We start from the raw sequence: 112,958 nt of genomic DNA on the forward strand, positions 1-112,958 counted from the left end.
TGGCCCAGTCGGTGGGTATCAAGGACGTGGCCCGTGCCGCCGGAGTCTCGGTGGGCACGGTGTCGAACGTCATCAACCGTCCGGACACCGTCGCCGGCGAGACCAGGGCGCGGGTGCAGTCGGCGATAGACCGGCTCGGCTACGTCCGCAGCGAGTCCGCGCGCCAGCTGCGCGCGGGCCGCAGCCGGATCATGGGCCTGCTCGTCCTCGACATGGGCAACCCCTTCTTCGTGGACGTCGCCCGCGGCGCCGAACGCGCCGCCCGCGACGCCGGACTCGGCGTGATGGTCTGCAACAGCGCGCAGAGCGCCGCCGAGGAGGCCGACTACCTCGCGCTCTTCGCCGAGCAGCGGGTGCGCGGCGTCCTGCTCGCGCCGACCGACGTGACCAGCCGCAACATCGAGACCTTCCGCAAGCGCGGTATCCCCTTCGTCCTCGTGGACCGTGTCGCCGAGGGCATCACCGGGTGTTCCGTCTCCGTCGACGACGTGGCCGGCGGCAGCCTCGCCGCACGCCATCTGCTCGACGGCGGGCACCGGTCCCTCGCGTACGTCAGCGGACCGGCCGAACTGAACCAGGTCCGCGACCGGCGTACGGGCGTCCTCGGCGCGCTGGCCGAGGCGGGCCTGGGGCCCGAGGCGCTGCGCGAGCTGCCGACCGAGCGGTTCGACGTGGCCGCCGGACGCGACGCGGGCGCCCGGCTGCTCGGCCTGGCCGACCGGCCCACCGCCGTGTTCTGCGCCAACGACCTGCTCGCCCTCGGGGTGCTCCAGGCCATGTACGCGGCGGGCGTGAGTGTTCCCGACGACATGGCCATCGTCGGCTACGACGACATCGAGTTCGCGGCGGCCGCGGCCGTCCCGCTCACCTCGGTCCGCCAGCCCGCCGTCACCATGGGCGCCATGGCCGCCGAGATGCTGCTGGAGGAGACCGCGGAGCGCACCGCGGCCACGCACGAACACCGTCAGGTCGTGCTGCAGCCCGAGTTGGTCGTCCGCCGCTCCACGCTCAGCTTCCGCTGACCGCCCGGTCCACCGCCGAGGTGTGCGACGGCGCACTTTCTGAAAAGTGCGCGCCGCCTCGCGCTCCGTCAATGCTTCATCATCTCCCGGGCGAAGATCCCACGGTCAGCTGATCGCACTCCGGGCCTCCCGCACCGACCCCGGCCGCACCTCTGGCGCAGAACGCGCACGTCGGAGACCATGGCGCCCTGTGCACTCGACGGCAACGCACGCGACGTCGTCCCGGATGACCGGCGCCAAGGCCTTCCCCCGATCCGGCTGCCGCACGGCGTGCGGTCACCCGAACCGCTCACCCCGCACGTGCTCCCCCACGCGTCGGGCGCGGGCCCCACGAGGAGTTGCCGAAATGTCCTACAATCTCCCCGAGTTACCCTCGGGTCGGCCCTCATACGACCATCCTGCGCCCGCCTGGTCGAGCGACCAGGACCCGTCGGGGACCCGCGGGCCGCAGCCGCGGGCCGGTGCCCACCGCACCCTGCGTCTGCTGCGGCGCGCGTACCGCTGGCACCGGCGCGTGGCGACGTTCACCGCGCTCGGCTACTTCGTCGTCTTCCTGACGCTGACCGTCAAGGCCCCTTCCCTGATGGCCCGTCCGGGCCCCGGCGACCTGCCGACCGGCCTGCTCCTGGCGCTCGCCCAGATCCCGGTCACCTGGCTGGCGGTCCTGCTCCACGAGGCCGCCGCGAAACGGTTCGTGGATCCGCTGACGCGTCGCGCCCGCCGTCAGATGAGGGTGGCGGTCACGGACCGGGAGCAGGCGCCGTGACCGGGTTCAGCGCCCCGGCCCAGTCCTGGTCGCTCGGCGCGTTCTGCGCGGTCGTCGCCCTCACCCTGCTGCTCTGTGTGCTCACCGGCCCCGAGGCGGACGACCTCCCCGAGTTCTACACCGGCTACCGCTCCCTCTCGCCACTGCGCAACGGGCTGGCCGTCGCCGGTGACTACATATCGGCGGCCACCGTCCTGACCATCGGCGGGATCATCGCCCTGTGCGGCTACGACGGCATCGTCCTCGCGCTGAGCGCCCTGCTCTCCCTGCTGCTGCTCATGTTCCTGCTGGCCGAGCCCCTGCACAACACGGGCCGCTACACGATGGGCGACGCGCTGGCCCACCGTCATCCGGCGCGGTCCGTGCGCGTCACCGCCTGCCTGGTCACCCTGGCGGCACTGGTCCCGATGATGGTCGTCCAGCTCGCCGGGGTCGGCGAACTGCTGGCGTACGTGCTCGGGTTCAGCAATGCGGCGATGAAGAACGGGTGCGTGGCGGGGGCCGGCGTCCTCATGATCAGTTACGCGGCGCTGGGCGGGATGCCCGGCACCGCGCTGGTGCAGATCTTCAAGACCGTGGCGCTGCTCGCTTCCGGGCTGGTCGTGAGCTTCCTGATCCTGCGCGCCTTCGACTGGCAGCCCCAGGCGCTCTTCCACGCGGCGGCCGGGCGGAGCGGGGCCGGGCCCGCCTACCTGACCTGGGGGCTCCAGTACTCCAGCAGTCCGCATCCCGCCCTCGACATGGCCTCCACCCAGTGCGCCATCGTGCTGGGCGGTGCCTGTCTGCCGCACGTGACCATGCGGATGTACACCGCGGGCACCTCGCGCCAGGTCCGCCGGGCGATGTCCTGGGCGGTCTCCTCGGTGACCCTGTTCATCCTGATGCTCACGGTGATCTGCGTCGGCGCGACGGCGCTCGTGGGGCACGAGCGGATCACCGCCGCCGACGCGCACGGCACGACCGCCTACCTGCTGGGCGCCCGCGCCGCGTTCGGCACCGGGCTGTCGCGGTCGGAGAGCCTGCTCTTCGCCACCGTCACCACCTCCGTCTTCCTCACCCTGCTGGCCTCCGTCGCGAGCATGACGCTGGCCTGCGCCAACACCCTGGCCCACGATCTGACCGCGTCCCGGGCCACGCCGCTCGCGCCGTCCCGGGAGCTGGCCCTCGCCCGGTTCAGCGCGCTGGCCGTGGGCGTTCCGACGGTGCTGCTGGCCGTCCTCGCCCAGCACCGCAGCCTCCAGCCGCTGGCGACCGTCTCGTTCACCCTCGGTGCCTCCGCGATCGCCCCGGCGCTCCTCTACAGCCTCTTCTGGCGCCGTTACACACGCGCGGCGCTGGTGACCACCCTCGTGGTGGGTTCCCTGACCGTGCTGGCGCTGACCCCGGGCACCACGCTGGTCTCGGGGACTCCGCTGTCCGCCTTTCCCGAGGCCGACTTCGCCTGGTTCCCGTACAACACGCCGGCCCTGGTCTCCGTGCCCGCGGGCTTCCTCAGCGGCTGGCTCGTCTCCGTGCTGTCCGGCCGGCGGTCCGCGCGGCGCGAACGGACCCGCTACGAGGCCCACGAGCACCGGCTGCTCACCGGCCCGCCGCCGCGGCAGTCGCCCTGACGGGCGGTCACACGGCGGTGGGCAGGGTGTCGCCCGCGTACCAGGGCGGGAGCCGGAACCGTCCGTCGGTGTAGGGGGCCGGGGACAGGATGCGCTGCCGGCTGCCCTGGATCTGGTAGACGAGGTGGGCCTGTCCGATGGACGGGTCGGGGGTCATCTCGGGGTAGGCCAGTGCGGCCTGGCCGGGGTCGGCGAAGTAGTACGAGCCGTTCACCCCGCGGTGGATGGTGGCCCGCAGCGCCTTGGCGACGCGGCGGTGGTCGCGCGGGTCGTCCACCTGGGCCCAGGCGCCGGCGATCATCCGCGCCCGGTCGTAGGCGATGCCCGCGTGGGAGCGGCCGGGCGGGACGCCGTGCATGCGGCGGTAGCGGGCGGCGAAGGACTGGCCCAGGTGGTCGGAGTAGGTGCCGGTGACGGTCGCCCACAGCACGCCTTCGGACAGGGCGCCCAGGTCGCGGCGGAAGCTGGGGATGGACGGCGTGTAGAGCAGGTAGGGCAGGATGGGCGGGCCGTCCTGGAGGAGCTCGCGCAGGAAGGCGATGCTGCCGGGCAGGAAGTAGTGGCCGACGAGGACGGCGGCGGGTTCGGCGGCGCGGACCCGGCGCGCGACGCCGCGCCAGGACTCCTCCGGCATGCCGACGTCGGTGATGACGTCCAGGGTCCAGCCGCCCTCCTCGACCGCGGCGGCCATCGCCGAGCGGCCCAGGTCGCCCAGGGGCCACACGCCCTGGACGACGGTCAGCCGGTTGGACTCGGGGTGCCACTGCCCGCTGTCGCGCAGGCCGGTCAGGAAGCGGACGAAGCCGGGGCCGTAACAGGTGTCGCTGGGACAGACCTGGAAGATGCCGCCGTAGCGGTCGGGGTCCTCCGCGACCCGGTTCACCATCGAGTCGAGGGTCGCGGCGTGCAGATAGGGGCGGCCGTAGTCCGCGGCGATCTCGTGGGCCACGTCCTGCGGGCCGATGTAGCCCGAGGTGAGGGCGTCCACCTCGTGGTTCACCAGTTCCGTGAACGCGGCGCGCACGGCGGCGGGTTCGGTGACGTCGAAGTCGGCGGTGACGATCTCGACGCGCCGGCCGGCGATCCCGCCGAGGTCGTTGATCTCCTCCAGGGCGAGCCGGGTGGCGAGCAGCATCTCGCGGCCGTCGTCGGCGGCGGGCCCGGTCAGCGGGAGCGCGGCGCCCAGCAGCAGGGGGCGGCGGCGCAGCGGGCGGGCGGCGCCGGGCACCGGGGAGGGCACCGGCGTACCGCCCTGCGCGAGGGCGGCGACCCGGCCCAGCCGCAGCCGCTCGAAGCGGGTGCCGCCGCCGGGCAGGGGCAGTCGTACGAGTCCCTGGTCGAGGGCGAGGGCGGCGGCGCCGGCCCGGCCGGAGAGCTGGAGCTTGGTCAGGACGCGGTCCACGTGCGTGGTGACCGTGCGGGGGCTGCTGACGAGGCGTTCGGCGATCTCGTTGTTGGTGAGTCCGGCCACCAGCAGCGTGAGGACGTCGAGCTCGCGCAGGGTCAGTCCGTACGGCGCGGAGGGCCGGCACGGTTCGACCAGGACGCGGCCCATGGGGCGGCCGCGCGGGTCGTGGAAGGGGTCGACCCAGACCCGCACCAGGGAGCGGGCGGAGCCGTCGGTCCACATGAACCCGGTGCGGCCCGGCTCGTCGCGGACGCAGGCGACCACGATGGCGGTGAGGTCGGGGTGGGCGCGCAAGTAGCGCACCGCCGGGCCGGGGGTGCCGGCGCGTTCGCCGTCCTCGGCCTCCACGGTGCCGTCGCCGAGCACGACCGCGGCGGCGGGAGGCTGCCCGGGGCTCCGGGTGGGCCAGTCGATCTCGGATCTCTTCGGATAGGACACGGGCGTGCCTCCCGTCCTTGGATGCGCGAACAGCCACAGGTCGCCGTAAGCAATGAGATGAGCGCATTCATCATGCATAGCCGGGCCCGTACAGGACACAGTCGTGCGTAACGAATGGGTAAGGAGCTGCTTGCGGAGGGCTGTGGTGCGGGTGAAGGCACGGGGGCTCGGGGCATGGCGAGGGGCCCGGCGACCGGAGGGGGTCGCCGGGCCCTTGGGGTGTGGTCAGGTGCGGCGGCGGCGCAGCAGGGAGTCCATGGCGACGGCCGCGACGACGATGCAGCCCTTCGCGATGAGCTGCCAGTGCTGGCTGATGTTGAGGCTGTAGAAGACGTTGGTCAGCGTGGCGAGGATGAGCAGGCCGACCGCGGACCGCCACACCGCGCCCTCGCCGCCGCGCAGCGAGGTGCCGCCGACCACGACGATGGCGATGGTGTCCAGGGCGACGGTGGCGCCGACGTCGGCCTGTCCCACGCCGAGCCGGGAGGCGTCGATCATGCCGGCCAGGGCGGCCGCCACGCCGGTCATCACGTAGGCGCTGCCGACCAGCCAGGGCACGCGCAGTCCGGAGAGCCGGGCCGCCTCCTCGTTGCCGCCGATGGCGAAGATGTTGCGGCCGTAGCCGGTCTGCGAGAGCAGCAGCGCTCCGGCGACGAAGACCAGGAGCAGCAGCCAGATCGGCAGCGGGACGCCCGCGACGGTGGTGAGGGCGAGGTACTGGAAGGTGATCTTGTCGACGATGAAGGGCGCCGAGTTGGAGTAGACGTAGGCGAGGCCGGAGATCACCGAGGACATGCCGAGGGTGGTGACGAAGGGGTTGACCTTCCAGCGGGCGATGATCGTGCCGTTGACGCCGCCCACGGCGAGCCCGGCGAGCAGGGCGCACACCGCGGCGAGGGCGACCGAGCCGGTGGACTTGGTGACCCCGGCGAAGACGGTGGAGCCGAGGGCGTAGGTGGCGCCGACCGAGAGGTCGAAGCCGCCGGAGATGATCACGAAGGTCATCGCGACGGCGATGATCCCGACGGCGGCGTTCTGGGTCAGGATGTCCTGGAGGTTGGCGGGGCGCAGGAAGCCGGGGTAGAGGACGCTGGCGGCGGCGACCAGCAGCACCAGGACCCACAGCATGCTGAAGCGCAGGGCCAGGGCGCGGACCCGGCCGGCGCGGTCGCCGGTGTCCGCGGTGCCGCGGGGCGGGGTGACGGGGGCGGAGGGGGGTGGGGAGACGGTCGAGGAGTTCACTTCAGCTCACCTCACGGTGGTTCGCGGCGGAGTGGGAGAAGCCCAGGCGGACGATGTCGCGCACCCGGAAGCTGGGTGAGTCGGCGGGGATCTCGCGCACCACCCGGCCGCCGGCGAAGACGAGCAGGCGGTTGGCGATGGCGAGCACCTCCTCCAGCTCCGAGGAGGTCACGACGACGGCGGCGCCGTCCGCGGCCAGTTGCACGAGGGAGGCGAGGACCTCGGACTTGGCGCCGACGTCGATGCCGCGGGTGGGTTCGTCGATGAGGAAGACGCGGGGGTCGCGGGCCGCCCACTTGGCGAGCAGCACCTTCTGCTGGTTGCCGCCGGACAGGTGGCGTACGGGGGCGCCGAGCCGGTCGGCGGCGAAGCCGAAGTACCGGGTGTAGCGCTCGGCGCGGTCGTGTTCCGCGCCCCGGTCGACGCGCCCGCCCCGGGTGGCGCGGGTGATGCCGACGCTGATGTTGTCGGTGCCGTCCATGGCGGGTACGAGGCCGTTCTTGCGGTCCTCGGGCACCATGACCACTCCGGAGGCGATGGCCTGGCGGGTGGAGCCGGGCCAGGGCGCGGGGGCGCCGCCGAGTTTCAGCTCGCCCGTGGAGGTGGGTTCGAGTCCGGCGAGGGCGCGCATGAAGGTGGTGCGGCCGGAGCCGACCAGTCCCCACAGGCCGACGATCTCGCCCTCGTGGACGCGCAGGTCGATGTCGTCGAGGACGCCGGGCACGGTGACGCCGGCCGCCTCCAGGGCGGGTCCGCCGGGTTCGTGGGTGCCGCCGCGGGCGGTGACCTCGATCTCCCGGCCCACCATGGCGCGGATGAGTTCCTGCCGGTTCCACCGCTCGCGGGGGCCGGTGCTGACCAGGCTGCCGTTGCGCAGCACGGAGATGGTGTCGCTGAGCCGCAGCACCTCGTCGAGGTTGTGGCTGACGAAGACGACGGTGGTGCCCTGGGCGCGCAGCCGGTCCAGGATCCGGTAGAGGATGTCCCGTTCGTGTTCGGCGAGGGCCGCGCTGGGCTCGTCGAGGAGCAGGATCCGTCCGTCGGCCTGGACCCCGCGCATGATCTCCAGGATCTGCTGCTGGGAGACGGAGAGCGTGCGCACCTCGGCGTCGGGCGGGATGTCGACCTCGAAGTCCTCGCACATGCGCAGGTAGCGGCGGCGCATCTCGGCGCGGTCCAGGACGCCGCGCCGGGAGAGGTTGCCGCCGAGGAAGACGTTGGCCTCGGCGCTGAGGGCCGGGATCATGGTGAGTTCCTGGTAGACGGCGACCAGTCCGAGGCCGCGGGCCCGGCGCGGGCCGCCGGCGTCCAGCGGGGTGCCGAAGACGTCGACGGTGCCGGTGTCGGCGGCGAGCCGTCCGCTGATCATGCCGAGGAGGGTGGACTTCCCGGCGCCGTTCTCGCCGACGAGGGCGTGCACGGTGCCGGGCGGGATCTCCAGGTCGACGTCGCGGACGGCGTAGGTGCGGCCGAAGATCTTGGCGACGCCCCGGCAGACGACGGCGGGGGTGGCGGCGGGGGCCGGGCCGCCGTCCGGCGGGGCGGGGAGGGTGTCGGGCATGGGTGACTCCTGGTTCGGTCGGGTGGCGGCGTGCGGGCCCCGTCAGTACTCGGGGCGGAAGGAGTCGACCGTCTTGGCGGTGGCGAAGGGGGTGCCGGGGAGTTCGGAGGACTCGGTGAGGTTGATGAAGTGCGCCACGTCCTTGCCGGCCACGTGGTCGGCGAGGGCCTGGACGGCCTCCTCGGTCTCCCGCGCGGGGAGCATCATCACGGTCTGCTCCAGGTCGCCCTTGCGGACGGAGTCCAGCGCCCAGGTGTCGCCGCCGAAGTCGTAGATCTGCACCTTGCCCTTGCGGCCCGCGCTGTTGACGGCCTGGACGACGCCTCGGCTCATCCCGGAGAAGTTGGACATGATGACGTCCAGGTCGGGGTTGGCGCGCAGGATGGTCTGCGCGGCCGAGTTGCCCTTGGGCGTGGTGTAGTCGGTGGTCTGCTGGGCGACCACCTCGAAGCCCTTGTGCCGGGCGAACTCCTTGGCGGCCTTCTGGAAACAGAGGGTGTTGGCGTTGAGGTCGGGGCCGGAGATGAGCGCGATGCGGGCGCCGTCCGGGTGGTCCTCGATGACCTGCCGGACCCACTTCTCGTACACGTCGAGGGTCTGGCCGCCCACGTAGGTGACGGTGCCGGGCTCGTAGGTCTCCTCCCCCAGCCCGGTGGCCCGGCCGCAGATGGGCAGGTTGAAGACGGAGACGAGGATGTTCTTGCGGGGTGCCTGCTGGGTGAGGAGTTTGCAGACGAGGTTGCCGTCGTTGGGCTCGACGGCGAAGGCGTTGTACTTGCCGCTGGTGAGGGCGGTCTGGATCTGGTCGAACTGCTTCTGCGCGTCGAACTCCCCGTCGAAGACGTCCAGTCGTACGCCGAGGGCGTCGGCCTTCTTCTTGGCGGCGCCGATGGCGGCCTGGAGGTAGGCGTTGCTGGTGCCGGCCGAGAAGTAGGCGATCTTCAGGTCGGAGACCTTGTCGGGGCCCTTCACGGTGTCGGCCGCGGTGGTGCCGGCGGCGTCGTCGGTGGGCACCGAGCAGGCGGTGGCCGCGGCCAGCAGGGCGAGGGCCGAGGCGGCGACGGCGAGGCGCCGGGCGGGACGCGAGGTGCGGCGTGGGCCGCGCGCGGCGGACGGGGTGTGCGGAGCGTTCATGGGGCGGTTCTCCCTGTGGGACGGAACGGGGTGACGGGGCGGCACGGTGGGGCGGGCGTCCCTTGCGGAGGGGAACGGGGAGGGCGGCGGGTGCGGAGCGGGTCCTGCTGTGCGGGGGCCGGGGGTTCCCGGTGCGGGTCCCCCGGCCCGGTCGGTCCTCGCTTGTCAGTCCTCGGTCCAGGTGTCGTAGATCTCGCTGAGCGTGGCGAACCAGGTGCCCTCGTGGCCGGCCATGTACTCGATGAGCCGTTCGAAGCCCATGAAGTAGTGGGCGCGGGCGATGGTCTGCGGGTGGACGGTGAGGGTCAGCACGCCGCCGGGGACCGTGCGGTAGGCGAAGTCGAAGTGGTCCTTCCAGCGCTGGAACATGACCTCGCTGGAGCCGAGGCCCTGGTTGACGCCGGGGATGTACTCGGCGGCCGGGAAGTCGTCGAGGAACCAGGAGACCGGGAACTCCACCAGGGGGCTGGCGGGGCCGAAGCTGCTGCCCTCCTCCCAGCCGACCTGTACCGGCCGCGGGTGGTAGGGCTCGAAGTCACGGCCCATCAGGGAGGAGTCCCATTCGAAGCCGTTCTCCTCCAGCACGGCGAGCGTCTGGTCGGTGAAGTCCCAGGCGGGCGAGCGGTAGCCGCGGGGGCGGACGCCGACGTACTTCTCGTGCTGGTCCAGCTGGGCCGCCATCAGCCGGCGTTCGGTGTCCGCGTCCAGCTTCGGGACGCCCTCGTGGTAGCAGCCGTGCGCGGCGATCTCGTGGCCGGCGTCGACGATCTGGCGGACCCGTTCGGGGAAGGTGACCATCGAGTGGCCCGGGGTGCACCAGGTGGCGCGGATGTCGTGGCGGTCGAAGAGTCCGAGCAGCCGGGGCACGCCGACCTCGGCGCAGAACTCGCCGCGGGACAGGTAGCTCGGGCTGGTCAGGTTGAAGGTGCCCATCCAGACGCTGTGCGCGTCGAAGTCGGCGCCTATGTTGACGGCGAGGGTCTTGCCCTCGGGCAGGTTCAGGGGCATCGGAGCCTCCGTGGTGGGTTCGGTCGGAAGTCGGCGGCGGTGTGCCGGGTCAGGCGTCGGGTCCGAGGTCGCCGGTGAGCAGCGCGTCGGCGTACTTGCGGTAGAGGCCGGAGCGCCGCAGGCGGTCGGTGTGCGTGGTGGCGGCGCCGGTGCGGCGGTTCTCGCGGAGCAGGTCCAGGTCGAGGCGGGCGGTGATGACGTCCTCGGTGTTGGTGGCGGCCTCCGCGAGGATGCCGTCGGGGGCGAAGCCGCTGTCGCAGGGGCCGAGCACCGAGGCGCGGGCCCATCCGGGCGAGAGCGGCGCGCCGGGGTCGCCGGTGGTCGGGCAGTGCACGACGTAGACCTGGTTCTCGATGGCGCGGGCCTGGGCGCAGTGCCGTACCCGCCAGAACCCGGCCTCGGTGAAGGTGTACGAGGGGCTGACGATCAGGTCGGCGCCCTGCCGGGCGAGGACGGTGGTGACCTCGGGGATCTCGGTCTCGTAGCAGACGGAGACGCCCACGGTGACCCCGTCGACGGTGAACGGGGCGAGGACGTCACCCTCGCGGGTGCCCCAGCCGGCCTCCGCCGGGAAGATGTGGGTCTTCACGTGCCGGACCACGGAGCCGTCGGGGAAGAAGACGAAGGCGGTGTTGAGGACGCCGTCGCCGTCGGGGGCGGCCACCAGGTGGGTGCCGGCCACGATCACCTGGTCGCGGGTGCGGGCCAGTTCGGTGAACAGCTCCTGGTAGGCCTCCGTGTGGTCGTCGATCAGGCCGAGGCGGGCGACGGGTTCGTCGCGCCAGCCGGGCCGGGCGGTGAACAGGGCGGCGGTGAACAGTTCGGGCAGTACGACGAGACGTGCGTCGCCGGTGCGGTCCATCAGGCCGCGCACCTGGCGGGCGAAGGCGGGGAAGCCGTCCACCTCGCGCATCTCGAACTGGATCGCGGCGACGGTCAGGGACGCGGACATGGTCCTGCCTTTCTCTGGAGCGGGGTGCCGGGAGGGGTCACTGGGCGAGCAGGCCGCCGTCGATGACGAGGTCGGTGCCGGTGACGTAGGAGGACTCGTCCGAGGCGAGGTAGACGCAGCCGTGGGCGATCTCGGCGGGTGTGCCGCCGCGGCGCATCGGGGTGCCCTCCAGGACGGCGGCGTTGAGCTCGGCCGGCTGGGCGTCGGTGAGCGGTGTCGCGATCCAGCCCGGGATCACGGCGTTGGCGCGGATGTTCTCGGCGGCGTAGGTGATGGCCGCGTTGCGGGTCATGCTGCGCACCGCGCCCTTGCTGGCGTGGTAGGCGTGGGTGCCGACGCCTCCGACGACGCCCCAGGCGGACGAGATGTTGATGAGGGAGCCGCCGCCGGCCCGGCGCAGCGCGGGGATCGTGGCCCGCATGCCGAGGAACACCCCGGTCTGGTCGACGGCCACGACCCGGTCCCACTCCGCGAGGGTGAGGGTCTCGATCGGCTCGTAGGAGATGAGGCCGGCGTTGTTGACCAGGACGTCGAGCCTGCCGTGCCGTTCCTCGACGGCGGCGACCACCGCCGCCCAGCCGTCCTCGTCGGTGACGTCGAGCCGTACCTCCTCGGCGCCCTCGACCGGCTCCGGTGCCGCGTCGAGGTCGGCCGAGACGACGGTGGCCCCCTCGCGTACGAAGGCCTCGACGATGCCCCGGCCGATGCCGCGGGATCCTCCGGTGACCAGGGCCACCTTGCCTGACAGACGCCCCATGGACTTCTCACCTGTTCCTGTGTTCGGTGTCGTTCGTGTCGTGGTTCCGGGCGGCGCGGTCACCGGGCGAGGAATCCGCCGTCGATGACGAGGTCGGTGCCGGTGACGTAGGCGGACTCGTCCGAGGCGAGGTAGACGCAGCCGTAGGCGATGTCGCGGGGCTCGGCGCCCCGTCCCATCGGGGTGGAGGCGATGACGGCCGCGTTGAACTCGCTGGTCTGCGCCTCGGTCATGGGGGTGCGGATCCAGCCCGGGAGCACCGCGTTGGCGCGGATGTTGTCGGGGGCGTAGGTGACGGCGGCGTTGCGGGTCATGCTGCGCACCGCGCCCTTGGTGGCCTGGTAGGCCAGCGAGCCGGGGACGGCGGCCGCGCCGTAGATGGAGGAGATGTTGACGACGGAGCCGCCGCCGGCCCGGCGCAGCGCGGGGATCGCGGCCCGCATGCCGAGGAACACCCCGGTCTGGTTGACGCCGAGGACCCGGTTCCACTCGGCGGCGCCGAGTTCGTGCACGGCTTCGTAGGAGCCGACTCCGGCGTTGTTGACCAGGACGTCCAGCCTGCCGTGGCGCTTCTCGACGTCCGCCACGACCGCCGCCCAGCCGTCCTCGTCGGTGACGTCGAGCCGGCCGTACTCGAGGCGGCCGGGCCCGGGGGCGGTGGACGGGTTCTCCGGGTCGAGGACGTCGACCGCGAGGACCGTTGCGCCCTGCGCCGCGAACATCTCCGCGATGCCCCGTCCGATGCCCCGTGCGCCACCGCTGACCAGGGCGACCTTTCCCGACAGGCGATGCATCCCTACCCTCCGTCCCGAGCCGTACCGGTGTCCGGCGGTGCCGGTCGGTCAGCTCGTGGGAGGACAGTAGGAGCGGTGTGCGGGTCGTCACGTCCGTAGAAATGCCTACACCCGCCGGTACGTCTGCGCCGGCGGGTGCGGGGTCGGGCTCGGGAGCGGTCAGGCGGTGGACTTCCGCTCCAGCTCCCGCTTGAGGTTGCGCAGGGTGGTCTCGATGTTGCGGCCCTGGAAAGCGGCGAACGTGCTGCCCGAGGTGACGATCCGGTCGAAGGCGCCGGCCGCGAAAGCGGGCCACGCGCGACGGTCGTCGGTCCAGGTCTCGGTGACCCGCGTGCCCTCGCCGGCCGGTTCGAAGCGGTACTCCCAGGTGGCTATCGGGCCGCGCAGACGCGGTCGCCGCCGCCCGATCGCGTGGACACGGAAGGCGAAGCGGCGCCCGGGATCGGCCGCGGTGACCGTGCAGCGGGTCACCCAGCGGAACCGTCCCCGCCTGTTGCGCCCGACGAAGGTGGTGCCCGGCGTGGCCTCCGCGTCCTCGGAGCCGGCCGTGGTGCCCAGGTTCTCGGGGCTCCAGCGGCCCATGTCGGCGGGGCGGCTGACGGCCCGGTAGACGGCCTCGGGCGGGACGTCGATGACGATGCTGCCACTCACGGTGAAGACACGGGCCACTGTGCTGCCTCTCGACGGAACCGAAGCTACTGATGGGTAGCGATTATGTCCGACAAGGGCCGCGGCCCCGCCAAGCGGGCGGGGCCGCACCCGGTCCGTCAGGCGCCCTGGTCCGTCAGGCGCCTCTGTCCGTCAGGCGACACGGTCCGTCAGGCGACCCGGGACTCCTCGGGTTCCGGGGTGCGCGGCCGGTCGGCCGCACGGCCGCCGAGCCGGCCCGGCCACCAGGCCGCCTCGCCGAGGTCCCGGACGAGCGCGGGCACCAGCAGGGACCGCACCACCAGCGTGTCGAGGAGGACGCCGAAGGCCACGATGAACGCGATCTGCACCAGGAAGGTCAGCGGGATCACCGACAGCGCGGCGAAGGTCGCCGCCAGCACCACGCCCGCCGAGGTGATGACACCGCCGGTGCCGACCAGGCCGCGCAGCACCCCCTCGCGCGCGCCGTGCAGGAGCGACTCCTCGCGCACCCGTGACATGAGGAAGATGTTGTAGTCGACGCCGAGCGCCACCAGGAACACGAACCCGTACAGCGGCACCGAGGGGTCGGTGCCGGTGAAGCCGAAGACGTGGCGGAAGACGAGCGAGGAGACCCCCAGCGTGGCCAGGAAGTTGAGGCCCACGGTGGCGACCAGCAGGGCCGGGGTGAGCAGGGAGCGCAGCAGCACGGTGAGGATCACGAAGATGATCGCGAGGACGACGGGCACGATGACCGTGCGGTCGCGCTCGGCGGTGCGCTGGGTGTCGTAGCGCTGGGCGGTGTAGCCGCCGACCTTCGCGTCCGCGCCGGGCAGCGCGTGCAGGGCGGTGCGCAGCCGGGCGACGCTCTGCTCCGCGGCGTCGCTGTCGGCGGCGGCGTCGAGCGTGACGTCCACCCGCACCCGGCCGTCGACGACCTGCGGGTCGCCGCCGGGCCGTCCCGAGGCGGTGACCACGGCGGCCGAGGCGACGCCGTCGGTGGCGCGGGCGGTCGCGAGCACCCGGTCGAGCCGGTCCGCCGCGGCGATGACCACGGTCGGGTTGCCGGAGCCGCCCGGGAAGTGCCGGGCCAGGGTCTGCTGGGCGGTCACGGACGGGGCGTCGTCGACGAAGGTCTCGTCGAGGGCGACGCCCTTGGAGACCAGGGTCGGGGCGAAGACGGCGCACAGCAGCAGGCCGGCCAGCGACACCGCCCAGACCTTGCGGGGCGCCCGGTCGACGAGGGCGGCGACGCGCCGCCACACCCCGTGCCCGCCGGAGGTGCCGTCGGCGGGGCGGGGTGCGGCGGGCCAGTAAGCGGCCCGGCCCAGCAGGACGAGTACGGCGGGCAGGAAGGTGAGCGCCGAGACGACCGCGCAGACGATGCCGATGGCGCCGACGGGTCCGAGCGCCCGGTTGTTGGTGAGGTCGCTGAGCAGCAGCGCCAGCAGGCCGAGCGCGACGGTCGCGGCGCTGGCGACGACGGCTCCCCAGGAGCGGTGCAGCGCGGCCCGGGCGGCGGCGAACCGGTCGGTGTGCCCGGCGAGTTCCTCCCGGAAGCGGGCGGTGATCAGCAGCGCGTAGTCGGTGGCGGCGCCGATGACGAGGATCGAGAGGATGCCCTGCACCTGCCCGTCCACCCGGACCAGGTCGTGGTCGGCGAGGACGTACACGATCGCGCAGGCCAGGCCGAGGGCGAACACGGCGCCGAGGATGATGACGAGCGGCAGCAGGAGGCTGCGGTAGACGAGGAGCAGGATGACCAGGACGGTCACCAGGGCGACGCCGAGCAGCAGCCCGTCGATGCCGGCGAAGGCGTCGGACAGGTCGGCCTGGGAGGCGGCCGGTCCGGCCAGCTGGACCGTGGTGCCCGGGACGCGCTGGGCCGCCGCGCGGATCCGGTCGAGGGTGTCGGGCAGCCGGTCGCCGAGGTCGGGCCGGAGCTGCACTACGCCTTCGAGGGCGACGCCGTCCTCGGAGAGCAGGGCCGGCGACACCTGGCCGACGACGCCGGAGGTGCCGGTGAGGGAGGCGAGGGCGCGGGTGGCGGCGGCCTGCCGGTCCCGCACGGACCCGTCGGCCCCGGCGGTCCAGACGACGATCGCGGGCAGCGTCTCGTCCTGCCGGAACGCCTTCTGGGCGGCGACGACCTCGGTCGACTCGGCGCTGCGGGGCAGGAACGCGGCCTGGTCGTTGGTGGCGACCTCGCCGAGCCGGCCGGCGTAGGGCCCGAGGGTCCCGCCGACGCCCAGCCAGACGACCAGCAGGAGCAGGGGGACTAGGAAGCGGGCTCGGCGTGAGGTGAGGGACATGGTTCTCCTGGCAGCGCGGAAGGTGACGGCAGGTATCTCAAAGATAAACAATCTCAATCATCGAGATATATGCGCGCCGGTCGATCATAGGTGACGCCGCTTCTTCCGTGGCCGGGGACCCGCCGGATGCACCGGACGCGGGCCCGTTCCGCCACCCGGGGCGGTCAGGCGCCGGGGGCCCTGATCGGGATGAGCTCCTCGTTCATGGCCGCCAGGAAGCGCAGCACGACGTCCAGTTCCTCGTCGGTGAAGCGGGCGCGGGCGGCGGCGGCCGCCTGGGCCAGCGGACGGAAGTAGCTGCGCGCGGCGGCCTTGGCGTCGGACGCGTAGTAGAGGTGCACCACCCGGCGGTCGGCGCTCTCGCGCACCCGGCGGATGTGCCCGGCGCGCTCCAGCCGGTCGAGGCAGGCGGTGACGGCGCCCGAGGTCAGTCCCAGGTGCTCGCGCAGCCGTCCGGGGGTCATCGGGTCGTCGGCGTCCAGGATCGCGGCGAGCGCCTGGACGTCGGTGGCGTGCAGGCCCTGTTCGCCGGCGAAACCGTGCACCAGCCGGTTGATCTCGCCGTTCATCCGGCGCAGCCGGACGGCGAGCGTCTGGAGATCCGTCCCGCCGGGCCCGCCCATGGGTCCGCCCATGGGTCCGGCCGCCGCGCGTTCCCGCTGCTGCTCGTCTGCTGTGGTCACGCGGCCAGCCTATAGAAGGCGGTGACCCCGGCCGGATTCACTCGTTTGCCGTAGTGGCATACCACCGTGTCCCCTCACCCGAAAGCGCCCCGTCCCATGCACCTTCGCTCGCTCAGACGTCCCGCGCGCGGTGCCAGGCCGCCGGTCCTGGAGGTCGAGTCCGTCCTCGTCGAGCAGTACGGGGATCTGGTCCGCCTGGCCCACCTCGTCCTGCCCGCCGCCCTCGGCCGCCACCGCCGGGTGGTGGTCGCCCACTCACTGGTGCAGCGGGCGCTGACCGGAGCCCGGCCCGGTGCCGGGGCGGCCGTCCCGGTGCCCCGCCAGGAGCGGCCCGGCGGGGCGCCCGTCGGACAGGCGCTGCTCGTGGCGGTGGTGCGCAGCGCGCTGTCGTACGACCGCGGTCCGCGCCGGCGCCTGGCTCCGCTGCTGCCCCGGCTGCCGCTCGTGGTGGGGCTGCGGCTCTTCCCCCGGTCCGGCGGCGCGGACGAACTCGCGCTCGGCCACCGCCTGTCGGGGGTGTCCGCGGCGGGCCGTGCCGCGTTCCTGCTGCGCACGATGCACGGCCTGTCCGACGACGCCGTGCGCGAGATCCTGACGGCGGCCGGGATGCCGCGTCCCGGCACCGCCCTGCGCACGGCGGACGCGCTCGGCGAGAGCGCGGGGCCGTCGGCCGCCCGGCTGCTGGCGTCGCCGGAGTTCAACGCCTGCGCGCTCCAGGCGAGCCCCACCGACCTGCTGCGGCGCAGGCGCCGGGCGCGGCTGGGCGTGGCCGCCGCGGCGCTCTGCGCACTGACGGCGGCGGGGCTGGCCGTGACCCTGTCCGGGGGCCGGGCGCCCTCCGACGGCGCGCCTACGTCCGCGGCGCGGGCCGCCTACGGTCCGGCGGACCTGCCGCGCACCGGGGAGGCGGTGTGGGACAACACCTCGCGCGTCGACTTCACGGCCTGGCCCGCCCGCGGCTCCCGGCTGCGCGACACGGCCCTGCTCGGCCGGGCCCTGGACACGTGGGCCCACCCGGTCCGCACCGGCTCCCGGCCGGCGCTCGCCCCGGGCACGAGCGCCGACGCCCCCGCCGCCGCGCCCCAGCTGCTGTTCGCGGGCGATGTGGACGGCGGTGCCGTGGTTCTCCTGTACGACGGTGAGCGCCTGGCCCGCTACACCGAGTCCGCGTCCGGGCGGGCCGCGCTGAGCGTGGCCCGGGCCGACCAGGCGGACGTGACGACCTCGGCGGCCGTCGCCCTGACCGCCTCCCGGGGGTCCGCGCGGTATCTGCTGGCACCGTGGGTCGCCGAGGCGCAGACCCGCGACCTGCTGCGCCCGGACGTCCTCGCCCGGCCGCTCGGGGTGGCGCGGAACGGGGTGACCGACCCGGTCCCGGCGGTGCCGGCCGACGGCTGCGCGAGCCGTCCGGTGCTCCAGCTGCGGTCCTCGGAGCGCATCGCCGAGCACCACGCCTTCCTGCTCGCGGGGCTCGGCGACCTCTCCCCCGTCCACCTGACGTACACGCCGCTGCCGGGCCGGGGGAACCCGCCCCGGCAGCCCCGGGAGGCGACGGGCGGGGCCGCGCTGCTGGCCTGGGCGCACCAGGCCTGCGCGCTGACGTCGCTGCGCGGGGCCGGGGTGCGGGCGGTGAACGCGTGGGACTTCGCCGAGCAGGAGCTGCCCGACGGAGGCGGGCAGGCCGTGTGGACGTGCGCCCGCGCGGACTCCTGGCGCGGCCCCGGCGATGTCACGGTGGGCCTGCGCACCAGCCGGGACGGTACGGCCGCGCCGGTGCGCACGGTGGCGCGCGCCCGGTCCACCGCCGCGTGCAGCAGGTTCGGCCAGCATGTCGTGGCCGCGACCGGCTGGCGGTCGCCGCAGGGCCACTGGTTCGTGCTGGCGGCCGGGAGCCGGGCGGTGACCGCCCTGGACGTGACCGGTGACGTCTCCGCCGCGCGGAGCGGCCGCACCCTGGCCCTCCCCGCACCCGAGCGGCCCCGGGTCGCGGTACGGGCCAGGCTCGCCACCGGCCAGGACCTCAACGGCCTGGACCAGCCCGGCTGACGACCACGGCGAGCGCAGGCCCCGCGCCCCTCCCCCGGGGAACCGGGGCCTGCGCCCGCCGACCGCCGACCGCGGTCCGCCGACCACCGGCCACCGGCCACCGGCCACCGGCCACGGTCCGCCGAACACCGACCACCGGCCGTCGCGGGTCCCTGGACGTCGTAGCGCGGTCGAACATCCGCACATATAGATGTAATCTACATACACATCGGAGCGGGGCCTGCGCGGCACGGACGCGGGCGTGGGAGAAGAGGTCGGGTACGAGGGCGTGGACAGCGATCGCACGGGACGCACCGCCGGGCTCCGCTCGGCCAGGACGCTGGCGGAGGCGGGCTGGTTCCCGGCCGTGCTCTTCCTCGGCTTCCTCTTCTGCTTCGCCCCGGCGCTGCACTCGCCCCAGCCCCACCACGCCAAGGTGGTGGTGGCCGGCGCCCGCGAGGCGCAGAAGGTGGCGACGGCGCTGGAGCGGGCGCAGCCCGGCGGTTTCGACGTCTCGGCCGTTCCCGACGCGGCGCACGCGCGCCGGGCGGTGCGCGACCGCTCGGCCGTGGCCGGTCTCGCCCCCGGCGCGCACCCCGTGCTCTTCGTGGCGAAGGCGAACGGCGCCTCGCTGGAGCAGGCGCTGACGAACGCGTTCACCGGCGTCCTCGACGGGCGGTCCGCGCCGCTCGCCGTCCGCGACGTGGCTCCCACCGTCGCCGCGGACCGGATGGGCACCACGCTGGTCTACTTCGGCATCGCCTGGAGCGTGCCGGGGTACATCCTCGCCACCACGCTGCTGCGGGCCGTCGCCTTCGACCGCCGCCGCAAGGTCCTCGCGATCCTGGCCGTCTCGGCACTGTTCAGCGTCGTCGGCTACGGCGTCGGACTGGGCCTGGGGTATCTCCCGCACGCTCCCGCCACCATGCTGCTGGCGTTCCTGCTCACCGCCGCGGTGGCGACGTTCGCCTCGGGGCTTGCGCCGTTCACCCGGCAGTTCTTCCCCTCGGTGGGCATGACCCTCTTCATCGTGCTGTCCATCCCGACCAGCGGCGGAGTGGCGCCGCCCGCGCTGCTGCCGACGTTCTTCCAGTACGTGCACGCGGTGATGCCGCTGGGCAACGCGGTGGACGCTCTGCGGTCGGCGCTGTACTTCGACGGGGCCGGGGTGCTCAGGCCGGTGCTCGTCCTGTGCGGGTGGTTCGCGGCCGGCGCCGCGCTCCTCGGCACGGACTTCCTGCTGCACCGGCGCCGGGCGGTACGGGCGGGGGACGCGCCGGAGGTCGCGGAGCCGCCGGTGGACGATCCGTCCCTGGAGACCCCGGTCCCCACCGCGCTCCCGGTGCACACCCACCACTTCGGCGAGCTCTCGCCCGACCTGGTCGGCACGGTCCACGACGGCGAGCGGCGGCCCGTGCGGAACGCGGCGATCACCGTCCTGGCGCCGAACGGCCGGCACCTGGTGTCCACGTCCACGGACGAGCACGGCGAGTACGCGGTTGCGGGGCTGCCCGAGGGGCACCTCGGCGTGGTGGCGACGGCGCCGGGCCGTGAACCGGTGGCGCTGCGCCGGCTGCTGCGGCCCGGCGAGATCCTGCGCGCCGACTTCGTCCTGCGGGACCAGCCGACCGCCCCCGAGAAGACCACGACCGCCTGACGGCGAAGCCGGCCGGGGCGACGCCCGCACCGACCGACGCGATCCCGACACGCCCGGCCACCGTTCCCCCGTTCCCCCGCTCCCCCGGGCCCGCCTCCCGCCCCCTCGGGCCGGGCTCCCGGGCCGGACTCCCGGGCCGGTCCCCCGCTCCCTCGGGGCAGGCTCCAACTCCCCCAGGCCGGCCTCACGTTCTCCCGGGCCGGGCTCCAACTCCCCGGGACCGAAATCCCGTTCCCTCAGACCGGAATCCCGTTCCCTCAGGCCGGGCTCCGGCTCCCGAGCCAGGCTCCCGCTCCCCCGACCCGAGCCAAGCCCCCTCTCCCCCGACCCGAGCCGGCCCTTCCCCCGGCCCGGGTTCCCGCTCCCCCGGGCCGACCTCGCCCGCATCCGGCAGGCGCGTCCGCACCCGGCAGGCGCGCCCCTGTCCGGCAGGCGCTTCCGTACCCGGCAGGCGTGTCCGTCAGGCCTGGGCTCGGCTCTGCTCGGGTACCGGACCGGCGGGAGCCGTGGCCCGCGGCTCCTGACGGGTGCCGGGCGTGAAGACGGCGGCGGTGACGGCGGCGAGGGCGCAGAACGCGGCGGTGACGAGGAACGCGCGGTCGTAGCCGTCGACCAGGCGGCGTACGCCGTCGGCCGCGGAGGAGGGCGTGCCGTGTGTCGCGGCGACCGTGGTGAGCACGGCGAGCCCGAGGCTCCCGCCGATCTGACGGCCCGCGTTGATGAGACCGCTGAGCAGCCCGGCCTCGTGGGCGGCGGCACCCGAGGTGGCCAGTGAGGTGTTGGCGACCATGCACAGGCCCACTCCGGTGGAGGCCACCAGGGACGGGAGCAGGAAGCCGTCCAGGAAGGTGGAGTCGGCGTGCATGCGGCCGAAGAGCAGCATGCCGGCCGTGCCGAGCACCAGTCCGCCGGTCAGGACCGCCCGGGTGCCGAAGCGGGTGGCGAGCCGTCCGGAGAGCATCGATCCGACGATCGTGCCGAAGCAGAACGGCAGGAACGCGGCGCCCGCCCGCAGCGGCGAGTAGTGCAGCACGTTCTGCAGGAACAGCGAGGCGAAGTAGAACCCGGCGACCGTGGCGGCGCCGATGAACACCACCACGAGGTTGGCGACCCACACCGACCGGGCGCGGAACACCCCGAAGCGCACGAGCGGTTCGGGTGTGCGCAGCTCCCACGCCGTGAAGGCGGCCCCGGCCACGAGTGCGACGGCGAAGGAGGCGAGGGCTCCGGCCGTGCCCCAGCCGTGTTCGCCGGCCCGGATCAGGCCGTTGACCAGCGCGGTGACGGCGACGGTCACCAGGAGCGCGCCGGGCAGGTCGAGCCGGGCGATACGGCTGCCGCGCGCGTCCCGGACGGACAGCCAGGCCAGCACGAGGCCCACCACGACGATCGGGACGTTGACGAACAGCACCCAGCGCCAGGAGAGCCACTCGGTGAGCAGCCCGCCCAGGAGCACCCCCAGCGCGCTGCCGGCGGCGGACACCATGGCCCAGACACCCACCGCCCTGGCCCGCGCCTTGGCGTCGCGGAAGGTGACCATGATGACCGCGAGGCTCAGCGGGGCGAGCAGCGCGCCGGCCAGCCCCTGCCCGGCGCGGGCGGCGACGAGCTGGCCGGGGGTCTGGGCCAGGCCGCCGACGACCGAGGTGACGCCGAAGACGGCCAGGCCGAGGAACATCGCCCGGCGGTGTCCGGCGAAGTCGGCGAACCGTCCGCCGAGCAGCAGCAGTCCGCCGAAGACGAGGGTGTAGGCGTTGACGACCCAGGACAGGGAGCCCGGCGCGAAGCCGAGGTCGGTGGCGATCGAGGGCAGCGCCACGTTCACGACGCTCACGTCGAGGACCACCATCACCTGCGCGACACAGGCCGTGGCGAGGACCAGGCCGGGGCGTGCCGGTCCGGTCCTGGGGTCGGGGCCGGTGCCCGGCGTGGTCCCGGGTTCCGTCTCGGTCATGGCGCACTTCTCCCGTTCGTAGAGGGGCGGATGCCTGTCGGCACCTCGACGCGAACAATGTACGCGTAAGGCTTACCTAACTTCTACCCCGGAACGGAGGTGGCAGGATGACGGGCATGGACAGCCCCACGCAGAGCCAGCCGGAGACCGCCGGCCCCGAGCCCGCGCGCAGGCGGCGCGGAGTGCCGAGGTCGCAGCCGCGGCCGGGGCTGACACCGCAGTCCGTCGCACGGGCGGGGCGCAGGCTCATCGAGCGCGAGGGGCTGGACGCGCTCACCATGCGCGCGGTCGCGGCCGAGCTCGGCACCGCGGCCACCTCGCTCTACCGCCATGTCGCCGACCGGGACGCGCTGCTGCTGGCGATCCTGGAGGACATCGCCGCCCGGCTGCCGGTGGAGGTGCCCGGCGGAACGCCGAAGGAGCGGCTGTTCAACCGGCTGGTCACCGCGCACGACTACATGGCCGAGCACATCTGGGTGCTGCACATCCTGATCCGCGGCGAACTGGTCGCCCGCAACGCCTTCCCGTTCAGCGACGCGTGCCTCGCCGACTTCCTGGCCGCGGGACTCGGCGAGCGCCAGGCGTCGACCGCGTACCGGGCCTGCTGGCACCTCACCATCGGTGAGCTGCTCGGCGAGCACCCGCTCACACCGCCCCGGGAGCCGAGTCAGCGCCGGATCGCCATGGACTCCGTGGATCCCGCCGAACTCCCCGCGCTCGCGCGGGTTCGCGCGGCGGACCGCCGGCAGGGCCGCGACACCTACGCGACAGCGCTCGCCGCCCTGCTGACGGCCTTCCTGTGACCGGGCCCGCCCTCAGCTCAGGGCGAACTGCTGCGCGGTGCTGCCGTTGCAGTCCCAGATCTGCAGCCGGGTGCCGTTGGCGGTGGCCCCGCTCGGCGAGTCCAGACACCTGCCCGACTGCGGGTTGAGCAGCGAACCGTCGGCCTGCTGCACCCACTTCTGACCGCCGACCCCGTTGCAGTCCCACAGCTCCAGCTTGGCGCCGTTCGCGGTGCCGTTGTTCTCGATGTCCAGGCAACGCCCGAGCGTGGACAGGGAGTTGTCGGAGCCGTGGTACCAGTGCTGGTCGATCGCGTACGACTGGCAGTCCCACAGCTGGACGGCGGCGCCGTCGGTGCCCGTGTCGTCGGCGGCGACGTCCACGCAGGCGCCGCCCGGCCCCTTGACCGGACCTCCGCCCTTCACCGAGAACTGCTGCGCGGTGCTGCCGTTGCAGTCCCAGATCTGCAGCCGGGTGCCGTTGGCGGTGGCCCCGCTCGGCGAGTCCAGACACCTGCCCGACTGCGGGTTGAGCAGCGAACCGTCGGCCTGCTGCACCCACTTCTGACCGCCGACCCCGTTGCAGTCCCACAGCTCCAGCTTGGCGCCGCCCGCCGTGCCGTTGTTCTCGATGTCGAGGCAGCGCCCGAGGGTGGACAGCGAACCGTCCGGGTTGTGCGTCCAGTGCTGGTCCTCGGCGTACGTCTGGCAGTCCCACAGCTGGACGGCGGCGCCGTCGGTGCCGGTGTCGTCGGCGGCGACGTCGACGCACTTGCCGCCCGGGCCGACGACCGTGCCCTGCGGGCCGCCCGGCACGTCGGTCCGGCCGCTGTACCCGACGGAGACCACGTTGGCCTGGACGGCGTTCTCGGCGGCGTCGGTGGGATAGCCCGAGACCATGACCCCTTCGAAGAAGGTGCCCCGGTTCCAGTTGCTGTTGTCGCCGCCGATGCCCAGGATGATGCCGCCTTCCTGCTGCATGGGCTGGTAGCCGCCCCGGGTCGGCAACGCCCCGTCCCACCAGGTACTCAGGGCGCCGGACAGGGAGTTGCCGCCCTTGAGCGCGTATCCGGTCTGGCCGTTGTTCTTCAGTACGGCGGTGACGAAGGTGCTGCCGTTGCCCTGGTTCGCGGTGTTGGAGCCGTTGTCGCCCTGGAACATGCCGTTCTCCAGGTCCGCCTCCACCCAGGGGCCGTTACCGGTGCACGGCGCGAAGTAGCAGGTGGTGGCGATGGACACGGCGTCCATGTGGCCGTTGCCGGTGTCGGCCGGGGTGCTCTCGGCGTTGCCGTAGTCGAAGCAGCAGGCGGAGCCGACATGGGTGCCGCTGGCCACCATGTAGGCGCCCTCGGGCTGGCCGTTGACGGCGACGCCGGAGGCGACCCCGGTGTAGCGGTAGCCGACGCCGGGCGAGATCCACAGCCCGTACACCTTGTGGCCGCCCGCGGTGACGGCGATCTCGGAGGCGTCGGCGCCTCGGTCGGCGCCGGTGCCGGCGGTGCCGGCCGGGCCGGGGGTGAGGTCGTTGTGCCGGCCGCTCTGGTCGTAGATCCTGGTGATCCGGCAGCCGCCGCTGTTCGTGCAGAACGCGTCCTGAGCCGCCGCGTTCGCGTATCCGCCCTGGGCCAGGGTCCCGATGTCGGCGGTGGCGCCGTCCGAGACCCGGGTCACCTGGTAGAGCGGGCCGGAGTAGGAGGAGAGCAGTGCGCGGGTGACGCTGTGCGCGGCGACGCACGGGGTGCCGGCCGCCGCGTAGATGTCGCACGGCAGCGAGCCGGCGGCCTGGGAGGAGGCGGGAAGCCCGAGCAGCATGCCGAGCGCGAGGGCGAGGGCGGAGATCCACGCTATTGGCGAGAGCATGACATTCCGGGCGGACAAGGGTCTGTGCACGGCAAGTCCCTTTCGAGGCTGGAAGATCGACTCGGCCCGCGAACCTACGCACCCTGTTCGACCCCGTCAACATGTGTTTCCTTTTTTGGTACAGACCACAGCGGAGACGCGAACTGCTGTCCGTACGTGTGGGATTGGCGGCCCTTCGCCGGTCGCGCGTTGGTCCCAAGGAGTGACGACCGGCCGGGCGGAGGTCATTAGGGTCGGGCCCATGACGGACGTTCCCCTGTTCAGGCGTTTCGGTCCGCGTGCGCGGGGTGCGGACGCCGGACTCGTGCTGGTGGCCCTGACTCCGGCGGTGCTGATGCAGCCGAGCGCCGACGGGTCCGCGCTCGGCTGGTGGCTGCTGATCGGGCTGGACACGGTGACCGGGGCCGCCCTGCTGCTGCGCCGCAGGTGGCCGTTGACCGTCTTCCTGGTCGTCCTCGCGGCGCTGGTGACGAGCGTCGTCCTCGGCGCCGCGCACGGGACCCGGCTGTCCTCCCTGGCCGCGCTCGCGCTGGCGGTCTCCCTCTACAACGTCGGCAGCCGCTCCGGCGACGGCCGGCGCACGGTCGTCGCCATGTGCTGTGCCGCCGTGGTGGTCGTGACCGGCACCTGGGTCAACCACCTCACCGCCGGGCCCGAGTACCAGGCCGGTTCGGACGTGCTCGCCGTGCTCGCCGCGCTGCCGCCGGCCTGGGCGCTCGGCAACACGGCGCGCGCCCACCGCGCCAGTCTGGGCACCGCCGCCCGGCGGGTGGACGCCATGGCCCGCGAGCACGAGCTGCGCGCGCAGCAGGCCGCCCAGCGGGAACGGGTGCGGATCGCCGGGGAGATGCACGACGTCGTCGCGCACTCCCTCACCCTGCTCGTGGTGCGCGCGGAGACGCTGCGCGCCCGGGGCGCCGAACTGCCCGACTGGGCACGCCCCCAGATCGACGGACTCGCGGTGGCCGGCCGGCAGGCGGGCGGCGAACTGCGCGACCTGCTGCGGGTGTTACGCGGCCCCGAGGACGACGCGCCGCTGCAACCCCTGCCGGGGCTGGGCGAGTTACCCGAACTCCTCGACCGCGGCCGGGCCGCCGGTGCCCGGATCGACGCCCGCGTCGACGTGCCGGGGGAACTGCCCCGGCCGGTGCAGCTGACCGTCTACCGCGTCGTCCAGGAGGCGCTCACCAACGCCCGCCGGCACGCGCCGGGGGCGACCGTGCGGGTCACCGTCCGGGCCGGTGCGGACGGGGTGCGCTGCGAGGTGGAGAACGCGCCGCCCGCGGCCCCCGGAGACACCGGCTGGGGCGCCGGGCTCGGCCTGGTCAGCATGCGCGAACGGGTCGAGGCCCTGGGCGGCCTGCTGCGGGCCGGGCCGACCCCGCAGGGCGGGTTCCGGGTGACGGCGACGCTGCCGCCGGGCGGGACACCCCTGGACGCCGCCCGTGTCTGACACCACCAGCGTCCTCGTCGTGGACGACGAGCGGATCATCCGCGAGGGACTGGCCGCGATCCTCGGCGTCCAGAACGGCGTGTCCGTCGTCGGCACCGCCGGGGACGGCGAGGAGGCCGTCGAGCTGTGCGTCCGGCTCCGGCCCGACGTGGTCATGCTGGACATCCGGATGCCCCGCCACGACGGCCTGTGGGCGCTGCGGGAGCTGGGCCGGCGCGGCCTCCTGGGCCCCGGCCGCGCCCAGGTGCTCGTGCTGACCACCTTCGGCCTCGACGAGTACGTCGACCAGGCCCTCGCGGCGGGCGCGGCCGGGTTCCTGCTCAAGAGCAGTTCCTACGAGGAGCTGACGGCCGCGGTGCGCGCCGCGGCGGCCGGGCAGCGCACCCTGAGCCCCGCCGTCACCGAACGCATCATCGAGAGCCACCTCGCGGCCCGGCGGCAGCCGGACCCCGGCGACCTCGACCGGCTCGCCGACCTCACCTCCCGGGAGCGGGACGTCCTCCGGCTGGTCGGCGACGGGCTGAGCAACGCGGAGATCGCCGACCGGCTCGTCGTCAGCCTCCACACGGTCAAGACGCACGTCAGCCGCATGCTCGCCAAGACCGGCTGCCAGAGCCGCGCACAGGCGGCGGTGCTGGCCCGCCGCACCCTGCGCTGACACGACGGCCGCCCGGGTCACTCCTTGGTGTGATGCCGGGCCGGTGCCGGTCCGCCGAGGGAGTGACCGGCAGGCCGCGAAGCGAACGACAACGAGTGACGATCCGCGGCGCGATTCCCGGCTGAATGGGTGCTGCGCGGCAGTGGGCCGCGTGGCACCCCGGCGGTCCGAGAGCGGCGCGACCGGGAGGCCGAGCAGCCGAGAAGCGGAAGAAGACGAGATGACGAGGGAACGCGGCGGGGCGACCGTGCGCATAGCCCGCTGGAGTGCGACACACCCGTGGTGGGCGGTCTGTGCCTGGGTGCTGTTCGTGGTGCTCTGCGTCGGCGCGGGTGCCGCGGTGGGCACCAGGACCGACGACATGGGTCTGGCGACGGGAGAGGCGCTGCGGGCCGCCGAGATCGAGGACGGGGCCGGACTGACCGCCCCGGCCGTGGAGAACGTGCTCATCACCGCCCGTTCCGGCGCCCTGGACGGGCCGAGCGCGCGGCGGGCCGCGGCCGACGTACGGGCCCGCCTGGCGAAGCTGCCGCAGGTCGACGAGGTCGCCGAGGCCGTGACCGCGCGAAACGGCTCGGCGCTGCTGGTCCGGGCGACGATGGCGGGCGACGCCGACGACGCCGACGCGCGGGTCCGGCCGCTGCTGGACGCGACCGAAGCCACCGCGGGGGCCTTTCCCGCACTCCGGGTCGAGGAGGTGGGCGACGCCTCGATGAGCGCCGCGCTGGACAGCCGCCTCAACGGCGACTTCCACAAGGCGGAGCTGGTCAGCATCCCCGTCACCCTCGCCATCCTGCTGGTGGCGTTCGGGGCGCTGCTCGCGGCGGGCGTCCCCGTGCTGCTGGCGCTGTCGTCGGTGGGCGCGGCCATCGGGCTCTCCGCCCTCGCCTCCCGGCTCGTCCCCGCGACCGACGTGCTGGACAGCGTGATCCTGCTCATCGGCATGGCCGTGGGCGTGGACTACTCGCTCTTCTACCTCAGGCGCGACCGCGAGGAACGGGCGCTGGGCCGGGACCGGATCGACGCCGTGGAGATCGCGGCGGCCACCTCCGGGCACGCGGTGGTGGTCTCCGGTCTCGCGGTGTCGGTCGCCATGTGCGGGATGTTCGTCTCGGACAGTTCGACGTTCCACTCCCTGGCGATCGGCGCGATCCTGGTGGTGGCCGTGGCGGTCCTCGGTTCGGTGACGGTGCTGCCCGCCCTGCTGGCCGGACTTGGCTCCCGGCTGGAGCGCCCGAGGGTGCCGCTGGTCTGGCGCCTGACGGCGCGTCAGCGGGATGCGGGACGCTTCTGGCCGGCGGTGCTGCGTCCCGCCCTGCGCCGGCCCGCCGCGACCCTCACGGTCTCGGTCGTGGCCCTGCTGGCGCTGGCCGCCCCCGCCACCGGCATGAAGCTGAAGCTCCTCGACGACTCCGACCTGCCCCGCACCCTCCCCGTCATGCAGAGCTACGACCGCCTCACCGCCGCGTTCCCCGCCACCGGCTCCTCGTCGCTGCGCGTGGTGGTACGGGCCCCGGCCGCGGAGGCCGCCCGGGTCGGCAGGGCGCTGACCGCGCTGGCCGGGGAGGCGGCCGGGCAGCCGCTGTTCACCGAGGACCAGACGGCCCGGCCGCGGACCTCGGCGGACCGTACGGTGACCACCGTCGACCTGGGAGTGGGCCACCGGGCCGGCACCGCCGACGCGAAGCGCGCCCTCGACCTGCTGCGCGGACGGCTGCTGCCACGGGCGCTGAACGGGGTCGAGGTCACCGAGCACGCGGTGGGCGGTCCGGTCGCGCTGACCGCGGACTTCACCGACGACGCCACGGAGGCGATGCCCTGGGCGATCGGCTTCGTCCTGCTGCTCACCCTGGTCATGCTGATGGCGGTCTTCCGCTCGCCGGTCGTCGCGCTCACCGCGATCGCCCTCAACACCCTTTCCGCCGGGGCCTCCTACGGTCTGCTGACCCTGGTCTTCCAGCACCACTGGGCCGAGGGGCCGCTCGGCTTCCGCTCCAACGGCGCGATCGTGACCTGGCTCCCGCTGTTCCTGTTCGTCGTGCTCTTCGGGCTGTCGATGGACTACCACATCTTCGTGGTCAGCCGGATCCGGGAGCTGGTCGGTCAGGGGGTGCCCACCCGGCAGGCGGTGGCCCGGGGCATCACCGGTTCGGCGGGCACGGTCACCAGCGCGGCCGTGGTCATGGTCGCCGTGTTCGCGATCTTCGCGACGCTGTCCACGCTCGACATGAAGCAGCTCGGCGTGGGCCTCGCCGCGGCGATCCTGCTGGACGCGACGGTCATCCGCGCGGTGGTGCTGCCGTCCGCGATGATCCTCCTGGGCCGATCGAACTGGTGGACCCCGCGCTTCCTCGCCCGTCCCGAGACCCCCACGGCTCCCCGGGACCGGTTGCCCACCCCGGTCTGATCCACGTTCGGACCGCTTCGGCCCCCACCCGCCCGAGCCGGGCAGCACCGGCCCGGGCGGGTCGTCGGCGCGGTCGGCGCAGGAGTCTTGACCCCGGAGATACAACTCAATAGTTTCAGTATCATCGACTCACCGGCCGGCGCCAGGAGGGATCACCCATGGGCCGCTACCGTCGGCTGCGCCGCATCCGGCAGATGGACCCGCAGCGGGACTTCGAGCAGATCTACCGGTGGATCGTCCACTACGAGTTCCCGAACGACTATCTCCACGGGACGTCGATCGCGTTCCTGCGCGACTACGGCGTCCCCCGCATCTCCAGACTCCTGGACCGCACCCAGGAGTTCGAACGAGCGGGCCAGAAGCGCTACGACGACACGGTGCTGATCTCGTACGAGATGGTCCGCGAGGGGATGGACTCGGAGCACGGCCGGGCGGCCGCCCGCCATCTGAACCGCATACACGGCCGTTACCGGATCCCGAACGAGGACTTCCTCTACGTGCTGGCCACCACCGTGGTGGGACCGAAGCGGTGGATCGACGAGTACGGGTGGCGGCGCCTGTCCGAGCAGGAGACCGAGAGCCTGGCGCTGGTGGGCAGGCGGATGGGCGAGATGATGGGCATCTCCGGTCTGCCGGACGGCTACGCCGCGTTCGAACGCCTCCACGACGACTACGAACGCGAGATGTTCGCCTACGACCCCGCCAACCGCAGGGTCGCCGCGGCCACCCTGCGGATCATGGCCGCGTGGTACCCGTCGCCGTTACGGCGTACCGCGTCCCGCGTCGCCCTCGCCGTGCTGGACGAACCGCTGCTGGCGGCGCTCGGCTTCCGGCCCGAGCCGCGCCGGCTGCGGACCGCGGTCCACCGGGCGCTGCGCGCCCGGGCCCTGCTGATCCGGCTGCTGCCCGCGCGGCCGGAGCGGTTCCCGCGCAGACCCCAGGCGCGCACCTACCCGTTCGGCTGGACCCTGGACGACCTGGGTCCGCACTGGGCGCACACGCGCCCGCCGGCCCCGCTCCAGGACGAGACGCCGCAGGAACGGGCCGGCGCTCCGGCGCGGCCGTCCGCCCCCGACGCCCGCCCCCAGGAGACCCCATGACCGACACCACCCCGGCCGCCGCGGCACGGCCCGCTTCCTTCACCACGCACTCCCCCGCGACGGGCGAGCCGATCGCCACGCACCCGGTGCACGGCCCCGAGGAGGTGGCCCGCGCCGTGGCCCGGGCCCGCGCCGTCCAGAGCGGCTGGGCGGCACTGTCCGCGTCCCGGCGCAGGCAGCACCTGCTGCGCTGGAAGAAGGCCCTCGCCACCGACCTGGACGCGGTGGCCCGCACCATCGCCGAGGAGACCGGGAAGCCGGCCGGTGACGCCGCGCTGGAGGTCGTCCTCACCCTGGAGCACCTCGGCTGGGCCGCCCGCAACGCGCGACGCGTGCTGCGCCGGCGAAGGGTGGGCACGGGGGTGTTCACCCTCCACCAGCGGGCTTCGCTGGTGCACCGCCCGCTCGGCGTGGTCGGGGTGATCGGCCCCTGGAACTATCCCCTGTACACACCGATGGGCTCCATCGGCTACGCCCTGGCCGCGGGGAACGCCGTGGTCTTCAAGCCCTCCGAACTGACACCGGGCACCGGCGTCCTGCTGGCCGAGCTCTTCGACGCCGCCGTGCCCGCGTACGCCGGGCTGCTCACCACCGTCACCGGAGCGGCGGCCACCGGGGACGCCCTGGCCCGGTCCGGGGTCGACAAACTGGCGTTCACCGGATCGCCGGGCACGGCCCGCAAGGTGATGGCGGTGTGCGCCGGGACGCTCACCCCGTTCCTCGCGGAGTGCGGCGGCAAGGACGCCGTGATCGTCGCCGCGGACGCGGACCTGGACGCGGCGGCCGACGCCATCGCGTGGGGCGCGCTGAGCAACGCGGGGCAGACCTGCGCGGGCGTGGAGCGCGTCTACGCGGTGCGCGGGATCCACGAGGCGCTGTGCGAACGGGTGGTGGAGCGGGCCGGGGCGCTGCGCCCGGGGGCCGAGGCGGGCGCCCCGTACGGCCCGATGACCCTGGCGGGCCAGGCCGCGGTCGTCGAACGGCATGTGAGCGGCGCGGTCTCGGCGGGTGCGAAGGCCCTGCTGGGCGGGCCCGACTCGGTGCGCGCCCCGTACGTGACGCCGGTCGTGCTGACCGCAGTCCCGGAGGACGCGGCGGCGATGACCGAGGAGACCTTCGGGCCGGTGGTGGCGATCAACGCGGTGGCGGACCTGGACGAGGCGGTGGCGCGGGCCAACGCCTCGCGGTACGCCCTCGGTGCCGCGGTGTTCTGCCGGAGCGGGCGCGCCGGTGCGGCGATCGCGGCCAGGCTGCGGGCGGGGGCGGTCTCGGTCAACTCGGTCCTGGGTTTCGCGGCGGTGCCCGCGCTGCCGTTCGGCGGTTCGCAGGACTCCGGCTTCGGACGGATCCACGGCGCCGAAGGGCTGCGCGCGTTCACCTCCGTGCAGTCCACGACGGTGCAGCGGTTCACCCCGCCGATCGCGCTGACCTCCTTCGCGGTCCCGGCGGCCACCCGGGAGCGGGCGGTGCGGACGGCCCGGGCGCTGCACCGGCGCCGCTGACCGTCCGCTCAGGCGTCCAGCAGCGGGGCCAGGTAGCGGCGGGCGAAGGCCCGCGCCTGGTCCTCGTCCTCCATCTCGATACAGCTGGCGGGGTTGAGCAGGAACGACACAGCGACCCGCACCATCAGCTCGGCGACCGGGCGCGGGTCGTCGCCGGGACGGCCCTCGGCCTGCTGCGCCCGGCGCAGATGGACCGTCAGGTACTCGACGGTGGCGGAGAGCGAGGAGCTGCCGCGCACGGTCAGGTAGGGCAGCACCAGTTCGGGTTCGAGGCGCAGCAGTCCGCCGTAGAGCGGATGGGCGCGGGTGTGGCGCAGGGCCACCACGAAGCCCTCGACGACCCGCTCCTTCATGGTCGGCAGCGCCGCCACCGCGGCGTCCAGCCGCTGGAAGAACCGGCTGAGCTCGCGCAGCAGGGTGTCCTCGACCAGCTTGTCCTTGGTCTGGAAGCGCCGGTAGACGGTGACCCGGGAGACGCCGGCGCGCTTGGCGACGTCGTCCATCGAGGAGCGGCGCAACCCCAGGAGGGTGAACTGCTCCAGTGCCGCGTCGAGGATCCGGCGCGCCGTTTCGTCCGTCGGCTGCGGCTCGGCGAGGGCCCGGGCGAGCCACGAGTCGTTCGTGTCAGTTCGCATGGTGCTCCTCAGGATACGGCGAACACCTCCCGGAGATGCTCTGATACATATAGCATCTCTTTGTAACTCACCTGTGTGCCCGCCCCTGACCGAGCCGCCGACCGGCAGACGGATCCCGGAGGACCTGATGGGCAGTCGACTCACCGAGGAACAGGCCGCCTTCGCCGCGGCCGTGCGTGACCTCGCCAAGCGCGAGTGCGGCACCCGGGAGCAGCGCGACGCGCTGACCGGGGGCGGCCGCGAGGCCCACCATCCCGAGCTGTACGCGAAGCTGGCCCATCTGGGCTGGCTCGGGGTGTGCCTGCCCGAGGAGTACGGGGGATCCGGCGGCGGACTGGCCGACGCCTGCCTCTTCCTGGAGGAGACCTCGTACGGGATGGTCCCCTGCGGCGGCTTCGTCACCACCGTCATCGCCGCGAAGGCGTACGAGCGGTTCGGCAGCGGGCGGCAGCGGCGGGAGGTGCTGGGCGGTGCCGTGCGCGGCGAGGTCCTGGCCATCGCCATGTCGGAGCCGGGGGCCGGGTCGGACGTCGGCGCGCTGCGCTGCCGCGCCCGCCGGGAGCGGGACGGCGGCTGGGTCGTCGACGGCCAGAAGACCTGGATCTCCAACGCGCACCTGGCGAAGAGCATCCTGCTGGTGGCCCGCACCGGCGAGGACAAGCACGGCGGGCTGACCATGTTCCACCTGCCCGCCGACACGCCCGGGGTGGAGGTGCGGGGCATCGAGACGATGCGCGGCCGGGAGGTCAACGACGTCTTCCTGACCGGCGTCCGGCTGCCCGCGGACGCGGTCGTCGGCGAAGTGGACAACGGCTGGCGGCAGTTGATGGCCGGGCTGAACCACGAGCGGCTCTTCCTGGCCGCGAACATGCTGGGCCTGGCGCGCCGCGCCTTCGACGACGCCGTCGCCTACGTCCGCCACCGCGAGCAGTTCGGGCGGCCGGTCGGCTCCTTCCAGGCGCTGCGGCACCGGGTCGCCGATCTGGCCACCGAGATCGAGTGCACCCGGCTGCTGGTGCGCGAGGTGGCGCTGGACTGCGACGCGCGGCCCGAGGAGGTGTTCCCGCGCGAGGCGTCGATGGCCAAGCTCAAGGCCACCGAGACCGCCAAGCGGGCCGCTCTGGAGGGCATGCAGATGATGGGCGGCTACGGCTACACCACGGAGTTCGACATGGAGCGCCACCTGCGGGCCGCGGTCGCCTCCACGATCTACGGCGGGACCAGCGAGATCCAGCGGGACGTCATCGGCAGGACCTACGGACTCTGAGCGGCGCCTGACGTGACGCGCCGGCCGGCCGTCCCCGGGCGGGCGGGGGCGGGCGGCCGGCTGCGCGCGGAGCGGGCTACGGGTCAGTCCTGGTAGAGCCCGGACAGCAGGTCGGCGTACTTGTCCCGGATGACCCGGCGCCGCATCTTCAGCGACGGCGTCAGCTCGCCGGTCGCCGGGCCCCACTCCTCGGCCAGCAGCTCGTACCGCTTGACCTGCTCGGTGCGGTTGAGCCGGGTGTTCGCGGCGGCCACCGCGCGGTCCACCTCCGCCCGGACGGCGGGGTGTCCGGCCAGCCCCGCCGGTCCGCCCGGCGCCTCGACGCCGTTGGCCGCGGCCCAGGCGGGGGCGGTCTCCGCGTCCAGCACCAGGAGGGCGACCAGGTAGGAGCGGTCGTCGCCGTGCACCATGGCCTGGCCGATCAGCGGGTGTTCCTTGAGCGCGTTCTCCACCAGGGCCGGGGAGACGTTCTTGCCGGTCGAGGTGACGATCATCTCCTTCTTCCGGTCGGTGAGCCAGAGGTAGCCGTCCTCGTCGACGCGGCCGATGTCGCCGGTGGCCAGCCAGCCGTCGGCGTCGAGAGCGGACCGCACCGAGCCGTCCGGCTGGAGGTAGCCGGAGAACACCGAGGAACCCCGCACCAGGATCTCGCCGTCCGCCGCGACGCGGATCTCCACGGACTCCACCGGGCGGCCCACCGAGCCGAGCCGGAAGCCGGTGCGCGGGCTGTTGCCGGTGGCCACGCCGGTGGTCTCGGTCAGCCCCCAGGCGTCCATGACGACGATGCCGAAGCCGGCCCAGAACCGCACCACGTCGACCGGCATCGGCGCCGACGCGCTCGCCGACCAGGTCACCCGGTCCAGGCCGCCCGCCGCCAGCAGCGGCAGCAGCACCTCCGCCCGGACCCGCGCGTAGCTCTCCTCCAGCCCGGCGGGCGGTGTGCCGCCGCGCTCGCGGTACCCGACGTGCTCGCGGGCGACCTCGAACGCCCCCTCGATGACGGCCCGTTGGCCGTCCGGCATCAGCGAGAGCACGCCCCGTACGGCGGCGGCCAGCTTCTCCCAGATCCGCGGCACGCCGAAGAACTGCGCGGGGCGCACCTTGCGCACCACCGCGCCGACGCGTGTCGGGTCGGCGCACAGGTACACGTGCGAGGCCCGGTGACAGGGCAGGTAGATGCCCAGCATCCGTTCCGCGATGTGGGCGAAGGGGAGGTAGCAGATGTGCTCGACGTGCGGGGGCAGCTCCACCACCGCGTCCAGTGCCCGGGCGTTGGACATCACCTGGCGGTGGGTCAGTACGACGCCCTTGGGCTCGCCGGTGGTGCCCGAGGTGTAGACGACGGTCAGCGGGTCCTCGGGGCGGGCGGTGTCCAGTTCCTTGGCGAACCGCTCCGGAACCGGTTCGCCGAGCAGGGCGGCGTACGGGAGGTGGGCGCCCTCCGTGCCCTCCGTGCCCTCCTCGACCACCACCAGGCGCTCCAGCGGGGTGCCGGTGTCGGCCAGCGGGGCCGCCCACACGGCCGCCTGCTCCGGTCCCTCCACCACGGCGAGGCGGGCACGGCAGTTGCGGGCGATGTGGGTGATCTGCCCGGGGGCCGCGGTGCCGTAGACACTGACCGGGACCGCGCCGAGGCGGACCAGGGCCAGGTCGGACAGCCAGTGCTCGGGCCGGTTGGCCATCATCAGCAGCACGTGGTCGCCGCGGCCGACACCGAGGGCGCGGTAGCCGGCCGCGAGTCTGCCGGTGTGTTCGTGGATCTCCGCCCAGCTCAGCGTCGTCCAGTCGCCGTCCGGGTCCGCCGACTGCCAGGAGAGGCCGGGGAGTTCGGGGAACGCGTGGGCGTTGTGGGCGAGCAGCTGGGGCAGGGTCCGGTCGGCCGGGTCGTCGGGCAGGTCGCCGTTGGTACGGGGGGCCGGGGTCATCGGGGCCTCCTTGCGGGTCGGAGGGGAGCGTCTGGGCGGAGCGTGTCGCGCGCGGAACCGGGTGGAGCCGGGTGCAGCCGGGTGGAGCGGGCCCCGACCCGGCCGGGACCTCGGAGAAGAGGGCCCTGGCCGAGGGGAACGGGGGTGTTGCTCAGGACGTGGCGTGCCGGTGACGGCGTGCCGTGCCGCCGGGACGTGGCGGGCCGGCCACGACGTACAGCGCTGCCGAGGACGTGCCGTGCCGGTGACGGCGTGCCGGACCGCCGGGACGTGGCCTGCCGGTGACGGCGTGCCGAGCTGCCGAGGACGTGGCCTGCCGGTCGCGACGTACAGCGCTGCCGAGGACGTGCCGTGCTCTGGTCAGGGCCTGCCGTCGGCCGCGGGGGCGTCAGGGTGCCCCGGGGCCGGGTCAGGCGTCGGTGAAGGTCTCGCCCTGTTCTGCCTTGCGCAGCAGCAGTTCCGGCGGGGCGAAGCGTTCGCCGTGCTTCGCGGCCAGCTCCCGCGCGCGGGTCACGAAGCCGGGCAGCCCGCCCTCGTAGCCGTTGACGTACTGGAGCACGCCGCCCGTCCACGGCGGGAAGCCGATGCCGAGCAACGAGCCGATGTTGGCGTCCGCGACCGAGACCAGCACGCCCTCCTCCAGGCAGCGCACCGCGTCCAGCGCCTCGGCGAAGAGCATCCGCTCCATCGTCTCGGTCAGGTCGGCGGGCTGCCGCGCGGGATCGGTGAAGTGCTCGCGCAGTCCCGGCCACAGCCCGGCGCGCCTGCCGTCGGCGTAGTCGTAGAAGCCCGCGCCGCCGGACCGTCCGGGGCGGCCGAACTCGTCGATCATGCGGTCCACCACCGCGTCCGCGGGGTGCGCCTGCCACGCGCGGCCCGACGCCTCGACCGCTCGGCGGGTCTCCTCGCGGATCCTGCGCGGGAGGGTGAGGGTGAGCTCGTCCATCAGGCTGAGGACCTTGGCCGGGTAGCCGGCCTGGGCGGCGGCCTGCTCGACGGAGGCCGGTTCGATGCCCTCGCCGACCATGGCGACGCCCTCGTCGATGAAGCGGCCGATGACCCGGGAGGTGAAGAAGCCGCGCGAGTCGTTCACCACGATCGGGGTCTTGCGGATCCGCCGCACCAGGTCGAAGGCGCGCGCCAGCGCCTCCTCCCCCGTCCTTGCGCCCTTGACGATCTCCACCAGCGGCATCCTGTCGACCGGCGAGAAGAAGTGCAGGCCGATGAAGTCCTGCGGACGCTCCACGCCCTCGGCGAGGACGGTGACGGGCAGCGTGGAGGTGTTCGAGCAGAGCAGCGCGTCCGGGGCGACGACGTCCTGGATCTCCTGGAACACCTTGAGCTTGAGGTCCGTGTCCTCGAACACGGCCTCGATCACCGCGTCACAGCCGGCCAGGTCCCGGACCTCGGCGGTCGGGGTGATGCGGGCCAGCAGGGCGTCCGCCGCCGCCCGGGTCGAACTGCCGCGGGCGACGGCCTTGGCGCACAGCTTCTCGGAGTGGGCCCTGCCCCGCGCGGCCGCCTCGGCGGATACGTCCTTCAGCACGACGTCGATACCGGCCGCGGCGCAGGAGTGGGCGATACCGGCGCCCATCATGCCCGCGCCGAGCACGGCCACCTTGGTGACCTCGCGCGGTGCGACGCCCCGCGGGCGGCCGGCGCCGGAGTTGACCGCCTGAAGGTCGAAGAAGTACGCCTGGATCATGTTCTTGGTGATCTGCCCGGTGACCAGTTCGGTCAGGTGGCGGGCTTCCACCAGGAAGGACGTGTCCACGTCGACCTGGGAGCTCTCCACGGCCGCGGCGAGGACGCTGTGCCGGGCCGGGTACGGGGCGCCGCCCGTCCGTTTCTTCAACAGCGGAGTGAAGGAAGGGAGTTGTGCGGCGAGCTCCGGGGTCGAGGGGGTGCCGCCGGGGATGCGGTAGCCGGGGGCGTCCCAGGGCTGCGCGGACCGCGGGTGGGCGTCGATGAACGTCCTTGCCCTGGGGAGGAGTTCGTCCGGGCTCGCGGCGATCTCGTCGACCAGGCCGGCCGCCAGGGCGCGCGCCGGTCCGTACCGGCCGCCTTCCAGGAGGACCTTCCGCAGGGCCTCCGCGACGCCGAACATCCGCACCGTGCGGGTCACTCCGCCGCCGCCCGGCAGCAGGCCCAGGGTGACTTCGGGGGATCCGACTTGGGCGGCGGGGCTGTCCAGCACCACCCGGTGGTGGCAGGCGAGCGCGATCTCGTAACCGCCGCCCAGCGCGGCTCCGTTGATGGCGGCGACGACCGGCCTGCCCAGTGTCTCCAGGACGCGCAGCGAGCGCTTGACCCGCATCCCCGCCTCGAAGGAGGCGCCCGCGGTCTCGGGTGTGACGGCGATCAGGTCGCGCAGGTCGCCGCCGGCGAAGAAGCTCTTCTTGGCGGAGGTGACGATGACGCCCCGGACCGTGTCACGGTGGGCCGCCAGCCGTGCCGCGACGGCGTCCAGCGAGTCGATGAACGCGGCGTTCATGGTGTTGACGGACTGGTCGGGGTCGTCGAGGACGAGGGTGACGACGTGGTCGTCGGACTCTTCCCAGCGGATGGTGGAGGGGCGTGCGGTGGTGTCCATGACTGGTGTCTCCCGTGGAGGCGGAGGGCTGCGGAGGCGGTCGGCGGGTCAGAGGCGCTCGACGACGGTGGCGATGCCCATGCCGCCGCCGACGCACAGGGTGGCCAGCCCGTACCGCAGGTCGCGGCGCTCCAGTTCGTCCACGAGGGTGCCGAGGATCATCGCGCCGGTGGCGCCCAGCGGGTGCCCCATGGCGATGGCGCCGCCGTTGACGTTCACCCGGTCCAGGTCCAGCCCCATGTCCTTGACGTAGCGCAGGACGACGGCCGCGAACGCCTCGTTGATCTCGACCAGGCCGAGGTCGCCGACGGTCAGCCCGGCCTTGGCGAGGGCCTTGCGGGAGGCGGGCGCGGGGCCCGTCAGCATGATGGTGGGATCGGCCCCGGACACGGCCGCGGAGACGATCCTGGCCCGTGGGGTCAGGCCGTGGCGCTCGCCGGCCTCCCGGCTGCCGATCGCGACCAGGGCGGCGCCGTCGACGATGCCGGAGGAGTTGCCCGCGTGGTGGACGTGGTCGATGCTCTCCACCCAGTGGTACTTCTGCAGCGCCACCGCGTCGAACCCCGCCCGTTCGCCGGGCCCGGCGAAGGAGGGCCTGAGCGCGGCCAGGCTCTCGGCGGTGGTGCCGGGCCGCATGTGTTCGTCCCGGTCGAGGACGGGGAACCCGTTGCGGTCCCGCACGGGGACGACCGAGCGGTCGAAGCGCCCGTCCTTCCAGGCAGCGGCGGCCCGCTCCTGGGAGAGCGCGGCGTAGGAGTCCACGTCGTGCCGGGAGAACCCCTCCAGGGTGGCGATCAGGTCGGCGCCGATGCCCTGCGGGACGAAGCCGGTGGCGTGGCTGGTGGTCGGGTCCAGCGCCCAGGCGCCGCCGTCGCTGCCCATCGGCACCCGCGACATGGACTCCACCCCGCCCGCCAGGACCAGGTCCTCCCAGCCCGAACGGACCTTGGCCGCCGCCATGTTGACGGCTTCGAGCCCGGAGGCGCAGAAGCGGTTCTCCTGCACGCCCGCCACCGTGTCCGGCAGACCCGCGAGGACCGCGGCGGTACGGGCGATGTCGGCGCCCTGGTCTCCGAGGGGGCTGACCACGCCGAGGACGATGTCGTCGACCGCCGCCGGGTCGAGGTCCGGGAAGCGGCGCAGGGTCTCCCGGACGAGGCCGACGACCAGGTCGATCGGCTTGGTGCCGTGCAGGGCCCCGTCGGCCTTGCCGCGACCGCGCGGGGTGCGGATCGCGTCGTACACGTACGCTTCGGTGCTCACCTTGGGTGCCTTCCATGTCGGGTCGGGAGGAGGCCGCGGGCGCGACACGCGCGTCGCCGCACGCGGTCGGCCCGGGCTCAGCCGAGCAGCGAGCGGCCGATGATCTCCTTCATGATCTCGGTGGTGCCGCCGTAGATGGTCTGGACGCGGCTGTCGAGGAACGCGCGGGCCACCCGGTACTCGGTCATGTAGCCGTATCCGCCGTGGAGTTGCAGGCAGCGGTCGACGACCCGCTTCTGGAGTTCGGTGGCCCACCACTTGGCCATCGAGGCCTGGACGGGGTCCAGTCGCCCCTGACTGTGCTCGATGACGCAGCGGTCCACGAAGGTGCGGGTGACCGCGGTCTCGGTGGCCATCTCGGCGATCTCGAAGCGGATGTGCTGGAGCCTGGCCAGCGGTCCGCCGAACGCCTCGCGCTCCTTCACGTAGCGCAGGGTGACGTCCAGGATCTCCTCGGCCGCGGCGGCGGCGCCGACCGCGATGGCCAGCCGCTCCTGGGCCAGGTTGCCCATGAGGTGGGCGAAGGCCCGGTGCTCCTCGCCGAGCAGGTTGCGTTTGGGGACCCGCACGTCGTTGAAGAACAACTCGGCGGTGTCCTGGGCCTTCTGGCCGATCTTGTCGAGGTTGCGGCCGCGCTCGAAGCCCGCCGTGCCGCGCTCGACGACCAGCAGGCTCTGCCCGCCGCTGCCGCCCTCGGGGGTGGTCCGGGCGACCACCACGACGAGGTCGGCGAGGATGCCGTTGGAGATGAACGTCTTGGCGCCGTTCAGCAGGTAGTGGTCGCCCCGGTCGGTGGCGGTGGTGCGGATGCCCTGGAGGTCGGAGCCGGTGCCGGGTTCCGTCATCGCGATGGCGGTGACGAGGTTGCCGGAGGTGAACCCGGGCAGCCAGCGCCGCTTCTGCTCCTCGTCGGCGAGCCGGGTCAGGTACGGGCCGACGATGTCGTTGTGCAGGCTGAGGGCGAGTCCGGAGGCACCGGCGCGGGCGAACTCCTCGATGAGGACGGCGCTGTAGCGGAAGTCGTCGGTCCCGCCGCCGCCGTACTCCTCGTCGACGGCCATGCCCAGCAGGCCCTGGCGGCCGGCCGAGCGCCATGCCTCGCGGTCGACGACGCCCTGCCGCTCCCAGCGTTCGTGGTGCGGGAGAACCTCCTTGGCGAGGAAGGTCCGCACCGTCTCGCGGAAGGCCGCGTGGTCGGGGCCGTACAGAGTGCGTTCGAGTGTCACGCCAGCTCCTCGCGTGTGGGACCGGGTGGTTCAGCGGCTTCGGGGGGTCAGGAGTTCGGGCACGTCCCAGTCGTGGGCCACGTCGGGGGTGTGGGCGCCGGGGACGGCCGGGGGCAGACGGAGGGTGCCCGGGGTGGCGGAGAACCGTGGGGCGGGTGCGGGCTGGGGGATGCCGTACGCCTCGGTGTAGGTCCCGCGTGCGGCCAGGTGGCGGTGGCCGGCCGCCTCGCGCAGCGAGAGCACGGGGGCCGCGCAGGCGTCGGTGCCTTCGAAGACGGCCGTCCACTGCGCGCGGGTGGCGGCCTTGAACCGGGCGGTGAACAGGGTGCGCAGTTCGGGCCAGTTGCCCGGGTCGGCGCGGTCCGGGAGGTCCTCGCCGGCCAGGCCCAGCAGGCTGACGAACACGGCGTAGAACTGCGGTTCCAGGGCGCCGACCGCCATCCACCCGCCGTCGGCGGTCTCGTAGACACCGTAGTACGGGCAGCCGCCGTCGAGCAGGTTGCGGCCGCGGGCGTCCTGCCAGGTGCCCTCGGCGAGCATGCCCCAGAACATGGCCGTCAGGTGTGCGGTGCCGTCCACGATCGCGGCGTCCACCACCTGGCCGCGGCCGGTGGCCCGCGCGGTGAGCAGCGCGGCGAGGACGCCGGTGGTCAGGTAGAGGGAGCCGCCCGCGTAGTCGCCGAGCAGGTTGACCGGGGCGACGGGCCGTCCGTCCGGCGCGCCGACCATGGACAGGGCGCCGGCGGTGGCGATGTAGCCGATGTCGTGTCCGGCCAGGGCGGAAAGGGGCCCCTGCTGCCCCCAGCCGGTCATCCGGCCGTACACCAGCGCCGGGTTGACGGCCATGCACTGCTCGGGGCCGACACCGAGCCGCTCCACGACGCCGGGCCGGTATCCCTCCAGCACGATCTCGGCGCGCGCCGCCAACGCCCGTACCGTTCCCGGTCCTTCGGGTGCCTTGAGGTCGACCAGGACGGAGCGCTTGTTGCGGTTGGTGACGTCGTGGACGGGATGGCCGCCGAGCGGTGAGGAGCCGGGGCGGTCCACACGGACCACGTCGGCGCCCAGGTCGGCGAGCAGCATGGCGGCGAACGGGCCGGGGCCGATCCCCGCGAGTTCGACCACGCGCACGCCGTCCAGCGGGCCCGCCGGCCGGGGGCCGGGCGGGTCGGTGGGGTGCTGGCTCATGGGTTCCTCTCTCGGCGCAGGGCAGGCCGATCGCGATGAGCCGGGAACTTACTGAACGTTCGCTAAAGAACGTAGAAGTGCGGCGCCGGTCGGTCAACTCCGTTCACTGCATCAGTTTTTGCGGATGGATACCGGGGAAGGGACACCAGGCGTGACAGCGGATACCGGTTTCCCTGAACGGTCGCTAAGCTCCCGAGGGGAGGTGTTCCGGCCGTACGGCCGTACGATGTCGCCGATCGTCGCCCGTCCCGAGGAGAGTCGTTGAACAGCGCGCCGAGCCAGGACACCACACCCCCAGCGGAGCACTGGCGCTCCTACGGACCGCTCGACCTGCACCCGATCCTGATGCGCGCCATGGAGGCCTTCAACGAGCACGGCTACCACGGCACTTCGGTACGGGACATCGCCGGCCGGGTCGGCGTCACCGTGCCCGCGCTGTACTACCACTACGCGAACAAGCAGGCCCTGCTGGCCACACTGCTGGAGATGTCCATCAAGGACGTCCTGGACCGCTGCCGGGCCGCCGCCGGGGAGGCCGGGGACGATCCGCTGGCGCGCTTCTGCGGCATGGTCGAGTCGATCGTGCTCTCCATGACCCACCGCCGCCAACTGGCCTTCCTGGACACCGAGATACGCAGCCTGGAGCCGCAGAACCGGGCCCGTTACGTCGCCCTGCGCGACTATCTGGAGCACATGCTGCTGGACACGGTCCAGGAGGGCCGCGCCCAGGGCGTGTTCACCACCCCGATCCCGGCCGACGCGACGCGCGCGGTGCTGGTCATGTGCCAGGGGGTCGCCAACTGGTTCCGTGCGGACGGGCCGCTCAGCGCGGAGGAGGTCGCCGAGCGCCATGTGCTGCTGAGCCTGGGCACCGTGGGCCACCCCGGCGCGGTCTCCGGCGTCCCCCCGCTGCCGTTCCCCCGCCTCGCCGCCCTCCGGCCGATCGCCAAGTGACGCCCCGCACCGCCGCCTCGGCGGTGCGGGCACCGACGAGAGGACTTCCCGTATGGACGTGACCGAAGCCCGCGCCCGGTTCCAGGAGCTGAAAAAGCGCGGCGACCGGGTCGCCGCCTCCGAACTCGACGCGGTCTGGGCGGCGTTGGCCACCGTACGGCCCGAGGACATCCTCGGCGAGTGGAAGGGCGGCGAGTTCCGCACCGGTCACCCGCTCGACGGCGAGCTGGAGAAGGCCGGCTGGTACGGCAAGACGTTCGCCGCCGTGCACGACGCCAAGCCGTTGATCTGCCGTGACGCGACGGGCGCGCTGTACTCGAACCGCGAGCTCGGCAAGGGCGAGGCCAGCCTGTGGACCGTCGAGTTCCGCGGCGAGGCGACGGCCACCATGATCTACGACGGCCGGCCGGTCCTCGACCACTTCAAGCGGGTGGACGCCACCACCCTGATGGGGATCATGAACGTGAAGGGGGTGCCCGCCGAAGGCCCCTTCTACTACTTCTTCCTGGAGCTCGTCCCCGGCGAAGAGACCTCGTGAGGCGGGTCCGGGCCGCGGTCGTCGGGGCGCCGGGCGCCCCGTTCACCGTCCGCGACGCGGAGCTGGAGGAACCGCGGCCGGCCGAGGTGCTGGTGCGGATGACCGCGGCCGGCATCTGCCACACCGACCTCGCGATGCGGGACACCTGGCCCCGGCGGCTCACCCCGATGGTCTTCGGCCACGAGGGCGCCGGCCTGGTCGAGGCGGTGGGCGCGCGGGTGAGCGGGCTCGCGCCCGGGGACCGCGTCTGCCTCACCTTCGCCAGCTGCGGCGTCTGCGACCAGTGCGCGGCGGGCCACCCCGCCTACTGCCGTACCGCACCGGCCCGGAACCTGTCCGGTGGCCGTGACGACGGCACCACCCCGCTCTCCCTGGACGGCGCGCCGCTGCACGGCGGCTTCTTCGGCCAGTCCAGCTTCGCCACGCACGCCGTCGTGCACGAACGCGGCGCGGTCAGGGTGCCCAGCGACCTGCCGGACGCGGTCGCCGCGCCACTGGGGTGCAGCGGCCAGACGGGCGCGGGCACCGTGCTCAACCGGCTGCGCCCGCAACCGGGTTCCTCGCTGGTCGTGCTGGGTGCGGGCGGGGTCGGCCTGAGCGCGCTGATGGCCGCGGTGGCCGTGGGCTGCGCCCCGGTGGTGGCCGTCGACCCGGTCGCCTCCCGCCGGGCCCTGGCCGCCGCCCTCGGCGCCGACGCGGCCCTGGCCCCCGGTGAGACGCTGCCCGCCGCGCTGCGCGATCTCACCGGCGGCGGCGCGCACCACGTCGTGGAGACCACCGGCCGTCCGGAGATGGCCCGGCGGGCCGTCGCCGCGCTGCGCCCGCGCGGCGAACTCGCCCTTCTCGGACTGGGCGGCGAGGTGACGTTCGACGTGATGGGCCTGCTCGCCAAGGGCGTCCGCGTCCACGGGGTGATCGAGGGCGACTCCGACCCCGGCCGCCTCATCCCCGAGCTGGTCGGCCTGCACGGGCGCGGCCTCTTCCCGGTGGAGCGGCTGGTGACCACGTTCCCGTTCGAGGACATCGGCGCGGCCGTGGCCGCCATGCGGGACGGCCGTGTGGTCAAGCCGGTCCTCACCTTCGCCTGACCCGCCGCTCCGGCACCGGGACGGCACCCGTACCGCACCCGTACCGCACAGCAGAAGCGATCCCGGAATCACACCAGGCACCGGTCACCGCCGAGGGCTCCGGCCCTTCTGACGACGTGTGATTGACTGATCCGCATGGCTCCCGCCTCCCCGTCCGCCCGTTCGGCCGCGACCGCCGGCCCGGCCGCGGCGACCCGGCCGCGCAACCGCAGGCAGCTGATCGTCGACGCGGCCGGGCGGGTCTTCAGCGAGCGCGGCTACCACAAGGCCTCGATGGAGGAGGTCGCCGCCGGCGTGGGCATCACCGCGGCCGCGCTGTACCGGCACTTCCCCAACAAGTACGCGCTGTTCGCGGAGTGCGCGCACGTCATGATCGACGGACTGGTCGCCGCGCTCGACGAGGTGCCGTCCGGGGCCGCCCTGCGGGACGTGCTCACCGCCGTCACCCGGATCACCGTCGCCCACCGCGCTTCGGGGGGCGTGTACCGCTGGGAGGCCAGGTACCTGGACCGCGACGACCGCCGCCGGCTCGGGGTGAAGTTCTCCCGCCTGGTCGAGCGCGTCGAGGAGGCCGTCCAGCGCGAACACCCGCTGCCCGACCGGCGGTTGCGGGCCATGGCGGCCCTCGGGGCGATCGGGTCCGTGACGATGCATCACACCTCCATCGCCCAGCGCCGGGCCGAGGACCTGCTGCTGGCCTCGGCGTTGCGGGTGGCCGCGACGGACCCGGCGGCGGCCCTGTCCGGCGCGCACCCGGTCGAGCTGCCCGCCCGGCCGGTTCCGCGCACCCGGCGCGCGCAGATCCTCGCCGCCTCCGTCCCGCTGTTCGCGCGGGACGGGTTCGCCAACGTCACGAACGGACAGATCGCGGAGGCGGTGGGCCTGACCCCGTCCGCGCTCTACCGCCACTACCCCGGCAAGATCGACATCCTGGCGGCCGCCTGCCTCCAGGCGGCGGGGCTGCTGGCCCAGGGGGTGGAGCAGAGTCTGCGGGAGGTGACCGGCCCGCACGAGGCCGTCATGGCACTGGCGGCGGCCTATGCCGCCTACAGCTTCGAGTGCACGGAGCTGAACAGCGTCGCCGAGGCCGAGCTGGCCGGCCTCCCGCCCGGCATCCGGCAGCCCCTGGTCCTCGCGCAGCGCGAGCACATCGCCGTCTGGGAGCAGCAGTTGCGGCTGGCCCGCCCGGAGCTGGACCCGCGCCAGGCCCGGGTGCTGGTGCACGCGGGGTTCGGGGTGGTGGTCGAGGCGGGCCGCAGACTGCGCTGGCGGGACACCCCCGGGCACCGCGCGGCCGTCACCGCCCTGGTCGTGGCCGCGCTGGGTCTCTGAACGGCCTCCGGGGTCCGGGAGCCGTGCAGAGACCCGGGGGTTCCCGCGCTGCCCGGCCCCCGGCGCGTCCGCCGCGGGCCGGGCACGGTTCGACACGTCGGGAACCGGTCGGGCCGGTTGGAACCGGGTGGGATCGACGGGGACCGGGCGGGATCGGGTCGACGGTTCAGGCCGACGGTTCAGGCCGACCGGTTCGCGGTGGGGATGGTGATGGGGGTCGTGGTCCCGGAGGCGCCCTTGTTGAGGAACAGCATGGCCAGGGCGCGGATGAACTGGTCGAACACGTAGAAGGTGCCGGGCATGATGGGCGACAGCCCCTCGCGGAACAGGATGTACGCGGGCCAGGCGGTGCGGATCAGGGCGGCCGACGCGTAGTCGCGTGCCAGCCCCAGCCAGTCGCCGACCTCGTCACTGAGGACGTAGCGCACGAACTCGTTCAGGAACCCGCGTGTGACGCCGAGGTCGACCTGTGCGGTCAGGCCGAGCAGGTCCTCGGCCAGTGCGATGCCCTCCGTCGTGGGGGTGAGGATCGGGGCGAGCACCTTCGCCGACTGGGCCTCGGCGGCCGCCCAGGTCTGCGGGATGTGCTCGTCCGGCACACCGAGCAGATGGACGGCGACCTGCCACAGGTGCAGGAACGCCTCCTGGTCCGCGGCCGGGAACGGGATCTTCCAGTCGAGCAGCTTGCGGTAGACGTACGTGCCCAGGCTGTGGAAGGTGACCAGGATGTCGGCGGCGCTGATCGGGGTGGTCTCGTCGGTGACGGCCCGCCAGTACGGTGACTGCGGCAGCAGGTGACGCACCGCGGCGTGCACCACACGCGTCTTGTTGGCGGTGACGACGAACTGACCCGTCGGATCGAAGGCTCCCAGCTGGGAGAGGTCGTAGCCGAACGTGAAGGTCTTGGCCGCGCGGTCCTGCATGTTGGCGCCGCCGGCGGACCAGTAGACGCTGCGCGCCTCGCGCGGGATCACGGTGCTCATGATGCCGCTGCCCAGTCCGTACAGCATGAACAGGTACGTGTCCCTGCGGCGGTTGAAGTCGGCGGCACGGGTCAGCTTGGCCGGGTCGGCCCACGAGGGCAGCACGTTGACCTGCTGGAGGTACGCGGTGAACTCGGCCGGTACGCCGGTGGGCAGCGGGTCGTCGTTGTTCACCCACGACGACCACGCCGTGTTGATCGCCGGCACGTGTCCGTCGTCGACCATCGAGGCCATCAGCGGGTCGGCCAGGTCGTCCCAGATCCATTCCGGACCGGTCCCCGCGGCGGCTTCGGTCGCCGAGCCCGTGGCCGCCCACGCCTGGGCGGGGTTCGCCACACCCACGAGGCCGAGTGCCACACCCAGCGACAGGGCCTTGCGCCTGCTGAGGTTCTGCATTTACTTACCTGCTTCCCTGGTGAGTCAGATGGTTCCAGGTGCCTTGGCATACATGCCTTTTGTGCTGGAGACGCGCGATGGACCTCATCACACAGATGTGATTTTCGATTAACATAGCGAGGCGCGTCGCGGTCGGCAATGGTGAGGACGGAGCCCGCTCGCCCCAGGCGCGACGGGCCGAAGGGGACAGCCGGAGGGCGACCGGAGAACAACCGGCGGACCCCGGCGCGGGGCGTTCGGCCGGGGGCGCCCGCGTCATCCGGAACACCGGCCGGTACCCCGTCGCGACCCCGGCTAGGCTCTGGCCGTGATCGAAGCGAAGGTGTTCTTACTCGCCGCGAACGCGCGGACGACCGCGGCGCGTTGGCAGGCCAACTCCCCGCTGGTCCGGGACTCGGTGGTCACCGTGCTGCTCGCGCCGGTGGCGTTCTCACCGCTGACGGCGATGATCGGCGCGGAGTTCGGCGACCTGAAGGGGCGGCCGTACGACCCGCTGGGCCTGGTGCTGACCGCGCTGCTGTGGCTGCCGCTGGCCCTGCGCCGGTTCCGTCCGGTGGTGTCACTGGCGGTGATCTCGCTCGCCTTCGCCGCCCGTGAACTCCTCGCCTACCCGGGGACCGGGGCCAGCACGGCGCTGTACGCGGCGCTCTACGCCGTCGGCGCGCACACCCCGCACGGGCCCGCCGGCCGGCGCCCGCGGCTGGCCGCGGCCGTCGGCGGGACCGCCCTGTTCGTGTCGTACGCGATCGCGCTGCACCACCGCGGGTCCCCGCGCACCGTCGCCGACCTGGTCCTCATCTACACGATCCTGGCGGTCTTCTGGCTGGCCGGGCGGACGGTACGGGCCTGGCGGGCCGGCGAGGAGGAACGCCGCAGACTCGGCATCGACGCCGCCACCGCCGAGGAACGGGCCCGAATAGCAAGGGAGTTGCACGACGTCGTCACCCACCATGTGACCGCCATGGTGGTCCAGGCGGACGCGGCGCAGTTCCTGCTGGAGGACCACCCCGACAAGGTCGTCACCGCGCTCGGCGCGATCGGCGACTCCGGCCGGTACGCCCTCACCGACCTCCAGCACCTGCTGGGCGTGCTGAAGGCGGTCGACGGCCCTTCCGGCGACCGCTCCGGCCACTCCCCCGTCCCCGGCAGCCTCTCCGACCTGGTGACGAAGACCCGCGCGGCGGGCCTGGCGGTGGAGCTGACCGAGAACGGCGAGCGCCGCCCGATGGCCTCCGCCGTCGAACTCGCCGTCTACCGCGTGGTCCAGGAGTCCCTCACCAACGCGCTCAAGCACGCGCCGGGACGGCGTACCGACGTGCATGTCCACTACGGGAACGACGAGTTGGAGGTCGAGGTGGTCACGGAGGGCGCTGCGGCTTCCGGCCGTGCCCCCGCCCGGGGCGTCAGACCGGTGGGCCGCGGTGGCGGACACGGTCTGGTCGGACTCCGGGAGCGGGTCGGGGTCTTCGGCGGCGAACTGACGGCGGGACACCGGCCGGACGGCGGCTTCGGCGTCCTCGCCCGCATCCCCACCGGAGGCCACGCATGACCACTGCGCCCCCGATCCGGGTCCTGGTCTGCGAGGACCACGAACTCGTGCGCACCGGCTATGTCACCATCTTCTCCGCCCAGCCCGACCTGGAGGTCGTCGGCGAGGCCGCCGACGGGCGGGCCGCGGTGGAGGCGGCCCGCGGGCTGCGGCCGGACGTCGTGGTGATGGACATCCAGATGCCCGTCCTCGACGGCATCGAGGCCACCCGGCAGCTCGCCGGCCCCGACGCCACCGACCCGGCGAAGGTACTGATCGTCACCACCTTCAACCTCGACTCCTACGTGTACGAGGCGCTGCGGGCCGGTGCCAGCGGCTTCCTGCTCAAGAACACCCCGCCCCGCGAACTGGTCGCGGGCATCCGTACCGTGGCCGCGGGCGACTCCCTGCTCTCCCCGTCCGTCACACGGCAGTTGGTGGGCCGGTTCGCCGACCGGATCCGCCCGGACGACGACGCCCGGCGCGGCGGCCGGAACGCGGTCCCGGAGCAGCTGGCGATGCTCGCGCCCCGTGAGACGGAGGTGCTGCGGCTGGTCGCCGAGGGGCTGTCGAACGCCGAGATCGCCGACCGGATGGTGCTCAGCCGCGAGACCGTGAAGACGTACGTCTCGCGCATCCTCACCAAACTCGACCTGCGCGACCGGGTCCAGGCGGTGGTGCTCGCGCACCGGGTCGGGCTGGTCTCCGCGTCCGACTGAACCGGGCCGTTGCCCTGCGGAGGGTGCCGTGTCCCCCGCGAGAGCTACACGCGAGTGTCCACCGCAGGGCGACGTCGCGGGGTGGGCCCCGAACCTACTGTCTGGGGCATGACCTCGCTGAAGCTCAACACGCAGTCCCTCAAGGACCTCTTCGACCAGACCCCGCTCACGCCGGAGCGGCCCGTCCGCTCCGTGTGGACGCGACTCGCCGTGATGGCCCCGGCGTTCCTCGCGGCGACGGCGGTGGGCGGCGGAGTGCGCGCGCTGGCCGGCACCAACCCGGTCCTCTCGCTGCTCTTCGGCGTGGTCGCCTCGGTCGCCGGGCTCGCCCTGTACGCCTACCTCGTCCGCCGCATGGAGCAGCGGCCGGTCACCGAACTCGCCCCCGACGACGCGAAGCCCTCGCTGAGCCGGGGCGCTCTGCTCGGCCTGGTGCTCTTCGTCGGGACCCTGTTCTTCGTCGTCCTCTTCGGCTCCTACAGCACCGAGGGCGGGGTCTCCGTGCTCGGTCTGATCACGGTGTTCGGGGCGATGCTGACACCCGCCGTGCTGGAGGAACTGATGTTCCGGGCCGTGGCCTTCCGGCTGCTGGAGGAGCGCTTCGGCACCCGTGCGGCCCTGGTCGTCTCCGCCGTCGTCTTCGGCGGTCTGCACCTGGTCAACCCCGGCGCCACCATATGGGGTGCGCTCGCCATCGCCATCGAGGGCGGTCTGATGCTGGGCGCCGTCTACACCGCCACCCGCAACATCTGGCTGGTCATCGGCATCCACTTCGGCTGGAACTTCGCGGAGAGCGGCATCTTCGGGGTCACCGTGTCCGGCGCCGACGACGCGCAGACCGGCCTGCTGCACGGTGTCCTCACCGGCCCCGAGGCCCTCACCGGCGGCACCTTCGGTCCCGAGGCCGGTCTCTTCGCCATCCTGGTGTGCAGCATCCCGACCGTCTTCTACCTGCGCTCCGCCGCCCGCCAGGGCCTGGTCCGCACCGGCCGCGCCTCCTGACCCCCCGCACCCGCCCCGCCTCGCCTCGCCCCCATCAGACGCCCGTCTCCTCTCCGGCCGGCCCCGGAGGAACGGGCGTCCGCCGTGTTCCGCGAGGAAGGCCGCGCGAGGGCCGTGGCCGACCGGCACGGAAACGACGTCGCCCGCGCGGGACGGCCGGCCGGCGGCGGCGCACCCGCCGTCCCGACGCGCGGGGCGGAGGCCGCTTCGGCGGGTGCCGGGGGTCGGCACCCGCGCGCGGGACCGGGCGGCCTCAGGCTCCGGCGGCGCCGGCCGGAGCGGGGCGGCCGATCACGCCGTGCCGCCCCGGGACACGGTCGCCACGACCTCCTCGAAGGAGTCGGCGACCGACGCGGCGCCCGACGCGAGGAGTTGCGCCGTCGTGGCCACGCCGTAGGAGACCCCGACGGAGGCCATGCCGGCGGCGGAGGCCATCTCGATGTCGCCGGTCGCGTCGCCGATGACGACGCAGTCGGCGGCGGGCAGGCCCAGCCGGCCGGCGACGTGGAGGGCCATGTCGGGTGCGGGCTTGCCGCGGGTGACCGAGTCGTGGCCCGCCACGAAGGCGAACCGGTCGAGGATCCCGGTGGTGCGCAGGACGTTCAGCGCGGCCTCGTGGGTCTTGGAGGTCGCGATGGCCAGCACGTGGCCGGACGCGCGGAGCCGGTCCAGGCCGTCGGCGACGCCCGGGTAGAGCATGCGTTCGCGCCGCTCCGCCAGGTGCTCGGCGAATCCGCGCCGGTAGGCGGCCATCGCCGCGTCCACCTCCGGGTGGTCGGCGGGCAGGTCGAGCAGCTGGGCGAAGTTGCGGTCCAGCGGCTTGCCGACGGTGGCCCGCACGGCGGCCTCGTCCGGCGTGCGGCCGAGGTCCGCGAGGACCTTGAGCGTGATGGAGACGATCGCGCCGGGCGTGTCGGCGAGCGTTCCGTCCAGGTCGAAGACGACGCCCCGCCAGGCGCCGGCCGGCTGTGCGTTCATGTCAGGCCTCCGTCCGTACGGCGCTGAAGGCGACCGCGAACTCGCCCGCGACCCGGGCCGTGGAGAGCAGGACCGCCCGGGTCGCGGCGGCGCTGCGGCCGGCGGTCACCTGGGTGAGGGCCTTCATCAGGAAGGGGCTGATGGCGTTGCCCCGCACGCCCGCCCGGTCGGCCTCGTCCAGCGCGGCGGCGATGGCCCGCTCGATCCCGTCGCCGTCGAGGGCGTCGGCCTCGTCGATCGGGGCCGTCACCAGCACCGTCCGGTCGCCGTTGACCTCCCAGTGCAGCCGGGTCGCGCGGGCGGCGACGCGCAGGTCGTCGACGCGGGTGACCGGCACGTCGGACTCGCGGACGTAGAAGGCGGGGAGGCGGTCGGTGCCGTAGCCGAGGACGGGGACGCCCGCGGTCTCCAGGTACTCGGCGGTCAGGCCGAGGTCGAGGATGGACTTCGCGCCGGCGCAGACGACGGCGATCCGGCTGCGGGTGAACTGGAGCAGGTCGGCGGAGACGTCGAAGGTCTCCTGGGCGCGCCGGTGGACGCCGCCGATGCCCGCCGTGGAGAAGACGGGTATCCCCGCGCGGGCGGCCGGTACGACGGTGCCGGCGACGGTGGTCGCGCCCAGGCCGCCCCGGGCCAGGACCGGGCCGAGGTCGCGGGCGCTCACCTTGGGGATGCCCTTGCCGCAGGCGAAGCGCTCGACCAGGTCGGCGTCCATGCCGACGACGAAGCGGCCGTCGACGATGCCGATGGTGGCGGGGACCGCGCCCGTGTCCCGGACCGCCTTCTCGATCTCCAGACCGAGTTCCGCGTTGGCCGGGTAGGCGGGTCCGTTGACGATGAGCGAGGACTCCAGCGCCACCACGGGACGCTGTTCGTCGAGGGCGGTGCGTACTTCGTCGCTGACAACGAGGAGCGGGTCCTTGGACACGGGCTGCCTTTCGGTCGGGGTCGGCGTGCGCCACGGCACACGGGTGGGCACGTCAGGTCTTCACGGGAGGTGGGGATGGGTGCGCGGTACGGGTGTCGGGGACGGCGACCGCCGTACGGCCTCCGGTCCGCCGGCCGCGAGGCGGGCCGGTGGAGGTCACGGCGACGATGCTGCTCCGGGGTGCTCCCGCGGGTCAAAGCCCGCCCGGGGACCTGGTCAGGTGGCCCGGAGTGTGTCAGGTCGGCACGTCGGCCCGGTCGTCCGGTGCGTCGGTGGGGGCGCCGGCCGGGTCCGCGGGCGGGGTGCTGTCACGTGTCAGGAGCAGGCACAGGACGGCGGCCAGGGAGCAGCCGGCCATGCCGGTGAAGAGGGGCAGGGCGGTGTGTCTCCCGCCCAGCCCGACGAGCGGTGCCACGACCGCTCCGAAGACGCTCTGGAGGGTGCCGAGGACCGCCGAGCCGGTGCCGGCGGCGTACGGGACCCGTGCGATGGCGAGGGCGGTGGCGGTGCCGAAGAACTGGCCGAGGCCGAGGAAGGCGACGCCGATGAGGGAGAGCGCCGACACCCGGTCGAGGTGTCCGCCGAGGGTGACCAGCAGCGCGGCCGAGGAGGCGGCCAGCATGGTGGCGAGGCCGATCCTCAGGAGCAGGGCGGGGCTGTACCGGCCGACGAGCCGGGTGTTGACGGTGCTGGAGACGGTGGCGGTCAGGGCACCGACGGAGAACGCGACGGACGCCTGGCCGGTGCTGAAGCCGAGGACGTTCTGGAGCAGGAACGGCGACCCGGCGATGTAGCAGAACAGCGCCCCGCAGCCGAAGGCGAAGGTGAGGGTGTAGCCGACGTAGGCGCGGTCGGTGAGGACGGACCGGGCGGCGCGGACGGTGGACGCCGTCCCTCCGTCGCGGCGCCGTTGCCCGGGCAGGCTCTCGGGGACGAACAGCACGACGGCCGCGCACATCAGCAGCGAGGCACCGGCCAGGACCCAGAAGACCCCGCGCCAGCCTCCGGCGCCGTCGACGACTGCGGCGCCCGCGAGCGGGGCGGCGATGGGCGCGATGCCGCCGAGCGCCACGAGCACGCCGAAGAGCCGGGCCGCGGCCGCGCCGGAGGCGACGTCGGAGATGACGGCCCGTCCGACCACGACCCCGGCCGCGCCGGCGAAGCCCATGACGAAGCGGAGGACGATCAGCGCGGGAAGGTTCGGGGCCAGCGCGCACAGGGCCGTGGCCAGGGTGCACACGGCGGCGCCGACCAGCATCGGGGTGCGCCGTCCGTACCGGTCGGAGAGCGGACCGAGCACCAGCTGACCGGCGGCCATGCCGAACAGGAAGGCTGTGAGGGTGAGTTGGATCCCGGACGCGTCCGTGCCGAGTTCCTCGGCCATCCGGGGAAACGCGGGCAGGTACATGTCGGTGGCGAGCGGCACCACGAACGAGAGCAGGGCGAGGGTCGCGGTGAGCGACTTGGCGGGCGGGCCGCTTAATGGCGCGGTCATGACACACTCCTGGACGGACGGCGACGAGCCTGGGCGCGAAAGAGTTCACTATAGGTGTGCGGACCTGGGCATCGGCGCGTCCCGGGCCCGCCCGCCGCGGGCTCAGGAGCCGCCCAGTCCCGCCAGCAGCCGCACGGCCCAGTCCGGGTGCCACCGCGTGATCCGGGGCAGACCGCCGTCCGCCGGGTCCGCCGTCCAGTCGAACCCGACGCCGGGGTTGTGTGCCGCCCAGCCGTCCGGGGCGAACAGGTGCGGGCTGCCCCGCACCCCGGCGGCCGCGGCGGCCCGCCGGTCCGCGTAGACCGCGGACCGGCCCGCGCCACGGGCCAGCGCCGCCTCCAGGGCCGCCGCGTCGACGTGGGCGCAGGTCCGCGCGACGGCCAGGATCTCCGCGTGCACCGCGACACAGCGGCTGTCCGCGTAGAAGGCGTGCCGCAGCGCCGCGTCCAGTTCGTCGCTGCCGCGCAGGCCTCCGACGCCGGGATCCTTGGCCGCCTGGACGGCCTCCAGCGCCGGCAGCATCGTCGAGGGGTAGGCCGACTCCGGCGCCGACCACAGGCGCCAGCCGAGCTCGGGCCGGGCGGCACCGATCACCACGGTCTCCGCGTCGACGATCCGTTTGGGCGTCGGCTCCCCGTTGAACAGCTCCAGCGGGAAGGCCCGGTGGTCGACGAGCAGCCGTGTGCCGGCGGAGCGGGCCGCCGCGCGCAGGGTGTGCAGGGCGAGGGAGGCCCAGGGGCAGCCGATGTCCGACCAGACGACGAGGACCGGTGCCGGGCCGGGTTCAGAGTTCGACGCGGACGTCATGCAGCCTCACCCAGTTGTCGAACTCCACCAGCCGCTCCAGGACCGCCCGCGCGCTCCACGGCCCGCCCATCGAGTACGTGCCCTCGGGCGCGTCGAGCAGCCGCCCGATCTCCTCGCGCGAGGCCAGCCCGAGCACGGGCGCGTCGTCCTCGGCGACGGCGGCCCGCACCCGCTCGCGCACCGCCTCCTCGTAGGCGCGGTCCTGGGTGGACGGGTACGGGTTCTTCTTGCGGTCGAGCACGGAGTCGGGCAGCACCCCGCGCATGGCGGCCCGCAGCAGGCTCTTCTCCCGGCCGTCGAAACTCTTCATCGCCCAGGGCGTGTTGTAGACGTACTCGACGAGCCGGTGGTCGGTGAACGGCACCCGCACCTCCAGCGCGGTCGCCATTGAGATGCGGTCCTTGCGGTCGAGCAGGAAGTTCTCCCAGCGGGTGAGGTTCAGATACGTCACCTCGCGCATCCGCTCCTCCCGCCGGTCCTCCCCGGCGAGCCTGGGCACCTCTTCGAGGGCCTCCGCGTAGCGCCGCTTGACGTACTCGCCCAGCCCGAGCCGGTGCCACAGGCCGATGGTGCGCAGGGCGCCGATCCCGCCGGCCTTCTCGAACGGGTGGTGCCAGGGGAAGGTGTCCGCCTCCACCGCCTGCGGGTCGTGGAACCAGGTGTAGCCGCCGAAGAGTTCGTCGGCGGCCTCCCCCGACAGCGCCACGGTCATCCGTTCCTTGAGCGCCCGGCAGAGCACGAGCAGCGAGTACTCCATGTCGCCGGTGGAGACGGGCAGGTCCTGGGCGCGCAGGACGCGGTCGCGGACGTCCTGGTCGAGCACGTCGGCGTTGTCCAGCTCGACCACCACGTGCTCCGCCCCGACGTGCCGGGCGACCTCGATCGCGAACGGCGTGTCGGGGTCGGTCCACTGGACGTTCGACACGAAGCGCTCCTCGTGCCCCTTGAAGTCCACGGAGAAGGCGAGCACCCGGGGACTCCCGCCCCCGTCCGCGCCTTCGGCCAGCGCGCGGGCGGCCAGCGCGGTGACGGCGCTGGAGTCGAGTCCGCCGGACAGCAGGGTCCCGACGGTGACGTCGGCGACCAGCTGTTCGGCGACGATGTCCTCCAGCAGCGAGCGGACCCGGCCGATCGTCGTGTCCAGGTCGTCGGTGTGCGGCCGGGCGGTCAGCCGCCAGTAGCGGGTCTCCTCCCGGCCCGAACGGCTGAAGCGCACCAGCGTCCCCGGCCTGACCTCGTGCATTCCGCGGAAGACGGCGTGGCCGGGCGTCTTGACGATGCCGAAGATCTCCCGCAGTCCCTCGGCGTCGACGACGGCCTCGGTGTCGGGGTGGGCGAGGATCGCCTTGGGCTCGGAGCCGAACAGGACGCCGTCCGGGGTCGGCCAGTAGTAGAGCGGTTTGACGCCCATCCGGTCGCGTACCAGGAGCAGTTCCTCGGTGCGCGGGTCCCAGACGGCCAACGCGTAGATGCCGGTGAGCCGTTCGGCGAAGCCCGCGCCCCATTCCAGATAGGCGTGCAGCACCACCTCCGTGTCCGACTCGGTGCGGAACACGTGCCCCAGGGCGCGCAGTTCGTCGCGCAGCTCCCGGTAGTTGTAGGTCTCCCCGGTGTACGTGATCACCGGGGCGTCCGGGCCGGACGCGGCCATGGGCTGCCGGCCGCCCTCCAGGTCGATCACGGCCAGCCGGCGATGGGCGAGCAGGGCCCGCGGGGAGCTCCACACTCCGTGGGAGTCCGGGCCCCGGCACTCCAGGGTCGTGTTCATGTCCTCGGCGATGGACGTCTGCGTGCTCAGATCACGCTCGTAACTCAGCCATCCGGCAAGGCCGCACATGGTTCGTCCCCTCTCGTCGGTCCTGGGAGCGGTGGGTGTCGGTGGGGGCCGTGGCCGCGCCGCGGACGGCCGCAGGGCACGATCCTCACCGGGGCCCCGGTGCGCGGCAACGCGCCCCCGATCACTTCGTCAGGTGGCCGCGGCGGCGGCCCCGGGCGAGGTCACGGGCGCGGACCGCCGCGACGGGGCACCGCCCGGGCGGGTGTGGTGGCCCCGCAACCACCATCCCGGCGATCAAGGTGACGGGTGCACCTCCCGGACCGGCCCTCACGGAAGCGACGGTGAAAAGGCGGTCCGCACCGGACCGCCCGACTCTGAGGCGAGGTTGCGGTGAACCCACTCGATCTGTCATCCCTCCCGGCGGACCACGGCACGGACGGCACGCACTCCGGAGACGACCGGGGCTTCGAGGCCGCGTGGTACCCGTCGGCGGACTCGGACATCGTCGGCGAGCTGTGCTCGCTGATGTTCATGTCCTTACCGCGCAGGGACCAGCGGCAGCGCGGCGAGCAGTACGTACGGGGGCTGCTCACCACCCCGGGCCGCAAGTCGGTCCGCAACATCGCCCAGCGGGCGGGCGGCGCCCCCGCGGTGCAGAGCCTGCACCACTTCGTCGCCGGTTCGACCTGGGACTGGCGGCCGATGCGGGCGGCCCTCGCCACGCATCTGGAGCGGATCGCCGCGCCGGTGGCGTGGGTGGTGCAGACGATGACCATCCCCAAGTCGGGCCGGCACTCGGTGGGCGTGGGGCGGCGGTTCGTCCCCCAGCTGGGCCAGATGCTGCACGGCCAGTACGCGCTCGGGGTGTGGTTCGCGGCACCGCGCATGAGCGCCCCGGTCGACTGGCGGCTGCTGCTCCCGGAGGAGTGGGAGCGGGACGCGGTGCTGCGCCGGCGGGCCAAGGTGCCGGAGAGCGCCTGCGCCGAGACGGTCGAGGAGAGCGCGCTCGCGACGCTCGCGCAGATCCTGCGCAACCCGAATCTGGCCCCCAGGCCGGTGATCCTGGACGTCCCGGGACGCTGGGCGGACCCCGCGGTGCTGGACGGTTTCGCCCGGCTGGGGCTGCCGGTGGTGGCGCGCACCGCACCGGGCACCCGGCTGCTGGTGGCCGACGCCTCGATGCCCGGGTACGGGTCGGGCCCGCTGTCGGCGGAGCAGATCCTGATGTCCGTACGGGGGCTGCGCCGCACGGTCGAGTGGGAGGACACCGGGCACGGGACACGGCGGGCCGCGGCGGCCGCGGCGATCCGGGTGACGACCTGTGCCGGCCCCGCCGGGGGCCTGCGGCGGCCGCTGTACCTGCTCGGCGAGTGGGCGGACCCGGGGCGGCCGCCGGCCCGGATGTGGCTGACGGACCTGGCCGCACCCGCGGACCGGCTGCTGCGCCTGACGAAACCGGCCCGGCGGGTGCGCCACGACGCGGCCACGGTCGGCGAGCGGGTCGGCCTGCGGGACTTCGAGGGACGCTCGTTCCGCGGCTGGCACCGGCACGCGACGCTGGCCTCGGTGGCCCACACGGCGGCGATGCTGACCGGGCTCGCCGACGAGCCGGTCGCGCCGCCCCGGCAGCGGCCGCCGCTGTCCGCCTGAGGCGCGCACGGTGACCGGGCCACCGTCAGCCGGCGCCTTCGGTGTCCGCCGGCCACCGTCACCGCGATACGCCGTCGCCACCTGACGAATTACCGGGCCTGCCGTTGCACACAGCCGCCGCCGCGCCGATAGTCGCAGTCGGTCAGGCACGACCTCCCGGGATTCCGCCGGCCGCGGCCGTACGGCCCCACTCCCCCGTGACATACGCCCCGCGCGTCGGTCCGGCATGCCCTCCGCCTCGGCCACCGAGCCCCGCCCGTCGCCTCATCCGTCCACCGGGTCCTGCGTCCCGGTGCCTCCCCACAGGGACTCCCATGACCGACACAGTGTCCTGCCTCCGATCCCTGCCCGCGCTGCAACAGCCGGACTGGCAGGACGACCCCTCGCTGGCCCCGGTCCGCGGCGCTCTCGGCCGGCTGCCCGCGCTCGTCGACGCGGACGCCGTACGACGGCTGCGGACGCTCCTGGAGGACGCGGCGGCCGGGGAGCTGCTCGTCCTGCAGACGGGCGACTGCGCCGAGGACCCGGCCGAGGCCACGGCGGACGACGTGACCCGCAAGACCGCCCTGCTCGACGTCCTCGCGGGCACGCTGACGCTGGCCTCGGCCAAGCCCGTGCTGCGGGTGGGCCGGATCGCCGGCCAGTACGGCAAGCCCCGGTCCCGGCCGACGGAGACCGTGGGCGGGGTCGAACTGCCCGTCTACCGGGGGCACATGGTCAACCGCCCGGAGCCGGACCCGGAACTGCGCCGGCCCGACCCGCGCCGTCTGCTGACCGGTTACCGGGCGGCGAGCGACACCCAGCGCCTGCTCGGCTGGCACGGCCCGTCGCCCCGGCGCGCCCTCGACGCACGCGTGTGGACCAGCCACGAGGCGCTGCTGCTGGACTACGAACTCCCGCTGCTCAGGGCGGAGTCCGACGGTTCCCTGCTGCTCGCCTCGACGCACTGGCCGTGGGTCGGCGAACGCACCCGGCAGCCGGACGGCGCGCACATCGCGCTGCTCGCCTCGATCACCAACCCGGTGGCCGTCAAGGTCGGCCCGCGCACGACCCCGGACGAACTGCTGGCGCTGTGCGAGCGTCTCGACGCCACGCGCAGCCCCGGACGGCTGACCCTGATCTCCCGGATGGGCGCGGGCGACGCGGCGCGCAGGCTGCCCGCGCTGGTCCGGGCCGTCGCCCGCGCCGGGCACCCGGTGCTGTGGCTGTGCGACCCCATGCACGGCAACACCGTGACCGGCCCCGAGGGGCTCAAGACGCGCTACGTCGACACGGTCGTCCGCGAGGTCGAGGAGTTCCGGGGGGCCGTGACCGCGAACGGCGGCACCGCGGCCGGACTCCATCTGGAGACCACCCCGGAGCCGGTCACAGAGTGCGTCCGCGACGCGTCCCACCTCGACCGGCTGGGCGACAAGTACCTCACGTTCTGCGACCCGCGCCTCAATCCCCGGCAGGCCGTCGAGGTGGTCTCCGCCTGGCGCGGCTGACGGTCCGGCGCGGTGCCTGCGCGCACCCGCCCGGGTCACCCCTCTGCCCGAACACCACAAGAACTGGGAGGCACACCGTGAAAGGCACCATCGCCCTGGTCACCGGGGCAGCAGGCGGAATCGGCGAGGCGGTCGTACGGCTGCTGGCGGAGCGCGGTGTGCTGGTCGCCGCCGTGGACCTCGACGCCGGCCGGCTGACAGGCGTCGTCGACAAGCTCGTGGCGGACGGGCTGCCGGTGCGGGCCTTCCCGGCGGACGTCACCTCCAGCCGCGAGGTGGAGGCGCTGGTGGACACCGTGGAGCGTGAACTGGGCCCGCTCGACCACCTGGTGAACGCCGCCGGCGTGCTGCGGCTGGCCGAGGCCCGTGACCTGAGCGACCAGGACTGGTCCGCGACGTTCGCCGTCAACACGGACGGCGCCTTCTTCGCCTCGCGGGCCGTCGTCAACCGGATGGTCCCGCGCGGCCGCGGGGCCGTCGTCACCGTGGCGTCCAACGCGGCGGGCACCGCCCGCGCGGAGATGGCCGCGTACGCCGCGTCGAAGGCGGCGACCGCGGCCTTCACCAAGTGCCTGGGTCTCGAGGTGGCCCGGCACAACATCCGCTGCAACGTGGTCGCGCCCGGTTCCACGGACACCCCGATGCTGCACGGCATGCACACGGACCGCGGCGCGCTCTCCGCGTCCGTCGCCGGCAACCCGGGGGCGTACCGGGTCGGCATCCCGCTGGGCAAGGTCGCGCGGCCCGAGGACGTGGCCCGTGCCGTCGCGTTCCTGCTGTCGGACGAGGCCGGCCACATCACCATGCACAGCCTCACCGTCGACGGCGGAGCCACCCTCGGCGTCTGACCCCCGCTCCCCCGCCCACCACCGGAAAGGACCGCCCCCGTATGCCCGGCATACCGTCCATCGCCCCCTACGACCTCCCCGCGCCCGGTGAACTGCCCCCGGCCGCCGTCGACTGGAGCCCCGACCCCCGGCGCGCCGTCCTGCTCGTGCACGACATGCAGGAGTACTTCCTCGCCCCCTTCCCCCGCGCCCTCGCGGACACGGTCGTGCGCAACGCGGCGCTGCTGCGCGGGCGTTGCAGGCAGCTGGGGGTGCCGGTGGCCTACACCGCCCAGCCCGGCGGGATGACCCCCGAGCAGCGCGGTCTGCTGGCCGACTTCTGGGGGCCCGGCATGCGGACCTCGCCGGAGCACCGCCGGGTCGTCGCCGAGCTGGAACCGGCCCCCGGGGACTGGGAGTTCACCAAGTGGCGCTACAGCGCCTTCGCCAGGACCGACCTGCTGGCGCGGATGCGGGAGCACGGACGCGACCAGCTGATCGTCTGCGGTGTCTACGCCCACGTCGGGGTGCTGATGACCGCGGTGGACGCCTTCACGCACGACATCCGGCCGTTCGTCGCCGCGGACGCCGTCGCCGACTTCACCGCCGCCCACCACCGGCAGGCGCTCACCTACGCGGCCGAGCGCTGTGCGCGGGTGTCCGCCACCAAGACCCTCCTCGACGAGCTCGGCGAGGTATCCGCGGAGGCACGCCGATGACCGGGCACCCCTCGGCGCCGGAGGCCGGCGCGCCGGACCTGCTGGCGCGGGTCCTGGACGGCTCGGCGCCCGCCTTCGCCCTGCTGCACCGGCCCGAGAGCACCGGCCGGGACGTGCTGGAGGTGCTGCTCACCGACGCCTCCCCGTGCGCGTCGCTCGCCGAACTGCCGCTGCCCGGGGCCGCGGCGCCGGGCGGCGGCCACGAGGTCCTCGCGCTGGTCCCGTACCGCCAGATCACGGAGCGCGGGTTCGCCGCGCACGACGACGGGGCGCCGCTGGTCGCGATGCGGGTGCTCGCCCAGCAGTCGCTGCCGGTCGCCCGGGTGCTGGCCCGGCTGCCGAACGAGCCGGTGAAGGTGGACGACGGGCGCTTCGACGTGTCCGACGAGGAGTACGCGGAGCTGGTGCGCCGGGTGATCGCCGAGGAGATCGGCACCGGCGAGGGTGCGAACTTCGTCGTCAAACGGGCCTTCACCGCGGACCTGCCCGGCTTCACCCCGCGGGCCGCGCTGTCGGTGTTCCGCCGGCTGCTGGAGCGCGAGGCCGGCGCCTACTGGACGTTCCTGGTCCAGACGGGCGAGCGCATCCTGGTGGGCGCCACGCCGGAGCGGCACATCAGCCTGGACGGCGGCCGGGCGGTGATGAACCCGATCAGCGGCACCTACCGGTATCCGGCGACCGGGCCGACCCTGGACGGGGTGCTGTCCTTCCTCGCCGACCGCAAGGAGGCCGACGAGCTGTACATGGTCCTCGACGAGGAACTGAAGATGATGGCGCGGATCTGCCCCTCGGGCGGCCGGGTCGTCGGCCCGTACCTCAAGGAGATGGCCCACCTCGCCCACACCGAGTACTTCATCGAGGGCACGACCGGCCGTGACGTGCGGGACATCCTGCGCGAGACCCTGTTCGCGCCGACGGTGACCGGCTCCCCGCTGGAGAGCGCCGCGAAGGTGATCAGCCGTCATGAGCCGGCGGGGCGCGGCTACTACAGCGGGGTCGCCGCGCTGATCGGCCGGGACGCCTGCGGTGCGCGCACCATGGACTCGTCGATCCTGATCCGCACCGCGGACATCTCGGCGGACGGCCGGCTGAGCATCGGGGTCGGGGCGACCCTGGTACGCCACTCCGACCCGGAGTCCGAGGTGCGCGAGACCCGCGCCAAGTCCTCCGCGCTGCTGGCCGCGTTCGGCGAACAGGCGGCCACCCGGTTCGCCGCCCACCCGGACGTGCGCACGGCGCTGGCGGCCCGCAACGAGGGCATCTCCGGCTTCTGGCTGGACGGCACGGACGGCACCGGCACCGGCACCGGCACCGGTGAACGGGCCGAGCTGGCCGAGCTGGCCGAGCGGCGGGTGCTGATCGTGGACGCCGAGGACACCTTCACCGCGATGATCGCCCACCAACTCCGCTCCCTGGGACCCCGGGTGACGGTACGGCGGTTCGACGAGCCGTACGACGTGGACGAGCACGACGTCGTCGTGATGGGCCCCGGTCCGGGCGACCCCCGGGACGCCCGGCACCCGAAGATCGCCCACCTGCGGACCACGCTGACCCAACTGCTGGACGAAAGAAGGCCGTTCCTCGCGGTGTGCCTGAGCCACCAGGTGCTGGGCTCACTGCTCGGACTGGACCTGGTGGCCCGGCGCGTCCCCAACCAGGGGGTGCAGCGCGAGATCGACCTGTTCGGCCGGCCGGCGCGGGTCGGCTTCTACAACACCTTCGCCGCCCGCTCCGCACGGGACACGCTCGACCACCCGGTGCACGGCGCGGTGGCGGTCAGCCGCGACCCCGCGACCGGCGAGGTGCACGCCCTGCGGGGCGAGCGGTTCGCCTCGATGCAGTTCCACGCCGAGTCGGTGCTGACCCAGGACGGCCCCGGCGTCGTCGGCGCCCTGCTCACGGAGGTGGTACGCGCGGCCGGCCACCAGGGCACTCCCGTCAGTGCCGTCCCCTAGTCGCGGGGCCGCCGGCGCTGGGAGCGGCGGGTCTCCAGTACCTCGCGGGTGCGCTGGAGCTGGAGTGCGAGCTGGACCTCCAGCGCCTGCTGGGGCTTCTGCCAGTCGGGGCCGAGGAGTTCGGTGATCCGCTCCAGGCGGCGCGAGACCGTGTTGGGGTGGACGTGCAGCACCTCGGCGGCGTACGTGGGGCTGCGGTCGGCGTCGAAGTAGGCCTGGAGGGTCTTGGCGAGTTCGGTGGCGCGTTCGGCGTCGTAGGCGAGGACGGGGCCGATCACCGAGCGGACGAAGCCGTCGACGTCGTGGTCGTCGGAGAGCAGCAGCCCGAGGAAGCCGAGGTCGGCCCCGACGACGGTGGCGCCCTTGCCGCGCAGCAGGGTCAGGGCGTCGAGGATGCGCAGCGCCTCCCGGTAGAGCCGGCCGGCGTCGGCGGCGTCCCGCCCAGGGCCGGCGCCCGCGACGGAGACGGGGTGGCCGAGCAGCGGGGACAGTTCCGCCGACACCCGGCGGGCCGCCTCGGCCGCGTCGGCCCCCGGCAGCAGCAGCACGACGCATCCCGAGCGCACGCACTTCAGGCCGTTCATCCGGTGCGCGTGGGAGGAGGCCCAGACCGCGGCGCGGCCCTGTTCCCCGGTCTCCGGGCGGGCCACGACCAGGACGTGGGCGGCCCCGAGGTCGATGCCGAGCCGCTCGGCGCGGTCGCTGAGCTGGCGGCGGGACCGGCTGGGCGGGTCGGCCAGCAGGTCCTCCAGCAGTTCGTCCCGTACCGGCCCCTCGGCGACGGCCGCGCTGCGCTGGAGCAGCAGGGTGACCGTGACCGCCTGGGCGACGGCCTGGAGCAACTGGAGGTCCTCCGGCGTGAGTTGACCGGCGGGCCGGACGATCAGCGCGCCGATGTCCTCGCCGCCGGCGTCGAGCGGGATGATCCAGACGCCGTTGCCCAGCACCACGGCCCCCCGGCGGGCGTGGGCGTCCAGCACCGCGTTGGCGAGTGCGGGATCGTCCAGGCCGGGCAGTTCCCCGGTCGCGGTCAGGGTGCGGCCGGAGGGGTCGCGGACCACCAGGACGGCGTCGAGCGCGTGGCTCGCGGCCCCGGTGACGGCCGCGAGGTCGCTGCCGCCCAGCACCAGGCCCAGCAGCCGGCTCTGGGTGTCGACCATGCCGCGCATCCGGGTCAGGGAGAGCTGGGCCCGGTAGGAGTCGTCCTCCAGGTCGTTGACGTCGGCCCTGACCTGTTCCAGGACCCTCGACTTGTCGATGGCGACGGCCGCCAGGTCGGCCAGGGTGCGCATCAGCCCGACCTCGTTCGGGGTGAAGTGGCGCACGGTGCGGTCGGAGCCGTACAGCGCGCCGAACGGGGCGCCGCCGCGGTGCAGCGGGACGGCGAGGATCGCCCGCTGTCCCTCGGCGCGCACCACCGCGTCCATGTGGGCGCTGTGCCGGATGCGCTCGTCCCTGAGGTAGTCGGCGGTCCAGAACGCGGCGTTGCGGGTGGTGAGGGCGTCCCCGAAGCCGTACTCCGGTTCGACGGGCAGTCCGATGCCGAGCGCGGTCTCGCCCTCGGAGTTGCGGATGCGCCAGCTGCCGTCGCTCTCGTCGAGCAGGCTGATGTAGGCGAGGTCGAAGCCGAGCAGCCGCCGGGCCTGGCGGATGATCACCCGGAGCAGGCTGTCGAGGTCGTGGGGGTAGGACAGGTCCCGGGCTGTGTCGACGAGCGCGGCGAGGTCCGCCTCGCGTCTCTGCCTGCGGTCGAAGAGGCTCTGCACGGTCAGGCCGAGCCGGGTGGCCTGTTCGGCCCGGCGCAGCCGTTCGGGGTGGCCGGCGCCGGCGCGGGCCTCGTCGAGGACCGCTTCGATCTCGACCGCCGGCGCCTCTCGGGCCAGCAGTTCCAGGACTCGCAGCGCGTAGGTGTCAGCGGGCGACGTATCCGACACGGTTTCAACCCCCAGCCGGTCACCTGTGCGACAGCCGCGGGCACGGGTGAGCGTGACGATCGGTGACCTCGAACGGTCAGCGGGATTCGGACAGTTGGCGCGACGCGGTCGGGGCGGCGGGGACCGGTCGCGGTGTCGAGGTGACCAAGTCCGGTGCGTTGTGACCAAGTGACGGGGCGGCCGTTGCCCGGTGTCCGGGCGGCATGGCTGGATCGGCCCCACAGGCGCCGCGCCCGCACGGCGGACGGCCGGGGTGCGGCGCGGGACGCGGAGCGGAAGGACAGGGGAGAGAATGGCTCGGATCATTGTCGCGGGCGGCGGTATCGGCGGACTCGCCTGCGCGCTGTCCCTGGCCCGGGGCGGGCACGGTGTGACGGTCCTCGAACGGGGCGAGGTGTTCGCGGAGATCGGCGCGGGCCTCCAGCTGGGCCCGAACGCCTTCCACGCCCTGGACCGGCTGGGGGTGGGGCAGGCGGTGCGCGACCGGGCCGTCTTCGTCGACGAACTGCGGTTCATGGACGGCACGACGGGCGAGAAGGTCGTGGCGATGCCGCTGACGGCCGCGTACCGCGCCCGGTTCGGGAACCCGTACGCGGTGGTGCACCGGGCCGATCTGTTCCAGCCGCTGCTGACGGCCTGCCGGGACCTCGGCGGCGTCGATCTCGTGCCCGCCGCCGCCGTCGAGGGCTTCGAGCAGGACGCGCGCGGGGTGACGGTCCGCACGGCGGACGGCAGGACGCTGCGGGCGGACGCCGTCGTCGGCGCGGACGGCATCCGCTCGGCGGTCCGGCGGCAGCTGCTCGGCGACGGTGCCCCGCGGGTCTCCGGGCACACCATCTACCGTTCGGTGATCCCGATCGACCGGGTGCCCGGGGAACTGCGCTGGAACGCCGTGACCCTGTGGGCGGGGCCCAGGTGGCACTTCGTCCACTACGTCATCGGGGGCGGCGAGTACCTGAACCTGGCGGTGACCCGGGACGACGGCGCCCGGGTGGCGGTGGCGGGCCGCCCGGTCGCCGGCGAGCACGTCCTCGGCCGGTTCCCGGACCTGACCGGGACGCCGCTGCGGCTGCTCGGGCTCGGTGACGGCTGGCGCGAGTGGGTGCTGTGCGACCGTGACCCGGTGGACGTCTGGGCGGACGGCCGGGTCGTCCTGATGGGCGACGCCGCCCATCCGATGCTCCAGTACGCGGCCCAGGGGGCCTGCCAGGCGCTGGAGGACGCCGTCGTCCTCGGCGATCTGCTGGCGGACCACGCGCCGGGCGAACTGCCCGCTCTGCTGGAACGATTCGGCCAGGAGCGCCGTGAGCGCGCCGGCCGCACCCAGCTCGTGGCCCGTGAGATGGGCAGCCGGCTGTACCACCCGGCGGGCACCGCCGCCGAGGAGCGCAACGCGATGCTGCGCGCCCTGACGGCCGAGGACCTCTACGACCGGGTCGCGTGGCTGCACGGTGCCCGGGAGTTCACGGCGTCGGCCGAGGCGGCGGCGCCGGCGGCGGGCGCGCTGCGGGGCTGAGGCCGGCGACGGGTCCGGGGCGGCTCCCGGGGCCGCCGGGAGTGCTGCTGCCGGGGTCATCCGGCGAAGGACGGGGGCAGCGCGGTGGGCGCCCCGGAGCGGCCGCCGGATCCCGGGGAGTGCAGCACGATGCGGTCCCGCAGCCGGCGTACGTCCGGGGAGAGACCGGTGCCGCCCTCGCGGCGCAGTGCCGTGCCGAGACGTTCGTAGACCCGCAGCGCGTCGGCGGTCCGGCCGCAGCGCAGCAGGGCCGTCATGTAGTGGCGGTGCAGGCCCTGGTGGGTGATGTGCCGTTCGGCCAGGCCGGCGAGGTCGGTCAGGCGCTCCTGGTGGTGGCCGAGCCGGAGTTCGGCGGCGGCCCACTGCTCCAGGGCGGTCATCCTGGCCTCGTGCAGCCGGTCGGCGTGCGCCCGCAGCACGGGGCCCGGGTCCAGGCCGCCGAGTGCCTCCTCGCCGCTCCACATCGAGAGGGCGAGACCGAGGCGTTCGGCCGCCCCCGCCGTGTCCCCGGCGGCCATCGCCCGGTACCCGGCTCCGGTGTGCCGTTCGAACTCCCGGGCGTCCAGCACTCCGCAGAGGCTGTCCAGCCGGTAGCCGCTGGGCGTGGAGACCAGCAGGTCCGCGCCGGTCGGCCGGCCGCCGCGGCCGTCCGAGGCGGCCGTCGCCTCCGTCAGGCACCGCCGTAAGGAGTCGATGTGCGCGACGATCCGGGAGTCGCCGCCGGGCGGTGAGCCGTCGGCCCACAGTTCCTGCGCCATGAGGCACGTCGGCACGACCTGGTCGGCGCAGAGCGCCAGCAGGGCCAGGACCCTGTGAGACTCCGGATCCCCGGGCACGACCGAGCGGCCGTGCACCGCGACCTGGAAGCGTCCAAGAACTTTGATCTCCATGAATCTCCCACTTAGACACACGAGAACAGCACTGGGCGAGGTCCGAGAGGACAGGAAAAGGGACGCGGATTCCGACGGCGCGGATGGGGTCAGGGAGGATTCACACGCGGCACCGAGCGCGGACGGAGGCCGTCAGCCGGTGGCGCGGCGGAGTTGCCGAACCCGTGCGTCTGTGGCCCCGGGCGTGCCGTACGCCTGCCGGACGTCGAACTTTTTGATCACGGCTCCATGGAAACCGGCACCCCTGCTTGTCGGCAAGTACCCCTGGCACAGCTGGCTGGAAAGTGCCCCGGGAAGTGATCCGACGCCGCTGCCGAACCGGGCAGGACGCGGACAGCGTGCGCACGTCAAGCGGGCTGTCCCGATGTGACCGCCGGCTCGGCGCGGGCGGTCTCCCGCAGTTCCGCGGCCGTCACGCCGAACTCCGCCCGCAGGGCGCGGCCGAGGTGCGCGGCGTCGCGCAGGCCCCAGCGGGCGGCGATGGCCTCCACGCTCTGCCCCAGACGGGCCGGGGAGAGCAGGTCGTCCCGGACGGCGCGCAGCCGTCGCTCACGGATCCAGGCCGCCGGCCGTACCCCCTGCGCGGCGAGCACCTTGTACAGCTGCCGTACCGACATGGCGTGGGCGCGTGCCACGGACGCCGCGTCGAGCGCCGGGTCGTGCAGGTTGGCCTCCATGAAGGCGAGCACGCGTCCCGCCTCCGAGGTCTCGGACTCCGTGCTGCCCGGAGGGACCTCGCAGACCATCGCGACCAGCAGGGAGACCAGCGCGTCGGCCAGGTGCGGCCGGGTGCGCTCGTCCAGTTCGCCGCCGTCCGCCCGGAGCCTGCCGAACAGGGCGGCCACCGTCTGCGTGACCATGCCGTTGCCGGGCCGGATCGCCGTGGCGGTGCGGGCGCTGACGAGATCGGCGTTGGGGCCCAGCAGATGCCGGGGGATGCCGACCACCGTCGTGTCCGAGTCCTCGGCGAACGGGAGCCGGTAGGGCCTGACGGTCTCGTAGACCACGAGGTCCCCGGGGAGCAGGGCGACCTGGCGTCCCGACTGCTCGACGACCGCGTGTCCGCAGTGGTGCAGGGCCACCTTCACGATCTCGGGATCGGAGCTGGTGATCAGCGACGCGCTGCGGGCGACCTCGTAGGGGGTGGCGCGGATGTTGGTGACCACGACCTCGCCCAGCCGTTCGGTGGCGAAGCGGCCGTCGAAGGCGCGGTCGCCGAGCGGCCGGATGGTCAGGGGCGCGAAGGCGGCCGAGGCGGAGTGCGCGAACTCCTCGACGTCGGCGGTCTTCGCGTGCCCGGTCCCGCGGACCTGTGCACGGGATCCCGCGAGCGGTCTCGGGCGAGCGGCGCGAGAGGCTGGTACCACGCTCGCCAGATTAGTGCGGGCTCCCGCGCGGGCCAAGGCGTCACCGTTGTGGGCTGCGTCTCCGGCGGGGCCGCCACGGCGGACGGCCCGCCGTCCGCCGCTCGCCCAGCTCCCGGCCGTCGGCCAGACCCCCCGGCCGCAGGTACATCACGCCGAGCAGCAGTGCGACCAGGACGATCTGGGTGAGGCCGGTGAACCGGTCGATCCGGAGCGGGCCCAGGTGCAGGCCGTCGGACTCCAACGGGCGCAGCGCCAACTGCACCGCCGACACGAGCAGGGCGCCGGCCACCGCGCCGGCCACCGACCCGCTGCCTCCCACGATGAGCATGGCCACCACCACGAAGGTCGCGGAAAGGTAGAAGACCGAGGGGGTGATGCCGGTCAGGTGCAGGGCGAGCAGGACGCCCACGGCTCCCTCGGCGGCGGCCGACAGCAGCCAGGCCCACAGCCGCAGGCGCCGTACCGGCACTCCGGCCGCGGCCGCGGCCAGGGCGTCGGAACGGGCCGCCCGCAGCCGCAGGCCCGTGCCCGACTCCCGGAACACCCAGGCGGTGGCGGCGAGTACGACGACCAGGGCGGCCGTGACGCCCGGTGTGGTCAGTCCGGGCAGCGGCGACAGTCCGCCGACGCCGCGGGTGACGCCGGTCCAGCCCTGGAGGACGACGTTGCCGGCGAGCAGCAGGGCCAGCGTGGTCACCACCGCGCTCGCACCGTCCAGCCGCAGCGGGACGACGCTGGTGAGCGCGGCCAGCAGGACGGCGGTGAGGGTGCCGGCCAGCAGGCACAGGCCGAGCGGCTGGGCCGGCAGGCCGGCGACCGCGTCCGGCAGCCCGGGCAGGTAGGCGCCGCGCAGGGCGGGAGGCATGGCCAGGATGCCGCCCGCGTAGGCGCCGGCCGACGCGAACAGCAGGGGCGCGAAGGACAGGGTGCCGGTGTTGCCGGTGTAGATCTGCAGTCCCACGGCCAGGCCCACGTTGAGCAGGGTGGTCACGGTCTTGTCGGTGACGTCGGGGCCGCCCCACACGGACACGGCCGCCACCAGGACCGCGGTCAGCACCAGCAGCAGGATGCCGTCCGGGCTGCGCCGGGCGCGGGAACCACCGGTCCGGCCGGGCTCCGGCTCCGGGCCGGGGCCGGCCTGTTCCGGCCCGGCGGCGGCGCCGGTCGGGTGCTGGGTCATGCGGGTGCCTCCTTGCGGGCGGCCGGGGCCCGGCGCAGGGCGCGCCGGACGGTGTGCCCGGTCTGCGGGCGCAGGGCGAGGACGACGACGACCGCGCCGAAGACCAGGGCGTCGCGGAAGGGCAGCACCGTTTCGGGGAGCAGGGACTGCAGGCCGACCTGGACGATACCGATGAGGTAGCCCGCCAGTACGGCGCCGCCCAGGCTGCGCGAGCCGCCGGCCACCACCGCCACGAAGGCCACGACTCCGGGCACGACGCCGTCGGTGGGGCTGACGGAGCCGGAGCGGAAGAAGAGCGCGACGGCGGCGAGCCCGGCCAGCAGTCCGGCCAGCGCGAAGGTGAGCCGCGCCACGGTGTCGACCCGGACGCCGGTCAGGGCGAGCGCGACCGTGTCGTCGCAGGCGGCGCGGATGGCGATGCCGTGCCGGGAGCGGCGCAGGAAGAGGGAGAGCGCGACGAGGGTGAGCAGGGTCGTGGCGGAGGCGACCAGCTGGAGCACCGGCACCTGGAGCGGGCCCAGGGCGACGACCCGGTCGACCGCGTCCGGGACCGGCAGGGACACCGCGCGGGCCGAGCCGCCCATCGACAGCAGGCTCTGCACCAGGAAGCTGACGGCGAAGGAGGTCAGCAGCATGGTGACGCCGTCCCTGCCGCGCAGCGGGCGGAAGGCCACCCGTTCCAGGACGAGGGCGGCGACGGCGGAGGCGAGCAGCCCGCACCCCGCCGTCACCGGCCAGGACGCACCGGCCCGGGCGGCGGCCCACATGGCGTAGCCGCCGAGGGTCACCAGGTCGCCGTGGGCGAAGTTGATCAGGCCGAGTACGTTGAAGACCATGGCCAGTCCGAGGGCGAGCAGGGCGTAGAGACCGCCGGTCATCACGGCGTTGACGGCCTGCTGGCCCAGTTCGACGGCGTTCATGTCCGCACCGTCCCGCCGGGCCGGTCCGCCGGGCCGCGGCCCGGGCCCAGGTAGAGCTCGGCGAGCCGGTCGCCGTCGCGCAGCCCGGCGGCGGCACCGAGGTGGGTGCGGGTGCCCTGGGCCAGCACGGCGACGGTGTCGGCGATCTCGGCGGCGCGTCGCGCGTTCTGTTCCACCAGCACGATGGTCATCCCTTCCGATCGGAGCCGGACGACGGTGTCGAACACCACGTCGGTCATCTGCGGGGAGAGCCCGAGGGTGGGCTCGTCCAGCAGCAGCACGCGCGGCCTGGACATCAGGGCGCGGGCCAGGGCCAGTTGCTGCTGTTCACCCCCGGACAGGCCGCCCGCCGGGTGCCGGTGGCGCCGGCGCAGTACCGGGAAGCGGTCCAGGAGTGCCTCGGCGTCGGCCCGCACCGACCGCCGGGCCGCGGCCCGCGAGAGGTCTTCGCCACGGGCCCGGCGGCGCAGCCGGTGCGCGCCGCCGAGGGTCAGATGGTCGGCGACCGAGAGGGAGGGGAAGACCCGGCGGCCCTCGGGGACCAGGCAGAGCCCGGCGGCGACGAGCCGGTCGCTGCGCCAGCCGGTGACGTCGCGGCCCGCCAGCCGGACCCGGCCGGACGAGGGCGCGACGACGCCGGCCACCGCGTTGAGGGTGCTGGACTTGCCGGCGCCGTTGTTGCCGAGAAGGGCCAGCACTTCGCCGGCGGGTACGGCGAGCGTCAGGGACCGTACGGCGGTCACGCCGCCGTGGCGGACGCCGAGGCCGTCGATCGCCAGCAGGGGCGGGTCGGCGGCCTGCGGCGCGGAGGCGGTGCGCTGGGTCATGTCAGGGCGCCGGGACCTTGCTGGGAACCCCGCCGCGGACCTGGGTGAAGGCACCGTCCTCGGCCTTGATGACGACGACCGGTGTCTTCGGCTGGTGCTGGTCGGAGCCGGGGTAGACGACGTCCCCCACGGCGGTGGGGACGGTCAGTCCGGCGGCGAGGACCTTCTCCACAGCGGCGTTGTCGATGCTGTCGGCCTTCACCGCGGCGGCGGCCAGGACCTGGATCGCGGCGTAGCCGAGGGCGGCGAAACTGCCGTCGGGGTAGGCGCCGTACTTCTTCTTGTAGGCGTCGTAGAACGTCTTGGTGGCCGATCCGGCGGTCGGGTAGCCGAAGGTGCTGAAGGAGGTGCCGTCGATCTGCTTGCCGCCGGTCTTGAGGGTGACCGCGGAGTCGCCGCCGTCGGTGCCGACGACGGGGATGTCGCTGCCGGCGGCGCGCAGCTGGCGCACGAAGGTGGCGACGCTCGGTGTGAGCATGCCGGTGACGATGACGTCGGGCTTCTTCGACGCGTTGGTGATCTTGGTGATCTGGGCGGAGAAGTCGCTCGCGCCGGTGGTGAAGGTGTCGGTGCCGACGACGTCCAGGCCGCGCGAGGCCGCGGCCTTCTTGACGTACTTGGTGATGAGGTCGGTGTAGAGGATGCCGGGGTCGTTCAGCACATAGACGTTCCGGTAGTCGCGCGAGACGAGTTCGTCCGCGAGCAGGGCGGTCTGCGCGTTGGCGCCGGGGCCGACCGGCCAGTACTCGGGGTAGCTGTCCGAGATGGACGGATCGGCGTTGCAGGGCGAGATGTTGAGGACCCCGGCGGTGTGCGCGGCGGCGGCGATGGCCACCTGGGAGGTGGTGTCGCAGACCGAGACGAGCACGGTGGCGCCGTCGGCGACGAGTTCCTTGGCCGCGGTGCCGGCCACGGACGGGTCGCTCTTGATGTCGCTGGTGGACAGCTTGATCCTGGCCTTGCCGCCGATGCCGCCCGCAGCGTTGATCTCGTCGACGGCGAGTCTGATGCCGTTGCGCAGCGGGGCGTTGTAGGCGGCGAGGTAGCCGGTGAGGGCGGTGGCGTTGCCGAGGTGCAGGGTGCGCCCGGCCAGGCCCGTGCCCTGGGAGGCGGACCGCTTGGCGGAGGAGTCGACGGTGTCGGCGCTGGCGCAGGCGCCGAGGGTGAGCGCGGCGGTGCTGACGAGCGCGGCGGCGGCGAGGCCGGTACGGCGGGACGGGCGCGGGAGCGCGGGCAGGGGCATGGCGGTTCCTTCGGGTGGTGACGCCGACGGCCGGGGTGGCGGTACGGCGGGCGGCGGGGCTGGGCGGGACGGACGGAGGACGGGAACAGGGAGAACAGGAAGGACGGGGAGGACGGGGAGGACGGGGAGGACGAAAAGTCGTGGGGCATGCGGTCCGGTCAGGACCCGGCGGGCGGCTCCGGGGCGGCGCGGGTGCCGAGGTACGCCTCGATCACGGCCGGGTCCCGGCGGATGTGCTGCGGCGGACCGGAGGCGATACGGCGGCCCTGGGCGAGCACGGTGATGTCGTCGGCGGTGTCGAAGACCAGCCGTACGTCGTGCTCGACGAGGAGCACCCCGCACCCCCGTTCGTCGCGCAGCGCGCGGATGCGCCGGGCCAGGGCCAGGCCCTCGTCCTCGTTCATGCCCGCCGCGGGTTCGTCCAGGAGCACGAAGCGGGGGGCGGTGGCGAGGGCACGGGCGATCTCGACACGACGCCGGTCGCCGTAGGAGAGGGTGGCGGCCCGCCGGCCGGCGAGCGCGGACACGCCCAGCTCCTCCAGGAGGCGGCCGGCCGCGGCACGGGCCCGGGACCGCGAGCCGCCGGCCAGCGCGACATGGGGTACCTCGACGTTCTCCAGCACCGTGAGGTCGTCGAAGAGGCGCAGGTTCTGGAAGGTACGGGCCACGCCGGCGCGTGCGGCACGCCGGGGTTCCCAGCGGCGCCGCGCGGTGCCGTCCACGAGGACGGTGCCCCGGGTCGGCCGGCGTACTCCGCTGAGCACGTCCAACAGGGTCGACTTTCCCGAGCCGTTGGGGCCGAGCAGGCCGGTGACCCGGCCCCGGCGGACGGTGAGCGAGACACCGTCGAGGGCGACGACGCCGCCGTAGTCGACGGTGACGTCCGCGGCGGCCAGGGTCTCGGGGCCGGCCGGGTGATCGGCGCTCACTGCCCGGTCCCGGTGGCCAGCGGCAGCCGGAGGTCGGCCGCCCACTCCTCCAGGGAGCCGTCGTAGACACCGACGTCGTCGCGGCCGAGCAGGTGCAGGGCGAAACCCAGCAGGGTGGCGGAGATTCCGCCGCCGCAGTACAGCAGCAGCTCGCGGTCGTGCGGCAGCGCGCGCACCGCCTCGGCCAGCCGGTCCCGGGGCAGGAAGCGTCCGCGGTGGTCGAGGAGCGTGTCCTTGGCGGGCACGTTGAGGCTGCCGGGGATGTGGCCGGGGCGGGCGTAACGGGTGGGCGCGCTGCCCTCGAAGGCCTCCCGGCCCAGGGCACACACCAGTACGCGGTCGCTCTCCCCCGCGGTCACAGCCTCGACGGCGCCGCGGCCGACGAGGGTTCCGCGCGGGGCGCCCGGGAGGGCGGGACCGGCCGGGGCTCCGGGGAAAGCCAGGCCGGTCGGGGTGCCAGGGAGGGCGGGGCCAGCCGGGCCCCCGGGCTCGGCTGGCGCGGCCGGTCCGGTGTGCACCGGGCCGCCCGCCTCCGCCCACGCGTCCAGGCCGCCGTCCAGGACCGCGACCCGGGTCAGGCCCGCCTCGCGCAGGGCCCACCACAGGCGGGTCGCCCACATGCGGGAGTCGTTGTCGTAGACCACGACGTGGTCGGCGGGGCCCACGCCCAGCCGGGTCAGGGCCGAGAGGAGGGCGGCCGGTGCGGGCATCGCGTAGGAGAACCCGGCGCGCGGGTCGGCGAGGTCCCCGGCCAGGTCGGCGTGGCGGGAACCGGGGATGTGGCCCAGCTCCCAACGCCGGCGGCCGGTGTCGGGGATGTCGGGGGCATCGGCGCCGGCCGTGCCGGGCAGCGGTGCCTGGACCACGGTCGCGTCGAGGACCACCAGACCGGGCCGGCGCAGGTGGCGCAGCAGCCAGTCCGCGTCCACCAGAGGACCGGGCAACGCCGGGGGCCGGTCGGCGCGACCATCCGGTGATGGTGTCTCGGGCATGGGGGTTCCTTGGGGCCGGTTGGGGAGTCGGGTGGGCGGGGCGGGCGGATGGGTGGACGGACGGATCGTGACGGGCGGCCTGGCCTGGGTGGACGGACCGCGACCGGCGGATCAGGGCGGCGGGCAGGTACGGCAGGACAGCAGGCCCGGCAGGTACGCCGGAAAGGAGCGGCCGCGGTGTGGACCCGGCCCGTGTCGCCGGGAGCGGTCCGCGCCGGGTGGACGGCCGTTTCACCGTGCGGCGCGAAAGACCGCGCGGTGCGGGAGGCCCCGGGCACGGCGGGCCACCACGGATACGGCCGGAAGCGGAGACGGACGCGGGAGATGGCGGACACAGGAGACAACGGACGGGATCCGCCTGGAACGTCACGCCCCGGCCGTGCGGTGCGGACGGCCCGCCTGTCGGCCCCCCGCCGCCGGGCCGGGTACGGCCCAAGCATGGCCCCTTCAGGCGAGGACCGTTCAGGCGAGGGCGGTGATGGTGCTCTTGACCTCGGTGTACGCGGTGATCGCGTCCCAGGCCATCTCCCGTCCCAGCCCGGAGGACTTGAAGCCGCCCCACGGTGAGGCCGCGTCCAGCAGCGACGGCGAGTTGATCCACACCGTGCCCGCCCGGACGGCGCCGGCGATGCGGTTCGCCTCCTTGATCTCACGGGACCAGACGACGGCGGCCAGACCGTACTCGGAGTCGTTGGCCCGGCGCACCACCTCGTCCTCCTCGTCGTAGGTGAGGACGCTGAGCACCGGGCCGAAGATCTCCTCGCGGGCCACGGTCATCGTGTCGGTGACCCCCGCCAGCACGGTCGGGGCGTGGAAGTACCCGCCCTCGTGGTCCTCGACGAGCGGCCGGTCGCCACCGGCGGCCACCTCGGCCCCCTCCGTCCGGCCGGCGGCCACCAGGTCCGTGACCTTCGCCAGGTGTTCGGAGGAGATCAGCGGGCCGATCCGGGTGGCCGCGGCGAGCCCGTTGCCGAGCGGCAACCGCGCGACGGCGGCGGCGAGCTTCGTGGTGAACTCGTCGGCGCGGCTGCGGTGCACGTACAGCCGGGAGTACGCGGCACAGGTCTGTCCCGCGTTGAACAGGCCGCCGCCGATGTTGCCGGCCACCGCCTCCTCGATGTCGGCGTGCGCGGTGACGATGCTGGGGGTCTTGCCGCCGAGTTCCAGCGAGACCCGGGCGAGCCTGCCTCCCGCGTCCCGGGCGATCTCCCGCCCGACCTCGGTGGACCCGGTGAAGGACACCTTGGCGACGCCCGGGTGGCCGACCAGGGCGCGGCCGGTCTCCGGGCCTCCGGTGAGCACGTTCAGCACACCGGGCGGGAAGCCCGCCTCCAGGGCGAGAGCGGCCAGCCGCAGGGTGGTCAGGGGGGTCTGTTCGGCGGGCTTGACGACGACCGTGTTGCCGGTGGCGAGCGCCGGGGCGATCTTCCACACGGCGATGAGCAGCGGGAAGTTCCAGGGCGTGATCAGGGCGCAGACGCCCAGCGGTTCGCGGACGGTGCGCTGGAAGACGTCGGGCAGGGACAACGGGGTGGTGGTGCCGCTGATCTTGGTGGCCCAGCCGGCGAAGTACCGCAGGTGCTCCACCGCGTCCGCGACTCCCGCGCGCGATGCCCACAGCGGCTGTCCCTGGTCGCGGGTCTCCAGCTCGGCGAAGGCCGCCGCGTCGCGCTCCAGCAGGTCGGCCAGGCGCAGCAGCAGCCGGGCGCGGGCGGCGGGGGCGGCACGGGCCCAGGCGGGGTCCTGGAAGGCGGCCTCGGCGGCGGCCACCGCCGCGTCCACGTCCGTGCGCGTGGCGTGGGCGACCTGGGCGAGGGGGCGTCCGGTGGCGGGGTCGACGGTGGTGAAGGTGGCGCCGTCGGAGGCGTCGGTCCACCGGCCGCCGATCAGCAGCCGTCCGGGGGCGGCTGGTTCGGTGCCGTGGCCCGGGACGGTGGCGTGCGGTGCGGAGTCGGTGCTCATGGGGTGCGTCCTTCGGTGCCGAGGATGAAGTCGGCCGCTCGTTCACCGACCATGACGGCCGGGGCGTGGGTGTTGCCGGAGGGGATGTCGGGGAAGACGGAGGCGTCCGCGACGCGCAGGTTGGTCACGCCGTGCACGGCCAGCCGGGGGTCGACGACCGCGTGGGCGTCCACGCCGATCCGGCAGGTCCCGACGGGATGGAAGTAGGTGTCCAGGGAGGCACGGACGTAGGCGCGCAGTTCGGCCTCGGTGCGGACGCCGGGGCCGGGGGCGATCTCGCCGGTGTTCCAGCCGGCCAGGGCGGGCTGGGCGCCGATCTCCCGGCAGAGCTTCACGGCGGCCACCAGTGCGTCGAGATCGGCGGGGTCGGCGAGGTAGGCGGGGTCGGTCACGGCCTGCCGGGTGGGGTCGGCGGAGGCCAGCCACAGCCGGCCCCTGCTGTGCGGGCGGACCAGACCGGGGAACCAGGTGTAGGTGTGTCCGGCCGGGAAGTCGTAGCCGGCCACCGGGTAGGCGAACAGGCCGGTGACCGGTTGCAGGTCGGGGCCGGGCAGTCCGGGCCGGCTGTCGGCGAACAGCTGCACTTCCAGCGGGGGGTGGCCGGCCGGGTCGACGGGATGCCTCGAACCCCAGGCGACCTGGCTGATGAGGTGGTCGTGGAGGTTCGCGCCGACGCCGGGCAGGTCTTCGCGGACCTGGATACCGAGGGCCCGGAGTTCGCGGGCGGGTCCGATCCCGGAGAGCTGGAGCAGTTGCGGGGAGGCGAGGGCGCCGGCGGACAGGACGATGTCGTGCGCGCTGCGCAGCACGGTGGTGCCGTCCGGGCCGGCCACCTCGACGCCGGTCGCCCGGCGGCCCTCGAACACCACGCGCAGGGCGGTGGTCCCGGTGAGCACGGTCAGCCGGCCGGTGCCGAGGGCGGGTTCGGCGAAGGCCCGCCAGGAGCTGACGCGGCGGCCGTCGACGATGTTGAGGTGTGTGTGGCCGACACCGTGGAGGGCGGGACCGTTGTGGTCGTCGTTGCGGGCGAAACCGGCCTGGAGGGAGGCTTCCAGGATCGCCTCGCTGACGGGATGCGGGGCGGGGTTGCGCCGTACCGGCAGGGGACCGCCGCTGCCGTGGTACTCGGAGGCGCCGTCCTCGAAGTCCTCGGACCGCTTGAAGTAGGGCAGGACGTCGTCGAAGGACCAGCCGTCGGCGCCCCGGTAGGCCCAGTTGTCGTAGTCGGAGCGATGGCCGCGGACGTGGATCATGCCGTTGATGGAGCTGCTGCCGCCCAGCACCCGGCCGCGGGGCCAGGAGATGACCCGGCCCCCGGCGTGCCGCTGGGGCACGGTCTCGTAGGCGTGGTCGTGTTCGGTGCCGCGCAGGGAGATCATTCCGGCGGGGTCGTGCACGGCGGGGCTGTGGTCGTGGCCGCCGGTCTCCACCAGGGCGACGGTCCGGCCGGCGTCGACCAGGCGGCGGGCCACCACGCTGCCGGCCGAGCCGGAGCCGACGACGACGTGGTCGAATTCAACGGACGGTGGCATCGCTGGTCCTCCGGTGGCGGGCGGCGGGGTGGTCGGCGCGGACGGTGCGCTGTCCGGGGCCGTGGAAGCTCTCGCGCAGGGTGGTGCCCTCGTAGTCGTCCCAGACCCGGCCGCGGGAGCGGAGTTCGGGGACGACCAGGTCGACGAAGTCGTTGAACGAGGCGGGCGGAAGCACGTCGACGATGTTGAATCCGTCGATGTCGGCCTCGTCGATCCACCGTTCGAGTTCGTCGGCGACGGTCGCGGGAGAACCGACCAGGACGGGCCCGAAGCTGGAGACCGCCATGTGCTCGGCGATCTGACGGGGTGTCCATTCCCGGTCGGGATCCGCGGTGGTGAAGTTCCGCAGGATTCCCTGGATTCCGGGGGCATCCACATAGGCGAGCGGCTCGTCGAGATCGTACCGGGCCATGTCGACCTGGGTGATTCCGCTGAGCCGGGCGAGATTTCCCTCGATACTGGCGTAGGAGCGGTAGTCCTCGTACTTCGCCCGTGCCTCTTCGTCGGTGGGCGCGGTCACCACCGTCATGATGGCGAACATCTTGATGCTTTCGGGATCGCGTCCGGCGAGCCGGGCCCGTTCCCTGATGTCGAGGGAGAGGGGACGCAGAATGTCGGGGCGCTGTCCGCTCATGAAGACGCCTTCGGCGTGTTCCGCCGCGAAGGCGCGGCCGGCGCGGGAGGTGCCCGCCTGGTAGATGACGGGTGTCCGCTGTAGCGAGGGCTCGCTGAGAAAAATACCGGGGACGTCGAAATAGCGTCCGTGGTGCTCGATCGGGTGGACCTTCCCGGGGAGCGCGTAGACCCCGGCCGCCCGGTCCTTCACGACCGCGCCGTCCTCCCAGCTGCCCTCCCACAGCTTGTAGACGACCTCCATGAACTCGTCGGCCACGGCGTAGCGTTCGTCGTGCGGGAGCTGCTCGGCGCGTCCCAGGTTGCGGGCCGCGCTCTCCAGCGCGGAGGTGACCACGTTCCAGCCGATCCGGCCGCGGGTGAGATGGTCGAGCGTGGTCATCTTGCGGGCGAAGAGGTAGGGCAGCTCGTAGGAGGTGGACACGGTCACGCCGAAGCCCAGGTGACGGGTGGCGGCCGCCATGGCGGAGACGGCCAGCAGGGGGTCGTCGGTGGGCGTCTGGAGGGCCTCGCGGATCGTGGGGTCGGCGCTGGCGCGGTAGACGTCCAGGACACCCACCGCGTCGGCGATGAACAGTCCGTCGAACGTGCCGCGTTCCAGGGTGCGCGCGGTCTCGATCCAGAAGTCGAGGTCGTGGTAGCGGTCGGACGTGCTGTCCGGGTGACGCCAGAGGCCGGCGGTCGTGTGCGCCACCGCGGATGTCTTGAATCCGTTGAGCCGGATGCGTCGTCCGGGCCGGCCGCGCTGCTGGGATTGCTTCGTCATGTGGTGCGGGCTCTTCACGGGAATGCGCCCGGGACGGACCGAGGCGTGTGAGCGGGAAGGGGAGGTCCTCACCGCTTCGGTGCGGGAAAGACCTGAGAGGAGACGTCCGTCGCACGGGCGGGTGACGGCTTCGAGGGGAATACTCGCCGTACCCGGCCCGAGGGACGCCCGGCCGTGGACCGGGAGGAGTTCGATGCCGCGTTGTTCTTCGCTCGCCGTTCATGCCCGGCCGGCGGGAATACCGGGGGCACGCGGGGGCGGATCAGAGGCGACAGATACAGAGCGGGACGGGACAACAGGGCTCGGCGCCATGCGTGAATCGCATTGCACAACCGCCTTCCCGTCCTGGAGACCGGCAATCGGTCTCTCTTTCGATTTCCGACTTTATCAGCAAGCGGCTGTGGCGGTCCTCGCCAGATTCTGCACGCGGCTATCCGATTCCTGCACGATCGGTGAGCGGCTGGAGGGGTGTGCGGCTCGCTCTGTCAGTGCCGCCCCGTAGGGTTCCCGACATGAACGCGGAACCAGTCGTCGTCGCAGAGCCCATCTACACCCGCCTCGTCATGGAACGGGGGGACGTCCCTGCCCGGGCCCGCGCCGAGGCCGAACAGCTGGAGAACCTGCTGGAGCAGCTCTACCCGTCAGGCGGCACCCACCCGGTCCACGAGGCGCCGCCCGGATTCTTCACCCGGTCCATACCCTCACCGCGGTCCTAGACGACCTCCCGGACCCGGGGGAAGTGGCAGGCGGCCCCGTCTCCGGCGAGTGCCGGTGTCTCGCGGGCGCACCGGTCCCGCTCCCTCTCGTCCAGGCGGACGTGCAGCGGGCAGCGGGTCAGGGACGGCCGGCGGCTCACCCTCGGCCACACGCTCAGCGCGGGCTCCGCCTCCGCGCAGGTCGACCAGGTGTTCCGCTCCGAGGCGTACCCGGTCCACCGTGAGCCGGCCGGCGAGAACCTCTTCCAGAACTACGGGTCGGTCGGCTCCCCGGAGGTCGACGCACTGCTGAAGAAGGCCACGGAGACGACGGACACCGCCGAGGCCGACAAGCTCTACAACGAGGCCGACGCGAAGATCTGGGCGCTGGGCCACTCCGTCCCGGTCTACCGGCGCCCCCAGGTCCTCGCAGTCCGCTCGAACCTCGCCGACTACGGTGCGAGCGGCCTCGCGGACGTCGACCACACGAAGGTCGGCCGGCTCAGGAAGTGAGGGCGGGGCCCATCGGGACGTCGCCGCGCAGGGTGATGCGGTGCATGACCCGGTGCTGGTCGCCGTAGTCGCGGTTGGCGTAGTGGGCCGTGGCGCGGTTGTCCCACAGGGCGACGTCCCCCGGCCGCCAGCGATGGCGTACGACGTGTTCGGGCTTGGTGAGGTGGGCGTACAGGATGTCCAGGACGCCTCGGCTCTCGTACTCCGAGACACCGGCGATGTGCGAGGTGAAACCGGGGTTCACGAACAGGCCCCGGCGGCCGCTCTCGGGGTGCACCCGCACCACCGGGTGCTCCACCGGGGTCAGTTCGGTGAACACCTCCCCCTCCCAGACGTTGCCCCGCCCCTGCCGCTTCTGGGCCAGGTAGTACCCGAACTCACGGCTGCCGTCGTGGACGGCGGTGAGCGTGTCGACGTACGCCCGCAGGCCCGGGGACAGTGACTCGTAGGCGAGCTGGCTGTCGGCCCAGTTCGTGTCGCCGCCGGTGGGCGGCAGTACGACGGCCCGCAGGACCGAGATCGCCGGCGGGCGCCGTACGAACGTCACGTCCGTGTGCCAGACGTCGGAGAACCCGTTGTCCTGGCTGTCCAGTGCGTAGACCTCGGGGGCCACGTCGCCGGAGTCGTGCACCGGGTGGCCTGCGGTGACCTCGCCCAGACGCCGGCCGAAGTCGATCTGCGCTGCGTCGTCGAGGCCGTGCTGGCCCCTGACGAAGAGCACCTTGTGGGCGACGAGCGCTTCCCGGAGCGCGCGCACCTGGCCGTCGTCGAGGTGCGCGAGGTCGATGCCGTGGATCTCCGCGCCGAAGCGCGGGCCGAGTCCGGTGACCGGCAGCCCCGTCGGGGCGGGCCGGCCGCTGACGATGCTCATGTGCGAGTCCTTCCTGTGGCTGGGGGCGGCTGTCAGGCGGCCGCGGCGCTCTTCACCGCGTGCGCGACCCGCACCCGCAGTTCGTTGAACTCCCTCGATCCGCGCAGTTCCTCGGCGTCGACGCCGTCACGGGGCAGCGGGACCGGCAGGTCCAGTGCCACCGTGCCGGGTCCCTTGGTCAGCACCACGACACGGGAGGCGAGGAACACCGCCTCGTCGGCCGAGTGCGTCACGAACACCGTGGTCCGCCCGGTCTGCGCGGCCACCCGGCGGACGTCCTCCTGGAGCCGTTCCCTGGTCAGCGCGTCCAGGGCGGCGAACGGCTCGTCGAGCAGGAACAGCGGGTTCTCGGCGGCCAGCGCCCGGGCGATGGCCACCCGCTGCTGCTGGCCGCCGGAGATCTCCCAGGTGCGCCGGGCCTCGGTGCCCTCCAGACCCACCCGGGCCAGCAGCTCCGCGCGGCGCGCCGGCCGGCGGGCCCGGTCGACGCCCGCGTACCGCAGCGCCAGGTCGATGTTGCCCCGTACGGTGCGCCAGGGGAACAGCCTCGGCGTCTGGAACACCACGCCGGCCGTGTCACCCGGTCTCGGCTCGCTGCCGGAGACCAGGACCGACCCGCGGGTGGGCGGCTCGAATCCCGCGATCAGCCGCAGCAGTGTGCTCTTGCCGCAGCCGGAGGCGCCCACCAGGACCAGGAACTCACCGGCCGGGACGGTCAGGTCCACCGGCCCGACGGCGGTGACGCCGTCGTAGGCATGGGTGACCCGCTCGATCCGGACGGCCTCCGCGCGCGAGGACGGTGGCCTGCCGGTGGCCCGGGTGATCTCACTTGAGGACATCGGAGAGCCCCTCCAGGTAGAAGGCCTTGCGCACGACGGCCTTCGAGGGCGCGGCGTCGATCTGCTTCTGCCCGGCCAGGAAGCCGGCCGTGTCGGTGACGTAGGTCAGCAGCCTGCCCGGTGCGGAGGCGGTGCCGAGCCAGTCGGCGGAGGCCACCTGCTCCGGGGTGAGGAACACGCCCTGGGCGAGCTGCGCCCGCGCGTCCGTCTCGCTGATGTCCAGTTCGGCGGCCACCGCCCGCACCGAGCCGTCCCGGTCCGATCTGAGCAGCCGCAGCGCCTCGGCCTCGGCCTTCCGCCAGGCGTCGATGGCCCCGGGGTCGCGGGCGATCAGCTCGTCCGACACGACGGCCAGGTCGAGGGTCGGCTTGCCGGCGTCGCCGATCTCCTTGCTGCTGGTCAACTGGGTTCCGGTCTTGCGGAGTTCGTCGAGGGTGGGCAGCCAGACGTATGCGGCGTCGATGTCACCGCGCTGCCAGGCCGCGAGGATCGGCTGCGGCTGGAGGTCGATGAGCCGGACGTCGGAGGGCGCGAGGCCGGCGAGGTCCAGCGCGGCGAGCAGGCTGTAGTGCGAGGTGGAGGCGAACGGGGTGGCGATCTTCCGCCCCTTGAGGCCGGCGACCCCCGAGATGCCGAGGCTCTTGCGCGCGACGAGCGCCTCGTTCTCGCCGGCCACGTCCAGGATCCAGGCGACCTTGTACGGGATCGGTGAACTCCCGGACACCCCACGGGCGAACGGGCTCGATCCGAGGGCGGCGATGTCGAGGGAGCCGCCGATGAAGGCCTGGTTCACACTGGCACCGGAGTCGAACTTGACCCAGGAGATCCGGTGGTCCGGCAGCGCCTTCTCCAGCAGCTTCCCGTGCTTCACGATCAGGTCGCCGCTGGGGAAGGCGAAGTACCCGATCCGGAGTCTGCCGCCTCCGCCGGAGGACGAGGCCTCGCTGTCGGTGGCGCAGCCGGTGACGGCGGCGGAGACGGTGGCGAGGGCACCGGCGAGGAGCAGGCGGCGGGACGGGCCTTGCGGGACACGGGGCATGTCGGATCCGTTTCTCTGCGGGCGGATGCGGTTGCGGGTACGTGCACGCGCGGGTGGGGTGGGGTCACGCTCGGACGGCGGCGCGCGGACGGGTCACCCGCGGCCGCGCCAGGGGACGGCCGCGCGCTCCAGGCGGAGCAGCAGACCGTCGATGACCAGACCCGAGACGCCGATGGTGATGATGCCGACGAGCACCACGGGCGTGTTGTTGTAGTTGGCGGCGTCCTTGACCATGCCGCCGATGCCGGGGAGTCCGTTGACCAGTTCGGCGGCGACCAGGGAGGAGTAGGCGACGCCGACGGCGAGCCGGACTCCGGTGAGGGTCTCGGCCAGCGCGGACGGCGCGATGACGTCCCTGACCACGTCCCACCGTGATCCGCCGAGGGCGCGGGCGGCCTCGACCAGGCTTTGTGGTACGGCCGCCACGGCGGTCGTGGTGGACACCGCCACCGGCGGGAAGGCGGCCACCGCGAGCAGGGTGACCTTGGGCGTCTCGTCGATGCCCAGCCAGATGACGAGCAGCGAGAAGTACGCGAGCGGCGGCAGCGTCCGCAGGAAGGTGATCCACGGCTCGAACAGCGAGCGCGCCCAGCCGACCGTGCCCATGAGCAGTCCGAAGACCACCCCGGCGGCGATGCCGGCGCCGGCGCCGAGCGCGATGCGGCGCAGGCTGATCCCCAGGTGCTCCAGGAGGGTGGTGCCGTTGTAGCCGCGGGTGCCGTCGTGCGTGGTCGAGACGTCGAGGAACGCGTCCCACACCTTGGCGGGCGGCGGGACCAGCGTCTGGCTCCAGGTGCCGCTCGCCGCCGCCAGCTGCCACAGGAGCAGGAAGAGCAGGAGCGAGGCGACGGGGAGCGCGGTACGGCGCGCCCGTCCCGGGACGAGGGGACGGGCCCGCCCTTGCGCGGGCGGGCGGGATGCCGTGGTGCGGGGGGCGGTGTCGGGCACGGGAGGTGTGGTGGACACGGGGTGGCCTCCAGAACGGCGCCGGGAAACGGCGGCTGGGGTCGGCGGAGGGGTCGACAGCCCACAGGTGCGGCGGGAGCGGGCGCCGTCGCGGGGACGGCGGCGTGTCACGGGTGTGTCAGCGGCGCGGACTCACGGGTCAGCGACAACACGGAGCCGGGCGTCGGCACAGGTCGATGACCAGGCGTCGCACCAAGGGCTCGTGATTCATGGGGAGTTCCTACCCCGGTCGGCGCTCTCCCCAGCAGCGGCCGTCCGCTTTTTTTCTCACGGCGGCCCAGATACTGGGACGCGCGGTTCGCTCCGCGGGCGCGTCTGTAATATGCCCCGCATGTCCAAGAGGTTCTACGGTCGGCGCTACGTCGACCTGCTGCGTGTCTCCTCCTCCATGTGTTGATCGCCTCAGGCGACGCACGGTGGAGCGCTCCGAGCGCGTTCCACGCACTCCCTCGGACCTCGATCCCTCAGGCACATGGCTGATCTCACGCACACCCTGGACTCCATAGCCGGGCTCATCCGGCGACCCGTGGCACTCGACGATGCCCGGATGATCCCGATCGCCTCGACCCCGCACCACGGGCTCATCGACAGCAGCCGGATGCGGCTGCTGCTCGGCCGCCCGGCCGCGCCCAGTGTCCGCGCGCGGCTGCTGCGGGAGGAGCGCATCAACGACGCGCTGCACGCGAAGCGCATCGACCCCTTCGACGGTCTGGAACTGGGGCGTGTGTACGTCCCCGTCCGCGACCGGGACAGCACCCTGGTCGGGCACGTCTGGGTGATCGACCCGGACGCGACGCTCACCGGGGACCGGCTGCGCTCCTTCGGCCGGACCGCCGGCGCCCTGCTCGCCGGTCCGGCCGCCGACTACGCCCGGCGCTCCGGTGCCCCCGGCCCGGCCGGTTCGCCGCCGGCGCCGGAACCGGCCGCCGCGCACCGCCTGCTGGTGGCGCGCGCGGTGCCGACCGGGATCATCGATCCGGCGGGCGGCCGGCAGAGCGGACTGGGCGGCGCCCTGGCGGACTCGCTGCGCGGGACCGCGCCCGCGCTCCGGGTCACGGTGGTGACCCGCGACGACGGTGATGTGGTGCTGACCCTGGCGGGACCGGCCGAGGAACTGGGCCGGTCCCGGCTGGACGGGGTGCTGGCCCGGGCGTCCGCCGGGCTGCGGGCGGACGTCCTGCCCCCTTATCTGGCGCCCCGGTTCGCGGTGTCGCCACGCTTCGGCCCGGACCGGCCGCGGCCGCAGGGCTCCGCGGTCGACGCGCTGCGCGACGTCCTGACCGCCTCGGAGCGGTCGCCGGACGGCCCCGCCGTCCGGTACGCGGCCGACGTGCCCGCCTACGAACTCCTCGGCGAGCTGCGGCAGTCGCTGGGCGGCGAGGACCTCGGTGTGCCGGCCGGGGTCCGGCTGCTGCTGGCCGACCGCCGGGGCCGGGCCCTGGCCCGGACCGTGAAGACGTTCCTGGACCTGGGCGGCAACCACAAGCAGACCGCCGAACAGCTGAACGTCCACCGGGGCACGCTGTACTACCGGCTGGAGCAGGCGACCGAGCTGACGGGGCTGTCCCTCCAGGACGGCGTGGCCCGGCTCCGGCTGCACCTCGGGCTCACCCTGGCCTCGTTGCGGGGCGAGCTGTGAGGCGCGGCCGGCCCCGGTCACACCTCCAGGGAGTCCAGGGGCGCCCGGTGCTCCAGGTGCTCCAGGGCTCGCAGCGCGGCCGCGCCCAGGGCGAGGTTGCTGCTCACCACGGGCAGTCCGACCCGGCGGCGGAGTTCGGCACGCGCGTCCGCGGTACGCAGGTTGGTGCAGCTCAGCATGACCACCGTGGCGTCGTCGCCGGCCGGGGCGTCGCGGGCGAAGCCGATCAGTTCCTCGGTGCCGACCCGGGCGGTCTCCTCGTCCTCGGTGATGCCGAGGCCGAGCGCGTCGGTGACCGTCAGCCCGTGGGACTCCAGGTAGCGGCGCTCCGCCGCCACGAGGTCCGTGGTGTACGACGCCCGCAGCCGTACCCGGCCGCCCTCGGCCCGCAGGGCCGCCACCATGGCCCGGGCGGCGGTGACCACCGGGGCCCCGCCGGCCGCCTCCAGCCGGCCGATCAGCTCCGCCTCGTGGGCGCGGCCCCGGACGAAGGTGCCGCTGGTGCAGGCGAAGAGGGTGAGCGCGGGGCGGATCGGGGCGAGCGCCTCGGCCTGCCGTACCGCGTCCTCCTCCAGGGCGAGCAGGTCGTCCAGGGTCACCGAGGGCAGCCGCATCCGGGCCACGTGCAGGCTCGCCCGTCCCGCGAGCAGGCCGGGCAGTTCCCGTTCGACGGCGGTGTCGGTGGCCGGGACGAGCACCGCGATCCTCGGCGGTTCGGCGAGCGGCGGCCGGGTGGACGCCCCCTCCGCGTCCGCCCGGCCGGTCGTCGTGGGGATGCCGCTCACAGGTACGAGGGCTTCCCGGTCTCGGCCTTGCTCGGGTCCAGGCCCGCCTTCTTGAGGGCTGTGGCGATGCTGCCGTCCTTGTGCAGCGCGGCGATCACCGTGTCGAGGCCGTCCTTGAGCTTGTCGTTGTTCTTGGCGAGGACGAACGCGACCTGTCCGGGGGTGGTGGCGGCGGCCAGCCGGTCGTCCTTCTCCAGGGCCTTGACGGTGAACTCGGTGTCGCCGTACAGGGTCAGCGCGGTGCCGTAGCTGTCGAGGCCCGCGTCGAGGCGGCCGGCCTGGATGTCCTGCTTGAGTTCCACCGACGACGGATACTGCTTGAGTTCGCCGCCGAGTGCCTTGTCGATGTCCTCGACCCAGTTGTAACCCTGGACCGTGCCGACCTTCTTGCCCTTCAGCCCGTCGACCGTGGAGATTCCGGACTTCGAGATGACCGAGCCGGGCTCGATGTACACGGGGTCTGTGAAATCGACCACCTTGGCGCGTTCCTTGGTGCGGAATATGGAGCCGATCGCGATGTCTATTCGCTTCTGCCGGACCGCGGGAATGAGGGCGGAGAATTCATAGGGGCGGGCCACGACCTTCAGCCCGTACTTCTTGGCGATCTTGTAGACGACGTCGCCGTCGGGTCCGACGATCCGGCCGTTCTCGATGCTGGAGAAGGGCGGGAACGTCGGTACACCAACGGTCAGTTGACCTGTACTGACGGTACTGAAGGGGGCCTTCGAACCGGCATCGGCGTCCGCCGACGAGGTGCCGCCGCACGCGGTCAGCGACCCCACGAGCAGCGTTCCGGCCAGCGCGGCGAGGGCTCTGAATGGCGTACGGGATTTCATGGCGGGTGCTCTCCGTGTGCTCGACTGCCGGACCTTTGCGCCGACTGTGCCATCAGCCTGCCCCAGGAACCTGACGACGGTAAATAGACAATCGCCCAAGAAACAATCTTTCAACAAATGCTCATGGAATCATCCGCGGAACGGGACGTAGTGTCCTACCTGCACCGCACGACAGACACCTCCCGAAAGGGATTCGGATTGTGACAGAGATGACATGTGTTCCGGCGCTCGCCGTCGATTCGGCACGCCTGTGGAATTCACTTCACGAGGTGTCCGCGTTCGGTGCCACCGCGGGCGGCGGGCTGGACCGGCTGGCGCTCGGCGACCACGACCGGGCGGCCCGCGACCACCTGGTGCGCGCGGCGCGCGAGCGGGGGTGGGCGGTCGCCGTCGACCCGGTCGGGAACGTGTTCGTCACCCGGCCCGGCACGGAGCCGGACGCGCCCGCTGTGCTGATGGGCTCGCACCTGGACTCCCAGCCGCTCGGCGGGCGTTACGACGGCACCTACGGGGTGCTGGCGGGTCTGGAGGTGCTGCGCACGCTGGACGACGCGGGGGTGGCCACCCGGCGTCCGCTCGTCCTCGCCGACTGGACCAACGAGGAGGGCTCCCGGTTCAGCCCGAGCATGCTGGGCTCCGCCGTGTACACCGGCGCCCACGACCTGGCCGCCGCGCTGGCCCGCACCGACAACTCGGGCGCCACGCTGGGCGGTGAGCTGGTCCGCATCGGCTACGCCGGGACACCCGACGGCGTCCCGCGCCGCCTGCACCGGGCCCTTGAGGTGCACATCGAACAGGGTCCGGTCCTGGAGGCGGAGGGCGTCGACATCGGCGTCGTCACGGGGGTGTACGGCATCCGCTGGTACGACGTGTCGGTGCGCGGCGCCGGCGGGCACAGCGGGACCACGCCGATGTCCCTCCGCCGGGACGCGCTGGTGGCGGCCGGCGCCGTCGTGCAGGGGGTCAGCGACCTCGCCCGCACGATCTCGCCGGAGCTGCGGGCGACCACCGGCGAGATCGTGGTGTCGCCCAACTCCCGCAACTCCATACCCGGTTCGGTGCGCCTCGCGCTCGACGTCCGGCACCCCGAGGAGACGGTGCTCGACCTCGCCGAGCAGGCCCTCGGGACGCTGGCCGGCGAGGTCGCCGGCCGGCTGGGCACCGAGGTGACGATCGAGCCGGTGCTGTCCCAGCCGCCGACGGTGTTCGACACCGGGTCGGTGACCGCCGTACGCGCGACCGCCGACCGGCTCGGGCTGAGCCGCCGGGACGTGGTGTCCGGGGCCGGGCACGACTCCGTGCACCTGTCCCGGGTCGCCCCCACCGCGATGATCTTCATCCCGTGCGTGGGCGGTGTCAGCCACCACGAGAGCGAGGACATCCTCCCGTCGTGGGCGGCGAACGGCGCGAACGTGCTGCTGCACACCGCGCTGGACGCGGCCGGGGAGGACGGCTGACATGACGTCGTCCACCAGTGACGGGGCCGCGGTCGCGGTGCGCGGGCTCGCCAAGTCCTTCCACGGGCACCGCGTGTTCGCGGACGTAGATCTCGACGTCAGGGCGGGCACCGTGACCGCCGTGGTCGGCCCGAGCGGCTCCGGCAAGAGCACCCTGCTGCGGTGCGTGAACAGGCTGGAGACACCGGACGCGGGCACGGTCACCGTCGACGGGGTCGCCTACCCGGCCGCCGAACGTCTCGACCGGGTCCGGAGCACGGCCCTGCACCGCACCGCCGGCATGGTCTTCCAGTCCTTCAACCTCTTCCCCCACCTGACGGCCGAGCGCAACGTCACCCTGGCCCAGTGCCGGGCCCTGGGACGCCCGCGTCCCGAAGCGGTCCGCCGCTCGCGCGAACTCCTGGACCGCGTGGGCCTGCTGGACAAGGCCGACGCGCACCCGCACGCCCTGTCCGGCGGGCAGCAGCAGCGGGTGGCCATCGCCCGCGCGCTCGCGCTGGACCCGAAGGTGCTGCTGTTCGACGAGCCCACCTCGGCCCTCGACCCCGAACTCGCCCTCGACGTGCTGGCGGTGATGCGCTCGCTGGCCGCGGAGGGCCGCACGATGATCGTGGTCACCCATGAGATGAGGTTCGCCGAGGAGGTGTCCGAGCAGGTCGTCATGATGGCCGACGGCAGCGTCGTCGAATCCGGCACACCGGAGCAGGTCTTCGGATCCCCCGCGCATCCCCGTGCCCGCCGCTTCCTGGCCTCGGTCAGGGGGCGCTGACCGTGGACCTGCTCACCGCGATCCTGCGGGGCGTGCCGCTCACCCTGGGGGTGACGGCCGCCTCCTTCACGCTGGGCGCGCTGCTGGCCGTACCGCTGGCGGCGGGGCTGGGCGCCCGGCACCCGCTCGCCCGGATCCCCGTCCGCGCGCTGGTCGACCTGGTGCGCGGGGTTCCCGTCCTGGTCTGGCTGTTCCTGCTGTACTTCGGGCTGTCCGTCGGCGAGCTGCGCCTGGAGGCCCTCCAGGCCGCGGTGCTCACGCTGGGCGGGGTGTCCGCCGCCTATCTCGCGGAGACCTACCGCGGCGCCGTGGCCGCCGTGGACGCCGTGGACGCCGGGCAGTGGGAGGCGGCACGGGCGCTGGCCCTGCCCCGGGCCGCCGCGTTCGTCACCGTCGTCGCCCCGCAGGCGGCCCGGATCGCGCTCCCCTCCGTCACCACGTTCGCCCTCACCCTCCTCAAGGACTCCTCCGTCCCCAGTGTGATCGGGGTGACGGACATCGCCTTCCACACGGTCGAACAGGCCCGCTCCACCGGCCAGGGCCTGCCCGCCTACGGAGTGGCGGTCGCCCTCTACATCGCGATCAGCGTGCCCGTCGCACTGCTCTCCCGGTACCTCGACCACCGGCTCAGGAAGAAGGTGGCGCGATGAACGACGGTGTCGCCGACTGGCTGCCGGACCTCCTCGACGGGCTCGGCGTCACCCTGCGTCTCACCGGGGTCAGCCTGGCCTGGGGCCTGCCCGCGGGCCTGCTGCTCGCCCTGCTCTCCTCCTCCCGCCGCCGGGCCGTCGCCTGGCCCGCCGTCGCGGTGGTGGAGGCCGGCCGGGGCACCCCCGTCGTGGTGGCGCTCCAGTTCGTCTACTACGGGCTGCCCGGCGCGGGCGTCCGGCTGGACGCCGTGCCCGCCGTGTGGCTGGCGATCGGTTTCAGCGTCGCCGCCTACTCCAGCGAGATCCTGCGCGCCGCCCTCCAGTCCGTCCCGCGCGGGCAGAGCGAGGCCGCCGGCGCCCTGGCGCTGTCGCGCACCGACGCGCTGCGGTACGTGATCCTGCCCCAGGCGCTGCGCGTGGCGCTGCCCCCGCTGCTCGGGCTCTGTGTCCAGATGTTCCAGGCGACGTCCCTGGCGTTCGCCGTCTCGGTGCCCGAACTCACCAGCCGTGCCTACGCCGTCGGCTCCACCACCTTCCGGTACGTGGAGGTCCTCGCGGTCGCCGGCATCTTCTACGCGCTGGTCGCACTGCCGGTGATCCGGCTGGTCGCGGCCCTGGAAAGACGGTCCGGCGGCCACGCCCCCGGACCCCGCACGAAAGGAAACCCCCGATGACCGACCGCCGTTTCCACCTCGGCTGGTTCCTCAACTACACCGTCGACGGCTGGGACGAACAGTGGTCCGACGGCGGCCGGGACTGGTCCGGCGAGGTGTACGTCGACATCGCCCGCCAACTGGACCGGGCCGGCTTCGACTACGTCCTGCTGGAAGACAAGCTGATGGTCTCCGACACCTACGGCGGGAGCTTCGAGGCCGAACTCCGGCACGCCCAGCACTCCCCCAAGCTCGACCCGGCGCCCCTGGTGCCGCTCCTCGCGCAGGCCACCGAGCATCTCGGCTTCATCGTCACGCTGTCCTCGACGTTCTACCCGCCGTACCTGCTGGCCCGGCTGGTGTCGACGCTCGACCACATCACCCGGGGCAGGGTCGGCTGGAACATCGTGACCTCGGCCGAGGACCGGGCCGCGCAGAACTTCGGTCACGACACCATCCCCGAGCACGACCTGCGATACGAGAAGGCCGACGAGTACGTCGACCTGGTACGCAGGTTGTGGGGGTCGTGGGAACCCGGCGCGGTGGTACGCGACCGCGCCACCCGCACCTACGTCGACCACACCAAGGTCCACGACATCGACTTCGAGGGCCGCTTCTACCGGGCCCGGGGGCCGCTCAACACCGTGCCGTCCCCGCAGCACTTCCCCGTCCTGGCGCAGGCCGGCGGCTCGCCGAAGGGGCGGGCGCTCGGCGCGAAGTACGCCGACACGGTGGTGGCGCCCGCCTCGACGGTCGAGGACATGCGCGCCTACCGGGACGACATCCGCCGCCGCGCCGCCGAGCAGGGCCGCGACCCGGACGCGGTGAAGGTGCTCTTCCTCGTCTCCCCGACCCTGGGCGACACCGACGAGCACGCCTGGCAGCGGGTCGAGGCCCGGGTGAACGACCCGCTGTTCATCGAGCGCAGCCTGGTGGCCGTCTCCGACGTCACGGACATCGACTTCTCCCGGTTCGACCTCGACGAGCCGCTCCCGGACGACCTGGTCACCAACGGCGAACGCGGCACCCTGCGGGCCATGGTGGAGGGCGGCCGGGGCAGGACGCTGCGCGAGCTGATCACCGGCGACGTCGGCCGGCGCAAGGGGGACCTCGTCGGCTCCCCCGCGACGGTCGCCGACCGGCTGGAGGAGATCGCCGAGGCCGTGGGAGGCGACGGCTTCCTGATCCACGCGCCCGGTCTGCGGGTGAGCCGCAAGTACGTCGTCGAGATCACCGACGGGCTGGTCCCGGAGCTGCGCCGCCGGGGCCTGGTGCGCGCCGAGCGCACCACCCGCCATCTCCGCGACACGCTGCGGGAGTTCTGAACCAGTCGCACGGCCCAGCATCCACCGTCCCTTTTCCCACCCGCCCAGGAGGCAGCCCATGACCCGACCGTACGACCACCCGCGCGCCGTGGCCGACGGCGCTCCCCTCGACGGGCGCACGGTCGTCCTGATCGGCGGAGGTTCGGGAATCGGACTGCGCGTGGCCCACCGGGCCGTCGCCGCCGGCGCACAGGTGGTCCTCGGCGGACGTGGGGCGGACCGACTGGCCGCCGCCGCGGACCGGTTGGGCACCGGATCCGTCCGCCGGCGGACCGTCGACGTGACCGACGACGCCTCGCTCGCCGCCTTCTTCGACGGAATCGACCGCGTCGACCACCTGTTCACCTCCGCCGGCACCTACCGCGTCGGCCCGCTGACCGAGCTGAGCCCGGCCGACGCCGAAAGCCCCTTCGTGTCCAAGTTCTGGGGCCAGTACCACGCGGTGCGGCATGCGGCGCCCAAGCTGTCGCGGGACGGTTCCGTCGTGCTGATGTCCGGCGCCGCCGGCGCCCGGCCGCCCGGTCCGGCGCCCGCCTACGCCGCGTGCAACGCCGCCCTCGAAGGGCTGGGCCGGGGCCTGGCGGTCGAGCTCGCGCCGGTCCGTGTCAACGTCGTCTCGCCCGGCACCGTCGACGGGAACCTGTGGGCGCAGCGTCCGGCCGCGGACCGCGAAGCGGCGTTCGCCCAGTACCGCGAGGACACCCTGCTGCACCGGCTCGGCACGGAGGACGAGATCGCGCACGCCGTGCTGTTCCTCTTCACCAACGGCTACACCACCGGCTCGACCCTGTACCCGGACGGGGGTTACACCCTCCGCTGAGCCCGCCCGCCGAAGCCGTCAACCCGCGTGCGGGTACGTTCACCCTTCACGGGTGTGAAGGCTACCCGTCCGGCATATTCATCCGGTCAGCCTCGGGCCGGGCGGGAGGGGCGGGCGGGGTACGCGGGACGGGAGCGGCGGACGCACGGCGGGGCGGGCGGCCGCGCGCCGGGGAGCGTCCGGGCCCGACCGCGCACAAACCCTCCCGGACCACATGGCCCGAACCCGCCCGCCGGTCACTTCACGCAACCGCTCGCATGCGGTGCGCTACCCCCTGTCACGACCCCGCCACGGCGCACCACGGCCGTCGCGGGGCGCAGTCCGGCAGCACCGACGCAAGGGGAAGAACCGTGACCACACCTCCCGCACCGCCGCTCAGGGTCTCCCTGGCCAACGGCAGTTTCGAACAACCCGTCGTCTCCGGCGTGGAGATCCTGCCGGACTCGTCGCAGACCCAGGCGGCCAAACGCGTGCCCGGCTGGCTGACCACCGCCACCGACCACCGCATCGAGCTGTGGCACTCGGGGTTCCAGAACGTGCCCGCGGCCGACGGCGACCAGTTCGCCGAGCTCAACGCCAACCAGGTCTCAACGCTGTACCAGGACCTGCCGACCACCCCGGGCAGCAAGCTGTTCTGGCGGCTGTACCACCGCGGCCGCGAGGGCGACGACACGATGGCGCTGGACATCGGCACGCCCGGTGCCACGGTGGAGCAGCGCCGGATGACCGACGGCAACACCGCCTGGGGCTACTACACCGGCACGTACACCGTCCCGGCGGGCCAGACGCTGACCCGGTTCGCGTTCCGTTCGGTCTCGGCGGCCGGCGGCAACCAGAGCATCGGCAACTTCCTCGACGGTGTCTTCTTCGGCACCGCGCCCTATCTGGTCCTGGACAAGGCCGCGATCCCGGCCGGCCCGCTGGAGGTCGGCGACGTCATCACGTACCGGATCACCGCGAAGAACGAGGGCGGTGGCGCCGCCGAGCGGCTGGTCCTGACCGACGACATCCCGGCGGGCACCACCTATCTGCCCGGCTCCCTGCGCATCCTCGACGGGCCGAACGCCGGGGCCAAGAGCGACGCCCGCGACACCGACCAGGCCTCCTACGACGCCCAGGCGGGCAAGGTCGTCTTCAACCTGGGCACCGGCGCCACCGGCACGCAGGGCGGCAGCCTGGCCAACACCCTGTCCCTGCCCGCGGGGACGACCGTCGAGTACCGGGTCACCATCGACACCGCCAGCGGCGGCAAGCAGATCACCAACACCGCGAGCGCGGCCTACGAGAACCGGCTCGGCGCGACCCCCGAGGCCTTAACGGCCACCTCCGGCCAGACCGTCACGGAGGTCAGGCCGGCCGCCGACCTCGGCGTGACCAAGGCGGCGGACGCGACCACCGTCACCGTCGGGCAGACGGTCACCTTCCGGATCACCGTCCGCAACACCGGCCCGAACGACGCCACCGGCGTGCGGGTCGCCGACCCCCTCCCGAAGGGCCTGGTGTTCCTGTCCGCCGAGCCGAGCCAGGGCCACTACGACCCCGACACCGGTGTCTGGACCGCGGGCGGCGTCCCCGACGGCGCCGACGCCACCCTCGTCCTGCGGGCGAAGGCCACCGCCACCGGCAAGGTCACCAACACCGCGACCGCCACGGCCAACGAGAAGGACCCCGACCCCACCGACAACTCCGACTCCGTCACGGTCTGCGTCACGGCCGCCCCCGCCTGCTGCGACCCCTGCCGCGACAGCGCCGGCTGACACCGACCTCCCTCCACCCGTCCGGGCCGCCCTCCCACGAGAGGGGCGGCCCGGACGGCCGCGCGCACCGTTCCAGGCCGACGGCCGCCTCCTCGGTCCGGGTTACGCCGGGGAGCGGGAACGGCCGGACGGGGAGGGCGGGTTCGCGGCGGTGGTGGGCCTGTTGACGCGGGGCCCGGGAACCGGCAGGGCCGTTTCCCGGTTTGCGGGCCGACGTCACGTTCTGGCCTGTATATAACTGCTCACGGCCGGCCTCCCCCGCGTCGCAGAACAGTGGCCGCGCGAGGAGCAGCAGCACCGGCCCGGCCAAGGCGTCCGTCAAGGACGAGCTGAAGCCGACCGTCTCCGCGTCCGCGCCACAGCAGGGCGACCCGCCCAAGCGCCGCGGCAGCGTGTCCGTCAGCAACGCCTCCAGCGAGCTGCGGCGCTCCGACGAGAAGCTCGCGGTCAAGGTGCGGGCACCGCTGGCTCTGCGGCCCAGGGGGACCGGACGTCTGTCCGACGAGGACGTACGGACGGTGCCGGCGGTGCTGGGGCGGGTGCGGTAGGCGCACCTTCGCCTGCCGACGGGTCAGGTGCGGGGCGGGCGCAGCGCCTCGATGCCGCGTGGCCGGGCCGCTCGGGCGAGCGGCTCCGCGTCGATCGTCACCGGCGCGGGAAGGGCCGGAGCCCGGAGGGCCGGAGCGGGTTGGGGCGGGGCGGGCCGCGGGTGGGGACCGCAGCAGGGGTGCGGGCAGGGCAGGACGACGACCAGTGCGATGACGGTGGGTCCGGTGCTCCGGCGGGTGCGGAGCGAGGCGGTCTGCGGGTTCCCGCCCGGCAGGGGTGGTCGGGGGCTAGGGTGCATGGGAGACGTCCCTTTCGTACGGCGTCGTGGTGGGGAGTACGCCCGGCCGGTGGCCTCGGAACCGGTGGCCGGAGCGGGACTCCCCACCCTCTTTCTCGTGTGCTTCGTGCTCCCGCGCGGTCAGCGGCGAGCGGCGAACTCCTGGAGCCGGTCGACCAGTTGACGGTCGGGGCGGGCGACGATGACGGAGCGGTGGGGAGCGCGTGCGGCGAGCCGGTCGACCTCGTTCTCCAGGCGGTCGGTGGGGGCCAGCGCGGTGGAGCCGTTGATGCGGACGTAGCGGGCGAAGAGTTCGAGGCCTTCGAGGAAGGCGGCGTCGGGCGGTGTGGTGTCGGCCATGGAGTGGGTGAGCTGGTGGAACCAGTGCCGCGCCCGCTTGGACTCGCCGACGGCCAGGTGGTGCAGGTGCAGGCAGTAGGCGGCGGCCCGGCTGCCGGCGCCGGCCGCGAGCTGCCACCAGAACTGCGCGGACTCGGGATGGCGGGTGAGGTAGAGCAGGCAGGCGAAGGCGAGGGCGCCGTCGACGTCCAGGTGTTCCTCCGCCAGCGGACCGCGTTCGGGACCCTCGGCGATCTTGGCGACGTGGTCGGCGACGGCGGGTTCGTTGAGCACCCACCGGCACACCACGCCCAGCCGCTGGCCGGCCTGGGCGGCGCGCGCGATCTCCGTGATCGGGGTGCGCCGGCGGGCGTCGGCGGCGAGACGGCGCAGCCCGTCGGCCACGTCGAAGCCGCGCGGGTCCGCGACCGGCAGCCGGGCCTCGTCCAGCAGGATGTCGAGAGTGGTCGTCACGGTCGCTCCCTCTTGTGCTGGGGCCTCTTGCGTTCGTCGGGCAGGCCGAGCTTGACGCGCAGCCGCTCCTTGCCGCGGCGCAGGTGGTGGCCGACGGTGCGTTCGTCGATGCCGACGTACCAGGCGACCTTGGCGGTGGGGTAGCCGAGGACGTAGCGGAGCACGATCACCTCGAACTGGCGGTTGGGGAGTTCCGCGATCGCCTCGTACAGTCCGCTGGTCGACTCCATCTTGCGGAGCCGGTCCCGGGCCGTGGCGAGCACCGGGGACAGCGCCTGGGCGATGGGCCCGTTGATGACGAACGCCGCCTCCCGTCCCTCGCGTTCGAGACGGTCGTGCACGGCCCGCCGCACGATCGCCCAGGCACCCTGTTCCAGCGAGCCCGAGCTGAGCAGCTCCGTCCAGCCCGCGAGGATCTTGAGGAACACCTCGTGGATGACCTCTTCGGCCACCTCCCTGGTGCCGAAGTGGACTTCGGCGTAGGCGTGGAACGGCTCCTGGTGTCCGAGGTAGAAGGCCTCGAAGTCCAGGGGCAGTTCCAGCGGCACGTACATGGACTGCGACAGCCCCGCGCCCCCTTCCGGGGCCGGGGCGCTCTCTGGGGCGTCGTCGTGACTCACGCGGGCCTCCTGGCGGCAAGGCACATGGGCAGGCTCTCCCTCTCCATCGGACGTCGGCTGGGACCGGCGCCAACTAGTGCGCGCCGACGGCCCATTGGGCCTGAGACCTACCTAAGTGATTCCTGGGACGGATCACTCACCGCCCGCGGAAAAAGTCGGCGGACCTCACCGCCGTACCGCGTGCTGCAATCTTCAACAACCAGTGCTAGTCACTCTCGGTAGCACCCTGACCAGGACCAACCCTTTCGAGGGATGTGACGAACAGTTCTACGAAGGCTCACCGTGTTCTACATCACACCAGGTCCGCACCCCGCGCACACCCGGCGCATATCGGCGCACGGCCGTTCCATTCACGCCCCCCAGGCGTCACCCAGGGTGACGGATCGGTTGTCCGGCGCACACGGGCGCCGCGGCCATCGCTGGCGCGGGTGGCGACGGCAACGGCCACCGGCGCCATGGCGGGTGACGTCATGACGGCGGTGGCCGGGTCCGGGGAGGCGGACGGTCAGCTGGTGAAGGTGAACCAGTTGATGTTGGTGAAGTCGGAGGTGCTGCCCGCGAAGACCAGGTAGACGTCGTGGACGCCGGTGGCGGAGGCGACGATGTTCGCGGGCACCGTCTGCCAGTTCTGCCAGCCGCCGTTGTTGGCGAAGTCGATCTCCGCGATCTTCGTACCGCCGGTGCTGTCGAGGCGTACCTGGACGGCGCCGCTGACCCCGGAGTCGGCGCCCGACGCCAGCCGGGCCTTGAACTGGTTCGGGGAGGCCGAGCCGAAGTCGACGGAGGAGAACTTGAGCCAGTCGCCGTTCGAGATGTAGCCCACGTCGCTGCCGCCGCCGGTGTCGGAGCAGCTCTCGGTGGTGGTCCCGCTCTGCGCCGAGTAGGACTCGGCCTGGATGGTGCCGTACGCGCTGACGGTGCCCGAGCCCGAGCCGCCCGAGCCGCTGCCGGAGCCGGCGCCCAGCGTGATGGTCCACGAGGTGGGCGCGCCGTCCTGGATGTGCCCGTCCACGGGCGCCGAGCCGGTGGGGCCGACGTCGTCGTAGGGGAAGGCGTAGCCGATGCTGGCGTACTGGTGGACGAGGCGGGCGTAGTGGTTGGTGATCGCGTCCTGGTAGTACTGGGAGGCCGTCACGCCGTCCGGCTGGTTGTTGCCGCCGGAGACCAGCAGCGAGCTCCGGTTGAGCGCGGCGGCGAGCCTCGCGGCGACCGCGCCCCGGGCGTCGGCGCCGGAGTTGTAGAGGGGGCCTGAGGCGCAGCCGAAGATGTCGGCCGCGCTCGGCTTGGTGAACGGCACGCCGTTGGTGTTGAGGCCGGAGAAGACGATGGCGCCGCCGGAGACGGTCCCGGTGTAGGAGCCGATGCTGCCCTGGCCGTTGACGGTCAGCGAGGTGGAGGCGTAGTGGCTCCAGACCCGGTTCAGGTAGTCGTCCCAGTAGCTGCCGAAGTCGACCGGCGTGTGCGACGGCGACAGCACCCGCAGGACCGCGCCGGAGGAGTCGGTGACGACCAGTCTGTCCCAGGGCGCTCCGTCGGAGGCGTGCTGGGCCTGGAGTCCGGAGGCGATGGAGGCGAGGGCGCCCGAGGGCAGCGGGCTGACCGACTGGTTGCCGCCGCTGCCGGTGCTGGCCATCGAGACCGGCAGGCCGACCATGTCGACGTAGGAGATGTTGGCGTAGAGGTTGGCGCTGTTGAAGGTGAACTCGCAGAACGTCCAGTTGGTGGCCCAGTTGGGGTCGGAGCTGACCAGGGCGGGCTGCACCAGGCCGGGCACGGTGCCCGGGTTGACGAAGAACTGGAGTTTCTGCCCGACCGAGAACCAGACCCGGCCGCCTATGACGTAGTCGGTCAGGGTGACGGTGGTCGCCGCGGAACCGGAGGCTCCCAGCGCGATGGAGTAGTCGGCGATGGGCGTCACGGTGGACGACGGGTTGGGCAGCCGGTTCACGGTGCCGTTCGCCGAGACGAAGACGGGCCAGCCGCTGCTGTCGGAGCCGGAGATGTAGGCGTAGACGGTGTCGTGGCCGGAGTTGTTGGCGAGCTTCACGGGGAGCGAGACTCCCGCCGCCGCCGCGGTGGCGGCGCCCGGCGAGAACGGGCTGAGCACGGCCGCGGCGGTGGCGGCTCCGGCCGCGGTCAGCAAGGAGCGTCGGGAAACCACAGGTCCTCCCGGGGACTTGATGGTCCGTCAGCGATGTGACGGTTGGGGGGTGTTGGGTCGTGTGGGGTTCTGTGCGGGGGCGACGCTATTGGACTGGACCAATAGCGTCAAGGGTCCGGGAACCCGGAGCCGGCAACACCCGCGCCCGGTTCAGGGCACCAGCACGATCCTGCCGAACACCCGCCCCGCGTCCATCTCGCGGTGCGCCAGCGCCGCCCGGCCGAGCGGCAGCACGTCGTGCACGACCGTGCGCAGGTCCCCGGCCGCGGCGGCGGCGAACTGCGCCGCCCGCACGGCCTGCCGCTCGGGGCCGGGCACGGTGTCGGAGCTGAAGGTGGCGTACGACAGCGACCTGCGGAAGGCGGCGACCAGGCGGGTGCCGAAGTCCGACGGCGGCTGCCCGCCGACCACGCCCACCGAGACGAACCGCCCGTTGGGGTTCAGCCGGTCCAGGAAGAGCGGGAGCCCGGGTCCGCCCACGACGTCGATCACCACGTCGAAGCCCTGCGGGGCGTCGGGACCGCCCGCGCCCGAGCGGTCGAGGACATGGGTCGCGCCCAGGTCCCGCAGGCGGGCGCCGCGCTCCGCCGACGAGGTGGTGACCGCCACCGCGCCCGCGCCGCCCCGGGCCGCGAGCTGGACCGCGGTGATCCCGATGCTGCCCGCCGCACCGCGCACGAGCACCGTCTCGCCGGGCGCCGAGCGGGCGCGGTCCAGGGCGAAGTGGGCGACCACGCCGGAGCCGCCGAGCGCCACCGCGTCGGCGCCGGTCAGGCCGTCGGGCAGCGCGAGCACGTCCTCGACGGCGGCGACGGCCTGCTCGGCGTACCCACCGGACAGACCGGTGAACGCCCACACCCGGCGTCCCGTCCACGAGGCGGCCACCCCCTCCCCCACCGCGGTGACCCGGCCCGCGACCTCGCTGCCGAGGAGGTGGCCCTCGCGGAAGCCGTAGGCTGAGAGGGTCCCCCGGCGGATCACGGCGTCCACGCCGCCGACGCCGATCGCCTCCGTGGCGATGCGCACCTGGCCAGGACCGGGTTCGGGCTCCGGCAGTTCGACGGTCTCCAGGCCGTCGGGGTGTCCGAAGGTCCTGATCACGACGGCTTTCATCACGGCTCCTGGAACATGGGAGGTCGGGTCACGGCCGCCCGGCCGTGACCGGTGCGGCGCTGTCTTCGGACCGTAGGGGACGTGCCCGTCCGCCCGACCGAAGTGAGACGCGATGACCGACCGTTTGCCTCGGGTCGTGCGTTCCGACGCCCGCGACAACCGTGCCCGCATCCTGGACGCCGCCCGTACCGTGTTCGGCGAGGCGGGGCTGGACGTGCCGGTGCGCGAGGTCGCCCGGCACGCCGGGGTCGGCCCCGCCACGCTCTACCGGCACTTCCCGACCAAGCGCGAACTGATCGTGGAGACCTTCGCCGAGCAGCGGCGAGGCTGCCGGGCCGCTGTCCGCGACGCCCTCGCGGACCCGGACCCCTGGCACGGTTTCCGGGACCTGGTCGAACGGATCTGTGAACTCCACGCCCGCAGCAGGGGGTTCGCCGACGCCTACATGGCGGCCTTCCCGGAGGCCATGGACTTCGCCGCCGACCGGGAGCGGATGCTGCGCGCGGTCGGCGCTCTGGTGCGCCGGGCCCAGGAGGACGGGCAGCTGCGCCCCGGCTTCGTCGTCGACGACCTCGTCCTCATGCTCATGGCCCACCGGGGTGTCCAGGACGCGCCGCGCGCGGCCCGGCTCGCCGCCTCCCGCCGCTTCGCCGCGTATGTGATCGAGGCGTTCCGGGCCGCACCGGGACCAGCGGCGCCGGCGCCCTTGCCGCCGGCGCCGCGTCTGTGGGACGGGCAGCTGGTTCAGGGGGTGGCGTCGCCCGGGTCGAGGGCGTCGTGATGGGTGCACAGGGCGTCCAGGATGCGGGCGAGCCTGAGGGCCAGGGCGAGTTGCCCGGTGGCGGACGGCCGGTCGGGGATGGTCAGCTTGCGCCGCGCCTCCCGGGCGCAGGCGAGCGCCAGACAGGCGGCGAGGTCGGTGCTCTCGGGCTGGCGTCCGGCGATGGCCTCGATCTCGGGGATCATCACCTGGAGGTGGCCGCGCAGTTGGGCGACAAGGACGGCGAGTTCGCCGGTGGACGGCGGCTGGGCGAGTACCAGCACGCGCTGCGAGGTTCCGCGCATCGTCTCGACGTCCGCCGGATCCTGCTCTTCATCTAGCCAAACGGGCATGCCACCTGGGGTCATGCCCGCACTTCCGGCCGGGAGCCCGGCGCGGATGCACTTCGGCGCGGAGAAATTCCGCTGGCCGCTGCCGGTGTGCCGGCAGCGGCCCGTGGGATCAGTCCCCGGTCAGGGGTTTCGCGTGCGAGGGCTCGGCGCCGGGCGCGTCCGGGACGGTGGCCGGGTCCGACTCGTCCAGGTTCAGCTCCGGCGGCTTGCGGGTGAAGCCCCGGGTGATGAGGGCGAGGACGACGAGGCCGGCGGCCAGCCAGACGAGACCCACCTTGAACGTGGTGCCCGTCAGGCTGGTCCAGAGCCAGACGGTGGTCAGGAAGCCGAGTGCGGGGAGCAGGCCGTCGATGATCCACGAGGTGGCGGAGATCCGGCCGCGCCGGACCAGGTAGTGCTTGATGACGCTGAGGTTCACCATGGAGAACGCGGCCAGGGCACCGAAGTTGACCATGACCACGGCGTCGTCCAGGCTCAGCACCGCCGACAGCACGGCCACCAGCGAGACCACCACGAGCGAGCCCACGGGGGTGCGGAACCGCTCGTGGAGGGTGCCGAAGGGGCGGCGGGGCAGTACGCCGTCGCGTCCCATGGAGAAGAGGATCCGCGCGACGCTGGCCTGGGAGACCATCGCGGAGCCGAAGCAGTTCAGCACGTAGACCATGGTGAACGCGGTGCCGAGGGCCGCTCCGCCGACGGTCCGCATCAGTTCGGCGCCGGCCGAGTCCGGGTCGGCGAAGTTGCCGGCGGGCCGGACCATCGCGCCCAGCCAGGCGACCAGGATGAACAGCAGGCCGCCGATCACGGTCGTGAGCATGATGCCGAGCGGCACGTTGCGGCGGGGGTTGTGGGACTCCTCGGCGAGGGTGGACACCGCGTCGAAACCGAGGAAGCTCAGGGCGAGGATCGCCGCTCCGCCGGTGAGCAGCGACCACTGCCCGGAGGCGGGCACGAAGGAGTCGAACATGGCCCCGGGCGAGGTCTGGGTCTTCGTTCCCGCGAGAATGATGAAAAGGAACAGCAGCAGCGCGGTCGCGCCCATGATGACGGCGTTGACCCGGCTGAGGAATTTGACACCGAGAATGTTGAACACGAGCACGACCAGCAGCAGGCCGATGCTCCACACCTGCTGGGGGACGGCCGGGAACTGCGCGTGCAGATAGATTCCGGCGAGCAGGAACGAGATCATCGGCAGGAACAGGTAGTCGAGCATCAGAGTCCAGCCGGCGAGGAATCCGATGTGCCCGCCGAATGCGCGCTGCGTGTATTTGTAGGCCGATCCCGCCTGGGGGAAGGCACGGACCATGCGGCCGTAGCTGTGGGCTGTCAGCAGCATGACGAGCAGGGCGAGCGCGTAGGCCGCGGGCAGGTGTCCCGCGGTCTGTTCTTCAACGATCCCGTAGGTGGTGAAGACCGCCACCGGGGACATGTAGGTGAGGCCGAACAGGACGATGGCCGGGAGCCGTAGGACTCTCGTCAGCTGCTGGTCCTGATGCTGTCTGGGGTGCGAGGCCGCCATCGTCGTTCTCCGTTGCCTGTATGTCGACCGGGGTTCATCGGGCTGTCGACAGGTTGGCAAATCCAGCGGCACGACCCAAGTACGTATCTTTGCGTATGCCGCCTCCCGTCATTGCGGCGCGGCGGCCCCGAGGGGCCGTACGTAACATTGCGGAGTTCCCTGGCGGACTCCGGCGGATAACTTTCCTCTCATATTCGTGACGCCCCCCGTTTGAAGTGAGAGGTCTTTTCATGTGGCCATCCGGGTACCGAGCGGCGATCGCCCTCACGGTCGATTTCGACGCCGAAGAACTGTGGCTCGCGGAGGATCCCGCGAACGCGGCCAGGCCAGGTGTCCTCTCACAGGCCCGGTACGGCGCGGAGAAAGCCGTACCCGAAATCCTGGACATCCTGGCGCGGCTGGACGTTCCGGCCACGTTCTTCGTGTGCGGCGGTGACGCCGAGCGGCACCCGCGTGCGGTGGAGTCCATCGTCGCACGCGGCCACGAACTGGCCCATCACGGGTTCACCCACCGGTCGCCGCACCTCATGGCGCGCGAGGAGGAGGCCGCCGAGCTGGCACGGGGGCTCGCGGTGCTGCACGGCTTCACGGACGCGGTGCGCGGCTACCGCTCACCGTCCTGGGACATCAGCCCGAACACCCTGGACCTGCTGCTGGAGCACGGCCTCGACTACTCGTCCAACCTGATGGACTCGACCCTCCCCTACCGGCACACGGAGCACGACGTCGTCGAGATCCCCGTGCACTGGACCCTGGACGACGCGCCGCACTTCTGGTTCGACACCAGCAGCTGGGACCGGACGATCCGCAGCGCCGGCGAGGTCGCCGGGCTGTGGGCCGAGGAGGCCGACGCGATCGGTGCGCAGGGCGGGCTCGTCACGCTGACCGTGCACCCGCAGATCATCGGGCGGCCCGGCCGGCTGCGGATGCTGGAGCGGTTCCTGGCCGGGCTGCGCGCCGACGACGGCCTCTGGTTCGCCCGGTGCGGTGAGATCGCCGACCGCGCGCGCCTGACGGGAGGCGCGGCATGAGCGGCGGAGCACCCGCCCCGGCCCAGGGCGGCCGGACCGCGGTGGTGACCGGCGCGGCGCGCGGCATCGGTCACGCGACGGCGCGGCGGCTGGTCGCCGAGGGCTGGTCCGTCGTCCTCACCGACGTCAGCGCGGAGGTCGTGGAGGCGGCCCGGCGCCTGGACGCCACCGGGGAACAGGCCCTGGGCGTCGTCGCGGACGTGACGCGGCCGGCCGACGTGGCAGGACTGGCGCGGGCGGCCGTCGACGCGTTCGGCGGTGTCGACGCCCTGGTGGCGAACGCCGCGGTGGGCGGTCCGGACAGCGCCCTGCTCCAGACGGCCGACGCCGACATCAGGGCCGTCTTCGACATCAACTTCTTCGGTGTCCTCAACTGCGTCCGGGCCCTGGAACCGATGCTCTCCGGCGCCCCCGGCGGCGGCCGAATCGTCGTGCTGGGGTCGCTGTTCGCGCAGGTGGCCACGGTCCGGGCGGGCGCCTACAGCGCGTCGAAGGCGGCCGTGCAGTCGCTGATGCACACGCTGGCCGTGGAGCTGGCCCCGCACTGCACGGTGAACGCCGTGGCACCCGGCTACATCATGACGGAGATGCACCGGGAGGAGATCGCCGGCCGCGCCGAGCGCAGCGGCCGCTCCTTCGCCGTCGAGCGCGACGCCCTCGCCGGCCAGGTCCCCCTGGGCCGGCACGGCACGGGCGAGGACGTCGCCGACACCATCCACTACCTGCTGGCCGGGGCGTCCTACGTCACGGGGCAGACCTTCAACGTCAACGGAGGAGTCTTCACCTCATGAGCAACGGCCCCACCCCCCACAGCTCCCGGAGGCTGGTGGTGACCGGCGCCGCCTCGGGCATCGGCCGGGCCACCGCCCGGCTCGCGGCCCGGGCCGGCTGGTCCGTCGTCGGCCTCGACCTCACCGCCCCGGCCGCCCCCGGCCCCGGCCCCGGCCCCGGCCCCGGCCCCGGCCCCGGCCCCGGCGGGGAACTCCCCGTCGTCCACTGCGACGTCACCGACGAGACCTCGGTGGAGGACGCCTTCCGCACGGCCGCCGGCCTGTGGGAGGGCGCCGCCCCCGACGCCGTCGTGCACTGCGCCGGCACCTACCGCTTCAAGGCGGCCACGCTGACCACCGCGGCCGACTGGGACGCGGTGCTGAACCTGAACGCGCGCGGCTCGCTCCTCGTGGCCGCCGCGGCCGCGCGGCGCATGATCCCCGCCGGGCGCGGCTCCGTGACCCTGCTGTCGAGCATCGGCGCCGTCCGCGGCGACGCGGGCGAGCCCAGTGCCGCCTACAGCGCCAGCAAGGGCGCCGTCCTGTCGCTGTCCCGCCAGCTCGCCGTCGAGTGGGGGCCGCACGGCGTGCGGTGCAACGCGGTGCTGCCCGGGGTGATCGACACCCCGATGACCACCGTCACCCAGGACCCGGAGGCCACCGAGGCGCTGCTGCGCCGGATACCGGCCGGCCGGACCGGCACGGCCGACGAGGTGGCCGAAGTCTGCCTGTTCCTGGCCTCGGACGCCGCGGCGTACGTGAACGGGGCGGCCGTCGCCGTGGACGGGGGCCAGAGCGCCGCATGAGCACCTCGACACCGGCCGCACCCCAGACCGTGCGGATCCACGGCGGCGCGCGGGACCGGGGACGCCAGTACGGCTCCCAGGCCGCCGAGCGCATCCAGATCTCCCTGGAACAGTACGCGCGCGTCTACGCGACGTTCGCCGATCTGTCCTGGTCCGCGGGCGTCGAGGTGGCGCGGTCCTTCGTCCCCGCGGTCAGCGCCTTCGACGCGGAACTGCTGGAGGAGATCGACGGCGTCGCCGACGGGGCCGGGGTGTCCTTCGAGGACGTCCTGGCCCTGAACCTGCGCACCGAGATCCTGTTCTCCGGGAAGGCCCGCAAGCTGGCCGCCCAGGGCGCCGTGCCGCCGCCGCTGCCGGGCCGGGGCGAATGCACCTCGTTCTGCGACCTGCGCGGCGGCCGGACGGTGGCCGGGCAGAACTGGGACTGGATCCCGTTCTCGCACCGGACCGTCGTCGTGCTGGAGGCCGCGCCCGCCCGCGGACCCCGGTGGGTGTCGGTGGTGGAGGCCGGTCTGCTCGCCAAGTTCGGCATCAACTCGGCCCGGCTGGCGGTGCTCACCAACGCGCTGGTCACCTCCCAGGACCGCGGCGAGCCCGGCATGCCGTACCACCTTCTGCTGCGGGCCCTGCTGGGCGCGGAGTCGATGCGGGCGGCCGAGGAGATCCTGCGCTCGACCCGCCGGGCGTCGTCGGCCAACTACCTGCTCGTGGCCGAGGGCACCGGCGTCGACCTGGAGACCAGGCCCGGCGGCCCCGGGGAGCTGCACAGCCGCCGGGTGGCGCCCGGAGAGCTGCTCGTCCACGCCAACCACTTCGACGATCTCGACCCGGCCCTCGCCCAGGACCACGGCCCCCGGCTGATGCCCGACTCCCGCTTCCGCCGGCACCGCGCGCTGGAGCTGGCCCAAGGCGCCGAGGCGTCGGTCGAGGCCTGGCACCGGATCCTCGCCGACCACGAGGGCCACCCCGACGCGGTGTGCTGCCATCCCCATCCGGACCGCGACGCGGAACTGGAGCAGGGCTCGACCGTGGCCAGCGTGATCGCCGAGCCGGGCCCGGCCCTGTTCCACCTGACGCTGGGGCACCCCTGCTCGGCACCGCGGCGCACCTACCGGTGCGCCGACTTCCTGGACGGCCGGACCGACCGGCTCGCGGAGCCGGGACCGCACTGAGCCGGGACCGCGCCGGGCCCGGCCCGCACTGGGCCCGGCCCGGGAGAGCGGTCAGTAGCGCAGCGCCAGGGCTTCCTGGCCGCTCTCCCGCATGCGGTACGTCATGGTGGGCTGCGCCAGGCTGCGGTCGGCGGAGTCGAAGGGGTAGCTGGAGCAGAACTGCCCCGGCGAGTCGAACACGTAGGTGCCGTTGACACCCCGGTAGGCCTCGGACCTCAGGTAGGCGCCGATCAGCGCCGGCCGCAGCGACCCCGTCACCGCGACCGCCGTGTACGCCATCTTCACCTGGTCGTAGGCGGCGCTGGCCTGGCACCAGCCCGGACGCACCCCGAACTCGTTCGCGTACGCCGCGCTGAAGCGCCGGCCCAGCAGATCGTCGGACCGGCCGGTCACCGTCGACCAGGTCAGGCCGGACACCCGGTCCCCCGGCTCCAGCGACTGCGTGAACTGCGGCAGGGACGGCGTGTAGATGTGGTACGTCTCCTGTCCCGGCCGTACCCGGGTCAGCGCGGTCTGGAGCCGGGCCGCCGTCTCGGCGGACACATGGGAGACGCCGACGAGGTCGGGGGCCTCTCCCAGCACGGCGCGGGCCACCCCGTCGGCGTCCGCCACCGACAGCCCCACGGGCCGCACGGCCACCAGGTCCCAGCCCGCCGCCGCGGCCTCCGCCCGGAACCGGCCGCCCGTGATGGCGCACCCGTAGCCGTCGAGCTCGATCACGGCGAGACGGCCCCGGCCGCGTTCGGGGACCGGACGCGAGCGCAGGTGCGCGATCAGGGCGGCCCGGTAGGCCGTCTCCGACGGGCAGGTCTGGAACACGTGCGCGTACCGCTCGGGCGCCGCCCGTACCGCGTCCACGCTCCGGGTCCAGCTGTTGGTGTGCAGGAAGATCCGTCCGTAGTCGGCCGCGAAGTCGAACAGCGCGGTGTTGAAGGCGCTCGCGTAACTGCTCGTGACCACGTCCACGTCGTGTTCCACCAGCGCGTCCAGTGCGGCGCGGACCGATTCCCCGTCCAGCGGGTCCACGCCGACCACGACGTGCTCGACCCGCCGGGCCTCGCCGCCCGCCAGCGCGTTGACGTCCCGTACGGCCAGGGCCGCGCCGCGGGCCGTCTCCTGCCCGTCGGAGAAGGTCCCGGCGGGAGCGACCGTGCCGATGCGCAGCGGCAGCGGCCCGCGCGCGGCACGCACCCTGCGCAGCACGGCCCGGTGCGCGGGCACGGTGCCGACGAGCCGTTCGAGTTCCAGCACGCGGATGCCCGCCTTGCGGTCGACGCCGCCGGGGACGGGCAGCCGGACCAGGTCTTGGTCGACCGCGACCGCGCTGAGCCCGGCCCGGGACTCCTGGCCGAGCTTCTTCAGGAGCTTCTCGACCTGGGTGGTCACCGTGCGCACACTGGTGCCCAGCCGCCTGGACACCTCCTGGTTGGACAGCCCCAGCGCCACCAGCGAGATCACGTCGACCTCGCGGGCCGTCAGGCCGCCCGGCGGGCCGTCGAGAGCGGTCAGCCGGATGCCGACCACCGCTTCGCCGTCCCGGCCGCGCGAGCGCAGCCGGCAGCGCGTCCAGGTGCCGTCCTGGACCCAGAGGAAGCTCACGGACTCCAGGCCGGAGCCCTGGAAGGCCTCGATACGGCGCACCAGCCCGGATTCGAGCCCCGTGGCCTCCGCCACCGGCGTGTCACCACGGGGGCCGAGCTCCCAGCACTGCTCGGACGGCGCCCGCTCGTTCCCGGACGGCCTCGGGCCGGTCATCGGCACTCCCCTCACCGGGCGCGCTCTCCCCGGGGGCACACCGGACTACGACTTGTCTGAAAAGAGTATGCCGTCCACCACCCCGTCCGGAGAACGGACCGTTGCAAGCCCCGGGCGGAGCGCGGGCCGGGTCACGCGAGCGGGGTCAGGTCGGGCCGGTCCGGCTGACCGGGCGGTGCGGGCTCGTCGGCGTGACCGGGCTGTGCGGGCTCGTCGGCCTGACCGGGCTCTCCCGGCTGTCCGGGGGTGTCGGCGGCGCGGCGGCGGGCGTCCTCGTCGGTGTCGGCGTCGTAGGTGACCAGCCGGGGCAGCGCGGCGGCCAGCAGGGCGACCGTGGCGACGCAGGCCAGACCGCCGGTCCAGATGGCCGGCCGGGCCCCGGTCCAGCCGGCCATCGCACCGGCGCGGACCTGTCCGAGCTGGGGGCCGACGCTGTACGAGAGCACCTCGATACCGGCGAGGCGGCCGCGCAGCCGGTCCGGGATGGTCTGGTTCCAGATGGTGGAGCGGCCCAGTCCGCTGAACATGTCCCCCGCTCCGGCGAGGCAGAGGCAGAGCAGAACCAGCCAGATGTTCGACGTCCACCCGGCCGCGGCCATGGCCGCTCCCCAGCCGGCCGCCCCGAACACCACGAGCAGGCCGTGCCGCCGGGTGCGCGAGACCCAGCCGCTGGTGAGGCTGACCAGCAGCGAGCCCACGGAGCCGGCCGCGTACATCAGACCCAGCGACCAGTGCGCGCCGAGGTCGTCGGCGAGGAACGGGAAGATGGTGTTGGGGAAGGCGAAGAACATCGCCGCGAGGTCGATCGCGTAGGTGCCGAGCAGCACCGGCCGCGACCAGGCGTAGCGGGCGCCCTCGGCGATGCCGCGCAGGGAGGGCCGGGCGGCGTGCTCGGCGGGCGGGACGGGCGACAGCCGGCGGCACATCAGGACGGAGACCGCGAAGCAGACGACGGTGGTGGCGTACGCGGGAACGTTGCCTGCGTAGGCGACGACGAGACCGGCCAGGGCGGGTCCGCCGATCGCGCCGGCCTGCCAGCGCAGGGCGTTCAGGGCGGCGGCCGCGGGCAGCTGGTCGTGCGGGACGATCCTGGCCAGCAGCGAGTCCATGGCGGGGCGCTGGAGCCCGGCGAGGGCGGCGACCACCGCCGCGACCAGGTAGAGCGGCCAGAGCATGGGCGCGGGCAGCATCGCGTTCAGCAGCAGGACGGCCGCCACCAGGCCGAGGCCGGCCTCGGTGAGCACGATGACCTTCTTGCGGTCCACGGCGTCGGCGAGGGCACCGCCGTAGAGTCCGAAGACCACGAGCGGGACGAGTTCCACGGCGCCGGTCGCGCCCACGGCGAGCGGGGAACCGGTGAGGTCCTTGATCTGGAGCGGCAGGGCGATCAGCGCCATCACACTGCCGAGGTAGGTGATCAGCCCCTGGAGCCACAGCAGCCGGAAGTCCTTCGAGGAGCGCCAGGGCGAGAGGTCGGGCAGCAGGGCGGCGAGCCTGGGCAGCCGGGGTCGGGGCGGGCGGGATGCGGGCATGGCGACGGGGCTCCGTGGTCTGTACGGCGGGGCTCGCGCGTGCGGACCTCGGATCAGGGAACGGGACACCGCATCGGCAGCAGCAAGTTAGGTAAGCCTTACTCGCAGACCAGGTTAAACATCTGGGGCGTTCGCTTCAATCGAGCTTTTTCGACAGCCGTTGTAGCGATCGGGACAGGCCCGCCGTCCACCGGATCCGGGTGCGGGTGCAGGTGCGGATCCGGGTGCGGGTGCGGGTGTGGATCCAGGTGCGGATCCGGCTGCGGCTGCGGCTGCGGGTCGGGCGCCCGGAAGCGGCCGGGGGTCATCCCGGTCGTCCGGCGGAAGGCGGCCCCGAAGGCGCTGGCCGAGCGGTAGCCGACCGCGTCGGCGACGGCGTCGACACCGAGGCCGCGGGACAGGAGGTGTACGGCGTGCTGGGCGCGGACCGTGGCGACCCAGCGGGCGAAGCTGGTGCCCGCCTCGGCGCGGAACGCGCGGGTCAGCGTCCGCGGGCTGCAACCGAGCGCGGCGGCCCAGCCGGCCAGCGTGCGCTGGTGGGAGGGGTCGGCGCGGACGGCGTCGACGATCGGCCGCAGCAGCGCCGACGTCGGCACCTGGACCAGCAGCGCCCGGGGCGAGGGTTCCAGCACGTCCAGGACCATCGCCTCGGTGACCGTCCGCGAACGGGACGGCAGAGCGCTCTCCTCCAGCCGCTCCAGGAGCAGCCGCAGCAGCGGGGTGATCTCGACGGCCACCGGCACGTCGGGCAGCGCCGACGCGGTGCCGTAGCGGAAGCAGTGGGCGCGGTAGACGGTGCCCGCGACGGCGGAGGCGGAGTGCAGCCGGCCCGCGGGCATCCACAGGCCGAGGGTGGGGGTGACGGACCAGACCTGGGTGCCGACGACGACGGCGGAGGCGCCCTGTTCGTTCCACAGGAGTTCGTGCCACGGGTGCGAGTGCTCGTTCCACGCGGTGTCGACGGAGACGGCCTCCTCGTAGCCCCGGATGACGAAGGGCACGTCCATCTCGCCCGCGGCGAAGGCCGGCAGATTCCTGGTCACACGCATACGCCCAGGGTAGAAAGTCCCGCTGGACCGGCCGCCGGGGGCCCCGCACCCCTGCCGGCGACCACCTCTCCGGCCCGAACAGGCGCCGCGCCGTGGGGCGTCGGGAGGTGACGGAGCGCGCGGAGCGGCGGCATCGCCGGAACTCGTCGCCGGGTCGGGCCGGATCTGCGCCGGTGGGCCCAAGTGTGCTCTGCTGTACTGGTGCCGCGACCGCGGGGCCGGCGGCTCCCCTGCCACGGCCGGACCGAGCAGGACGACCGGAAGGAGCCGCAGGCATGATCGACTGGGTGCCTCTCAGCAACGGCGCGCGGCCCGTTCCGCGGCCCGTGGCCACACCGCTGGTGTGGGCCGCCGCGGCCGGCGGCGCGCTGATACTCGTGGCGCTCCTCAACACCCTGGTGGGCCCGGGCCGGCCGGCCCTCGCGCTGACCGGGCTGTCCCTGCTCGCCGTGGTGTCGGGGCTGTGCGCGCGGTTCACCGCGGCACCCGGTACCGCGGTGCTGTGCTGGCTCTTCCTCAACGGCTTCGCCATCCCCCCGGCCGGCACCCTCACCTGGGCCGGACACCGCGACACCTTCTGGCTGGCCTGCCTGTTCACCGCCGCCCTGCTCGGCACGGCCCTGACCCGCGTCCTCCACGCCCGGGCCGCCTACCGCCGCGTCGCCACGGACATCGCCGGCACACCGGACCCCGACCACGACTGACCCGCCCCCGCACCCGGTGCGCACCCGGCACAAGGGCTCGGGCCGTCAGTGAGGGTCGGCTTCGCGGGGGGCTGCGTAGGATCGCCGGTATGGTGCTGCGGCCTGTGCAGGTGAACATCAAGGCCCTCGATGCCCCGGTGGTCGGCCGGTTCTGGGCGGAGGCGCTCGGCTGGGAGGCCTACGGCACCGGTGCGACCACGTACGTCGGTCCTGCCGGCGGCCTGGTCTGGCCGGACCCGGTGGGCGTGGGTATCGACGTCGTGCCCGTTCCGGAGGCGGGGACGGGGACGAAGAACCGGGTGCACCTCGATCTCGCCACCACCTCGGCGGCTCATCAGGCGGAGCTCGTGGCACGCCTGGAGGCGCTCGGCGCGACGCCCGCGGACGTGGGCCAGGGCGCGGTGGCGTGGACGGTCCTCGCCGACCCCGAGGGCAACGGGTTCTGCGTGCTGGAGCCCCGGGAGTTCTACCGGGACACCGGGCCGATCGCCGCGGTGGTGGTCGACTGCGCGGACCCGCGCGCCATGGCCCGCTTCTGGGGCGGTGCGACGGGCTGGGCCCCGCACCAGGTGACCGACGGCCGGGCGACGCTGCGGTCCGCCGACGGGGCCGGCCCGTACCTGGAGTTCCTGCGCACACCGGGCGTACCGGCCGGGCCGGACCGGGTCCACCTCGACCTGCTGCCGCGCCCAGGCGC

96 protein-coding genes and 1 pseudogene (1 of these 97 running past the window's edge) are annotated in these 112,958 nt (G+C 73.6%); 44 read left to right on the forward strand and 53 right to left on the reverse strand.

All coding sequences use genetic code 11. The features are described 5' to 3' along the window. From ACZ619_RS05660 to ACZ619_RS05670, 3 genes are all read left to right on the forward strand, one after another. Positions 1-1,022, forward strand: a 1,022-nt coding sequence (locus ACZ619_RS05660; RefSeq protein WP_469594537.1) for a LacI family DNA-binding transcriptional regulator, incomplete at its 5' end; no start/stop codon positions are given. A 346-nt stretch (positions 1,023-1,368) separates the two neighbouring features. Beyond that, entirely contained in the window at positions 1,369-1,788 is a 420-nt protein-coding gene (locus ACZ619_RS05665; protein WP_469594539.1) for a DUF485 domain-containing protein, read from the forward strand. Then, complete coding sequence (locus ACZ619_RS05670) at positions 1,785-3,398, forward strand: sodium/solute symporter (protein WP_469594541.1); 1,614 nt, start codon at positions 1,785-1,787, stop codon at positions 3,396-3,398. The genes ACZ619_RS05665 and ACZ619_RS05670 overlap by 4 nt, the downstream gene beginning before the upstream one ends. A 7-nt stretch (positions 3,399-3,405) precedes the next feature. Here ACZ619_RS05670 and ACZ619_RS05675 read toward each other — a convergent pair whose 3' ends face one another. The 11 genes from ACZ619_RS05675 to ACZ619_RS05725 all read right to left on the reverse strand — a co-directional run bounded on the left by ACZ619_RS05675 (position 3,406) and on the right by ACZ619_RS05725 (position 16,266). Further along, on the reverse strand, positions 3,406-5,244 hold the full coding sequence (locus ACZ619_RS05675) for an ABC transporter substrate-binding protein (RefSeq protein ID WP_469594543.1): 1,839 nt from the start codon (positions 5,242-5,244) through the stop codon (positions 3,406-3,408). A 225-nt stretch (positions 5,245-5,469) separates the two neighbouring features. Further along, the gene (locus tag ACZ619_RS05680) at positions 5,470-6,486 is read right to left on the reverse strand and encodes an ABC transporter permease (RefSeq protein ID WP_469594545.1); all 1,017 of its coding nucleotides are present in this window, start codon (positions 6,484-6,486) and stop codon (positions 5,470-5,472) included. A 1-nt stretch (position 6,487) separates the two neighbouring features. Further along, positions 6,488-8,047 (reverse strand): sugar ABC transporter ATP-binding protein, encoded by a 1,560-nt coding sequence (locus ACZ619_RS05685; RefSeq protein WP_469594547.1) that lies wholly within the window; start codon positions 8,045-8,047, stop codon positions 6,488-6,490. A 42-nt stretch (positions 8,048-8,089) separates the two neighbouring features. Beyond that, a complete protein-coding gene (locus tag ACZ619_RS05690; protein ID WP_469594549.1) occupies positions 8,090-9,181 on the reverse strand; it encodes a sugar ABC transporter substrate-binding protein in 1,092 nt (363 codons plus the stop codon). Between the two features lie 165 nt (positions 9,182-9,346). Beyond that, the gene (locus tag ACZ619_RS05695; protein ID WP_469594551.1) at positions 9,347-10,189 is read right to left on the reverse strand and encodes a polysaccharide deacetylase family protein; all 843 of its coding nucleotides are present in this window, start codon (positions 10,187-10,189) and stop codon (positions 9,347-9,349) included. A 49-nt stretch (positions 10,190-10,238) separates the two neighbouring features. After that, on the reverse strand, positions 10,239-11,141 hold the full coding sequence (locus ACZ619_RS05700; RefSeq protein WP_469594553.1) for a nitrilase-related carbon-nitrogen hydrolase: 903 nt from the start codon (positions 11,139-11,141) through the stop codon (positions 10,239-10,241). Between the two features lie 37 nt (positions 11,142-11,178). After that, positions 11,179-11,898 carry a glucose 1-dehydrogenase gene (locus ACZ619_RS05705; RefSeq protein ID WP_469594554.1) on the reverse strand — a complete coding sequence of 240 codons (720 nt, stop codon included), beginning with the start codon at positions 11,896-11,898 and terminating at the stop codon, positions 11,179-11,181. Between the two features lie 59 nt (positions 11,899-11,957). Continuing rightward, entirely contained in the window at positions 11,958-12,692 is a 735-nt protein-coding gene (locus ACZ619_RS05710; protein WP_469594557.1) for an SDR family NAD(P)-dependent oxidoreductase, read from the reverse strand. 159 nt (positions 12,693-12,851) lie between these two features. Continuing rightward, entirely contained in the window at positions 12,852-13,361 is a 510-nt protein-coding gene (locus tag ACZ619_RS05715; protein ID WP_469594560.1) for an SRPBCC family protein, read from the reverse strand. Between the two features lie 149 nt (positions 13,362-13,510). Then, positions 13,511-15,631 (reverse strand): MMPL family transporter, encoded by a 2,121-nt coding sequence (locus ACZ619_RS05720; RefSeq protein ID WP_469594563.1) that lies wholly within the window; start codon positions 15,629-15,631, stop codon positions 13,511-13,513. Positions 15,632-15,795: 164 nt separating this feature from the next. Continuing rightward, positions 15,796-16,266, reverse strand: coding sequence for a MarR family winged helix-turn-helix transcriptional regulator (locus ACZ619_RS05725; protein ID WP_469595254.1), 471 nt, complete (start codon positions 16,264-16,266; stop codon positions 15,796-15,798). A gap of 144 nt (positions 16,267-16,410) precedes the next feature. Here ACZ619_RS05725 and ACZ619_RS05730 point away from each other — a divergent pair, with 144 nt between their 5' ends. Together ACZ619_RS05730 and ACZ619_RS05735 are read left to right on the forward strand one after the other, a co-directional pair. Further along, the gene (locus ACZ619_RS05730) at positions 16,411-18,360 is read left to right on the forward strand and encodes a hypothetical protein (protein ID WP_469594565.1); all 1,950 of its coding nucleotides are present in this window, start codon (positions 16,411-16,413) and stop codon (positions 18,358-18,360) included. Positions 18,361-18,601: 241 nt separating this feature from the next. After that, the gene (locus tag ACZ619_RS05735) at positions 18,602-19,996 is read left to right on the forward strand and encodes a carboxypeptidase regulatory-like domain-containing protein (RefSeq protein ID WP_469594567.1); all 1,395 of its coding nucleotides are present in this window, start codon (positions 18,602-18,604) and stop codon (positions 19,994-19,996) included. Positions 19,997-20,456: 460 nt separating this feature from the next. Here the strand turns inward: ACZ619_RS05735 and ACZ619_RS05740 are convergent, their stop codons facing one another. Continuing rightward, the gene (locus tag ACZ619_RS05740; RefSeq protein WP_469594569.1) at positions 20,457-21,950 is read right to left on the reverse strand and encodes an MFS transporter; all 1,494 of its coding nucleotides are present in this window, start codon (positions 21,948-21,950) and stop codon (positions 20,457-20,459) included. Between the two features lie 116 nt (positions 21,951-22,066). On the opposite strand from ACZ619_RS05740, the gene ACZ619_RS05745 reads away from it, so the two are divergent. Then, positions 22,067-22,753, forward strand: a complete 687-nt coding sequence (locus tag ACZ619_RS05745; RefSeq protein ID WP_469594572.1) for a TetR/AcrR family transcriptional regulator — start codon at positions 22,067-22,069, stop codon at positions 22,751-22,753. A gap of 12 nt (positions 22,754-22,765) precedes the next feature. Here the strand turns inward: ACZ619_RS05745 and ACZ619_RS05750 are convergent, their stop codons facing one another. Next, positions 22,766-24,592, reverse strand: coding sequence for an arabinofuranosidase catalytic domain-containing protein (locus tag ACZ619_RS05750; protein ID WP_469594574.1), 1,827 nt, complete (start codon positions 24,590-24,592; stop codon positions 22,766-22,768). Positions 24,593-24,833: 241 nt separating this feature from the next. Between ACZ619_RS05750 and ACZ619_RS05755 the strand changes: the two genes are divergently transcribed. The 5 genes from ACZ619_RS05755 to ACZ619_RS05775 all read left to right on the forward strand — a co-directional run bounded on the left by ACZ619_RS05755 (position 24,834) and on the right by ACZ619_RS05775 (position 31,712). Further along, positions 24,834-26,045 (forward strand): sensor histidine kinase, encoded by a 1,212-nt coding sequence (locus ACZ619_RS05755; protein WP_469594576.1) that lies wholly within the window; start codon positions 24,834-24,836, stop codon positions 26,043-26,045. Further along, positions 26,038-26,703, forward strand: a complete 666-nt coding sequence (locus ACZ619_RS05760) for a response regulator transcription factor (protein ID WP_469594579.1) — start codon at positions 26,038-26,040, stop codon at positions 26,701-26,703. The genes ACZ619_RS05755 and ACZ619_RS05760 overlap by 8 nt, the downstream gene beginning before the upstream one ends. A 220-nt stretch (positions 26,704-26,923) precedes the next feature. Further along, positions 26,924-29,110, forward strand: coding sequence for an MMPL family transporter (locus tag ACZ619_RS05765; protein WP_469594582.1), 2,187 nt, complete (start codon positions 26,924-26,926; stop codon positions 29,108-29,110). A 158-nt stretch (positions 29,111-29,268) separates the two neighbouring features. Continuing rightward, positions 29,269-30,210 (forward strand): oxygenase MpaB family protein, encoded by a 942-nt coding sequence (locus ACZ619_RS05770; RefSeq protein ID WP_469594585.1) that lies wholly within the window; start codon positions 29,269-29,271, stop codon positions 30,208-30,210. Beyond that, positions 30,207-31,712, forward strand: coding sequence for an aldehyde dehydrogenase family protein (locus tag ACZ619_RS05775; RefSeq protein WP_469594588.1), 1,506 nt, complete (start codon positions 30,207-30,209; stop codon positions 31,710-31,712). Before ACZ619_RS05770 ends, ACZ619_RS05775 begins: the two co-directional genes overlap by 4 nt. A gap of 8 nt (positions 31,713-31,720) precedes the next feature. Here ACZ619_RS05775 and ACZ619_RS05780 read toward each other — a convergent pair whose 3' ends face one another. After that, positions 31,721-32,347, reverse strand: a complete 627-nt coding sequence (locus tag ACZ619_RS05780) for a TetR/AcrR family transcriptional regulator (RefSeq protein ID WP_469594590.1) — start codon at positions 32,345-32,347, stop codon at positions 31,721-31,723. A gap of 127 nt (positions 32,348-32,474) precedes the next feature. On the opposite strand from ACZ619_RS05780, the gene ACZ619_RS05785 reads away from it, so the two are divergent. Beyond that, entirely contained in the window at positions 32,475-33,614 is a 1,140-nt protein-coding gene (locus ACZ619_RS05785; RefSeq protein ID WP_469594591.1) for an acyl-CoA dehydrogenase family protein, read from the forward strand. Between the two features lie 83 nt (positions 33,615-33,697). Here the strand turns inward: ACZ619_RS05785 and ACZ619_RS05790 are convergent, their stop codons facing one another. The 5 genes from ACZ619_RS05790 to ACZ619_RS05810 all read right to left on the reverse strand — a co-directional run bounded on the left by ACZ619_RS05790 (position 33,698) and on the right by ACZ619_RS05810 (position 41,809). Next, positions 33,698-35,539: an AMP-dependent synthetase/ligase gene (locus ACZ619_RS05790; protein WP_469594594.1), complete on the reverse strand. Its 1,842-nt coding sequence runs from the start codon at positions 35,537-35,539 to the stop codon at positions 33,698-33,700. Between the two features lie 409 nt (positions 35,540-35,948). After that, on the reverse strand, positions 35,949-38,132 hold the full coding sequence (locus tag ACZ619_RS05795) for a 3-hydroxyacyl-CoA dehydrogenase NAD-binding domain-containing protein (RefSeq protein ID WP_469594597.1): 2,184 nt from the start codon (positions 38,130-38,132) through the stop codon (positions 35,949-35,951). Positions 38,133-38,180: 48 nt separating this feature from the next. Further along, the gene (locus tag ACZ619_RS05800; RefSeq protein ID WP_469594599.1) at positions 38,181-39,395 is read right to left on the reverse strand and encodes an acetyl-CoA C-acetyltransferase; all 1,215 of its coding nucleotides are present in this window, start codon (positions 39,393-39,395) and stop codon (positions 38,181-38,183) included. 77 nt (positions 39,396-39,472) lie between these two features. Further along, the gene (locus tag ACZ619_RS05805; RefSeq protein WP_469594601.1) at positions 39,473-40,621 is read right to left on the reverse strand and encodes an acyl-CoA dehydrogenase family protein; all 1,149 of its coding nucleotides are present in this window, start codon (positions 40,619-40,621) and stop codon (positions 39,473-39,475) included. 30 nt (positions 40,622-40,651) lie between these two features. Beyond that, positions 40,652-41,809, reverse strand: coding sequence for a CaiB/BaiF CoA transferase family protein (locus ACZ619_RS05810; RefSeq protein ID WP_469594603.1), 1,158 nt, complete (start codon positions 41,807-41,809; stop codon positions 40,652-40,654). Between the two features lie 261 nt (positions 41,810-42,070). Between ACZ619_RS05810 and ACZ619_RS05815 the strand changes: the two genes are divergently transcribed. From ACZ619_RS05815 to ACZ619_RS05830, 4 genes are all read left to right on the forward strand, one after another. After that, on the forward strand, positions 42,071-42,763 hold the full coding sequence (locus ACZ619_RS05815) for a TetR/AcrR family transcriptional regulator (protein ID WP_469594605.1): 693 nt from the start codon (positions 42,071-42,073) through the stop codon (positions 42,761-42,763). A gap of 52 nt (positions 42,764-42,815) precedes the next feature. After that, entirely contained in the window at positions 42,816-43,301 is a 486-nt protein-coding gene (locus ACZ619_RS05820; RefSeq protein WP_469594607.1) for a DUF4334 domain-containing protein, read from the forward strand. Next, the gene (locus ACZ619_RS05825; RefSeq protein WP_469594609.1) at positions 43,298-44,389 is read left to right on the forward strand and encodes an NAD(P)-dependent alcohol dehydrogenase; all 1,092 of its coding nucleotides are present in this window, start codon (positions 43,298-43,300) and stop codon (positions 44,387-44,389) included. Before ACZ619_RS05820 ends, ACZ619_RS05825 begins: the two co-directional genes overlap by 4 nt. 135 nt (positions 44,390-44,524) lie before the next feature. Next, on the forward strand, positions 44,525-45,721 hold the full coding sequence (locus ACZ619_RS05830) for a TetR/AcrR family transcriptional regulator (protein WP_469594612.1): 1,197 nt from the start codon (positions 44,525-44,527) through the stop codon (positions 45,719-45,721). 179 nt (positions 45,722-45,900) lie between these two features. Here the strand turns inward: ACZ619_RS05830 and ACZ619_RS05835 are convergent, their stop codons facing one another. Next, on the reverse strand, positions 45,901-47,100 hold the full coding sequence (locus ACZ619_RS05835; protein WP_469594614.1) for an oxygenase MpaB family protein: 1,200 nt from the start codon (positions 47,098-47,100) through the stop codon (positions 45,901-45,903). A 307-nt stretch (positions 47,101-47,407) separates the two neighbouring features. Here ACZ619_RS05835 and ACZ619_RS05840 point away from each other — a divergent pair, with 307 nt between their 5' ends. From ACZ619_RS05840 to ACZ619_RS05850, 3 genes are all read left to right on the forward strand, one after another. Continuing rightward, the gene (locus ACZ619_RS05840; RefSeq protein WP_469594617.1) at positions 47,408-48,649 is read left to right on the forward strand and encodes a sensor histidine kinase; all 1,242 of its coding nucleotides are present in this window, start codon (positions 47,408-47,410) and stop codon (positions 48,647-48,649) included. Next, the gene (locus ACZ619_RS05845; RefSeq protein WP_469594619.1) at positions 48,646-49,347 is read left to right on the forward strand and encodes a response regulator; all 702 of its coding nucleotides are present in this window, start codon (positions 48,646-48,648) and stop codon (positions 49,345-49,347) included. The genes ACZ619_RS05840 and ACZ619_RS05845 overlap by 4 nt, the downstream gene beginning before the upstream one ends. A 108-nt stretch (positions 49,348-49,455) precedes the next feature. Beyond that, entirely contained in the window at positions 49,456-50,349 is an 894-nt protein-coding gene (locus ACZ619_RS05850) for a lysostaphin resistance A-like protein (protein ID WP_469594622.1), read from the forward strand. A gap of 291 nt (positions 50,350-50,640) precedes the next feature. On the opposite strand, the gene ACZ619_RS05855 is transcribed toward ACZ619_RS05850, so the two are convergent. The 5 genes from ACZ619_RS05855 to asnB all read right to left on the reverse strand — a co-directional run bounded on the left by ACZ619_RS05855 (position 50,641) and on the right by asnB (position 56,394). Next, a complete protein-coding gene (locus tag ACZ619_RS05855; RefSeq protein WP_469594625.1) occupies positions 50,641-51,327 on the reverse strand; it encodes an HAD family hydrolase in 687 nt (228 codons plus the stop codon). Between the two features lies 1 nt (position 51,328). Next, entirely contained in the window at positions 51,329-52,255 is a 927-nt protein-coding gene (locus ACZ619_RS05860; protein WP_469594627.1) for a pseudouridine-5'-phosphate glycosidase, read from the reverse strand. A gap of 235 nt (positions 52,256-52,490) precedes the next feature. Next, positions 52,491-53,750, reverse strand: a complete 1,260-nt coding sequence (locus ACZ619_RS05865) for a multidrug effflux MFS transporter (RefSeq protein ID WP_469594630.1) — start codon at positions 53,748-53,750, stop codon at positions 52,491-52,493. A gap of 102 nt (positions 53,751-53,852) precedes the next feature. Further along, a complete protein-coding gene (locus ACZ619_RS05870; RefSeq protein ID WP_469594633.1) occupies positions 53,853-54,557 on the reverse strand; it encodes a DsbA family oxidoreductase in 705 nt (234 codons plus the stop codon). Next, positions 54,535-56,394 carry an asparagine synthase (glutamine-hydrolyzing) gene (asnB, locus tag ACZ619_RS05875; RefSeq protein ID WP_469594636.1) on the reverse strand — a complete coding sequence of 620 codons (1,860 nt, stop codon included), beginning with the start codon at positions 56,392-56,394 and terminating at the stop codon, positions 54,535-54,537. Before asnB ends, ACZ619_RS05870 begins: the two co-directional genes overlap by 23 nt. Positions 56,395-56,859: 465 nt before the next feature. Between asnB and ACZ619_RS05880 the strand changes: the two genes are divergently transcribed. The 5 genes from ACZ619_RS05880 to ACZ619_RS05900 all read left to right on the forward strand — a co-directional run bounded on the left by ACZ619_RS05880 (position 56,860) and on the right by ACZ619_RS05900 (position 62,972). Beyond that, positions 56,860-57,984: an IS701 family transposase gene (locus ACZ619_RS05880; RefSeq protein ID WP_469595257.1), complete on the forward strand. Its 1,125-nt coding sequence runs from the start codon at positions 56,860-56,862 to the stop codon at positions 57,982-57,984. A gap of 314 nt (positions 57,985-58,298) precedes the next feature. Beyond that, positions 58,299-59,471 carry a 3-deoxy-7-phosphoheptulonate synthase gene (locus tag ACZ619_RS05885; protein WP_469594639.1) on the forward strand — a complete coding sequence of 391 codons (1,173 nt, stop codon included), beginning with the start codon at positions 58,299-58,301 and terminating at the stop codon, positions 59,469-59,471. A gap of 77 nt (positions 59,472-59,548) precedes the next feature. Then, positions 59,549-60,319, forward strand: coding sequence for a 2,3-dihydro-2,3-dihydroxybenzoate dehydrogenase (locus ACZ619_RS05890; RefSeq protein ID WP_469594641.1), 771 nt, complete (start codon positions 59,549-59,551; stop codon positions 60,317-60,319). A 41-nt stretch (positions 60,320-60,360) separates the two neighbouring features. After that, positions 60,361-61,017, forward strand: coding sequence for an isochorismatase family protein (locus ACZ619_RS05895; RefSeq protein WP_469594644.1), 657 nt, complete (start codon positions 60,361-60,363; stop codon positions 61,015-61,017). Then, entirely contained in the window at positions 61,014-62,972 is a 1,959-nt protein-coding gene (locus ACZ619_RS05900) for an anthranilate synthase family protein (RefSeq protein WP_469594646.1), read from the forward strand. The genes ACZ619_RS05895 and ACZ619_RS05900 overlap by 4 nt, the downstream gene beginning before the upstream one ends. Here ACZ619_RS05900 and ACZ619_RS05905 read toward each other — a convergent pair. Next, positions 62,969-64,906, reverse strand: a complete 1,938-nt coding sequence (locus ACZ619_RS05905) for a helix-turn-helix domain-containing protein (protein WP_469594649.1) — start codon at positions 64,904-64,906, stop codon at positions 62,969-62,971. The two genes, ACZ619_RS05900 and ACZ619_RS05905, sit on opposite strands and share 4 nt — an antisense overlap. A gap of 292 nt (positions 64,907-65,198) precedes the next feature. Between ACZ619_RS05905 and ACZ619_RS05910 the strand changes: the two genes are divergently transcribed. Beyond that, positions 65,199-66,422, forward strand: a complete 1,224-nt coding sequence (locus tag ACZ619_RS05910) for a 3-hydroxybenzoate 6-monooxygenase (protein ID WP_469594651.1) — start codon at positions 65,199-65,201, stop codon at positions 66,420-66,422. 56 nt (positions 66,423-66,478) lie between these two features. Here ACZ619_RS05910 and ACZ619_RS05915 read toward each other — a convergent pair whose 3' ends face one another. The 11 genes from ACZ619_RS05915 to ACZ619_RS05965 form a co-directional block, all read right to left on the reverse strand. After that, entirely contained in the window at positions 66,479-67,312 is an 834-nt protein-coding gene (locus ACZ619_RS05915; RefSeq protein ID WP_469594652.1) for an AfsR/SARP family transcriptional regulator, read from the reverse strand. Positions 67,313-67,659: 347 nt separating this feature from the next. Beyond that, positions 67,660-68,679, reverse strand: coding sequence for an AraC-like ligand-binding domain-containing protein (locus ACZ619_RS05920; protein ID WP_469594655.1), 1,020 nt, complete (start codon positions 68,677-68,679; stop codon positions 67,660-67,662). A gap of 40 nt (positions 68,680-68,719) precedes the next feature. Next, positions 68,720-69,859: a branched-chain amino acid ABC transporter permease gene (locus ACZ619_RS05925; RefSeq protein WP_469594658.1), complete on the reverse strand. Its 1,140-nt coding sequence runs from the start codon at positions 69,857-69,859 to the stop codon at positions 68,720-68,722. Next, positions 69,856-70,779, reverse strand: a complete 924-nt coding sequence (locus ACZ619_RS05930; RefSeq protein WP_469594660.1) for a branched-chain amino acid ABC transporter permease — start codon at positions 70,777-70,779, stop codon at positions 69,856-69,858. Before ACZ619_RS05930 ends, ACZ619_RS05925 begins: the two co-directional genes overlap by 4 nt. Further along, on the reverse strand, positions 70,776-71,606 hold the full coding sequence (locus ACZ619_RS05935; protein ID WP_469594663.1) for an ABC transporter ATP-binding protein: 831 nt from the start codon (positions 71,604-71,606) through the stop codon (positions 70,776-70,778). The genes ACZ619_RS05930 and ACZ619_RS05935 overlap by 4 nt, the downstream gene beginning before the upstream one ends. A gap of 1 nt (position 71,607) precedes the next feature. Next, the gene (locus ACZ619_RS05940) at positions 71,608-72,849 is read right to left on the reverse strand and encodes an ABC transporter substrate-binding protein (protein WP_469594665.1); all 1,242 of its coding nucleotides are present in this window, start codon (positions 72,847-72,849) and stop codon (positions 71,608-71,610) included. A gap of 158 nt (positions 72,850-73,007) precedes the next feature. Then, positions 73,008-73,778, reverse strand: a complete 771-nt coding sequence (locus ACZ619_RS05945; RefSeq protein WP_469594667.1) for an ABC transporter ATP-binding protein — start codon at positions 73,776-73,778, stop codon at positions 73,008-73,010. Then, a complete protein-coding gene (locus ACZ619_RS05950; RefSeq protein ID WP_469594670.1) occupies positions 73,775-74,770 on the reverse strand; it encodes a sulfurtransferase in 996 nt (331 codons plus the stop codon). The genes ACZ619_RS05945 and ACZ619_RS05950 overlap by 4 nt, the downstream gene beginning before the upstream one ends. A 462-nt stretch (positions 74,771-75,232) precedes the next feature. After that, positions 75,233-76,732 (reverse strand): aldehyde dehydrogenase family protein, encoded by a 1,500-nt coding sequence (locus ACZ619_RS05955; protein ID WP_469594672.1) that lies wholly within the window; start codon positions 76,730-76,732, stop codon positions 75,233-75,235. Next, the gene (locus ACZ619_RS05960) at positions 76,729-78,264 is read right to left on the reverse strand and encodes a GMC family oxidoreductase (RefSeq protein ID WP_469594675.1); all 1,536 of its coding nucleotides are present in this window, start codon (positions 78,262-78,264) and stop codon (positions 76,729-76,731) included. The genes ACZ619_RS05955 and ACZ619_RS05960 overlap by 4 nt, the downstream gene beginning before the upstream one ends. Next, on the reverse strand, positions 78,248-79,663 hold the full coding sequence (locus ACZ619_RS05965) for an LLM class flavin-dependent oxidoreductase (protein WP_469594678.1): 1,416 nt from the start codon (positions 79,661-79,663) through the stop codon (positions 78,248-78,250). The genes ACZ619_RS05960 and ACZ619_RS05965 overlap by 17 nt, the downstream gene beginning before the upstream one ends. Positions 79,664-80,175: 512 nt before the next feature. On the opposite strand from ACZ619_RS05965, the gene ACZ619_RS05970 reads away from it, so the two are divergent. Both ACZ619_RS05970 and ACZ619_RS05975 read left to right on the forward strand, forming a co-directional pair. Then, positions 80,176-80,379, forward strand: a complete 204-nt coding sequence (locus ACZ619_RS05970; protein ID WP_469594680.1) for a hypothetical protein — start codon at positions 80,176-80,178, stop codon at positions 80,377-80,379. A 189-nt stretch (positions 80,380-80,568) separates the two neighbouring features. Further along, positions 80,569-80,871, forward strand: a complete 303-nt coding sequence (locus tag ACZ619_RS05975; protein ID WP_469594683.1) for a hypothetical protein — start codon at positions 80,569-80,571, stop codon at positions 80,869-80,871. Here ACZ619_RS05975 and ACZ619_RS05980 read toward each other — a convergent pair. From ACZ619_RS05980 to ACZ619_RS05995, 4 genes are all read right to left on the reverse strand, one after another. After that, the gene (locus ACZ619_RS05980) at positions 80,861-81,742 is read right to left on the reverse strand and encodes a TauD/TfdA dioxygenase family protein (RefSeq protein WP_469594685.1); all 882 of its coding nucleotides are present in this window, start codon (positions 81,740-81,742) and stop codon (positions 80,861-80,863) included. The genes ACZ619_RS05975 and ACZ619_RS05980 overlap by 11 nt on opposite strands. Positions 81,743-81,774: 32 nt before the next feature. Beyond that, positions 81,775-82,581 carry an ABC transporter ATP-binding protein gene (locus tag ACZ619_RS05985; RefSeq protein WP_469594688.1) on the reverse strand — a complete coding sequence of 269 codons (807 nt, stop codon included), beginning with the start codon at positions 82,579-82,581 and terminating at the stop codon, positions 81,775-81,777. Beyond that, the gene (locus ACZ619_RS05990) at positions 82,568-83,620 is read right to left on the reverse strand and encodes a taurine ABC transporter substrate-binding protein (RefSeq protein WP_469594691.1); all 1,053 of its coding nucleotides are present in this window, start codon (positions 83,618-83,620) and stop codon (positions 82,568-82,570) included. Before ACZ619_RS05990 ends, ACZ619_RS05985 begins: the two co-directional genes overlap by 14 nt. 93 nt (positions 83,621-83,713) lie before the next feature. Next, positions 83,714-84,457, reverse strand: a complete 744-nt coding sequence (locus tag ACZ619_RS05995; protein WP_469595260.1) for an ABC transporter permease — start codon at positions 84,455-84,457, stop codon at positions 83,714-83,716. A 460-nt stretch (positions 84,458-84,917) separates the two neighbouring features. On the opposite strand from ACZ619_RS05995, the gene ACZ619_RS06000 reads away from it, so the two are divergent. Both ACZ619_RS06000 and ACZ619_RS06005 read left to right on the forward strand, forming a co-directional pair. Then, positions 84,918-84,983, forward strand: coding sequence for a putative leader peptide (locus ACZ619_RS06000; RefSeq protein ID WP_469595262.1), 66 nt, complete (start codon positions 84,918-84,920; stop codon positions 84,981-84,983). A gap of 75 nt (positions 84,984-85,058) precedes the next feature. Continuing rightward, entirely contained in the window at positions 85,059-86,225 is a 1,167-nt protein-coding gene (locus ACZ619_RS06005) for a PucR family transcriptional regulator (RefSeq protein ID WP_469594694.1), read from the forward strand. 17 nt (positions 86,226-86,242) lie between these two features. Here the strand turns inward: ACZ619_RS06005 and ACZ619_RS06010 are convergent, their stop codons facing one another. Further along, positions 86,243-87,010 (reverse strand): maleate cis-trans isomerase family protein, encoded by a 768-nt coding sequence (locus ACZ619_RS06010; protein WP_469594696.1) that lies wholly within the window; start codon positions 87,008-87,010, stop codon positions 86,243-86,245. After that, positions 87,007-87,846 (reverse strand): ABC transporter substrate-binding protein, encoded by an 840-nt coding sequence (locus ACZ619_RS06015; RefSeq protein ID WP_469594699.1) that lies wholly within the window; start codon positions 87,844-87,846, stop codon positions 87,007-87,009. Before ACZ619_RS06015 ends, ACZ619_RS06010 begins: the two co-directional genes overlap by 4 nt. Before the next feature lie 209 nt (positions 87,847-88,055). Here ACZ619_RS06015 and ACZ619_RS06020 point away from each other — a divergent pair, with 209 nt between their 5' ends. From ACZ619_RS06020 to ACZ619_RS06055, 8 genes are all read left to right on the forward strand, one after another. Next, entirely contained in the window at positions 88,056-89,303 is a 1,248-nt protein-coding gene (locus tag ACZ619_RS06020; RefSeq protein WP_469594702.1) for a M20 family metallo-hydrolase, read from the forward strand. 1 nt (position 89,304) lies between these two features. Then, the gene (locus ACZ619_RS06025) at positions 89,305-90,072 is read left to right on the forward strand and encodes an amino acid ABC transporter ATP-binding protein (protein ID WP_469594705.1); all 768 of its coding nucleotides are present in this window, start codon (positions 89,305-89,307) and stop codon (positions 90,070-90,072) included. A gap of 2 nt (positions 90,073-90,074) precedes the next feature. Next, positions 90,075-90,722 carry an amino acid ABC transporter permease gene (locus ACZ619_RS06030; protein WP_469594707.1) on the forward strand — a complete coding sequence of 216 codons (648 nt, stop codon included), beginning with the start codon at positions 90,075-90,077 and terminating at the stop codon, positions 90,720-90,722. Continuing rightward, positions 90,719-91,396 carry an amino acid ABC transporter permease gene (locus ACZ619_RS06035; RefSeq protein WP_469594708.1) on the forward strand — a complete coding sequence of 226 codons (678 nt, stop codon included), beginning with the start codon at positions 90,719-90,721 and terminating at the stop codon, positions 91,394-91,396. Before ACZ619_RS06030 ends, ACZ619_RS06035 begins: the two co-directional genes overlap by 4 nt. Beyond that, the gene (locus tag ACZ619_RS06040) at positions 91,393-92,700 is read left to right on the forward strand and encodes an NtaA/DmoA family FMN-dependent monooxygenase (protein WP_469594710.1); all 1,308 of its coding nucleotides are present in this window, start codon (positions 91,393-91,395) and stop codon (positions 92,698-92,700) included. The genes ACZ619_RS06035 and ACZ619_RS06040 overlap by 4 nt, the downstream gene beginning before the upstream one ends. A gap of 58 nt (positions 92,701-92,758) precedes the next feature. Continuing rightward, the gene (locus tag ACZ619_RS06045) at positions 92,759-93,520 is read left to right on the forward strand and encodes an SDR family oxidoreductase (RefSeq protein WP_469594712.1); all 762 of its coding nucleotides are present in this window, start codon (positions 92,759-92,761) and stop codon (positions 93,518-93,520) included. A gap of 350 nt (positions 93,521-93,870) precedes the next feature. After that, complete coding sequence (locus tag ACZ619_RS06050) at positions 93,871-95,277, forward strand: isopeptide-forming domain-containing fimbrial protein (protein WP_469594714.1); 1,407 nt, start codon at positions 93,871-93,873, stop codon at positions 95,275-95,277. 203 nt (positions 95,278-95,480) lie between these two features. Continuing rightward, positions 95,481-95,825 (forward strand): hypothetical protein, encoded by a 345-nt coding sequence (locus ACZ619_RS06055; protein WP_469594715.1) that lies wholly within the window; start codon positions 95,481-95,483, stop codon positions 95,823-95,825. 23 nt (positions 95,826-95,848) lie between these two features. Here ACZ619_RS06055 and ACZ619_RS06060 read toward each other — a convergent pair whose 3' ends face one another. The 5 genes from ACZ619_RS06060 to ACZ619_RS06080 all read right to left on the reverse strand — a co-directional run bounded on the left by ACZ619_RS06060 (position 95,849) and on the right by ACZ619_RS06080 (position 100,810). After that, on the reverse strand, positions 95,849-96,124 hold the full coding sequence (locus ACZ619_RS06060) for a hypothetical protein (RefSeq protein WP_469594718.1): 276 nt from the start codon (positions 96,122-96,124) through the stop codon (positions 95,849-95,851). 120 nt (positions 96,125-96,244) lie between these two features. Further along, entirely contained in the window at positions 96,245-96,916 is a 672-nt protein-coding gene (locus tag ACZ619_RS06065; protein ID WP_469594720.1) for a hypothetical protein, read from the reverse strand. Then, a complete protein-coding gene (locus ACZ619_RS06070; protein ID WP_469594722.1) occupies positions 96,913-97,536 on the reverse strand; it encodes an RNA polymerase sigma factor in 624 nt (207 codons plus the stop codon). Before ACZ619_RS06070 ends, ACZ619_RS06065 begins: the two co-directional genes overlap by 4 nt. 505 nt (positions 97,537-98,041) lie before the next feature. Continuing rightward, entirely contained in the window at positions 98,042-99,697 is a 1,656-nt protein-coding gene (locus ACZ619_RS06075; RefSeq protein WP_469594724.1) for a beta-1,3-glucanase family protein, read from the reverse strand. Between the two features lie 150 nt (positions 99,698-99,847). After that, complete coding sequence (locus ACZ619_RS06080) at positions 99,848-100,810, reverse strand: zinc-binding dehydrogenase (protein ID WP_469594726.1); 963 nt, start codon at positions 100,808-100,810, stop codon at positions 99,848-99,850. Between the two features lie 112 nt (positions 100,811-100,922). On the opposite strand from ACZ619_RS06080, the gene ACZ619_RS06085 reads away from it, so the two are divergent. After that, positions 100,923-101,591 carry a TetR/AcrR family transcriptional regulator gene (locus ACZ619_RS06085; protein ID WP_469594729.1) on the forward strand — a complete coding sequence of 223 codons (669 nt, stop codon included), beginning with the start codon at positions 100,923-100,925 and terminating at the stop codon, positions 101,589-101,591. Here the strand turns inward: ACZ619_RS06085 and ACZ619_RS06090 are convergent. Then, entirely contained in the window at positions 101,555-101,923 is a 369-nt protein-coding gene (locus ACZ619_RS06090) for a DUF6415 family natural product biosynthesis protein (RefSeq protein WP_469594732.1), read from the reverse strand. The genes ACZ619_RS06085 and ACZ619_RS06090 overlap by 37 nt on opposite strands. A gap of 109 nt (positions 101,924-102,032) precedes the next feature. Continuing rightward, the gene (locus ACZ619_RS06095) at positions 102,033-103,442 is read right to left on the reverse strand and encodes an APC family permease (protein ID WP_469594734.1); all 1,410 of its coding nucleotides are present in this window, start codon (positions 103,440-103,442) and stop codon (positions 102,033-102,035) included. A gap of 230 nt (positions 103,443-103,672) precedes the next feature. Here ACZ619_RS06095 and ACZ619_RS06100 point away from each other — a divergent pair, with 230 nt between their 5' ends. Genes ACZ619_RS06100 through ACZ619_RS06115 form a run of 4 tightly spaced genes read left to right on the forward strand, consistent with a single transcriptional unit; the run spans position 103,673 to position 107,221 of the window. Continuing rightward, positions 103,673-104,473: a polysaccharide deacetylase family protein gene (locus ACZ619_RS06100; RefSeq protein ID WP_469594737.1), complete on the forward strand. Its 801-nt coding sequence runs from the start codon at positions 103,673-103,675 to the stop codon at positions 104,471-104,473. Then, complete coding sequence (locus ACZ619_RS06105; RefSeq protein ID WP_469594740.1) at positions 104,470-105,264, forward strand: SDR family NAD(P)-dependent oxidoreductase; 795 nt, start codon at positions 104,470-104,472, stop codon at positions 105,262-105,264. Before ACZ619_RS06100 ends, ACZ619_RS06105 begins: the two co-directional genes overlap by 4 nt. Beyond that, a complete protein-coding gene (locus ACZ619_RS06110; protein ID WP_469594741.1) occupies positions 105,261-106,049 on the forward strand; it encodes an SDR family NAD(P)-dependent oxidoreductase in 789 nt (262 codons plus the stop codon). Before ACZ619_RS06105 ends, ACZ619_RS06110 begins: the two co-directional genes overlap by 4 nt. Further along, the gene (locus tag ACZ619_RS06115; RefSeq protein ID WP_469594743.1) at positions 106,046-107,221 is read left to right on the forward strand and encodes a C45 family autoproteolytic acyltransferase/hydolase; all 1,176 of its coding nucleotides are present in this window, start codon (positions 106,046-106,048) and stop codon (positions 107,219-107,221) included. The genes ACZ619_RS06110 and ACZ619_RS06115 overlap by 4 nt, the downstream gene beginning before the upstream one ends. A 51-nt stretch (positions 107,222-107,272) precedes the next feature. Here ACZ619_RS06115 and ACZ619_RS06120 read toward each other — a convergent pair whose 3' ends face one another. The 3 genes and pseudogenes from ACZ619_RS06120 to ACZ619_RS06130 all read right to left on the reverse strand — a co-directional run. Continuing rightward, positions 107,273-108,976, reverse strand: coding sequence for an ABC transporter substrate-binding protein (locus ACZ619_RS06120; RefSeq protein WP_469594746.1), 1,704 nt, complete (start codon positions 108,974-108,976; stop codon positions 107,273-107,275). A 131-nt stretch (positions 108,977-109,107) separates the two neighbouring features. Beyond that, positions 109,108-110,508 (reverse strand): MFS transporter, encoded by a 1,401-nt coding sequence (locus ACZ619_RS06125; protein ID WP_469594748.1) that lies wholly within the window; start codon positions 110,506-110,508, stop codon positions 109,108-109,110. A 287-nt stretch (positions 110,509-110,795) separates the two neighbouring features. Further along, a pseudogene (locus tag ACZ619_RS06130) lies at positions 110,796-111,557 on the reverse strand (helix-turn-helix transcriptional regulator); the annotation flags it as partial. Between the two features lie 275 nt (positions 111,558-111,832). Here ACZ619_RS06130 and ACZ619_RS06135 point away from each other — a divergent pair. Further along, complete coding sequence (locus ACZ619_RS06135; protein WP_469594749.1) at positions 111,833-112,261, forward strand: hypothetical protein; 429 nt, start codon at positions 111,833-111,835, stop codon at positions 112,259-112,261. Positions 112,262-112,350: 89 nt separating this feature from the next. Further along, on the forward strand, positions 112,351-112,958 hold the 5' portion of the coding sequence (locus ACZ619_RS06140; protein WP_469594752.1) for a VOC family protein. The gene runs 175 nt beyond the window's last position; the window shows 608 of its 783 coding nt (coding positions 1-608); the start codon lies at positions 112,351-112,353; its stop codon lies beyond the right edge, outside the window.

It is taken from the genome of Streptomyces sp. NPDC104367 (assembly GCF_055583825.1).

What these genes read in the sequence shown, in the direction of transcription:
- ACZ619_RS05915 (WP_469594652.1), bottom strand. Translation starts at nt 67,312, where the DNA reads ATGGAGATCAAAGTTCTTGGACGCTTCCAGGTCGCGGTGCACGGCCGC.
- ACZ619_RS05980 (WP_469594685.1), bottom strand. Translation starts at nt 81,742, where the DNA reads ATGAGCATCGTCAGCGGCCGGCCCGCCCCGACGGGGCTGCCGGTCACC.
- ACZ619_RS05845 (WP_469594619.1), top strand. Translation starts at nt 48,646, where the DNA reads ATGACCACTGCGCCCCCGATCCGGGTCCTGGTCTGCGAGGACCACGAA.
- ACZ619_RS05880 (WP_469595257.1), top strand. Translation starts at nt 56,860, where the DNA reads ATGTTCATGTCCTTACCGCGCAGGGACCAGCGGCAGCGCGGCGAGCAG.
- ACZ619_RS05685 (WP_469594547.1), bottom strand. Translation starts at nt 8,047, where the DNA reads ATGCCCGACACCCTCCCCGCCCCGCCGGACGGCGGCCCGGCCCCCGCC.
- ACZ619_RS06125 (WP_469594748.1), bottom strand. Translation starts at nt 110,508, where the DNA reads ATGCCCGCATCCCGCCCGCCCCGACCCCGGCTGCCCAGGCTCGCCGCC.
- ACZ619_RS05910 (WP_469594651.1), top strand. Translation starts at nt 65,199, where the DNA reads ATGGCTCGGATCATTGTCGCGGGCGGCGGTATCGGCGGACTCGCCTGC.
- ACZ619_RS05935 (WP_469594663.1), bottom strand. Translation starts at nt 71,606, where the DNA reads ATGACCCAGCGCACCGCCTCCGCGCCGCAGGCCGCCGACCCGCCCCTG.
- ACZ619_RS05940 (WP_469594665.1), bottom strand. Translation starts at nt 72,849, where the DNA reads ATGCCCCTGCCCGCGCTCCCGCGCCCGTCCCGCCGTACCGGCCTCGCC.
- ACZ619_RS06060 (WP_469594718.1), bottom strand. Translation starts at nt 96,124, where the DNA reads ATGCACCCTAGCCCCCGACCACCCCTGCCGGGCGGGAACCCGCAGACC.
- ACZ619_RS06040 (WP_469594710.1), top strand. Translation starts at nt 91,393, where the DNA reads ATGACCGACCGCCGTTTCCACCTCGGCTGGTTCCTCAACTACACCGTC.
- ACZ619_RS06110 (WP_469594741.1), top strand. Translation starts at nt 105,261, where the DNA reads ATGAGCAACGGCCCCACCCCCCACAGCTCCCGGAGGCTGGTGGTGACC.
- ACZ619_RS05705 (WP_469594554.1), bottom strand. Translation starts at nt 11,898, where the DNA reads ATGGGGCGTCTGTCAGGCAAGGTGGCCCTGGTCACCGGAGGATCCCGC.
- ACZ619_RS05695 (WP_469594551.1), bottom strand. Translation starts at nt 10,189, where the DNA reads ATGCCCCTGAACCTGCCCGAGGGCAAGACCCTCGCCGTCAACATAGGC.
- ACZ619_RS06105 (WP_469594740.1), top strand. Translation starts at nt 104,470, where the DNA reads ATGAGCGGCGGAGCACCCGCCCCGGCCCAGGGCGGCCGGACCGCGGTG.
- ACZ619_RS05665 (WP_469594539.1), top strand. Translation starts at nt 1,369, where the DNA reads ATGTCCTACAATCTCCCCGAGTTACCCTCGGGTCGGCCCTCATACGAC.
- ACZ619_RS05690 (WP_469594549.1), bottom strand. Translation starts at nt 9,181, where the DNA reads ATGAACGCTCCGCACACCCCGTCCGCCGCGCGCGGCCCACGCCGCACC.
- ACZ619_RS05930 (WP_469594660.1), bottom strand. Translation starts at nt 70,779, where the DNA reads ATGAACGCCGTCGAACTGGGCCAGCAGGCCGTCAACGCCGTGATGACC.
- ACZ619_RS05740 (WP_469594569.1), bottom strand. Translation starts at nt 21,950, where the DNA reads ATGACCGAGACGGAACCCGGGACCACGCCGGGCACCGGCCCCGACCCC.
- ACZ619_RS05745 (WP_469594572.1), top strand. Translation starts at nt 22,067, where the DNA reads ATGGACAGCCCCACGCAGAGCCAGCCGGAGACCGCCGGCCCCGAGCCC.
- ACZ619_RS06085 (WP_469594729.1), top strand. Translation starts at nt 100,923, where the DNA reads ATGACCGACCGTTTGCCTCGGGTCGTGCGTTCCGACGCCCGCGACAAC.
- ACZ619_RS05780 (WP_469594590.1), bottom strand. Translation starts at nt 32,347, where the DNA reads ATGCGAACTGACACGAACGACTCGTGGCTCGCCCGGGCCCTCGCCGAG.
- ACZ619_RS06020 (WP_469594702.1), top strand. Translation starts at nt 88,056, where the DNA reads ATGACATGTGTTCCGGCGCTCGCCGTCGATTCGGCACGCCTGTGGAAT.
- ACZ619_RS06090 (WP_469594732.1), bottom strand. Translation starts at nt 101,923, where the DNA reads ATGCCCGTTTGGCTAGATGAAGAGCAGGATCCGGCGGACGTCGAGACG.
- ACZ619_RS05755 (WP_469594576.1), top strand. Translation starts at nt 24,834, where the DNA reads ATGACGGACGTTCCCCTGTTCAGGCGTTTCGGTCCGCGTGCGCGGGGT.
- ACZ619_RS06005 (WP_469594694.1), top strand. Translation starts at nt 85,059, where the DNA reads ATGGCTGATCTCACGCACACCCTGGACTCCATAGCCGGGCTCATCCGG.
- ACZ619_RS05895 (WP_469594644.1), top strand. Translation starts at nt 60,361, where the DNA reads ATGCCCGGCATACCGTCCATCGCCCCCTACGACCTCCCCGCGCCCGGT.
- ACZ619_RS05970 (WP_469594680.1), top strand. Translation starts at nt 80,176, where the DNA reads ATGAACGCGGAACCAGTCGTCGTCGCAGAGCCCATCTACACCCGCCTC.
- ACZ619_RS05725 (WP_469595254.1), bottom strand. Translation starts at nt 16,266, where the DNA reads ATGGGCGGACCCATGGGCGGGCCCGGCGGGACGGATCTCCAGACGCTC.
- ACZ619_RS06080 (WP_469594726.1), bottom strand. Translation starts at nt 100,810, where the DNA reads ATGAAAGCCGTCGTGATCAGGACCTTCGGACACCCCGACGGCCTGGAG.
- ACZ619_RS05795 (WP_469594597.1), bottom strand. Translation starts at nt 38,132, where the DNA reads ATGGACACCACCGCACGCCCCTCCACCATCCGCTGGGAAGAGTCCGAC.
- asnB (WP_469594636.1), bottom strand. Translation starts at nt 56,394, where the DNA reads ATGTGCGGCCTTGCCGGATGGCTGAGTTACGAGCGTGATCTGAGCACG.
- ACZ619_RS05955 (WP_469594672.1), bottom strand. Translation starts at nt 76,732, where the DNA reads ATGAGCACCGACTCCGCACCGCACGCCACCGTCCCGGGCCACGGCACC.
- ACZ619_RS05785 (WP_469594591.1), top strand. Translation starts at nt 32,475, where the DNA reads ATGGGCAGTCGACTCACCGAGGAACAGGCCGCCTTCGCCGCGGCCGTG.
- ACZ619_RS06025 (WP_469594705.1), top strand. Translation starts at nt 89,305, where the DNA reads ATGACGTCGTCCACCAGTGACGGGGCCGCGGTCGCGGTGCGCGGGCTC.
- ACZ619_RS05710 (WP_469594557.1), bottom strand. Translation starts at nt 12,692, where the DNA reads ATGCATCGCCTGTCGGGAAAGGTCGCCCTGGTCAGCGGTGGCGCACGG.
- ACZ619_RS05830 (WP_469594612.1), top strand. Translation starts at nt 44,525, where the DNA reads ATGGCTCCCGCCTCCCCGTCCGCCCGTTCGGCCGCGACCGCCGGCCCG.
- ACZ619_RS05855 (WP_469594625.1), bottom strand. Translation starts at nt 51,327, where the DNA reads ATGAACGCACAGCCGGCCGGCGCCTGGCGGGGCGTCGTCTTCGACCTG.
- ACZ619_RS05885 (WP_469594639.1), top strand. Translation starts at nt 58,299, where the DNA reads ATGACCGACACAGTGTCCTGCCTCCGATCCCTGCCCGCGCTGCAACAG.
- ACZ619_RS05820 (WP_469594607.1), top strand. Translation starts at nt 42,816, where the DNA reads ATGGACGTGACCGAAGCCCGCGCCCGGTTCCAGGAGCTGAAAAAGCGC.
- ACZ619_RS05900 (WP_469594646.1), top strand. Translation starts at nt 61,014, where the DNA reads ATGACCGGGCACCCCTCGGCGCCGGAGGCCGGCGCGCCGGACCTGCTG.
- ACZ619_RS06115 (WP_469594743.1), top strand. Translation starts at nt 106,046, where the DNA reads ATGAGCACCTCGACACCGGCCGCACCCCAGACCGTGCGGATCCACGGC.
- ACZ619_RS05775 (WP_469594588.1), top strand. Translation starts at nt 30,207, where the DNA reads ATGACCGACACCACCCCGGCCGCCGCGGCACGGCCCGCTTCCTTCACC.
- ACZ619_RS05865 (WP_469594630.1), bottom strand. Translation starts at nt 53,750, where the DNA reads ATGACCGCGCCATTAAGCGGCCCGCCCGCCAAGTCGCTCACCGCGACC.
- ACZ619_RS05960 (WP_469594675.1), bottom strand. Translation starts at nt 78,264, where the DNA reads ATGCCACCGTCCGTTGAATTCGACCACGTCGTCGTCGGCTCCGGCTCG.
- ACZ619_RS05790 (WP_469594594.1), bottom strand. Translation starts at nt 35,539, where the DNA reads ATGACCCCGGCCCCCCGTACCAACGGCGACCTGCCCGACGACCCGGCC.
- ACZ619_RS05870 (WP_469594633.1), bottom strand. Translation starts at nt 54,557, where the DNA reads ATGACGTCCGCGTCGAACTCTGAACCCGGCCCGGCACCGGTCCTCGTC.
- ACZ619_RS05965 (WP_469594678.1), bottom strand. Translation starts at nt 79,663, where the DNA reads ATGACGAAGCAATCCCAGCAGCGCGGCCGGCCCGGACGACGCATCCGG.
- ACZ619_RS05730 (WP_469594565.1), top strand. Translation starts at nt 16,411, where the DNA reads ATGCACCTTCGCTCGCTCAGACGTCCCGCGCGCGGTGCCAGGCCGCCG.
- ACZ619_RS06015 (WP_469594699.1), bottom strand. Translation starts at nt 87,846, where the DNA reads ATGAAATCCCGTACGCCATTCAGAGCCCTCGCCGCGCTGGCCGGAACG.
- ACZ619_RS05985 (WP_469594688.1), bottom strand. Translation starts at nt 82,581, where the DNA reads ATGTCCTCAAGTGAGATCACCCGGGCCACCGGCAGGCCACCGTCCTCG.
- ACZ619_RS05950 (WP_469594670.1), bottom strand. Translation starts at nt 74,770, where the DNA reads ATGCCCGAGACACCATCACCGGATGGTCGCGCCGACCGGCCCCCGGCG.
- ACZ619_RS05750 (WP_469594574.1), bottom strand. Translation starts at nt 24,592, where the DNA reads ATGCTCTCGCCAATAGCGTGGATCTCCGCCCTCGCCCTCGCGCTCGGC.
- ACZ619_RS05990 (WP_469594691.1), bottom strand. Translation starts at nt 83,620, where the DNA reads ATGCCCCGTGTCCCGCAAGGCCCGTCCCGCCGCCTGCTCCTCGCCGGT.
- ACZ619_RS05700 (WP_469594553.1), bottom strand. Translation starts at nt 11,141, where the DNA reads ATGTCCGCGTCCCTGACCGTCGCCGCGATCCAGTTCGAGATGCGCGAG.
- ACZ619_RS05810 (WP_469594603.1), bottom strand. Translation starts at nt 41,809, where the DNA reads ATGAGCCAGCACCCCACCGACCCGCCCGGCCCCCGGCCGGCGGGCCCG.
- ACZ619_RS06035 (WP_469594708.1), top strand. Translation starts at nt 90,719, where the DNA reads ATGAACGACGGTGTCGCCGACTGGCTGCCGGACCTCCTCGACGGGCTC.
- ACZ619_RS05765 (WP_469594582.1), top strand. Translation starts at nt 26,924, where the DNA reads ATGACGAGGGAACGCGGCGGGGCGACCGTGCGCATAGCCCGCTGGAGT.
- ACZ619_RS06100 (WP_469594737.1), top strand. Translation starts at nt 103,673, where the DNA reads ATGTGGCCATCCGGGTACCGAGCGGCGATCGCCCTCACGGTCGATTTC.
- ACZ619_RS05850 (WP_469594622.1), top strand. Translation starts at nt 49,456, where the DNA reads ATGACCTCGCTGAAGCTCAACACGCAGTCCCTCAAGGACCTCTTCGAC.
- ACZ619_RS06135 (WP_469594749.1), top strand. Translation starts at nt 111,833, where the DNA reads ATGATCGACTGGGTGCCTCTCAGCAACGGCGCGCGGCCCGTTCCGCGG.
- ACZ619_RS06045 (WP_469594712.1), top strand. Translation starts at nt 92,759, where the DNA reads ATGACCCGACCGTACGACCACCCGCGCGCCGTGGCCGACGGCGCTCCC.
- ACZ619_RS05835 (WP_469594614.1), bottom strand. Translation starts at nt 47,100, where the DNA reads ATGCAGAACCTCAGCAGGCGCAAGGCCCTGTCGCTGGGTGTGGCACTC.
- ACZ619_RS06095 (WP_469594734.1), bottom strand. Translation starts at nt 103,442, where the DNA reads ATGGCGGCCTCGCACCCCAGACAGCATCAGGACCAGCAGCTGACGAGA.
- ACZ619_RS06120 (WP_469594746.1), bottom strand. Translation starts at nt 108,976, where the DNA reads ATGACCGGCCCGAGGCCGTCCGGGAACGAGCGGGCGCCGTCCGAGCAG.
- ACZ619_RS05770 (WP_469594585.1), top strand. Translation starts at nt 29,269, where the DNA reads ATGGGCCGCTACCGTCGGCTGCGCCGCATCCGGCAGATGGACCCGCAG.
- ACZ619_RS05720 (WP_469594563.1), bottom strand. Translation starts at nt 15,631, where the DNA reads ATGTCCCTCACCTCACGCCGAGCCCGCTTCCTAGTCCCCCTGCTCCTG.
- ACZ619_RS05925 (WP_469594658.1), bottom strand. Translation starts at nt 69,859, where the DNA reads ATGACCCAGCACCCGACCGGCGCCGCCGCCGGGCCGGAACAGGCCGGC.